Origin of the sequence: Amycolatopsis sp. CA-126428, assembly GCF_002904335.1 — a bacterium.
In the GTDB taxonomy this organism is placed as follows: domain Bacteria; phylum Actinomycetota; class Actinomycetes; order Mycobacteriales; family Pseudonocardiaceae; genus Amycolatopsis.
On the sequence record NZ_PPHF01000098.1, the window covers coordinates 56,951 to 168,344 of the forward strand.

Here is a 111,394-nt window from a genome sequence, read left to right on the forward strand (position 1 = left end):
CGTCGAGCAGGCCGAGGTCGGGCAGCTCGGCGGCCCAGGGCAGGCCGGGCACCCCGACCCGGGCGCCGACCAGCGCGCCCGCGATCGCGCCCGCCACCGGCCCGGACCGCGCGGCGAGCCTGATCGCGGCTTCCGGGTCGTAGCCGCGCTTGGCCGCGGCGAACAGCGCGCGGCCGAGCACCGACCGGACGCTGCGGCCGTCGCCGATGGACTCCAGCTGCGTGACGTCGTCGGCGTCGCGGTCCGCGCGCAGCGCCAGCGTCGAAGCCGCCAGGTCACCACCGATCTCGTGCAGGCGGACGTGCACCGGCAACGCGAACGTCTCCCGCGTCAGCAGCGCCTGGAACAGGGAAATCAGCAGTTCGACGCCCTCGGTGACCTCGGCACCGGCCGCGCTGCCGGTCAGCTCGCGGGCGACGTCCTTCGCGTACCGCTCGCCGTCGACGTCCGCGACGGCCACCGCGCCGGCCGGGGTCGCGGCCAACGCCGTGGCCAGGAGCGCGGAGAACTCGGCGGGCGCCGGGCCGGCGTGCCGGGTGGCGACGGCGAGCCAGCCGACCGGGTCCGGTTCGGGCAGGGTCGCCGGGACTTCGCCGGTCGGCACCGGCGGCAGGCCCCGCAGCACGATGTCGGTGTGGAACAGCAGGTGCCGCGTCAGGCCGCCCAGCGGCAGGGGGCTCGTCGGGTCCGCACCGCCGCCCAGGGCGTCACCGATCGCGAAGCCGACGTACGCACCGACGATCCGGTGCCACGCGAAGCGGTCGGCCGGCGTCCCGAAGGCGGAGAACTTCCCGAACGTCCACGGCACCGGCCGCGGGCGCGCGTCTTCGTCCACGTGCGCGATCAGGCCGTTCTCGCCCAGGTCGGCGGGCCATTCCGGCTCCTGGCCGGCCCGGCGGCGGACGCCGTTGCGGTACTGCCAGGCGAACCCGCGCAGGTACCGGACACACTCGGCGGAGGTCAGCTCGAAGTGCTGGTCGCGGGCGTGGTCCAGGGCGTACCGCAGGTGGCGTTCCAGCAGGTCGGGCGGTTCGACGCCGAACTCCGCGACCAGCGCGGGCAGTGCCGCGGCGACCTCCGGCCCGGCTTCCGGAGCGGGCTCCTCGACCGGGGGCCGGGGTGCGGTCGCGGCGCCGCGGGCCGCCGCCAGCTCGGCGGCGGTCAGGCTGCGGACCAGGTCGGTGCCGGGGTCGAGCGTCAGCCCCGACGACGGCGGCAGCTCCCGGACCGAGACCCGCCACCGGTGCGGGTACCGGCCGGGCACCTTCGCCGACGAGCTGTAGGCGATGACTTCGCGCCCGCCTGTGCCGGGGACCGGCCGCAGCAGCGGCTCACCGGTGTCGAGCAGGGGCACCAGCACTTCGCAGTCCAGCAGGGCGAGGACGAACTCGGCGCGGCTGATCCAGTTCGCGGCGAGGTAGTTCAGCAGCTTCTCAGGGTCGGTCGCGGGCGCCGGGAACCCGCGCCAGACCGGGCCGGGGGTGTACTGCTCGTTGACCCGGTGCTCGCCGTCCGCCCGGGTCCAGCCGCGGACGGCCCGCACCGGGACGTCCAGCTCGGGGAACGCCTTCTCGTCGAACTCGGGGTCGACGTCCGGCCGCCACCCGGCCTCGGCGGGCGTGCTCGCCATCGCCGGCTGGTCGAACCCGATCTCGCCGCCGTCGACCGGCACGCGCACCACCGGGCCGGGGAACAGGCCCGCGCCGACGTCGGTGCCGTCCAGGTAGGCGGCCGCGTTGACCGTGAAGCTCCAGCCGTCCGGACGGCGCACGGTGAGCTCCGGCCGGATCCGCAGCCGGTCGCCGCCGGGCCGCGTGCGCAGCCATTCCCGCGCGCGAGCGGCGGCTTCCTCTTCGTCCATTCTCCCCATCCTCGCGCTAATGCCGCGGGTACCGCTCGATCCAGGCGTCGCCGAGCGCGCTCAGCGCCGAGTGCCGGTCGAAGTGCCAGTAGGCGTCCGAAGCGGTGTTCTCGACCAGGTACCGCAGTTCCAGCTGGTCGACCCACTTCTGCGGCAGCCCGGGGATGCCGGTGCGCGCCCCGAGCAGGGCACCGGCGATCGCCCCGGTGAGCGCGCTGCGGCCGGAGTGGTTGATGGCGCGAAGCAGCGCCTGCTCCGGGTAGTTCTCGAAGCCCGACAACGCGGCGAAGGCGCGTCCGAGCACCGACAGCGTCGTCTTCCCGTCGCCGATCAGCTCCGGTATCCGCAGGTCGGGCAGCCCGTGCTCGCCGAAGAACGGCACCGACTCGGCGACCATGTCCTTGATCGCCGTCCACTCCGGGCCCTGCTGGAACTGGTTGTCCGGGTTGAGCACCTCACGGCTGGTGTTCCAGATCGGGAAGCTGAACGCGTCCTTGGTCAGCGCGTGCTCGAACAGCCAGGTCAGGTAGGTCGCGGCGGCCAGGTCGGGCTCGTCGGGGTGGGTGACGCCGGCCAGTTCGCGCACCGCTTGCCGCGCCCCACCGCTGAACCCGCTGCCGGGCCCGGCCATGGTCAGCGCGGCAGGCAAGGCGGAGATCAGCGCGGCCGGGCCGGTCATCGGCACCGCGCCGGCGGCCCCGGTCGCGAGCTGGTGGTAGGCGTTGAGCTCGGCGTCGTCGATGTCCCGCCGGGCGTGCAGGTCCGGGACCTGCACGAGCCAGCCGTCCAGGGCGTCCATCGGCGCGCCCTGGGTCCGCAGCCAGCGCTGCAGCGCCCCGCGGACGACGTCGGGGAACAGCGCCTCGGCCTCGCGGGATTCGGGCTGCTCGCGGTGCGGGCTGCGGATGACGGCCTCGGTGTAGAAGAGCAGCCGCTGGGTCAGCGAGCCGATCCGGCCGGGCTGGTCGAACGCCGGGATCAGGTCGGTGACGCCTTCGATGCCGAACTTCGCGTGGATGTCGTGCAGCATCATCCGGTCGACGGCCGCGCCGAGGGCCTCGCCGAGCGCGAAGCCGACATACGCGCCCGTGACGCGCTGCCAGCCGTAGCGGAAGCCGTCGAGGTCCCGCTCGAAGTACTTGCCGAACGTGTCGAGGCGCGGCACCGTGCGGCCGGCGTTGTCGTACGCCGGGGCCAGGCCGTTCGCGCGCAGGTCGTTGGGCTTGCTGCGCGGCGGCTCCGGCATGTTCAGCCGCTTCAGCCAGGACTCGCCGAGCACGGTCTTCGCGCACTCCTCGGCCGTCAGCTCGAAGCCGCGCCGCCGGGCCTTCTCGGCCGCCAGGAGCGGCGGCTTCACCGGATCCGGCAGGCCCATCCGGGCCGCGGTCTCGGTGGCGACCCGGATCAGGTCCTCCTCCGCCTCCGGGCAACGGCCGTGCACGTCGATGCGGGGTTCGTGGCGCGGGAACCGCTTGACGATCTCCGCGAGCTCGCCGCTGGAGACGTCCTCGATGGTCGTCGGGCCGCCGTTGATCACCAGGTTCGGCGGGTGCTCGAACTCGGCCAGCGTCGCGACGTCGACCTTCCACCAGCCGTGCTCGCGCGAGGGCAGGTGCCGGGTCGAGCTGAACACCTTGAGCTCGTTGCGCTCCTCGGCGAAGTAGAACCGGTCGGTCTTGCCGGTCTCCAGGTCGAGCGGGACGAACACCTCGCACCGGATCAGCCCGATGAGCAGCAGCTCCCGGGTCAGCCAGCCGACGCTGCCGAACGACAGCAGCGTCTCCAGGGTGTTGTCCGGTTTCGGGTAGCCGCGGCGGATCGGCCCGGCCTTGTACTCGGGGTTTTCGCGCTCTTCGCCGGTCTGGTTGCCCTCGGCGTCGACCTTCACCCAGCCCGCGACGGCCTGCAGCGGCACGCCCAGCTCGCCGAGCCCGGCCTTGACGTACTCGGGGTCGACGACCTCGCGCCAGTTCTCCTGGCCGGGGAAGGCCACCGGCACCGACAGCCCGCCCGGGTGCGGGTGCGCCTGGCGCAGTTCGCCGTCCGGCTCGCGGACGACGACCGACGGCGGCGGGAAGATCTCCTTCTCCGGCCGGCCCTCGTCGAGGACCGCGATGGTGTTGTAGGGCACCGACCAGCCCTCGGGGATGCGCAGCACCTTCTCGGTGTCCACCCGCAAGCCCGCGGGGCCGGAAACGTCCGGGCCGTGCACCGCGCGCAGCCACTGGCCGACCTTGGCAATCGCTTCCGCCGCTTCCACCTACTCGATCCTCTCCAGGCTTCCGTCGGACTCGTGCTCGGCGATCGTCTTCGGCAGCACGAAGGCCACCGCGCCACCCGGCAGGTTCGCCCACGGAACCGTGATGCCGGTGATCACGTGCAGAGGGCGTCTCAGCCGGTAGCTCCGCCGCAGCCGCTCCCGTTCGAGCGGCAGCGACGTCGTGGCGAACCGTACCTCGCCGTGGTGAACGAGATTGCCGGGTTCCTCGCCGAAGCGCAGGACGACCGTACCCGCCACCAGCCTGGTGATGCGCTTGTTGCGGAGCAGGGTGAGGGGAGGCTCACCCGGCGCCGGGTGCACCGGCCAGTCGTCGAGCTCTTTCGCGGTCTCCAGCGGGGTTTCGTGCCCGGCGGTCATCCGCGCGGGGTGCAGCAGCAACGCGCCCAGCAGCTGCTGCGCGGCGTCCTCGAGCCGGGCGAAGTACTTCGGCGCGCGCGGTTTCCCACCGGCGTGAGCTGCGACTTCCCAGCCGTCGGCGGTGTAGTTGAGGCACCAGGCGCCGTCCGCGCGCTCGCCGACCCGGTACGCCTCGGGCCACACCCCGTGCTCGCCGAGCCGCTGCACCAGCACGGTCAGCAGCTCCTCGTCACCGAGCTGCGGGTCCGGCGTGGTCTCCAGCTCGGCGAGGACGTCCCCGGCGGTCTTCTTCACGTCGGCGCGGCCGGGCTTCGGCCGCGGCTTGCCCAGCAGGTCCGCCTCGGCGGTCCGCCGGACCAGCGGCTCGACGTACGGCGGCTGGAAGTGGTGCCGGCGGATGTGCGCGACCAGGTCCGGCTCCGGCGGCACGCCGTGCTTCTCGAGCAGGAGCGGGACCGCTTCGGACCAGATCCACGTGCCGTCGGTGTGGAAGCGCTCGTCGCCGTCTTCGTGCACGACGGCTTCCCGCTCGAGGTACTGCAGCACGAGCGGCACCTCGGTGTCGGTCAGCGGTGGCCGCTCGACGTCCGGGCCGCCGACGTCGGCGTGCCGGAACACCACGCCCAGCGGCAGCTGTGCGCGCAGCCGCCACCAGTCCGGGATGTGCTCGTCGGCCCGCGGGAACGCGGCGAGCTCCTCCGGCCAGGCGGCCGGCTCGGGCGGGTCGGTCCACACCGGATCGTCGTCGAGCGCGAAGTCGAAGTCGAAGCTGCCGTCCGCGTTCAGGGCGAACCGCGCTTGCAGCCAGGTGCCGCGGCCCTCGGTGTACATGCCGGCCCGCAGCTCGGTGAAGAGGTCGGCCAGCTCGTCCGGTATCGCCGTGTTGTGCCCCGCGGTCTCGGTGTGCTTCCCGACCTGCCGGAAGTCGGCGACGGCGGGCACGCCGGCGTTGACGCGGTGCTCGCGCACGAGCTTTCCCAGGCGCACCAGGAGGGTGCGCTGTTCGTCGGGCGAAAGTCGATGTTCCACGTGAATCATCGCCCCGCGTTGAACCGGCTGGTCACCGTGAACGACGGCGGCTCCCCGGCGGCTCGGCGGGCGGCTTCGTCTTCCCACATCTTGAAGGTGCGCGTCTGGAGCGCGCGGACCAGCGCGGTCTCCTGAGGAGTCCGGCGGCGGCCCTCCCGGAACGCTGTGCCGTTGATCCCGTTGATCGTCTCGTAGAGCGCGAAGATCGGGCCGTCGCCGGACAGGTAGTGGTTCCGCTCGATTTCGGTCTCCTGGACGAACTTCTCTTCGTCGAACGGACCTCCGATGTTCGACTCCGTGGTCGACCAGATGAGCTCGCGGATGTGGCTGCTGTCCTGGTCTTGCTCGAAGAACCCCGTGCGGAGATTGAGGATGGTGCCTTTCAATCCGCCATCGGGTGTCGAGTCGATCCGGTAGGTCTGGGCGTAGTACTTGTAGAACATGGGCGTTCGGAAGGCCATCAGCCGCTCTCCTCGGATGTCAGTCCCCGCCGGAACGCTTCCTCGAACCGACCTCGGACCTGTTCGGTCAGCGCTGCGGTGAGGGCTGCCTCCTCCGGCGAAAGGAGGCCTTCACGCCCGTCTTTCCTGCTGAGCGTCTCGAAGTCGCGGCGCACCTCGTAGAGGGCGTGCTCGTACGACGCCACCTCGTCGATGTGCGTCAGGTGGAGCCGCAGTTCGGCCACATGTTCGTTCGGTAGCCGCACGTTGAGCTGAAGATCCCGGTAACCGCTGCCCTTCGGTTGGGCCAGACGGTCGGTGAAGTCGACGATCGTGAGCTCGGGATCGTTGCGCACCGCGTCCAGCGCGCGGTACATGTCCGCCACCCGCTCGAATTGGATCTTGGTGCCGACGAGGTCGTGCAGCAGGGAACCATCCCAGCCGTACTTCGCGATCTTCGCCAGTGCCCGGACGTCGTCCTTCGGCTCCGGCCGGAATCCCGCATGGCCATCGGTCTCTCCGGCGATCCGCTCGGTGATGCGGTTCAGCGTGCCCTGCGTCTCGGGCCAGCGCTCGCGTTCCTCGGCAACCCATTGCCTGCAGTAATCCGGATCACCGGCTCGTGCTGGGTCGAAGCTGCCGTGCCGCAGCGCTTCAGGCGCGGCTTCGCCGGCGATCAGCGCCACGTCCGCGGAAATCTCCGCCTGCTCCGGAGTCGGGTCGAACGGCTCGACGCCCTGATGCTCGACGTCGTCGACGACGCTGTACCCGCGCTCGTTCACCTCGTGGACGGCGTCCTCGAGGATCGGGATCGCCTCGGGGTGCTTGAGCAGGCTGGCCAGTGTCTTCGGGTTGTCCAGCAGCGAGCGCGTCAGGTCGTCGTTGGCCGGGTCGGACAGCACCCGCACCAGGCCGGGGTGCTCGGCCAGGTGGGCGCGGATGTAGTCGGCGTCCGCGTGCCCGTCGAGCGCCGCGGCGACGTCGTCGCGGGCCAGGAAGGCGTCGTGCGGTGCCGCTGTTCCGTACCCGCCGTGCTCCCCGGTGCCGTGCTCGGTGCCGACGTGCACCTCGTCGGGCGTGCCGACGTGCATCAGCTTGATGCTCTTCGGCGGCTGCGGCAGGTGCATCAGGTCGCCGGACTGCGGGTCGATGAACGCGACGCCCTCGCGGGTGTGGACGACCATCGCCACGTGCCCGTATTCGACCCCGTTCGGGCCTTCGTACTTCACCGCGACCACGGCGTGGTGGTCGACCGGCATGCCACGCATCTCGCGGATGACGTCGTCGTAGCTGTCGCGCGCGGAGAACGTCTCCCCGAAGCGGCCCTCGAGGTGTTCGAGCGTGCCGCGGCTGCCCATCTCGTGCGGCAGGACCGGCTCGGCCGTCATGTCGCCGCCGCGCTGCCGGTCCATATAGGCCTCGGGACCGCGCGTGCAGTTCGTCACGTACCCGTTTTCGAAGGCGCCCGGCTGGTGGAAGCCCGGGTTGACCTCGCGCAGGTGGGGGTGCCGGTCCTGGACGTAGGCCGCGCGCTCGGACGGCGTCGTCCCGCCGGCGTGGATGGCGGGTTCGGCGGGCGGGTTCGTCGCCCGGGCCAGCCGCGAGTAGTCGTGCACCGAAACCGGGGCCGGCGGTGCTTCCGCCGGAGCCTCGGGCAGGTCGTGGACCGACGGCTGGTGGGGGGTGACGTGCTCCGGCTCGCCGAGGCCACCGAGGCGTTCCATGATCGCGGCCTGCTTGCGCCGTTCGAACTCGGCCGCGTTGTGCTCGTTCTCGGCCCGGCGCTCGGCCATCTTCCGCTGCGCGGCCTCGGGCTCGAGATATCGCGGGTGGCCGGGCCCGATCTCCTCGGCCACGACGACCCACTTGCGGCGGCCCTCGGGCGAGATCTCCAGCCGCTTTTCGTGCACCAGGAGCTGGGTGCCGGGCGGCGAAAGCGATTCGCGCTCACCCGGGTTCTCGGCGAGCTTCGAGATGTCGCGCAGGTTGTCCGAGCGCACGTGCAGCTCGACGTCGTCGCCGAACTTCGACGTCGAGAACTCGCCGGTCTTGATCGACGCGCTCGAGAACGCGGGCTCGACGACCACCGAGCCCGGCTCGTACGGCCCGGCGACCAGCTCGGCCAGCCGCGGGTCGCCGCCGACGTCGTAGGCGCGGATGGTCTCGCCGGACTCGCGCGCGACCTGGTTGAGGCCGTCCACGATCGCGCGGGTGTTCTGCTGCGCGAGGTCGAACCCGGGGTGACCGGGGCCGCGACGCAGGGCCTCGTTGACGTCGTAGGCGTACTCGCCCCGGGTGTAGCCGTGCAACGCGACGGCGCCCTCGTCGGTGACCGGCAGCCCGGCGGCGTCCCGGCGGGCGAGCGCGCGGTCGTGGATCTGCTGGTAGATGTCCTCGTCGCCGACCGCGCGGCGGATGCTCTCGTGGTCGGCCGGGGTGCCGCGGTGCTCGCCGTCGAAGAGGTAGCCCTCGTCGTGCGGGAGGCGTCCGGGGGCCGGGTTGAGCCGGTCGTTGATCGTTTCGGTCTCGGCGACGTGGGGCGGCGGCGCGTCCCCGCCGCCGAGCGGCATCGAGTGGATCCCGGTGGCGTCGGGCGGCAGTTCGGCGAGCCGCCCGCTGACGGGATCGGCGAACAGGACCCCGTGCTCGGTGTGCACGGCGGCCACCAGCCGCGACTCCCCGCCGGGCGTCTCGAAGGCGACGGCGCTCCGCGCACCGACCGGACGTTCGCCGAGCTCACGGGCGACGCCGTCGAAGCTGTCCCGGCTGCTCCACGACCCGTCCAGCTGTTCGCTGACGCTCTGCTGCCGCGCCGGCCCGGCGACGACGTCCTCGCCGTTCATCCGCCGCTCGAAGGCGACCATCGACTCGGCGGCGTTGGTCCGGTACCCGGTTTCGAGGCCGTCCGGGCGGTAGTGGTTGCGGGTGTTGACCCCGCCGAGCTCGGGAACGGCGTCGCGCACGAGCCGCGCGTGCTGCTGCGGCGTCTCGACGGACCCCGCGTGCAGCACGGGCGGCCCACCGGGAGCGAGCGGCGCGGCGAGCCGCGACCAGCCCCCGTCCGGCTCCCCGGTGGCCGGCGGCCGCCGTTCGGGCAGCGGCTCGGCACCCGGCGGGTCGAAGGCGTTCAGCTTGCCGGCCAGGTCACCGCTCGGCTTGTACTCGGGGTGCTCGGCGTAGAACTGCTCGAGCTCTTCGTCGGCTTCACGCTGGCGGCGAGCTTCGTCGGCGCGTTCTTCGGCCCGGCGTTGCTCGATGGCGTCGCGGGCATCGGCCTCACCGAGGTGCCCCGGCTCCCCGGGAGCGATTTCTTCGGCGTGCACGACGTAGTGCGGCTCGCCGGGCCGGCGCGGGTCGGCGTTGGGGTGCCCGGGGCCTTCTTCGATGCCGGTGATCTTGAACTGCGTCCCGGCCTTGAAGAGGACTTCGCGCTCGTCCGGGATGCTGGCCAGCCCCTCGACGTCCCGCCCGGTCTTGGACTGGATCCGCATCTCGACTTCCCCGGGGAACTTGCTCCGCGGGTGCTGGGCGTCGACCTTCGACGAGCTCAGGAACGACGGTTCGGTGATGTGCGCACCATCGTGGAACCGCGCGAGGAAGGCTTGCAGCCGCGAGAGATCACCCTTGAAGTCGACCCGTCGCGAGACAACGCCCTCGTGGGGCGGCAGTTCGTTCAGCCCGGAGACGAGCGCCGCGGCCTGCGGAGCGAGATGGGGCAGCTCGGGGCCACCCATCCGAAGGGCGTGGTTGAGCGGCCCGACCATCTCGTAACGGGTGTACGCGTGTACGGCGACCGCGCCGCCGTCGGACATGCCGGGGTGCCACTGGTCGCGCTTGGCGAGTGCCTCGCGCCGGACCTGTTCGTGCCGCCATTCGCCGTCGACCGGGCTGTGGTGCCCGGAGTCCATGAAGGTGTCCTCGATCCGCCTGATCCCGGCGGGGTCATCGGTGTGGAAGCGAGGATCGGTGAGGTAGGGCTCGTTGGGGCCGGGCTGCCCGTAGTCGTGCTCGCGCGGCGAACCGGCGGGTTCGTGCCCGGCCGGGTGTGGGTCGGCCGAGGGGTGTTGGTCCGTCGGGTGTTCGGCCCCCGGCTGCTCGACCGGCTTTTCGCGCACTGGCGACTGCTCGGCCACCGGCTGCTGCATGGGCTCGGCCGCCGGGATCGGGCGGTCCTGCGCTGGCTGCTCGAACGGTCGTTGCGTCCGCGGCTGTTCCAGCGCACGGTCCACCGGCCGCGGCGGCAACTGCTCCTGCGGCGGCCCGAACCGCGGAGGCGGAACCTGCGGCGGCCCGGCCGGCCGCGGCGCCCCCAGCCGAGGATCGTGCGGCGGCCCGGGCGGCCGTCCACCTGGCGGAGGCGGCATCGGCGGCCGTCCACCGGGATGCGGCCCGGGACCCTGCGGACCCCGAGGCTGGTTCGGATACCCGGCGGGACGCTGCCCCCCACCCACCGGCGGCCGCTGCCCACCCTGCGGCGGCATCCGCCGCGGATCCTGCGGAGCAACCCCACCATGAGGCGGCTGCCCATGCGCCCCAACCGGCGAAACCCCACCCTGAGGCGGCCGCACCCCCGGCTGCAAACCGTGCGGCGGCATCGCCCCGGGCGGAACCCCCGGCCCCCCAACCGGCGCCTGCCCACCACCCTGAAGCGGTTGCCCCCGGTACGGCGGTTGGCCGCCGGGTTGGGCTGGCTGTCCGTTTTGCGGTGGTTGGCTGCCCAACTGCGCTGGCTGCGTTCCGTGTGGTGGCTGGCTACCGGGTTGGATGGGCTGTCCGTTGTGCGGCGCTTGGCCGCCCGGCTGAGCGCCGTGTGGGTGAGCGGCCTGCCCGCTGTGCGTCGGCTGGCCGCCCGATTGCGCGCCGTGAAACGGCTGCGGACTGAAGGCAGCCGGCGGGGACTGGCCGCCCGGCTGCACTCCGTGCGGCGGCCGGCCACCCGGCTGTCCCCCATGGAGCGCCTGCCCACCAGGCTGCGCACCGTGCGGACGCTGGCCTCCCGGCCGATACCCGCCTTGCGGCATCGGCGGCTGACCGCCCTGCAGCATCCGGCGAGGGTCCTGCGGCGGCACCCGTCGCGGCTGGTCGCCTCCGCCCTGCGGCGTCGGCTGGCCGCCGGGGCGGGGACCCGGGCCACCCGCGTGTCCCGGACCGCCGGCGTTCGGCAGGCCGCCCGGTGGCGGCGGCGTAAATCCACCCGGCGGTGGCGCCTGCTGCGGCGATGGCCCGTTCTGGAACGGTGCCGTCCCGCCCTCCGCCGCGAACGGCTGGCTCGGCCCGCCCGCGAATCCGGCCGCGCCGACGTTGTCCTGGGGCCGGCCGCCGCCACTCTGGCGTCCCGGTTCCGGGGCGAAGCCCTGCGGTGGCGGGGCCATGCCGTAGCCACCCTGCGATGAGGCGCCGCCCGTCGGCTGCTGGACGTGGTCGGCGCTGGGTCGCGGCACCTCGGGTGCACGGTGCTCGGAAACCGGCTGCGGCCCGCTGTCCGCACGCTGCTGCGGTTCGGTCTCTCGCCGGACGTCCGGCTCGGATGCCGTCCGCGCTTCCGACGCGGGTGACGCCTCGCGGCGAGGCTCCTCCCCTCGCGATTCCGGCTCGGAGGAGGCCTCACGGCGCGACTCCGGCTCCGAAGCAGCCTCACGGCGGGACTCCGGTTCCGAAGAGGACTCCCCGCGCGACTCCGGCTCGGAAGACGACTCACCCCGGGATTCCGGTTCGGAAGCCGAACTCGACTCCTCCGTCTCCCGCCGCGACTCCCCACCGGAGTCACCCGAGGCACCAGAGTCGGCGTCGGTCCGCGGAATGTTCGCCTCGTGGACCGAGTGCAGCTGCTCCTTCGCGCCCCCGACCGCGCCCCCCACGGCCCCACTCGAAGCCCCCATCAGCAGCTGCTCCGGCGTCAACGACCCCAGATCCCCGGTCACCGCCGCCTGGCCGACCGTCTGGGCCACTCCCTCGACCGCGCCCCGCGCCCCCGCCCGCATGGCCGCGTCCGCGATCTGCCCACCCGCGCTGTGCGAAAGCCCCTCGGTCGCGCCACGCCCGATAGACCCCGAAGCCGCCCCCACGACTCCACCGACCGCGCCCGAGATCGCCGCGTCCGAGGTCTTCGACCAGTCCCAGTCCTTGCGGTCGCCCTTCGCCATCTGCAGGCCCTGGATGCCCGCGTCCATGCCGAGGTTGATCGCCTCGTTCTTGAGGACCTCCATGCCGATCTTCTTGAGGCCCTGCTTGAGCAGCTTCTCCAGCAGCTCCTTCGCGACCTGCTTGAACCCCTGCTGCGCCAGCTTCTCGAGCAGCTGCCGGAACAGCATCTGCACGGTCATCCGGGTGGCGATCTGGGCCGGCGCGATGCCCGCCGTCGAGCCGCCGAACGTCACCGCCGCCGCCGCGATCATCGCCGCGATCTGGGCCGCCAGGACGATCAGCGAGATGATGATCATGTACTTCGTGTACTCGACGTCCAGTGCCGTCTGGTCGCACGAATCCCCGAGGGCCTTCGCCGCGTCGGCCAGCTGCTTGAAGTACGCCTCGTCGCCCTCGACGAACTTCGTCCACTGCTCCGCGAACGCGTCGGCGCCGTCACCCGTCCAGTTGTCGCGGATGCCGGACGCCGCTTGGCCGCCCGTCTCCGCCACCGGGCCGACCGCCGACGACGCCGTGTGCCACGCGTCGCGCAGGGCGCGCAGCTTGGTCTCGTCGCCCTCGGGCCAGCTCTCCCCGACGACGATCGGCAGCAGCCACTTGACCGCGTCGGGCATTTCCATCCCCACGCGTCATTGCCCCTTGCCGAGCTGGGACGTCACGTCTTGGTCGGCGCCCGAAAGGGCCTTCATCGACTTGGCGACGTTCTGCTGCATGCCCCGCAACCCCTGCACGAGGTTGGTGAAGCCGTCGACGGCGCCCTGCGCGCCCGGCACGTAGTCCTTGGCGAACTCCTTGCCGGAGTCGTCGCCGCCCCAGCACTCACCCTGCGCCGCGAGCGCGGATTGCAGTGCCTTCGCCGCGTTGTCGAGCGCGTCGGCTGCCGTCACCAGGCCGTTCGACGCGCGCAGGACGGCGTCCGGCTCCGCGGTGAACCCGGAACCCCCATCCGGCATCAGTCGCCCCTCGTCATCCAGGACGACGGTGGCTCTTCGTCCTCGTCACGCGGCGGGCGGACGCGATTCGGGGCCGGCTTGGGCGCGGGGACCGGCGGCTGCTCGTTGCGCAGGATCGACCCGCCGTCCTCGAACGACTCCGGTCGCGGTGCCGGCGCTTCTTCCGCGACGAACTCCGGGATCGGCGGCACCAGGCCGGCCAGCGACGGCGCGCCCTCGACCAGGTCGGCGAGGTCGGGCAGGCCCTCGGTGATCGGCGTCATCAGGTCCGCGATCTTCTGCTTGACCTGCATCGATCCCTGGCGCACCAGCGACTGGACGGTGTTCGCGAGCTGGGCGGGGGTCGTGCGCTCGAAGGTGTTCGGGGCGAATTCGAGCTTCGCGAGGCTGCCGCCGGCGTCGATGGTGGCGCGGACCAGCCCGTCGGGGGAACTGACCTGGGCGGTGGTTTCGGCGGCCGCGGCCTGGGCGTCGCGCAGCTGCGCGGTCTGCCGCTCGAAGTTCTCCAGGAGGGTGTCCATCTGGTCCTTCATCGCGGCATTCCGTGCTTCGAGCCGTGCACGGTCGTCGCCCGCGGTGGTCACAGGTGCCCCCGGTGTCCCTCGAACCTACTAATGACTGCCCGTCACCCTAATGCCAATGGAGCAGTCATCGTGACCGGTTCGGGTGTTTGCGTCAGCGAATCGCACGCCGCCGGGCGAGCACGTACCCGGCTCCGCCGACGAGGTAGCAGACCGTCGCGGCGATGAGCAGGCCCGGCGAACGGCCGTCGTCCGGCACCACCAGCGCGGCCAGCGAAACCGCCGCCACCTGGGTGATGTTGAACAGCGTGTCGTACAGCGCGAACACCCGGCCGCGGGCTTCGTCGGCGACGTCGAGCTGGATGGACGAATCGACGCAGAGCTTGAGCACCTGCCCGGCCCCGCTGATGACGAACGACGCGAGCAGCGCCAGCGGCAGCAGCATCGGCAGCCCCAGCGCGGACTGCGCGATCGCGGCGAACAACAGCGATCCGAGCACCGCACGCAGCCGGCCGAACCGGCGGATCAGCCGCGCGGTCAGCAGGCCGGCGACCAGCAGGCCGGCCCCGGCGAGCGCGGCGATCTGGCCCAGCCCGGGCAGGCCGGCGCGGAAGACGCCGTGGTCGGTGAAGTAGTTGCGCATCAGCAGCACGGTGACCAGCAGCGACACCCCGAACGACGCCCGGTGCGCGAACAGCGCGATGAACCCGGCGGTGACACTGGGCGCCCGCCACGCGTGCCGGGCACCGTCGGCCAGCCCCCGCGCGACGGCGAGCACCGGGTTCGGCGGCTCGTCGACCACCGTCGGCCCGAGCACGCCCCTGGCGAAGCCGCGCGCGATGAACGCCGAGACCAAGGTGCCGAGGACGGCGAAGACGGTCGTCTCGGCCGATCCGATGTCGTTGCTGCCGAACAGCGCCCGCAAGCCGATCGCGCAGCCGCCACCGATCACGGCGACCACCGAGCCGAGCGTCGTGGCGAAGGCGTTCGCCGTCACGACGCTCTCTTCCTCCACGACGTGTGGCAGCGACGCCGAGAGGCCGGAGCCGATGAAGCGGGAGATGCCTTCCGCGGCCAGGGCCAGCGAAAACAGCCCGACTCCGCCGAATCCGAATCCGACTGCGGCCGACGCGCAGACGATCGCCAGCCCCCGCAGGAGGTTCGCGAAGACAAGGACGCGACGGCGGTCCCAGCGGTCCAGCAGCGCGCCCGCGAACGGCCCGACGACTGAATACGGCAGCAGCAGCGCGGCGAATCCGCCCGCGATGGCCAGCGGATCGGCGGCCCGCTCGGGGTTGAACAAGACTGCGCCAGCGAGCCCGGCGCGGAAGACGCCGTCGCCCCAGCTGGCGGCGAAGCGCGTGAAGAGCAGACGTCGGAAGTCGGGGTCCTTGAGAAGCTCTCGCGGCCCTCTTCGCACTGTTGCCGTCCGGGCGCTGATCGTCACGAGGCCAGAGTAGAGGGTGGCCGACGCACTGAGGTCGCCTCTCGGCGGCTATGCGCAGTGTGGCTCCAGCCGGACGGTATTCCACAAAGGCGGTTCTTCAGTGAGCCCGGGGGACACGGAGTGCGCCGGCCACATGTTTCAAACGAGGCTGTTGGGGCGATTGTTCCCGAGCCGAAGTCATTCGCCCGGCCAAGGGTGGGATCATGGGTCTGTGCCAGCGGACGCCGAGGTTGAACCGGGAACGCTCCTGGTCGCCGCCCCCACGATGGTCGACCCCAACTTCCGCCGGACCGTGGTGTTCGTCATCGATCATCGCGAAGAGGGCACGCTCGGCGTGGTCCTGAACCGGCCGAGTGACGTCGCGGTGCACGACGTGCTGCCCAACTGGGGTGGGCACGTCGCCGAGCCGCAGGCGGTGTTCGTCGGCGGGCCGGTCGAGAAGAAGACCGCGTTGTGCCTGGCCGCGCTGCGCACCGGCGAGACGGCGGCGAGCGTGCCGGGCGTGATCGCGGTCCGCGGCCCGGTCGCGCTGGTCGACCTGGACACCGATCCCGAGGCGCTGGTGCCGAAGGTCCGCGGTGTGCGCGTCTTCGCCGGGTACGCGGGCTGGGACTCCGGGCAGCTGGCCGGCGAGATCGAGCGCGAAGACTGGGTCATCGTGCCCGCGCTGCCGAGCGACATCCTGGCCTCGCCGGACGGCGACCTGTGGAGCCAGGTCCTGCGCCGCCAGGGCATCCCGCTGGCGCTACTGGCCACCCACCCGGGTGACCTCCAGCGAAATTAGGCCTCTTCCTTCTTGAAGACGCCGCAGCCGCCGGCGCCGCACGCGCAGCCGCTGCAGCCGGCGGGCACCGCCGGAGCCGGGGCGGGCACGGTCAGCGCGGCCCGGTTGCCGAGCACGCCACCGCCCATGACCAGCACCAGCATCGCGAGCACGCCCGCGAGCGCGGCGGAGACGAGACCACCGGTCGTCGGCATGGCCAGGCCGGCCAGCCCGGTGAGCACGGCGATCGCGCCCCCGGCCATGGTCGGCAGGCCCGCGACGCGGTTGGCCAGCTTGAAAGCTTCTTCGCTGCGCAACGCCGCTTCCGTGCGCACCCCGGTGCCGCCCTCGCGCGTCAAGCGCTCACGGAACCCGAGGAACCCACCAAAACCGACGAGCAGACCCAGCACGACCGGAACCAGCGCGATAGCGAACACGAGGTCAAGGATAAGCGTGACGTCCCGGCAACCTGCCGGATACCCTGATCGACTGTGCTACAGGCCATGTCACCGCGCGTACTGCCCACCGTCCTGACCGCTGCCCTGATCGGGGGAATCCTCGCCGCTGCGCCGGCTGAGGCGACCGAGAGTCACCAGCGGCCGATCCGGCTGCTCGGCGAGAAGATCGTCCCGAACGCCCTGCCGTTCCAGGGCACGACGGTCGGCGGCCTGTCCAGCATCGACTACGACCCCCGGACCGGCGGCTACGCGCTGATCTGCGACGACCGGTCGGCGATCAACCCGGCCCGGTTCTACACGGCGACGTTCCCGGTCACCGCCCACGGAGTCGGCGACGTCACCTTCACCGGCACCCACCCGCTGCTGCGCCCGGACGGCACGCCGTACCCGCCGCTCACGCAGAACGACGCCTCGAAGCCGCAGAACGAGCAGACGATCGACCCCGAGGAACTGCGCGTCGACCCGTGGACCGGCGGCTACTACTGGGCGCAGGAGGGCGAGCGGACGGCGACGACGCTGATCGACCCGTCGGTCCGCGAGGCGCGCCGCGACGGGACCTACGTCCGTGACCTGCCGATCCCGGCGAACGAGAAGATGACGCCGACGGCGGGCCCGCGGCAGAACCTGGTGCTCGAGGGCATCACGTTCACCGGGTTCGGCTCGCTGCTGGCCAGCGAGGTCGAAGGTCCGCTGCTCCAGGACGGCCCGATGCCGACGACGACCGCCGGCGCGCTGTCGCGGATCACCCTGCAGTCCCGGTTCGGTCCGGTCTTCGCGCAGTACGCCTACCCGCAGGAGCCGATTTTCGCGTCACCGGTGCCCGATGGCGCGTTCGCCACCACGGGCGTGTCCTCCATGCTGGCCGTCGACCAGGCCGACCCGACGAAGTTCCTGATGATGGAACGCTCGTTCGTCACCGGCGTCGGCAACAAGGTCCGCGTCTACGAGATCGACACCAAGGGCGCGACGAACGTCCTGAATGTCCAGTCCCTGAGCGACGCGAAGCACGTCAAGCCGGTGAAGAAGCGGTTCCTCTTCGACGCGGCCGACCTCGGCTTGTCCACAGTAGACAACCTGGAGGGCATGACCTGGGGCCCGAAGCTGCCGAACGGCGAGCGGAGCTTGATCATCGTCAGCGACAACAACTTCTCCGCGACCCAGGTCACCCAGTTCGCCGCACTGGCGGTCCCCGCGGAACGGCTTTGACCAGCAAGTTACGATGTGCACATGAACACGGCTCGGCGGCTCCTTAGCCTGCCGCGCTGACCAGGCCCGGCCTGGCCGGCGCGGCGACCCCTCATGCCCTGGTGGCTGAGGGGTCGAGTTGTTTCTGGAGCGGCTCGAAACCAAAGGATGACGGCGATGACTGAGGCGACAGGGACCGACGTCCCCGCGCACCGCTACACGGCCGCGCTGGCCGGGCAGATCGAGCAGCGGTGGCAGGACCACTGGGCCGACCAGGGCACCTTCCACGCGCCCAACCCCGTCGGGCCGCTCGCCGTCGAGGGGCAGCCGGTGCCCAGCGACAAGCTGTTCGTCCAGGACATGTTCCCGTACCCGTCGGGCTCCGGTCTGCACGTCGGGCACCCGCTGGGCTTCATCAGCACCGACGTCTTCGCCCGGTACCACCGGATGATCGGGCGCAACGTGCTGCACACGATGGGCTTCGACGCGTTCGGCCTGCCGGCCGAGCAGTACGCGGTCCAGACCGGGCAGCACCCGCGCAAGACGACCGAGGAGAACATCCGGACCTACCTGCGCCAGATCCGGCGCCTGGGCCTGGGCCACGACGAACGCCGGCGCATCTCCACGATCGACCCCGAGTACTACCGCTGGACGCAGTGGATCTTCCTGCAGATCTTCAACTCCTGGTACGACACCGAGGCGGGCAAGGCGCGCCCGATCGCCGAGCTGGAGGCCGCGTTCGCGGACGGCTCGCGTCCGACGCCGGACGGCCGTGACTGGGCGGCGCTGAGCGCGTCCGAGCGGAAGAAGGTGATCGACGACCACCGGCTGGTGTACATCTCCGAAGCGCCGGTCAACTGGTGCCCGGGCCTGGGCACGGTGCTGTCGAACGAAGAGGTCACCGCCGACGGCCGCAGCGAGCGCGGCAACTTCCCCGTCTTCCGCCGCAACCTGCGGCAGTGGATGATGCGGATCACCGCGTACGCCGATCGCCTGGTCGACGACCTGGACCTGCTGGACTGGCCGGAGAAGGTCAAGTCCATGCAGCGGAACTGGATCGGCCGCTCGCACGGCGCCCGCGTCACGTTCTCCTCCGGTGACGACGGCATCGAGGTCTTCACGACCCGGCCGGACACCCTGTTCGGCGCGACCTACATGGTGCTGGCGCCGGAGCACCCGCTGGTCGACAAGCTGACGACGGCCGCTTGGCCCGAGGGCGTCGACGAACGCTGGACCGGTGGCGCCGCGACGCCCGCCGAGGCGATCAAGGAGTACCGCGTCGCCGCGTCGCGGAAGTCCGAGCTGGACCGCCAGGAGAACAAGGAGAAGACCGGCGTCTTCACCGGCGCGTACGCGACGAACCCGGTCAACGACAAGCAGATCCCGATCTTCGTCGCCGACTACGTGCTGATGGGCTACGGCACCGGCGCGATCATGGCCGTCCCCGGCCAGGACGTCCGCGACTGGGAGTTCGCCGAGAAGTTCGGGCTGGAGATCATCCGGACCGTGCAGCCGTCCGAAGGGTTCGACGGCAAGGCGTACACGGGTGACGGCCCGGCGATCAACTCGAGCTTCCTGGACGGCATGGACGTCGCCGAGGCCAAGAAGACGATCATCGACTGGCTGGCCGAAAAGGGCGCCGGCATCGGGACCGTCCAGTACAAGCTGCGCGACTGGCTGTTCTCGCGCCAGCGCTACTGGGGCGAGCCGTTCCCGGTGGTCTACGACGAGGACGGCGAAGTCCACGCCGTTCCGGAGTCGATGCTGCCGATCGAACTGCCCGAGGTCGCCGACTACTCGCCGGTGACGTTCGACCCCGAGGACCGCGACTCGATGCCGTCTTCGCCGCTGGCCCGCGCGACCGACTGGGTCGAGGTCGAGCTGGACCTGGGCGACGGCCCGAAGACCTACCGCCGCGACATCAACACGATGCCGAACTGGGCGGGTTCGTGCTGGTACCAGCTGCGCTACGTCGACCCGACGAACTCGGAGACGTTCTGCGCGCCGGAAAACGAGCAGTACTGGATGGGCCCGCGGCCCGGCGAGTACGGCGCGGACGACACCGGCGGCGTCGACCTGTACGTCGGCGGCGTCGAGCACGCGGTGCTGCACCTGCTGTACTCGCGGTTCTGGCACAAGGTGCTGTTCGACCTGGGCCACGTGACGTCCAAGGAGCCGTACCGGAAGCTGTTCAACCAGGGCTACATCGAGGCGTACGCGTACACGGACGCGCGCGGCGTCTACGTCCCGGCCGAGCAGGTCGAGGAACGCGACGGGAAGTACTTCTTCGACGACGAAGAGGTCACCCAGGAGTACGGAAAGATGGGCAAGAGCCTGAAGAACGTCGTCACGCCGGACGAGATGGCCGAGAACTACGGCGCCGACACGTTCCGCTTCTACGAGATGGCGATGGGCCCGCTGGCCATGTCGCGCCCCTGGGCGACGAAGGACGTCGTCGGTGCGCACCGGTTCCTGCAGCGGCTGTGGCGCCTGGTCGTCGACGAGACGACCAGCGAGCTGCGAGTGTCCACTGAGGACGCTTCGGAGGCGGACCGCAAGGTGCTGCACAAGACCATCGCGGGCGTCCGCGAGGACTACGCGGAGATGCGGTTCAACACGGCCGGCGCGAAGCTGATCGAGCTGAACAACCACGTCACCAAGGTGTACGGCGGGGCCGCGTCGACGCCGCGTGAGCTGGCCGAGCCGCTGGTGCTGATGCTGGCGCCGCTGGCCCCGCACCTGGCCGAGGAGCTGTGGCGCCGGCTGGGGCACGTGGACTCGCTGGTGCAGGGCCCGTTCCCGGTGGTGGACGAGAAGTACCTGGTCGAGGACTCGGTCGAATACCCGATCCAGGTCAACGGCAAGGTCCGCTCCCGGGTCACGGTCCCGGCTTCCGCGTCGTCGGACGAGGTCCAGGCCGCGGCGCTGGCGGACGAGAAGGTCGCGGCGATGGTCGGCGACGGCTCGCCGCGCAAGGTGATCGTGGTGCCCGGCCGGCTGGTCAACATCGTCCTCTAACGCGAGGGCGGAAAGACGCCGGTGGTCGGCGGTCATCCCCGATTTGATTGAGCTGTCAACGAAAACGGCTCGATCGAAGGAGAACCGGGGATGACCCTCGACGGCAAGGTGGCACTGGTGACGGGCGGCAGCCGAGGCATCGGCGCGGCCACCGCACTGCGGCTCGCCGAGGACGGCGCGGACGTCGCGCTGACGTATGTGAACAACGCCGCGCGGGCGGCCGAGGTGGTCGAGCAGATCAAGGGGCTCGGCCGTCGCGCCCTGGCGATCCAGGCGGATTCGGCCGACGCGGCCGCGGTGTCGGCGGCGGTTTCGGCGACCGTCGCGGAGTTCGGCCGGCTGGACGTGCTGGTGAACAACGCGGGCGTCGGATTCGTGGGCGCCTTCACCGAGACCGCGCTCGAGGACGTCGACCGCGTCCTGGCAGTGAACGTCCGCGGCGTGTTCGCGGCGACCCAGGCCGCGGCCGGTGTCCTGGCCGACGGCGGCCGCGTGATCACGATCGGCAGCTGCGTCACCGATCGCGTGCCCGGCCCGGGCATGGCGCTCTACGCGACCAGCAAGGCGGCGATGGTCGGCCTGACCAAGGCTTTGGCGCGCGAGCTGGGCCCGCGCGGCATCACGGTGAACCTGGTCCACCCGGGCCCGACGGACACGGACATGAACCCGGCCGACGGTCCCTACGCGGCGGACCAGCGCGCGTTGACGACGTTCGATCGCTACGGGTCGCCGTCGGAGGTGGCCGCGGCGGTGTCCTACCTGGCGGCCCCGGCCAGCGCATACGTGACGGCGGCGGTGTTGTCCGTGGACGGCGGCCACGCGGCCTAACCGGAATAGAGCCCGATCTCCCGGGCAAGATCGGCGAGCATCGCTTCGAACAGGACGTCCGGTTTGGACATCGGGATCGGGTAGTTGCCGAAGACCTCGAGCGTGACGTGCCCGTAGAGCCGGGCCCAGAACTGGATCATCAGGTACGTCACGCCGAGGTCGATCTTCTCCACCGGCACGCCCTGCTCGGACTCGACGAGCACGGTGACCAGCGACTCCTGGAAGGTTTTCAGGTCGTCCCGCAGCTCGTCGGGCACACCGCTCGCCGACGGCAAGACGATGTCGTGCCGCGCGAGCACCCGCCCGGCGGCGGCGAGGAAGATCCGCCCGAACGGCTCGTCGACCCGGCTCAGCGCACTTCCCGACGTCGACCCGACACCGCCGGTCGGCGACGCGAAGACCAGCGTGAATTCCTTCGTGTGGGTGAGCGCCCACCGCCGGAAGCCCTTGCAGATGGCGAACAGCTGCAGCATCCCGTCGTCCGGCAGCTCGGCGATCTCCTCGGCGAGGTCGTCGGCCAGGTCGGCGCAGACGTCCAGCCGCAGGTTCTCGACGAGGTCGTCCCGGGACTCGTAGTACCGGTAGAGCGCGGGCGCGGTGATCCCCAGCTCCCGCGCGATGGCACGCAGGGTGACCGCCTCCGGCCCCTGCTCGACGAGCAGTTTCCGGGCGGTCCGCCGGATGTCCTGTTCGGTAGCCGCACGCGCGCGACCCCTCCGGGTGGGGTGGCTCATCCGAACAGTCTAGGTGGTTGGTACGACAGATTTTGCATTAACGCGAGGTCTGCCGTAACGAAAAGGTGCAGCTCAGGCCCGCGCCTTGAGGTTGGTCAGCACCGTGTCGGCGACCCCGCGCCCGAGCTGGCAGGCGTCCTTGCCCGAGTCGCTGCCCAGGACCAAAGAGACCGAATAGGCCAAGTCGTCCGCGACACCCACGACGATCACACAGCTGCGTTGACCGCTGGCGCCCACGTCGACGTAACCGACGGCCGGATAGCCCTGGACCGGCGCCAGGTCGTCGACCCAGCGGCTGGCCTTCGGCTTTTCGACCTTGTAAGTGAGGCTGAGTCCTTGGCCGGTTTTCGTCTCGAAGGCGATCAGGATCCCGGCGCCGCTTCCCGAGGTGCTGGCCCAGTCGCACATCGGCCCCAGCTCCGAGTCCTTGGGTTTCGCGGCGCCGGGTTGTCCGAGGTAGTCCGTCAACTGCTGCTCGGTGAGGGCCGAATCGCACGGGCTGCCCTCCAGAACCTTCGCCGGCAACGGGTTGTCCACCTTCGGTGCTCCGCTGTTCGGCAGTTCCGCACTGCTCGACGGAGCTGGGGTGGCCGTGCCGGGTGTCTGGCGGTCGCCTGTGCAGGAGGCCAGCACTGCCACTCCGGTGATCGCGGCGGCCGTAGTGGCGAGAATCCGTCGGATCATTCGAGCGACCCCTTGATCTTCTTCGTCGAATCCGCGGCCTGCTGGTCTGCCGCTTCCGTGATGCCGAGTGCTTGCCTCATCCGGAGAGTCAGCTCCGTGTAGTAGTCGAGTTGGTACTGCAGATGGCCTTGGTAGTAGCGGCCGGCCTCGTTGATGCCGTTCCGGCCGTTCACCGCCGCTTGGCTGACCGGCTCTTCCGCCGGTGGCTTCGCCCGGCTCAGGATGTCGGCCTGACGGATCTGCTCGCTGACGGTATTGAGCTGGTCTTCGGCTTTCTTGAGCATCGCGCGCATCTCGTCGGAGCTCATCGCGAAGCCCTGCCCGCCGGCGGGCTGCGATCCACCGCCCGGCATGTCCGTCGCCCAGAAGCCGATCCCGCTGAACATCGAACCCGTCATCGTCCTCCCCCTAACCCGTTCAGGGTCGCGTACAGGACATCGGTCAGCGCACCCCGGGTCCCCGGCTGGAAGCTGACCATCCGCTCCCGCGCCGGGTACACGTACGTCAGCACCCGCCCGGTCCCGGCGACATCCACCGCCGTGATCGGCGCGCTGCGCATCCCCCGATTCACGGCGTAGCACTGGTGCAGCCCCGTCCGCCGCGCCGCCATCAGCCGCCGCGCCCAGGGCAACGGGTCCTGCCCCCGGTCGACAGTCGGGTCGTCGAGGTCGTACGAGTCCTCGACCGCCCGGCCCGAGAACCGCGCCTCGGGAATCGACACGGCCGAAATCCGTGCGGGCGGCACCGGCGGCAGCACGTCCATCAGCGACTCCGCGAGCCGCGACGGTTCCACGGCGTCGATCCGGACCGTGTCGTCCTTCCGGATGAGCCGGAGCGCGTCGGGGCCGGCCGCGGAGACGAGCGCCGCGCCCGATTCGTCCGCTTCGATGTCCCCTAGCCACGCCGTGAACTGGCGGGCGCCCTTCGCCAGGACGCGCAGGACGTCGCGGAATTCGCGCGTCAACGTGCCGCCCGCGGCGAGCCGGAGTGACGCCAGGACGTCGAGGACCTGCTCGTCGAGCCGCTTGCGGGTCTCGTCGCCGAGCCAGAGGTTGTCGGCGCCCAGGACCGCGGGCGGTGTGCCGTGCCGCTCCCACTCCCACGCGGTCAGCAGGGCGGCCTTGGGCAGGAAGATCACAGCCCGATCACCGGGGGCACCGTCCGCTCATCGGAGCCGCCGAAGACGCTCTCCGGATCCGCCTCTACCAGGTACGACGCGCGCTGGTGTTCGGTGTCCTCCTCGCCCTTGCCGCCCTTCGCGCCCTGGCCCATGCCGCCCATCCCGGGGGAGCCCGGCTTGCCCGCCGCGCCGCCGCGGATCCCGCCTGCCGCACCCGGACGTCCTTCGCCGGGGACGCCGGCTCCGGTCGCCGAGCCCGGGCCGCGGGCACCCGATCCGGGACCGCTGCCCGCGCCGGTGCCGGACGACGAGCCCGGTCCGAATCCGCCGCCACCAGGGCCGAAGCCCGGCCCGAAACCGGGACCGAAGCCGCCGCCGGGACCCGATCCGGGGCCGAATCCGGTTCCTGGCGGCTGGTAGCCCGGCGGGTACTGCGTCGACGGCGGCACGTAACTCTGCGCGCGAACGCTGTCGTCGACGCCGGTCGTGTGGGAGCCCGGTGGCGGCGTGACGTGCCCGGGCGGCAAGACCTGCCCTGGCGGCGTGACGTGCCCCGGCGGCGGCGGTGGCTGGACGACCGGCGGGTGAACGGCCGGCGGCGGCTGCACCTGGGTGCCGATCGACCGGTCGTCGTCGCCACCGGTCCGGGTGGGCTTGCGCGGTGGCGGCTCGATCGGCTTCTTCGGGTCCTGCACCTTGAAGTCGCCGCCGTTGTACGCGCCGAGCTGGCCGTAGTCGATCGTGCGGGCCGCGGTGTTCGAGCTGGACTGCTGCGAATACGCGTTGTACCGCTCGACGTTCTCCTGGGCCTTCTGGTTGTACCGGTTGATCTTGTCTTCGGTGTCGGTGTCCCACGGCGTCGCGACGTCCCAGGCGCTGCGCGTCGGCGGCTGGTCGGTGACGTCCGGGTGCAGCGTGTTCTTCAGCTGGTGGAACTGCTCGATCTGCGCCTGGGCCAGCGTCGAGTTGCGATCCAGGGTGGTGGACGCCGAGGCGGCCGACGCCGTCAACGGCTGGAGCCGCTCGCGGGCCGCGTCCGACGCGCCGCCGGTCCACGCGGATTCGAGACCGGCGGTCAGTTCTCGCGTGTCCTGCTCGAGCCGGCGCTGGTAGGCCGACTGGTCGACGCCGGCCTGGTGCACGTCCTGCAGCGACTGGGTGCCGGGACCGTTCTGCACGGCCTGGACCAGCTGACCGGGTGACAGCCCGGAAGCCTGCGGGTTCGCCGCCCCGGTGCCGGTCTGCGAGCCGACGTAGGCCCCCGCGACCGCGCCGGGCAGCCCGCCCGCGAGCAGGCCGACGCCCGCGCCGGTCAGGACGTTGCCGAGCCGCTCACCGCCCGACTCGACGGCGTGCGCGATCTCGGACCCGACGTGCTGGGCAGCGTCGAGCATGTCGCCGAACAACCCCACCGAACAGCGCTCCCCTCGCGTTCGATCTCCCCTCTTGCGTCACGGACAATACCTCACCGGTTACCGGCTGTGCGGCGAATCGGCCAGGTCAGGCGTTTGCACCTGCCACCGCGTCAGCGGGCGCAGCAGCCACATGCAGATGACGACCATGCCGAGCGCGCCGAAGAAGTGCACGGCCCACGCCCCGATCAGCGACGGGCCGCCCCACGACCCGGCCGCGCCTTCTTCGGTCCAGAAGAACCCGAAGGTGGTGATCCGGCCGACGAGGTACCAGACCAGCAAGGCGACCGGGAAAGCCGCGACGGCGGCGAGGAAGCCGCCCTTCTTCGGTTCGGCGTCCAGCCACCGCCGCGCCAGGTGCTTCCGGGCCTTCGGACCGGCCAGGTAGGCGGGCAGCGCGAGGGCGGCATAGATCGTCCGTTTCCAGTCGGAGATGCTCATAGCGGTCCACGCTACGAGCCGTTGACCAGCACGAACACCGGGATTGCCACCCGGTCGAGGTGGGGAAAACCGGAACTCCCCCGAAACTGTCGGGGCGGTGTGCCACACTCGGTCGCCGTACGGTTACTGACGTGAACAGGGGAGGTTCGCGTGTCGAATCCTGAGCAGCTGATCGCGGGCTTCGAAGCCCGGATGGCGGAGTCGCAGCGGAAAGCCGATCGGATGGTCGGCGAGATCGAAGCGGTCTCGGTTTCCGAGCGCAGCAAAGACGGCCAGATCGGGGTGAAGGTCGACCACGCCGGCAACCTCGTCGGCCTGGAGATCGGCCTGAGCGTGCGGGACAGACCGGACCTCGCCGAGGAGATCCTCCGCACCGTCAAGTCCGCCCAGAGCAAGCTCGCCGGGGCGATGCGGGCCGGGGTCACCGATCCGGTCGGGCCCGAAGTGATGCACCAGCTGGTCAGCCGGCTCGAGCGGGCGTTCCCGGCGCCCGAACCGGAGGGGTTTGCGCCGCCGCCGGCTGCGCCCCGCAGCGAGGGTGACCGGTTCGTGCCGGAAGAGGAGCGGCAGCCGCCCGCGGCGCCGAAACCGCCGGAACCGCCGCGCGCGCCGCGCCCGCCGTCCGAAGACGGCCGCGACGACGACTACTTCAGCGACGGCGACTACCTGCGCTGAAGCGCGGGCGAGGGAGGGGAACCATGGCCGGACCAGGCGGCCCGGGCTTCGCGGTCGACCCGCAGGAGCTGCGGGAACACCGCGACCACATCGAGGCGATCACCGACCGGATCGACAAGTGCAAGGAAGCCGCCCGCGCGACCGAGCACCCCGAAGCGTTCGGTCTGCTCGGCATCCCGCTCGCGGCGATCTGCGCCCTCGCCCAGCAGGCGGCGGAGATCGCGATCGAATCGGCATCGACGTCGTCCTACGACCATTCGACCCGCATCCAGCTGTGGCAGCAGCTGAAGGAAGCCGACGAGACGGAGTTCAAGGACCTCTTCAAGGTGGAGGACTGAGCGGTGGCCGAAAACCCGTTGATCAAGACGGACGCGGCGGACGACCGCAGCGCATTCGAAGGCGCCGGCCTCTTCCAGGACTTCTGGGACGCGGGCACCGCCGTCGCCGACGGCAATTGGACCGAAGGCCTGGTGAACGCCGCGTTCGGTGCCGGCGATCTCGCGGAACTCGTCGCGGACCCGTTCGGCACAGTCGCCGCTGCCGGGGTCGGGTGGGCGATGGAGTTCTTCCCTTGGCTGCGAGAACCTCTCGACTGGCTCACCGGCGACCAGACGGCCCTCGAAAACATGGTCGGGACCTGGGAGAACGTCGGCAAGGAACTGGAGAAGATCAGCACCGGCCTCCAAGACACGGTCAAGAAGGACAGCGCTGCCTGGGAAGGCGCCTCGGCCGACGCCTACCGCGCCTTCGCCGAAGATCGCGCAGCGACGTATGCGGGTGTCGCGACCGGGGCCAACGCGATCGCGAAGCTGGTCGACATCTGCAAAACGATCTTGAGCGTGGTGCGCTCGATCGTGCGCGACCTGATTTCCGAATGCGTCGGCAAGCTCATCAGCATCGCCTGCCGGTACGTCGGCCCGGCCCTGCCGGTGGGCATGGCCACCGAGGGCACCGCGGAAGCGGTCAAGACCGGCAGCAAGTGCATGGAGTGGATCAAGAAGCTGCTGAAGGCCTTCAAGAAGGCGCAGGAGCTGTTCCACCGCATCGGTGACATCTTCCGGCGGGTCAAGGGCGCCCTGAAACGCGGCGCGGAAAGCCTGCCCGGCCCGCTCAAGAAGGTCGGCAAGCTGATCAAGGACGAACCGCGTGACACAAGGACGTTCCTCGAAGAGGTCAAGGACGAACGGCCTGATCGGAAGCGGTGGAAGGAGGTCGTCTCGGCGGACAAGCCACTCGGGGAGAACCTCGAGAACGTCGGCAAGGAGTTCCGCGGCGACGTCCGGAAGGAGTTCGGCGAGAAGTTCGGGGAGAACTTCGGCAAGGAGATCTGGGACGACGCCAAGAAGGAATGGCGCAAGGAGTCCCGGAAGAAGAAGGCCGAGGGGCTCGACGACTGGACGGGCGGGGACGACGACGATGCCCCGGACAAGGAAACCACCGTTCAGCCGCCGGTCTTCGAACAGCCGGGCACGCAGCGGATTTCGGGGTCGATCGAGTGACCGGGCCGCAGGGTGATCGACTCGTCGTTTCGCAGACGGATGGGCCGCATTGGATCCAGGCCGGCGTGCTCCTGTGCGTGGCCGGTGGATTCTTCTGGATGGCGTTGGCGGCCACACAGCAGAGCCCTCGCCTGGCTGGGTGGGTGTTTGGCGGAAGCTTCGGATTGCTGGGGCTGAACCTGGTCTGGCGATCGCTGAAGAAGCCGGTCCGGAACGAGCTCGTCATCGAGCCCGCCGGGATCTCCCGGGTGATCGGCGGCCTCGCGTGGGCGCTGCGGTGGGACGAACTCCGGGCGGCTTCGGTCGTCGACAGCACCCGGAAAGACACCGGTCACCAGGTCGTGCTCACCCCGGCGGACGACCGGTTCGAAAGCCGTAGCCGGAGCCTCGTCCGCATCGGCGGCGGTGATTTCCTGGTGGCCGGGCTCGGGCTGGGCGAGACCGAGGTCCCGCGCGTGCGAGAGCTGCTGGCGAAGTACGTCGGCGTCACGCCCGAACGGGTCCCCGACACCCCGGTTCCCGCGCCACCGCCGCCGGTGCGGACGGCGGTGCCGGAGTGGGTGCCGCCGCCGGTCGAGCCGTCCGGTTCCGTCACGATCCACGTCAACGGCTGGAACCGGGTGCTGCTCCGCTGGGTGCGGTTCTTCGCCCTCATGATCGAGGTGGGGCTCGGCGCGGTGATCGAGTTCGGCCCGCGGCACGGGATCCGCACCGCGTGCCTCGTCGTGTTCATCGCCGTCTTCGCAGGCGTGTCCTGGTGGACGGTCCTCGAACAACAGAGCCGTTCCCGGAAGTCGCGGGTCCTCCTGGAGCTTTCGGCCGCCGGCCTCCGGTGGACGACGTACTACCGGAAGTTCACGGTGTCCTGGCCGGAGATCGCGGAGCTGAGGCTGCCGTCCGGGCTTCTCGAATTCCGGCCCGCCGCCGTCGACTTCCCGCTCGACCGCCCGGACCTCGACCACCTGCGGCTGGGCGACGGCTGGTACCGGCTGCCACGCACCTTGAGCGCGACGGCGGTGAAGCAATTCGAAACGCACATCCGCAGCGTCTTGCCGGCGGGCGTGCCCTTGGCGCTCGGCCAGGGGTGACGGGGGCGCCGCCGACGCCGATCACTCGGGGGGCTACGTGATCGGCGCCGGCGACCCGATGCCCTGCCCGGCTCGCGCCGGTTGGGGCAACGTCATCACGTCTCCGCGATGACGCACCAGGAGAGCGGGACCGGAGCCACCAAGTGACGGCCGGGGGACGGACATCCCCCGATCGAGTGACGGCCTTCCGCTGCTCGCATGATTGTCGCACTCAGCCCCGGATAAGTTACAAAAACCTTCACTTTCTCCTTGCTTGCCGGTGCTGACCTGGTCCGGGCCGGTTTCTGGCACAGTGCGGGTATGAACTCCGACGTCCTCGTTGTGGGATCCGCCAATGCCGACCTCGTCGTCGCGGTGGATCGGCGGCCGGGCGGTGGGGAGACGGTGCTGGGCGGCGACACCGTGCTCTCGCCGGGCGGGAAGGGCGCCAACACGGCGGTCGCGGCGGGCCGGCTCGGAGCGGACGTCGCGCTGCTCGGCGCCGTCGGCGACGATCCCTACGGCAGGCTGCTGCTCGATTCGCTCCGCGCCGCCGGCGTCGACACCGGGCTCGTGCGCACCAGCGACCGGCCGACCGGCATCGCCTACATCACCGTCACCCCGGATGGCGAGAACTCGATCCTCGTCTCCCCCGGCGCCAACTCCAGCCTGGAGCCCGCCGACGTCGACGCCGTCTTCGACGGGGTGGAGGTCGTGGTCCTCTCGCTGGAGGTGCCGCTGCCGGCCGTCGAGCACGCCGTCGCGCGGGCCGCCGAAAGGGGTGTGCGGGTGCTGCTGAACCTGTCACCGGCGGCGAAGCTCTCCCCGGAGACCCTGGCCAGGCTCGACGTCCTGCTGGTCAACGAGCACGAGGCCGCTTGGCTCACCGGACCCGGCGCGGACCTCCGGAAGCTGCTCGACCTCGGGCCGCGGGCGGCCGTCGTCACGCTCGGCGCGGCCGGCGCGGTCGTCGTCGAAGCCGGGTCGGTGAGCCGGGTGGAGTCGCCGAAGGTCGAGGCCGTGGACACCACGGGAGCCGGGGACGCGTTCGCCGGCGCGCTCGCCGCGTCGCTCGCCGACGGAGCCGACCTGGTCTCCGCGGCGAAGCGAGCCGTGCGTGTCGCGGCGTTCAGCGTGACGCGGCACGGCGCGCAGCCGTCCTACCCCACCGCCGCCGACCTGGGGGAATGATCACCCGCGTTGCGGTGTTGCAGGTCACATGGGCGACTCGTTCGACTCGGCCTGGTGGCGCGGCTACGCGGCTCAGCTGCGGGCGATCGCGGACGCACGCCGTCCCGACCGGCTCGCGATCATGCCGCTCGACGAAACCCTCAAGGCGCTCGGCAAGCAGACCGAGCTCGACGAAGGCGTCTACGACGTGCCACTGGAGGGGGTCGTCGGCACGGTCGCCCGCGCCGGCGACTTCGACCGCGAGTTCCGCCCCCGCAACCGCGCGCTGCGCGACCGCTGGGAGCAGTTGACGCGGACGTCGGCGGACCTGCCGCCGGTGCGGCTCGTGCGGCTTTCCGACATGTTCTTCGTCGAGGACGGCCACCACCGCGTCGGCATCGCCCGGGCGCGCGGCGTCCGGACCATCCGCGCGCGGGTCCGCTGGATCAGCACGGTCGCGTGCGCGCTGCGCTGCCTGACGCTCGCCGACCTGCCGTCGAAGACCGCCGAGCGCATGTTCCTCGAGCGCGTGCCGCTGCCGGACGACGTCCGCCTTGGGCTGTGGCTCGACGACCCGGCCGACTGGTTCCGGCTCGCCGACTCGGCCGAGGCCTGGGGTTTCCGCCGTATGCTGGCCGGACGGCCCGTCCACAGCCGCGACGAATTGGCCGACTCCTGGTGGCGCGAAGAGGTCCGGCCGGTGCTCGACCAGGTACGGCACCGCGGTTTGTGCCCGCCACCACGAGATATCCAGGCGTACCTGAGTTATGGTCTAGACCATGCCTGAGTTTGATGCCGCCTCCGCTGAGTCCGATGCCGCCTCCGCGGGGAGGAGTGCGTCGGCCGAGCCCGATGCCGCCTCCGCGGGGAGGAGTGCGTCGGCCGAGCCCGATGCCGCCTCCGCGGGAAAGCGTGCGTCGGAGGGGTCCCTGAGCGGGGTCGCCGTCAGCCCCGGCCGCGCGAGTGGTCCCGTCGTCCGCGTTGCGGAGCCGCTCGGTGAGCCCGCCGCAACCCCCGCCCCGGCCGACCCGGCCGCCGAGGCCGCCCGGATCGCGCCCGCGGCCGCGACCGTCGCCGGCCGGCTTGAGAAGCAGGCCGAGACCGCCACCGGCGAGGCCGCGACGATCCTCATCACCACCGCGGCCATGGCGGCCGACCCGGCGCTCACGGCCCAGGCCGAAACGCTGGTCAAGACGCAGGGCCTGCCCGCCGCGCGCGCCGTCCACCAGGCCGCCGAAGGCTTCGCCGAAGCGCTGGCCGCGGCCGGCGGGTACATGGCGGAGCGCGTCCGGGACGTGCGCGACGTGCGCGACCGGCTGATCGCCGAACTGCTCGGCATCGCGCCGCCGGGGGTGCCCGAGCTGGCGTCGCCGAGCGTCCTGGTCGCCCGCGACCTCGCGCCGGCCGACACCGCCGGCCTCGACCCGGCGAAGGTGCTCGCCCTGGTCACCGAAGAGGGCGGCCCCACCAGCCACACCGCGATCCTCGCGCGGGCGCTGGGCATCCCGGCCGTCGTCGCGGTGCGCGGGCTGCTCGCACTGGACGCGCAAGCGCTTGCGGTCGACGGCGACACGGGCACCGTCGAGGTCGCCGACCCGTCGGCCCCGGTCGTCGCGGCGACGGTGGCCCAGCTCGCCGAGTGGAACGGCACGGGCGCGACGGCCGACGGTCACCGCGTGAAGGTCTACGGCAACGTCGGCTCCCCGGCCGACGCCCAGGCCGCGGCCGACGCGGGCGCCGAAGGGGTCGGCCTGTTCCGCACGGAATTCTGCTACCTGGACGCCTCGGACGAGCCCTCGGTCGCCGACCAGCGCGCGGCGTACACGGCGGTGCTCTCGCCGTTCCGCGGCAAGCCGGTGATCGTCCGGACGCTCGACGCGGGCGCCGACAAGCCTCTGGCGTTCCTGTCCCCGGAAGCCGAGCCGAACCCGGCGCTCGGCGTCCGCGGCCTGCGCGTGGCGTTCGACCGCCCCGAGGTGCTGGACCGCCAGCTCGAGGCCATCGCGGGCGCGGCCGGGGATTCCGGTGCCGAGGTCTCGGTGATGGCCCCGATGGTGGCCACGGTCGAGGAAGCGGCCTGGTTCGCGTCGCGGGTGAGGGCCGCGGGCATCGCCCGGGCGGGCGTGATGATCGAGATCCCGGCGGCGGCACTGAGCGCCCGCGAGATCCTGGAGGCGGTGGACTTCGTCTCGGTGGGCACGAACGACCTGGCCCAGTACACGTTCGCGGCGGACCGCCAGCTGGGCGCGGTGGCCAAGCTCAACGACCCGTGGCAGCCGGCCCTCTTGCGCCTGCTGAAGCTGATCGGCGACGCGGCCAAGGCCACGGGCAAGCCGGCCGGCGTCTGCGGCGAAGCGGCGGCCGACCCGCGCCTGGCCCTGGTCTTGGCGGGCTTGGGCCTGACGAGCCTGTCGATGAACGCCCCGGCCGTCCGCGCGGTGGGAGCCAGCCTGGCGGCGACGACCCTCGCGGAGTGCGAAGCCTTGGCGGAAGCAACCCTGGCCACATCGGACCCGACATCGGCCCGAGCGGCGGCGCGCCCCTGAGGAACGACGACTGAAGGCCCGGGTCGAGCCTCGGCCGGCGCCGATTGGTTCGGCAGGACTGGCTGGCCCGCGCTCGGGTCGCTGTGGCTTGCTCGGCGCTAGTCCCTTTGCCTGATCGCCCGGGCTTGTCATCTCACCCGGCTCGGTCGTTTCGCTCCAGCGCGAATCATGCCTCCGCCGCGGGGGGCGCCCCCCACTTTCAGTCTATCGGTCATCACCGACAGTGCTGATCTGTGCGAACCTGGAACAGCGTGGTTGTCCACAATGATCGAGGGGTGTGGACAACCCGCCTCGACTTTCACGAAGGCCGTCCCGCGATCTCCGGGACGGCCTTCGGTGCGTTCGATTCGAAAAGATTCCGGGCCGTTGTCGATCCCGCCCGTGGCCGCTCGACGCAGGGGTGAGAAGCGAAGCACCCGAGTCGAGAGGACCTCACCATGACCGCCACCATCTCCGGCCCGGCCGGAGCCCCCCCGGCCGAAGCCGCCGCGGCCGAAACCGGGCCGGTGCGAGCCGTCCGGGCTGGGCGTCGGGAGTGGGTTGGGCTGGCCGTGCTGGCGCTGCCCACCCTGCTCGTCTCGCTCGATGTCTTCGTCCTCGTGCTCGCCCTGCCGAAACTCGCCGTCAGCCTGCACGCCGACGGCACCGAACAGCTCTGGATCATGGACACGTACGGCTTCATGGTCGCCGGGTTCATGGTCACCATGGGGACCCTCGGCGACCGCATCGGCCGCCGGAAGCTGCTGCTCATCGGGGCCGCCGCCTTCGGGGGTGCCTCCGTTCTCGCCGCCTTCTCCACCAGTGCCGGGATGCTCATCGCCGCTCGGGCGGCGCTCGGGATCGCCGGGGCCACGCTCGGTCCCTCGACCCTCTCGCTCATCGGCACCCTGTTCGAAAACCCGCGGCAGCGGGCCGAAGCCATCGGGATCTGGGCCGGCTGCTTCACCGTCGGCGCGATCGTCGGGCCGATGGTCGGCGGCTTCATGCTCGAACACTTCTGGTGGGGCTCGGTGTTCCTGCTCGGTGTCCCCGCCATGGTCCTCCTGCTCGTCATCGGCCCGAAGCTGCTGCCGGAGTACCGGGACGAGACCGCCGGCCGCCTCGACCTGGCGAGCGTCGCCCTCTCCCTCGCCGCGATCCTGCCCGTCGTCTACGGCGTCAAGGAACTCGCGCGGGATGGTGTCCACCTCGCCGCCGTGCTCGCGCTCGGGGCCGGCCTGGTCATCGGGTACGTCTTCGTGAAGCGGCAGCGCGGTCTCGCCGACCCGCTCATCGACTTCAGCCTGTTCGCCGCGAAGGCGTTCCGCACCACCCTCGGCGGGATGCTGCTGTTCAGCATGCTCGGCGGCACCACCATGCTGTTCGTCGCGCAGTTCTTCCAGCTCGCGCAGCACCTGTCGCCGGTCGGGGCCGCGCTGGGGCTGCTGCCCGGGATGGCCGGCTCGACCGTCAGCTTCCTCGCCGCTCCGGTCCTCGCCCGCCGGGTGCGGCCCGGTGCGCTGATCGCCGGCGGCGTGGCGCTCGCCGCGGCCGGCATGGCGATCCTCGCCCTCGTCGAGCCCGCGGCCGGGCCGGTGTGGCCGGCCCTCGGGTTCGCCGTGACGTCGCTGGGTGTCGGGCCGATGGTCGCGCTGGGCACCGACCTCGTCGTCGGCTCGGTTCCGGTGCGGAAGGCGGGCGCCGCCGCTTCGCTGGCCCAGACCGTCAACGAGTTCGGCTACTCCTTCGGCCTCGCCACCGTCGGCACGCTCGGCAACGCCGTCGCCCGCTCCTACGGCCTCCCCGCCGGGCTGCACGTCGCCGCCGGGCTGGCCACCGTCGCCTTCGCCGTCCTCGTCTGGTTCGTCGCCCGGCACCTGCGGTCGATCCGGCCGCTGGGCGCCTGACGAGCGAAGGCCTCCCCACCCGATGCCTGGGTGGGGAGGCCTTCTTGACGCCGGGGGCAGAGGGGCCCCGGCTAGCCGAAGAGGCCGCGCCGCGGGTGCCGGATGACCAGCGATCCGCCGTGCACGCGGCCGCTCAGCACGTACCGGGGGTTGCCCATCCGGCCGTTGCTGCGCGTCTTGTCCTCCATCGCGCCGAACTTGACGTCGCTGATCGAGTTCAGGTCCACCGCCGCGTGCTCCGGGATGATGATCTCGACCGAGCCCCACTTGGCGTCCAGCTCGATGTGCACCACCGGCGACTGCACCTGGGCCTCGGTGAAGTCGAGCTTCGTCGAGCCGTACTTGTTGCGCACGACCAGCTCGGACGGCACCACCCACGGCCCGCCGCGGTGCAGCGACGAATACTTCGCGTTCAGCTCGAAGCGCTGTCCGGTCGAGTAGCCGCCGTAGCCCACCGGAGGCGCGTACGACGGCGCGGCGGTGAGGGCCGCGGCCGGGTGGTAGAGGCCCGCCAGGTCGGCCAGCACGGCGTTCAGCTCGCCGCGCGTCCTCGACGCCAGCGCGCGGTCGGTGCGCTCGGTGAACTCGTCGAGGTCGAGCATGCCGCGGCCGATCGCCTTCTGCAGCACGCCGACGACGTGCTCACGCTCGTCGTCGGACACCCGGAGATCGCGCTCGCTCAACGGCTTGGTCTCGGTCACCGGTTCCGTCGCCGTGGTCTCTTCCTCACCCATGTCCACGATGGTAGAACCGGATTTCTCCAGGGAGATCGGGGGAAAACCCTGAACGGACCCGTAGTCCGCGCAGCCGCCGCGCTCGGCGTGGCGCTGATCCTGCTGTCCGGGTGCACCGCCGATGGGCCGGCACCGCCACCCCCGCCGGCCCCGAGCACGACGCCGACCGCCCCGCCGACCCTGCCCGAGGGGCTCGCCGGCGGGCCGGCGACCGGCGGCATCGGCGTCACCGCTCTGCTCCCCACCACCGGCCCGACCCTGTTCGACGCCGACCGCGGATCCGTCGCCACCCCGCCGGGTTATCCCGGCGGCGACGTCGGGATGAGCGTCCTGCGGGTCGGGAAGTCCGCTGTCCTGATCGCTTACCCGACCGGCACGACCGACCCGCTCGAGGCCTTCGTCTACACCGGCCCCGCGAGTCCGCCGCGCTCGCTCGGCCACGCCTGGTCGGTGGCGCCCGCCGTCGACGGCGAGAGCGTGTGGGTCATCCGGCCGGACGCGCCCGACGCGTGCCGGCTGCAGCGCGTCTCGCTCTCCGGCGGCGAGCTCGGCCCAGGCCAGCCCGCCAGCTGCCACACCGAGGTCCGCGCCGGGACGCCGCACGGCCTGCTGATCACCATCGACTCCGGCAACACCTCGTCGACGGACGCCCTGATCGACCCCGACACCGGCCGCACGATCCAGCAGGCGCCGCGCATCCTCGGCGTCGCGGGCGATTGGATGCTCCTCGACGGCCTGACCGAGCTCACCCTCGTCGACCTGCGGAACAACCGCCACCAGCAGCTCAGCCGGCCGGTGATCGCGCGGACGCCCACCGTCGTCCCGTCCCGGGACGGGGGCGTCTGGGCCGTCGACTTCGCCGACCCCGCCTACCGCAGCACCAGCACGCAGACCCGCGACCTCTGGCTGCTGCACCCGGACACGCCGAACTGGGAGCACGTCGCGGCCATGCCGTTCATCACCGAGCACCTCAAGCGCGGCGGCGGGTTCGGCTGGTCCGACGCCGGCGACCTCGTGCTGGCCGACGGCGTCCTCGCCGCCTGGCACCCGGGCGAGCCCCAGTGGCGCCTCGGCAAGGCCGCGCTGCCGACGAGCACCTGGTCCGGCTTCGCCGTCTTGCCGTAGCTACTCCTCGTCGAGGCCGTGCTCGATCGCGTACCGGGCCAGCTCGACGCGGTTGTGCAGCTGGAGCTTCCGCAGCGTCGACTGCACGTGGTTCTCCACCGTGCGGTGCGACAGCACGAGCCGTTCGGCGATCTGCCGCGCGGTCAGCCCCTTCGCGACCAGGCGCAGGACGTCGGTTTCGCGCTCGGTCAGCCGGGGCGGCTCGGCACTCGCGGCGTCCGCGATCGACGCGTCGGCCATCCGCCGGTACTCGCCGAGCACCAGGCCGGCCAGGCCCGCGGTGAACACCGGGTCGCCGGCGGCGGTGCGGTGGACGGCGTCGACCAGCTCCACCGCGGACGCCGACTTGACCAGGTAGCCGGACGCGCCGGCCTTCACCGCCTCCAGGACGTCCTTGTGCTCGCCGCTCGCCGAGAGCACCAGCACCTTCGTCGACGGCAGCGCCGACGTGATCTCGCGTGTCGCGTCCACCCCCGAAGTGCTGCCCAAGTTCAGGTCCATGAGGACGACGTCCGGCAGCACGGTCCGGGCGATCCGCAGCGCCGCCTCGGCGTCCGGCGCGGTCGCCCGCACGTCGAAGCCGTGTTCGGTCAGGTCGCGGGCCACCCCGTCCCGCCAGATCGGGTGGTCGTCGACCACCATCACGGAAATCCGCGGTTCGTCGCTCATCTCGCACCCCTCGTGCTCGGCACCCTGACCTCCCACTCCGTGCCCCGGCCGGGGCCGGTGTCGAGGGTCGCGCTCCCGCCGAGGTCGCGGACCCGCCCCCGGATGGATTCCACCACGCCGAGGTGCCCGGCCGCGGCGGCTTGCTCGAGAACGCCGTCCGGTATGCCCGGTCCGTCGTCGCGGATGCTCACCACGACCTCGTCGCCGAGGTCCTCCAGCAGCACCCACGCGTGCGCGTCCGGGCCCGCGTGCTTCTCGACGTTCGCCAGCGCTTCCCGGGTCACGGCGAGCAGTTCGCCGGTGACGTGCGCCGGCAGCTCGACGTCGTCCGCCGGGGCCGAGACCTGCACCGACGGTGTCGCGAGCACCTGCAACGCGGCGCGCAGGCTCATCTGGCCGCTGTCGTTCGGCGCCGCCGGCTCGGTGGTCACCAGCGACCGCAGGGCGATCTCCTGCTCGCCGGCCAGCCGGGCCAGCTCCGCCGCCTCACCGCCGACCTCGTTGCCGCGCTTGCGGACCCGCGCGAGCACCTGCAGCACGCTGTCGTGGATCGACCGCGCCAGCCGCTCCCGCTCGGCCGTCGCCGCTTCCTTCCGCAGCGCCTGCTCCAGCCTCGCCGCCGACCGGCGGGCCATCGTCGAGGCCATGCCGACGAGCAGGCCGGCGGCGGCGAGCAGGACGCCGTCGCGGGCGACGTCGAGGTCGAACTTCTCCCGCGCCAGCCCGGTCGCCACGCCGACGACCAGCCCGGCGAGCACCCCGCCGGCCGCGCCGAACCGCGCGCCCGCGGCGACCGGCGGCACGGCCGCCCAGACCGTGGTGATGAGCGGGACGTCGAGCGCGAACTGCGCGTCGCTGAGCACCCACGGCGAGGTCAGCAGCAACCCGGTGGACAGCACGAGGTCGAAGACGACCAGCGCCGGCGGCCGCGTTCGCTCGCGCAGGTAGAAGAAGCTGCTGACGACCGACCACACGGCCATCACGCCGAGGATCGTCCACGCCAGCCACTCGCGCTGGTACTGACCACTTTGGACGATCACCGTGCCGCAGGCGAACGCCCAGGTGAGGAAGCGGAAGGCGAGCACGCCCCGCCACATGGGCGTGACCGGGTCGGGCATCCGCCGGACGGTCACGGCTTCTTGCTGCGCGTCGGCGGCTTCGCCGTGGAGGAGTCGGCTTCGGCTTCGCCGACCGTCGCGATTTCGGCCTTCGAAGACCCGGGCTCGGCGTCGTTCGGCTGCGCGGCCTGGTCCTTGAGGACGTTCACCTCGGCCGGGTCCGGGTTGGTCTCGTGCAGCAGCGAGCGCACCCCGGCGTTCAGCACGGCCAGCAGCGGCACGGCCAGCAGCGCGCCGGCGATCCCGCCGGCGACCAGGCCGGCGGTGATGGCCAGGACGACGGCGAGCGGGTGCAGCTTCACCGCCCGCCCGAGCAGCAGCGGCTGCAGGATGTGGCTTTCCAGCTGCATCACGCCGATCACGATGGCCAGCACGATCACCGCGCCGATGAACCCGTTGGTCACCAGCGCGATCAGCACGGCGACGCCACCGGTGATGACCGCGCCGATGATGGGGATGAACGCGCCGATGAACACCAGCGTCGCCAGCGGGATCACCAGCGGGACGCGCATGATCCACAGGCCGACCCCGATGCCGACGGCGTCGACCACGGCGACCGCGGCCGTCGCCCGCACGTAGCTGACCAGCGACGCGAAGCCGCGGCGCCCGGCGACGTCGACCCGGTTGCGGACCCGCTGCGGCACGGCGCGGACCAGGAACGACCAGATGCCGTCCCCGCCGCTGAGGAAGAAGATCGTGATGAACAGCGTCAGCAGGAAGCCGGTGAGGATCTCGCCGACGGTGCTCGCCGTGGTCAGCGCGGTCGTCGTGATCGACGCCTGGTTGTTCTGGATGAACCCGATCGCCTGGTTGATGAAGTCCTGGATCTGCTCCTGGCGCAGGTGCGGCGGCCCGTTGAGCAGCCAGTTCTTGATCTGGTCGAGGCTCGCGTTCACCTGCTGCTGCAGCTGCGGCAGGCCGGAGGAGAACTGTGTGACGACGAACGTCAGCAGCCCGCCCAGCACGGCCAGACCGGCGATCAGCACGATGGCCGTCGCCAGCCCCCGCGGGAACTTCACCGCCACCAGCTTCTGCACCGCCGGCGCGAGCAGCGCGGACACCAGCAGGGCGATGGACAGCGGGATGACGACCACCGAGAGGTAGCCGATCAGCCAGACCACGGCGTACAGGGCCGCGGCCACTACGATCAACCGCCACGCGAGTGCGGCACTTATGCGTAGGCCCCGGGGGACGAGGCCGGTGACGTCCTCGTGCTCCGGCAGGAACGGGTCTTCGCGTCGCGCGTGGGTCACCGGCTCACCGTAGCGGCTGGACCGCCCGATTCGGCCGCTTTCCGACGGCCGCGTCCGACACACCGGGCGGCCAGGCATGATCACCGACCGTCAAACCGGGCTACACCGTGTGTCTTTCACACGATGGGGGCATCAAGTCGCGTCAAGGGTGCGCGGCGCGGTGCCGATTTGATTAGGTCGCTTCCGCAACGACCTGATCACGAACTAGGTACGAGGAGACGACGAGTGGCGAACACCGCGACGAACGAGGGGCAGGGCGCCAAGCGCGCCGGCCGTCTCGTGTCGCGTGCGCTGCTCGTGCTCGGCGGCGCGGTGGCGGGCACCGCCGCCGCGTGGCTCGTCTCCGGCGCCACCGCTTCCGCGGACACCGCGGCCGGCCCCACCGTCGAGGTCGGCACCGCCTCCGTCACGCCGGTCACCGACGCCACGGCGGCCGGGCTCGGCGACGCGAACCGCGGTGCCGGGCACTTCGCGGGTGACGTCGCCGGCGAGGTCGCCGACGCGGTCTGCCACCAGGACGCGACGACGTGGAGCGAGCCGCAGGCCCCGCGCCCGTGCGGCCGCACCGACGCCGCCACCCTGCAGCACGAGGTCTCCGAGCACGTCGGCAACTCCGTCACGGACCTCGCCGACGACGCGGTGCTGAGCCCGGCCCAGCGCACCCTCGGCGCGTTCGAGCACATCGCGCGCAAGCCGGAAGACACCCGCCAGGTCATCGAGCAGACCATCGCCCCCGAGCCGGCCACCGACTTCGGCCGCCACGTGTGGCAGCTGCTCGACCCGGCCCAGCACGGCGGCCTGGTCCCGCTTCCCGTCCTCCCGGGCCTCGCCCCGGTCGAGCAGCAGCCGGTGACCTCCGGCGCCGGCCAGGCGGCGGGCACCCCCGCCGTCTCGACCGTCGAACTTCCCGCCGCGCAGCGAGCCGCGCTCGCGATGCCGGTGGGCTGGCAGTACGACGACAGCACCGATGCCGCGGGCCACGCCCGCAACGGGCACCGTGACCTGCCGTCGCCGCTGACTCCGGCGCAGCTTCCGATCGCGCCGGCCGTCCCCACCGCCCCGGGTGGCACCACGGCCCCCGGTGGACACCTCGACGGCTTCAACTTCGGCGTCCCCTTCTGGACGACCGATGCCGTCGACACCGCCGTCGCGGCGATGAGCCGCGCCGGCCTGCGCCACTCGCTGCGCACCCCGGGCGAACAGCCCGGCGTCACTCCTGACTGAACACCTCCCTTCACGGGCCGCTGACGCGTCCACGTCCGTCCTTCGCTGACGGCTTCGCGTCCGCTCCATCCCCGTGACACGGCGGTGCGCTCTCTCGCGCCCGCACCAAGTGCCATCCCCTCGGTGCGCTCGGACGCCATTCCCCTTTTCGACGAGCGCACACCCATGAACCCGCAAGGGAACCCGAAATAAAGGAGAAAAACCCCATGCAGACGTGGGCAAAGCGCGGACTCCAGACCGCATTTGTCACGGGTGGGTTGCTGATGCTGGGCACCGGCATCGCCTCGGCTGACGAGAACGTCAACCCTGACACCCCTGCCTCCCCGCTCGACCTGAACGTCACGGTTCCGATCCAGGAAGCCAACAACGCGGTCGGCGTCCCGTTCGGCCAGCTGGACCTGCCCGCCGGGCAGACGGAGCTGAGCACCAAGCCGGCCACCAAGGCCGCGAACGAGGCCGCGAAGCAGTTCGACCAGGCCAGCCCGATCAGCGACAGCACGCTGGTCGGCAAGTTCACCCCGAGCCACCGGAACCTCAAGGGCAACAAGGTCACCGGCGACCTCGTCGTCCCGATCCAGATCGTCGACAACGCGATCGGCGTGATCGGCGACGCGAACGTCGCGGGCACCGACCACTCGCAGACCTGGTCGCACGACCAGGACGTCAAGACGACGGGCCGGGACTCCAGCCTCGCGGGCAACGCCGTCGTCCTCGACTGGGCGCTCCCCGTCCAGATCGCCGGGAACGGCGGCGGCGTCGCCGGCGGCACCGGCCGCGTGATCGGCGGGTCGGCCAGCCAGAGCACCGCCGAGACCGGGGACGTCGCCACCAACGGCGACGGCTCCTCGCTCTCCGGCAACGTGGTGGGCGGCCAGTTCGCCACCCCGGTGCAGGTGACCGGCAACGCCGCGTCCTACCTGCTCGGCAACGGGCAGAGCCACGGCTACTCCGCCGACACCGTCGCCGCCTCCGGCGGCTCGCTGCTGAGCTCCGGCGACCGGGCCTCCGGGTCGGGCAACGTGGTCGGTGCGCCGATCGCCCTGCCGGTCAAGTTCAACTGCAACTCCGGCGCGGTGTGGGGCTCGCTGTCGGACTCCGACGGCTGCAACACCTCCGCCGACGCCTTGGCGGGGGCCATCCGCACGGTCCGTGGCGGCTCCCCGACCTACCTGGCGACCAGCGGCAACGACTCGTTCCTCTCCGGCAACGCCGGAGCGGCCGCGCTGTCCCCGATCGCGAACGTCGCGGGTGTCGCGGGCTCGTGGATCGGCAACGCCTCGGCGGGCCTCCCCGAAACCGGCAGCTCCTCCAGCACTGTCGACTCGGGTGGCCTGGTCACGACCGCCGGTGACAACTCGAGCGGATCGGGCAACGTCCTGAACCCGGCGCTCGCGCTGCCGGTCGAGGCGTTCGGCATCGGTGGCACCTACATCGGCCAGGCGAACGCCGCGCACGACAACACGACCGACGCCAACGCGGGCGACGGCAGCTACACCCGGGGCAACGGCGCCTTCCTCGGTGGCAACACCGTCAACTCCCACGCCGCGGGCGCGCCCGAGGTCTTCGGCATCGGCGGCAGCCACATCGGCAACGCGACCGGCACGGCGACCGAGGACAAGAAGGTCACCGCCGGCGGGTACGACGGCACGCTCGGCAACGACTCGTCCGGCTCGGGCAACCTCGTCCAGGTGCCGGTCGCCCTGCCCGCCGAGGTCTTCGGCATCGGTGGTTCGTTCATCGGCCAGGGCTCCGGCGCGGCCGACGAGACCAAGGTCCTCCACGGCGGCGGCGGTGGCAACACCCACGACGACAACGGCTTCCTGAGCTCGAACCTGGGCGCGGTCCCGCTGTCGACCCCGGTGCAGGCCGCCAACATCGGTGGCGCCTTGATCGGCCAGGGCCACGGCAAGGGCTCGACCGACACGACGTCCATCGCGGGCGGCGACCTCAAGGCGGCCGGCCCGGTCGGCGCCGCCGCGGGCAACATCATCGAGGCTCCGGTCGCGCTGCCCGTGCAGGCGATGGGCGTCGGTGGCGCGCTCGCCGGCATCGGCACCGGTGAGAACGACAACATCACCGACGCGAAGGCGGGCGGCGACGCCCTGACCAACGGCCGCGACGGTGCACTGACCGGCAACATCGTGAAGGCCCCCATCGCGGGCGCCGGCTCGGTCTTCGGCGACGGGATCGCCGCGGCCGCGCTCGGCACCGGCAAGGGCACCAACGACGTCGCGTCGGAGGCGGGCGGCGACGCCACCACCAGCGGCAACCGCGGTAGCGTGGCCGGCAACATCGTCGGCGTGGACCCGCTGGCGGTGGCGCAGGTCTTCGGTGACGCCGCCAGCGTGGCGGGTGTCGCCAAGGGCGCCGGCATCAACATGACCGAGGTCGAGAACTCGGGCGACGACACCACCTCCGGTGTCGAAGGCGCGATCTCCGGCAACATCCTCGACCTGCCGGTGACCGCGATCGCGCAGCTGTTCGGCGACGCGGTGACCGTGGGCGGCGTGGCGAACGCCCTCGGCGAGAACACGCTGACCACGGAGAACGGCGGTAAGGCGCTCACCGCGGGCGACCAGTCCAGCCTGTCGGGCATCAACGCGTACCACGCGTTCGCGCTCCCGGTGCAGATCTTCGGCGTGCCCCTCGAGCTGCTTGGGGTGGCCACCGCCTACGCGACGGACGCGACGAGCATCGACGACGAGGCCGTGGACCCCATCGCCTTCCCGCACGAGGGCTCGGAGCTGGCGGTGGACGAGCTGCCGTCGCTGGCCGCGCTCCGCAGTGGCCTGCCCACCCGGGGCGGCCTGCCCACCCAGGGCGGCCTGCCGTCGCTGGACGGGCTGTCGGGCAAGCTGCCGGTCGCCGGTCTGGTCGGCGGGCTTCCGTCGCTGAACGGGCTGACCAGCGCGGTGCAGACCAGCAACCTGTCCACCCAGGGCCTGCCCACCCAGGGCCTGCCCATGCGGGCGCTGCCCGCGGTGGCCGGGCTCGTCGGCAACCTGCCGGCCGCCAAGCTGCCTGCTCAGGGTGTGCCCGCGGTGGCTGGGCTCGTCGGCAACCTGCGGAACGCCGAGCTGCCCACCGAGGTGCTGCCGGCGGTGGCCGGGCTCGCGAGCAACCTGCCGGCCGCCAAGCTGCCCACCCAGGGCCTGCCCGCGCTGCCGGTCGCGGCTCCGCTGGCTGTCAAGCGCGCCGACGTGCCGTCGGTGACCAGCCCGCTGTCGGGTGCCTCGGGGCTGGCGCACCTGCCGGCTCCGGCGCTGCCCACCGCGCCGGCGCTGCCGGTGAACGGCCTGTCGTCGCTGGGTTCCCTCGGGGGCCACGGCACCGAGCGTGCGGACGTGCCGGCTGCCGGCCTGCCCGTGGCGCTGCCGGCCCTGGGCGGCGTTCCGGCGCTGCCGAAGCCGGCCCTGCCCTCGGTCCCGGCGCTGCCGGTGAACGGCCTGGCGTCGCTGGGCACCCTCGGGAGCCACGGCACCCAGCGTGCGGACGTGCCGGCCACCGGCCTGCCCGTCGCGGCCCCGGCCCTGCCCGTCGCCCTGCCGACGGCGCTGCCGACCGCGCTGCCGGCCGTCCCGGCCCTGCCGGTGAACGCGAAGCTGCCGGTGCTGGACAGCACCCCGCAGGTTCCGGCGATGTCGGGTCTGGACTCGACCGGCTTCCTCGCGAAGCTGCTGGGTCTGGTGAAGCGCAAGTAGTGCGGTGACGCCGGCGGGTTCTCCGGAACCGGGGAACCCGCCGGCCCACGAACCCCGCTGTCACGGCGGCAGGCGCTCCACCGCGCCGCGAGGGCGACCTCGCACGGAGCGCTCCGGCGACGTGACCGCGGCTGCGGGACCACCCGCGAACACCGAATGGCACTCCTTCCCTGGAGACGACGAGCCCCAGGAGCCGGTCCGGCTCCTGGGGCTCGTTCGCGTCTCGCGGACAGGTCAGGAGAACTGGAGGGAACGCTTCGCCAGGCCGTGCCAGAAGCCGTCGATCACCGTGCGGCCGGAACCCTCGTCCGAGGTGGCGCCGAGGGAGACGAACAGCGGCGCGAAGTGCTCGATCCGCGGGTGCGCGAGCGTCGCCGCCGGCGCCTTGTGGCGGAAGTCCAGCAGGGTGTCGACGTCGCCGCTGCGCAGGACCTCGGCACCCCAGTGGTCGAACTCGGCCGACCACGCCGGCGGCGTCCCATCGGTGGCGCGGGCCATGCCGCTCAGGTTGTGGGTGAAGAAGCCGCTGCCGATGATCAGCACGCCTTCGTCGCGCAACGGCGCGAGCTTGCGGCCGACGTCGAACAGCTCCCGCGGGTCGAGCGAAGGCATCGAGACCTGCAGCACCGGGATGTCGGCGTCCTGGTACATCTCCACCAGCGGCACGTAGGCGCCGTGGTCGAGGCCGCGCTCCGGGGCGTCGTGCACCGGCGTCTCAGTCGAGCGAAGCAGCTTCCGGACCTTCGCCGCCAGCTCCGGCGCGCCGGGAGCCGCGTACTTCACCTGGTAGTAGCGCTCGGGGAAGCCCCAGAAGTCGTACACGAGCGGCACGGTCGTCGTCGCCCCGATGGTCAGCGGTGCTTCCTCCCAGTGCGCCGACACGACCAGGATCGCGCGGGGCTTCGGGAGGTCGGCGGACCAGCCGGCGAGCTGGCGGGTCCACGTCGTGTCGTCGGCGAGCGGCGGGGCGCCGTGGCTGAGGTAGAGAACCGGGGTGCGGGTCATCGAGCGCTCCAGTGCTTGAAAGTTCAACTACTAGAGTATCCGACGCTGCCGCGGCCCGGGATATTCCTCAGGCGGCGCCGAGGTTCGCGGCGCACCGCTCCAGTGTGCGCAGCGTGGTGCGGTAGTCGTCGTCGCTGATGCCCTCGACGGCTTTCGCGCGGAACTCCTTGATGCGCTCTTCGACGCGGGTGTGGGCTTCGCGGCCGTCGGCGGTCAAGGTGTCGTCCTGGCCGACCCAGCCGCGGGCCCGCAGGTCGGCCACCTTCGGGGCCATCGAGCCCTCGCCGGTGACGAACGGCGCCATCGCCGTGTCGACCTGCTCCGGCGTGCGGGCGCCGAGGGCGATCGTGTTGAGTACCTGCCAGTGCCGGCGAGTCAGTGACTCCGCGTCGAGGGTCCGGGCCATGGAGGATTCGAGAAGCTCGTGGAGGTGGCGAAGCCACCAGCCGAGGGGTTTCATGAGGACTCCGATATGTCGGTGAACAACTGCATGTAAAAGTACATGTAGTTCGGAGAGGGGGCAACCATGCCGGACGGCGTGGCCGACGTCGAGCGCGCCATGATCGCGATCCGCCGCAGCCAGCAGCGGCGAGCCCTCAGCCGGATCGGCAAGGCGAGGGGCCGCGGCGCGCACGACCCGGTGTTCGAGCTGCTCGACGTCGTCGAAGAGCTCGCCGAACGCGGCGAGCCCAGTACGGTGACGGCCTTGAGCGCGGCGATGGGCGTCGACCAGCCGCGCGCCAGCAGGCTCGTGGCGCGCGCTGTCGAGCAAGGGCTGCTTCGCCGCGAAGCCGATCAGCGCGACGGACGACGTGCGGTGCTCGTGCCGACCGAAGCCGGCCAGGCGCACCTCGACGAGCTGCACGCCTTCCGCCGCGGGGTGTTCGCGGAGGTCATGGCGGACTGGCCGGACGAAGACCGCGAGACGTTCGGCCGGCTCCTCACGGCGTTCGTCCGCGGGTACGGCGCCCTCGGCTAGTCGTGCGAGAGGTCGACGAAGCGGCTGTAGTGCAGCTGGTGCGCGACGGTGATCGTCGCCGTCGGGCCGGCGCGGTGCTTCGCGATGATCAGGTCCGCCTCGCCCGCGCGCGGGTCGTCCCGCTCCCAGGCGTCCGGGCGGTTGACCAGGATGACGAGGTCGGCGTCCTGCTCCAGTGAGCCGGACTCACGCAGGTCGGACAGCATCGGGCGCTTGTCCGTGCGCTGCTCCGGACCACGGTTCAGCTGGCTGATCGCGATCACCGGGACCTCGATCTCCTTGGCCAGCAGCTTCATCTGCCGGGAGAACTCCGAGACTTCCTGCTGCCGCGACTCGACGCGCTTGCCGGACGTCATCAGCTGGAGGTAGTCGAGGACGACGAGCTTCAGGTCGTTGCGCTGCTTCAACCGGCGCGCCTTCGCGCGGATCTCCATCATCGTCATGTTCGGCGAGTCGTCGACGAACAGCGGCGCCTCGGACACCTCGCTCATCCGGCGGGCCAGCCGCGTCCAGTCGTCGTCGGACATCTTGCCGCCGCGCATGTCGGCGAGGCGGATCTTGGCCTCGGCCGAAAGCATGCGCATGACGATCTCGGTCCGGCTCATTTCCAGCGAGAAGATGACGCTGGTCAGGCCGTGGCGGATCGACGCCGAGCGCGCGAAGTCCAGGCCCAGTGTCGACTTGCCGACACCGGGCCGGGCGGCCACGATGATCATCTGGCCCGGGTGCAGCCCGTTGGTCAGCTCGTCGAAGTCGGTGAAGCCGGTCGGGATGCCCTGCGACTGGCCACCGCGCGAGGCGATCGCGTCGATCTCGTCCATCGTCGGCTGCAGCAGCTCTTCCAGCGCGACGTAGTCCTCGCTGGTCCGCCGCTCGGTGACGTCGTAGATCGCGGCCTGCGCGCGGTCGACCACCTCGTCGATGTTCGCGCCGTCGGCCGCGGCCGCGCCGTAGCCGTACTGCACGATCCGGGTGCCCGCCTCGACCAGGCGGCGCAGCACCGCCTTCTCCGAGACGATCTCCGCGTAGTAGCCGGCGTTCGCCGCCGTCGGCACCGTCGCGATCAGCGTGTGCAGGTAGGGCGCGCCGCCGACGCGGCCCAGCTCCCCGCGCCGCTCCAGCTCCGCCGAGATGGTGATCGGGTCGGCGGGCTCACCACGGCCGTAGAGGTCGAGGATGCAGTCGTAGATCGCCTGGTGCGCGGGCTTGTAGAAGTCGTCGGGGCCGAGCGCCTCGATGACGTCGGCGACCGCGTCCTTGGACAGCAGCATGCCGCCGAGCACGGACTGCTCGGCCGCGATGTCCTGCGGCGGCTGGCGGTCGAACGCGCCACCGCCGGGGCCGGGATCGCTCGGGCCCGGGTCGGACTCCGCGTACATCGGACTGCGGTCGTCGGTCAGCGCCACCGCCCCGGACACCTCCTCATCGTGTCGAACACTCGTTCGAGTATGCCGGATCTTTGCTCTCGAAGCACGTGGCCGGCGCTCGTGCGTCCGGCCACCCCGGACCTCGCCCCCCGATGATCGGCGACAACGCCGGCCGGCTGCCGCAGACACGCGGAGCGCCACCGTGAGTACAGGCCCGAGCGGGCACGCTAGATCCCCCGGACGGCCGATGGCAATTCAGGGTGGGGACCCTTCTGTGGACAACCTGGGGATGAATGGGGGTAACCAATCACAGGTGCCGCCAGAGCTGTGGACAAGTTGGGGACAAGCGTGATCGGCTTTGCGGAATCCGCAGGTCAGAGGCTGTGAACAAGGTGTGGAGAACTTGCGAAAAACTCGTCCGGCGTGTCGCGCGAAGTCCGTCCTTCGGCGTGTCGTGGACCAGTTCGAGCCCATTGACCCACACGGCCTGTGGATGAATATCACGGAGGGTAGACGCGTCACCCGGTGGCCTGAACGCACGTTCGGTCAGGCCGCGGTGAGCCGGCCCTGTGCGCTGCGTAACCGGTCAGCGAGAACGCGCTGGTCGGCCGGGGTGAAGGCGATCCGGTTCTCGCCGCGTCCCGGAATCTCCTCGGTCAACCATCGGCCTTCCGACGTATCGATGTAGTTCACCGGGCGTTCGATCCGGTGCCGCGCGCCGGTGCGGCTGCGGGCCGCGACGTAGAGGCTGCCACTCCCCATCCGGCGCAATGCGAGGATCCGGCGGAGCTCCTCGACCTCCTGCGAACCTTCGGCCGGGCGGTCGCTGCGGAGCACCGCGAACCCGCCGCCGTCGTCCCTGCGGGCGGTCCCCTCGAGCTGGCTCTTCGGCACGGCGATCGGTGTGCCGCGGCCCGGGGCCAGCTTCGGGATCTGGCCGAGGAAGTCGTCGAGCAGCTCGCCCGGCCGCGAGGACGCCAGCACGACGACGTCCAGCTCCTCGTGCTTGGCCAGCACGAACGCCTCGCCCCCGGCGCTGCCGGCCAGCAGCCGGTAGCTCACCGGCTTGCCCTGGAACCCGCCGTCGACCCAGCCGTAGTACTCCAGCTGCGGCCGGGCGATCGCCTCGATCGTCGCGACGAACCCCGGGTGCATGCCGCGCGGGCCGAACAGCCCGGCCTTGGCGAGCTCGGCGTTGGCCCGCTCGTCCTCGGCGCGCTGGGCTTCGTCGCTGTACCAGGTCGGCGTCTCGGACAGCACCGTGTGCGGCTCGCCGCCCCGGCGCCGGATCAAGGTGATCAGGGTGCCGGTCGTGATGGTGACCTGCCTGTCCAGCACGCTTTCCCCCAGTAGGAATTCGAACCCGGTGCAGCGAAAGACGCCGGGCGCGCCCATCTTGGCACGCGCCCGGTGGTCCCGCGTGCGCTACTCGCCGATGACCGGCGGCGCCGTCAGCTCGTCGCTCCCGAAGATGTCGTTCGGGTCGTCGCCGAGCAGGTACTTCGACGTGCGTTCCTCGTCGCCGCCGCCCTGGCCCTTGGCGCCGCCGGGGTGCATGCCGCCCATGCCACCCATCCCGGAGGCGCCGCCGCGTCCCGCCGCCGCGCCGCCCATCGCCCCGCCGGCACCCGTGCCGCCCCGGCCGGTGCCGGCCGCGTCCGCGCCACCGGGCATGGCACCGGTCGCGCCGCCGGGGCCGAAGCCACCGCCGCCCGGCCCGAAGCCCGCCGCCGCCGGGTCGCCGATGCCGCCCGAGCCGCCGGGCCCGAAGCCACCGCCGGGGATGGAGAAGTCACCCGCGCCGCCCCCGCCGCCCGAGCCGCCGGGGCCGAAGCCGCCGGCCCCGGGGATCTTCGGCGGCGTGAACCCCGACGAGTGGGTGCCGTCGCTGAAGTTCGGCGGCGTGTAGGTGCCGACGCCGGGGATCTTCGACGGGTCGTAGTTCCCGCCCGGGATCTGCGACGGGTCGAAGTTCGGCGGCTTCGCGGGGTCGAAGCCCGGCACCTTGCCCGGGTCGAAGCTGCCACCCGGGGTGTTCGGCCGGCCGGGGAAGGAGGGGACACCTCCCGGCCCGGGCATGTTCACGCCGGGCACCGAGCCGGTTCCGGTGCCGGTCCCATCGCCGGTCCCGTTGCCGTTGCCGTCCCCCGAGCCGTTGCCGTCCTGGCCGCCCGGCTTCTTCTTGCCGTCCTTGCCGCCGTCGACGTTGACGTTCTCCTGCTGGCCCTGGAGCGCCGAGTACGTGGGCATCTTCTGGCCGTTGTCGTTGCTCGCCTTGTAGTAGGTGTTGAAGGCGTCGACGTTGGCCTGGCCCTTGGCGTTGTAGTCGCGGATCGCCCGGTCGGTGTCGGTCGTCCACGGCGTCACCGCGTTGAGCAGGTTGTTCTTCGGCGGGTCCTTCGGCACCTGCTGCACCTGCGCGTGCACCGTGGTGAAGGCGTTGTGCTGTTCCCCGAGGTACTTGTCGGAGTCGGTGAGCTTGGTGCCGGAGTCCTGCATCCACACCCGCAGCGGGTGCGCGCCGGCGTTCTGCGCCGCTTCGGCGCCGCCGCCGGTCCAGGCCGCGTCCATCTCCTTGGCCAGCGCGTCGATCGTGCCGAGGCGTTCGGAGTAGGCGCCCTTCAGCCGGCTCGCCGCCGACTGCCCGTTCTCGATCGAACCGGCGCCCGGACCGGTGGTGATCTTCTCCCAGATGTCGTAGCAGTCGATCTTGCGGTCGCCCTGCACCGACGTGTGGTCGTCCGAATGCGTGGTGGCCATGTTGTACGCGGCGAAGCCGCCGAGGAGCACCAGTTCCAGCATCTCAGCCTCCCAAGGCGTGGATCATCGCTTCGCCGAACTTCTGCGCCACCGTGCACGGGTCCGACGCCCCGGCGCCGTGGTCGTACTGCACCAGGATGTTGACCGCCAGCTGGTCGGTCACCCCGACGAACAGGCCGCACTTGCCGCTCTTGCGCCCGTCCACCGCCGCGGCGTAGACCGACGGGTACCCGTAAGCCTGGGACTCGCCGAAGTAGGCGTCGTTGGCCTTGGTGTCGTAGACGTCCTGCAGGCCGTTCTTGTTCGCCGTCACCGTCGTGACGTCGATCTGGTTGCCCGGGTCGGCGGCTTCCTGGAACGTGCAGCTCGGGCCGTTGCCCGTGGTGCGCGGAGCGCCCTCGCCGAGGGCCAGCGTGGAGCGTCCGGAGGCGTCGATCGTGGCGCAGGCGTCCGAGGTGATCGACGCGGTGTCCAGCGGCCTCGGCACCCTCGGCGCGGTGTCGGCGGTGGACCGGGTGGTCTCGCTGCTCGACTCGGCGGTGGACGGCGCCGGGTTGGCGGTGCCCCGGGTCTTGCCGGCGCAGCCGGCCAGCGCGAGCACGGCGAAGGCCAGCGCCGGGACGGCGATGAGTCGGCGGTTCACGTGGGCTGGTTCCCCGTCTTCGAAAGGTCGGCGGATGCGTCCGACTCCTTGGTGGTGATCTTCTGCTTCGCGGCGGTGAGCGCTTCGATGTAGTTCTTGACGTAGTCCTGCATCTTCTGGTTCTGCTCGAGGAACGCCTTGCCGGACGGGTTCGCGAGCTTCTCCCAGTCGCCGCTCGCGAACTCCTTGCCGGGCGCCTTCACGTTCGCCATCAGGTTGGCGTCGTCGTAGTCGCGCTTCAAGTCGGCCTGCAGGTCCTGCCACTTCTTGATGACGCCGTCGATCTTGTCGGCGTCGAACGTGAAGCCGCCGCCACCGGCCGGCGCGGACATGTTGACCTCGTTACCCATCCCGATCCACCCCTTCGCATCCGGCGCCCATTCTCCTCCGACGCCGCCGAGGTGTCCGAGGTTCCCCGAAAAGAGTGAAGGCGGGCCGCCCACCAGGGGCGACCCGCCTTTTCACGACGTAACTGCCTTACTACTGCGCGACGGCCTTGACCTCGAGCCGCACCTCGACCTTGACGTCCGGGTGCAGCCGGGCGCCGACCGAGTGCTTGCCCACGGTCTTGATGTGGTCGCGCAGCTCGATGACGCGCTTGTCGAGCAGCGGGCCACCGGCCGCCTTGATCGCGTCGACGATCTCGGCCGAGGTGATCGAGCCGAAGAGCTTCTTCGAGCCCTCGGCCGCCTTGCCGGTGAGCTGGATGGCGCCGAGGCCCTCCAGCGTCGCCTTGATCTCCTTGGCGTGGTCGAGGTCGCGGATGCGACGGCTCTCCTGCGCGCGCTGGATGGTGCGCACGTTCTTCTCCGCGCCCTTGGAGGCCGGGATCGCGTAGCCCCGCGGGAGCAGGTAGTTGCGCGCGTAACCGTCCTTGACCTCGACGATGTCGCCGGGGCCGCCCAGGTTGGCCACGTCCGTGGTGAGGATGATCTTCGCCATGTCTGTGCCCTCCCTTAGCGCGCGGTCGAGGTGTAGGGCAGCAGCGCCATCTCGCGGGAGTTCTTGACCGCGATGGCGATGTCACGCTGGTGCTGGCTGCAGTTGCCGGTGACGCGACGGGCACGGATCTTGCCGCGGTCGGAGATGTACTTCCGCAGCAGGTTGGTGTCCTTGTAGTCGATCAGTTCCGGGCGGCCCTTCTTCTCGGCCTTGCAGAACACGCAGACCTTCTTCTTGGGCTTGCGGATGGGTGGCTTGGCCACTGTCTACTCCTGGTAATTCAAATCTTTGTGGATGTGTACGAGATCAGAACGGAGGCTCGTCGGAGAAGCCGCCGCCACCGCCGCTGCTGCTCGCGGCCGGCGCGGAACCCCACGGGTCGTCGGCCGGCATTCCGCCGCCACCGCCGCCGCCGCGGTTCCCACCGCCGCCACCGCCGCCGAAGTCACCGCCGCCACCGCGGCTGACCTTGTTGACCTTGGCCGTGGCGTAGCGCAGCGAGGGGCCGATCTCGTCGACCTCGAGCTCGACGACGGTCCGCTTCTCGCCTTCCTTCGTCTCGAAGGACCGCTGCTTCAGGCGGCCCTGCACGACGACGCGGGCGCCGCGGGTCAGGGACTCGGCGACGTTCTCCGCCGCCTGGCGCCAGATGTTGCAGCGCAGGAACAGCGCCTCGCCGTCCTTCCACTCGCCCGACTGCTTGTCGAGCGTGCGCGGGGTGGACGCGACGGTGAAGTTCGCGACCGCCGCACCGGAGGGGGTGAAGCGCAGTTCCGGGTCGGACGTCAGGTTGCCGATCACCGTGATGACGGTGTCTCCAGCCATCGGGATTCCCCTTCGGCTCAGGCCTTGGCGGCGGCGGGCTTGGCCGCGGCGCGCTTGACCTCGCGACGCATGACCTTGGTGCGGAGCACGGTCTCCTGCAGCGACAGCTGGCGGTCCAGCTCCTTCACCGCGTCCGAGGACGAGTTCAGGTCGAGCAGGGCGTAGATGCCCTCGGCGTGCTTCTTGATCTCGTACGAGAGGCGACGACGGCCCCAGACGTCGACCTTCTCGACGCTTCCACCCGAAGTGCGGATCACGTTGAGGAAGGTGTCCAGCGTCGGAGCGACAGTGCGCTCGTCGAGCGTGGGGTCCAGGATGACCATTACCTCGTAATGGCGTGACACAACCACTCACCTCCTATGGGCTCGCGGTCACGGACTGTCCGTGACAGGAGGGTTTGTCCAGGTAAGGCTACCTGGGGGCCTCGGGGAGACCGGACAGCGGGGTCTTCTCCGGGGAGTCAGGCGGCCCGGCGGAGCACCCAGGTGCGGACGAGCCCGGCGGTCACCCCGGCGAGCACGATCACCGCGATCAGCATGGGGAGCTGCACGTCGTTCGGCGCGCTGCTCGAGGCCACCGACTGCGCGTTGCCGGCGTCGCGGATGTCCACGCCCTGGCCGCTCTGGTCGCCCGCGCCCGCCTGCGGGGCGGCCGCGTCGCCGGGGAGGGTGCCGTTCGCCGGGTAGCGCACGCCCGGGGCGACGGCCGTGCCGGCGGTCGCCGTCGGGATGCCGCCGTAGTCGCGCATCGGGGCGCTGCCGCCGGTGCCGCCGGCGGTGCCCGGGTTGAGGTTCGAGAGGTTGCCCGACGCGCCACCGGGGGTGGTGCCGGTACCGCTGCCCTGCTGGGTGCCGGTGCCGCCGCCCTGCTGGGCCGGGGTGCTGGGGGCCACGTAGTTGCTCGCGAGCACCGTGAGGCCGCAGCCCGCGGCGACCGTGCTCTCCACGCTGTTCAGCGTCTTGTTCCAGTCGAGCCCGAGGCCCCACGTGCCGGACGCGGCCAGCGCGGTGCGCACCGCCTTGCCGATCGCGGCACCGTTCGCCTCCCCGCCCGCGGCGTTCGGCACCTGGCCGACCGGGATCGAGTGGTTCTTGGCGATCGAATCGCCCGCCCAGCTGCCGACGGCGAGGGTCCCGGCGTTGTTCGCGCCGTTGGTGACCAGGGTCTTGACCGAAGCCCCGTCGATCGCCACCTGGTCGCCCATCTGCCCGCTGACCGAGCCCGTGCAGCTGTTGCTGACGAGGGTCGTGGCGGCGGAGGCCGTGCCCGTGGAGAGGAATGCGCCGCCGGCCAAGAAAGCGACCATGGCGGTGACGGTCAGGGTCTTCCGCACGAGCACTGTCCTCCAGGGAATTACGGGGGCGTCGTTCCGGGCAACACCAGAATGAACGACCGAGATACGTGAAAGATACTCGGCAGTCGGATCAATTCGCAGCGGCCATCCGGCGGAGCACCCAGGTGCGGACGAGGCCCGCACTGGCTCCGGAAAGCGCCAGGACCGCGATCAGCAGCGGCAGGTTCGACCCGTTGGTGAAGCCGTCCGACGCCGAGGGTAGCGCTTCCGCCTGGCCCGCGGTCTGGACGCCGGAGGCGGCGTCCGGCGTGCCGGCCGGACCGGTGAGGCCGTACTGCGGCGCGTAACCGGGGATCTGGCTGCCGTACCGGATCGCCGGGGACGGGGTGAACAACCCGGCCGTCGCGAACGGGATGCCGCTGTAGTCGCGCATCGGGGCGTAGCCGGTGCCGAAGGTGAAGGGGAAGCCGCCGAACAGCGGGGTGCTCGCGAAGCCGGGCAGGAGCGGGCTGTTCGCGTCCGGGATCGGCGTGGTGCCCGCCGGGGTCCCGCCCTGCTGCGGCGCGCCGCCGGACCCGTCCTGGGCCGGTGGCTGCTGCTGGGGGTTCCCGCCCGTGCCGCCGGGTTGCTGCGGCGCGGGCTGGCCGCCGCCGGTGAGCGAGCGGAGGCCCTGCTGGGTGCCGCCGGTCACGCCCTGGACGCCCTGGTTGATGGCGCTCGCCGCGGGCGCGCCGACCACCGGCACCGGCGAGACGACGGTGTTCACGACGTTCACGGTGACCTGGCAGAGCGTGCCGAGGATGGCGTTGATCGTCCCGGTCAGCACCTTCGTGCCCTCGGTGACGACGCCCAGGTTGAGCGGGAGGCCGAGCAGCGGTGTCGTGGCCTTGACGGTGTCCCCGGGCTTGGCGCTGATCGTGTCACCGCACTTGGCCGTGAGCGTGTCCGCCGAGGCGGTGCCGGGCATCCCGAGCACGGCCGAACCCGCGAGGGCGACCGCCGCCGCACCGACCGCCGTTGCCCTCCGTGTCCGATCCCGCATGCTCGCCGCCCCTGGTCGTCGCCTACTTACCAGTACAACGACGTTAAGGCAGCCGGGTGACGCCCGCTCGTTCAGAAATGTCCGGCATTCGGGTGGAAGCCGAGGTCACCGTGCGTCAGGCGGGGCTGCGGCGAATCCAGGCCCGGACGAGCGCGGCCGCGACGGCCGCCAGCGCGAGCACCGCGAGCAGCATCGGCAGCTTCGCCGGCGGGGTGACCGCCGGGAGGGCCTCCGCCGTGCCGGGCCGCTCGGCGTCGACGGTCGGCGGCGGGACCTGCTGACCGGGGATGATCTGCGCGATCACCGGCGCCTGCACCAGGGTGCCCGGCAGCAGTGCGGCGTTGGTGAAGATGCCCGAGATCGTGTCGCCGGGCAGGCCCGCGTTGCCCGGCCCGGTGACCACCGGTCCGGTGCTCGAGCCGGGCAGGTCCGGCCCCGGGGCCGGCGGGTTCGGGTTCGGGCCCGGGCTGGGCGGGTTCGGCCCCGGCGGAGCGGGCGGAGCGGGATCGGAAGGGCCCGGCGGCAGTTCGGCGGCGACGCCCTGCGTCAGGTTGCCGACCGCGTTGACCGTGCCCTGCGCGACCGGGCAGACGCCCTTCGCGGCGGCGTCGCCGACCAGCGGCACCCGGCCGATGCCGAGCGCCTTCACCGTGTCGCCGAGCGGCAGCGTGAGCAGGGGGGCCGAGCCGTTCGTGTTCCGCGAACTGGAGTCGAGGCCGATGGTGAGCTGGTTCGGGGCGTTCAGCGGGGCACCGGCGTCGAGCACCAGGCCGTTCGCACTCCCCTGCTGCAGCGTGGCCTGGCAGTCGCCGCCCAAGGTGGGGCTGGGATCGGCGCTCGCCACGCCCGGCGCGGCCAGCGCGGCCGAGGCGGCGATCGTGAAACCCAGTGCGGTGATCCGGGTGACGCGCTTCCCCATCATGCCCTCCGGCAGTCGGACCAATCTGGATCACGGAACGCGCTCACGGTACTCCACGAGCGTCACCAACCGGGCCCACCGGCCGGAAACGGGCCCGGGAGTAGCGTGCAACGCATGCTGATTGGCGCCCATGTCCGTGACGACGACCCGTTGCCCGCGGTCGTCGAGCGCAAAGCCGAAGTCGTCCAGTTCTTCCTCTCGGACCCGCAGGGCTGGAAGGCCCCGAAGCCGCACCCGCACGGCGAGGCCATCGCGGCCGACCCGGTCGAGGTGTTCATCCACGCGCCGTACCTGATCAACGTGGCTTCGCTGAACAACCGGATCCGGATCCCGTCGCGGAAGAACGTCACGCAGCACGCGGACGGTGCGGCCGCGATCGGCGCGAAGGGCCTGATCGTGCACGGCGGGCACGTCGGCGCGAACGACGACGCCGAGGCCGGCCTGGACAACTGGCGCAAGCTGTTCGAGCGCGAGCAGGAGAAGGGCGGCTTCAAGGTCCCGATCCTGATCGAGAACACCGCCGGCGGCGAGAACGCGATGACCCGCGACCTCGACGTCATCGCCCGGCTGTGGGACAAGGTCGGCGAGTTCGGCGCCGGGTTCTGCCTGGACACCTGCCACGCGTACGCCGCGGGCTGGGACCTCGCCACCGCCGTCGACAAGGTCAGGGCCATCACCGGCCGGATCGACCTGGTGCACCTCAACAACTCCCGCGACGAGTTCGGCTCGACGCGCGACCGGCACGCCAGCATCGTGCAGGGCGACGGGACGATCGACCCCGAGGCGCTGGTCGCCGTCGCCCGCGAGGCGGGCGCCCCGGTCGTCGTCGAGACGCCGGCCGACGGGCAGGCCGCCGACATCGCCTACCTGCGGGAACAGCTCGGTTAGACGGTGACGGCCTTCCGGCGGCGCCGGGTGGCGTTCGGGATGATCACGTCACGGGCGCCGTCGAGGAAGCCGCCGGCCGGGTCGTCGTCGCCGTCCATCCGCACCAGGTCGGTGGCCGGGCGGTAGATCTCCCGGACGACCAGCACGCAGAGCCCGATGACGGCGAGGTCGCGGACCACGACCGTGCCGAGGAACCACCCCTCGGGCAGGCCCTTGTGGTCGACGCCGAGGTAGTAGAACATCCGCGGCACCCAGACGACGGCGTCGATCAGCATCCAGCCGAGCAGCAGCCGCCAGCGCGGGATCGCGAGCACCGCCAGCGGCACCAGCCACAGGGAGTACTGCGGGCTCCACACCTTGTTCGTCAGCAGGAACGCGGCCACGACGAGGAACGCCAACTGGCCGACGCGCGGCCGGCGGGGCGCGGCCAGCGCGAGGTAGGCGATCCCGGCGCAGCAGGTCAGGAACAGCACGGCCACCGTGACGTTCAGGTACGTCGGCGTCTGGTTCTTCTGCAGCACGCCGTCGAACCCGGCCCAGCCGCTGGTGTACGAGAAGACGTTGTACAGCGAGTCCGGGTCCATCGGCCGCAGGGCGCTCATCCGGAAGAACTCCCACCAGCCGCGGGTCGCGGTGAGGATGAACGGCGCGTTCACCGCCAGCCACGTCACCACGGCGGCGCCCGCGGTCTTCCAGAACGGTGTCAGCTTGCCCGCGCGCTGGCACAGCGCGAACAGCACGCCGAGCAGGAAGAGCGGGTAGAGCTTCGCCGTCGCGCCCAGCCCGAGCAGGACACCGGCGAGCAGCGGGCGTTTCCGCGCCCAGGCGAGCAGGCCGGTCGCGGTGAACGCGGTCGCGAGCGCGTCGAAGTTCGTGAACGCGTGCACCAGCACCAGCGGCGAGATCGCCACCAGGACCATGTCCCACGGGCGGCGTCTCACCGTCCGGCCGGTCGCCCACACGGTGACCAGCCACGCGAGCGCCAGGAAGAACGCCGTGATGTCGAAGTAGACCGCCACCGGCAGCGCGCCGGGCAGCCAGCCGGACTCGGCGACGTTCAGCCAGCCCGCCGCGAGCTTCGCGTTCGCCCACTGGAAGAGGCCGGTGAGCACCGGGTACTCCATGTACCGGGTGTTGTTCTCGGCGGTTTGCGAGCTTTCCTGCCACGACGTGTAGTACGGGAAGGTGCCCGGCCGGTCGAGCCGCTCGGAGCCGTAGAGCGGCACGATGTCGGAGTAGCACATGGCCACGAACGGACGGCCCGCGCGCCAGTCGAGCTGGGTGGCGCCGCTCGAGTCCTGGTACTGCTGGATGCAGGAGCCCTTGCCGAACCAGCACAGCATCAGCGCCAGGGTGGCCAGCAGCAGCCCGACGCGCTGGGGCGACCAGAACCAGTGCCTGCCGACCGCCGCGTGCTCACCGAGCGGGCCGCCGAGGGGTCTGGTGACCGCCGCCGCGAGCGGCTCGTTCCAGCTCGGGACGATCCGTTCCGCCCGGGTCAGCGTCACGGGGCCGGGTTCCGGCTCCCGCGTGGTCTCCTCTGGCACGAGGCGGATCGTATCGGTGATCGGCGTGCGCGGTGGTGAAGCCGGTGATCATGCCGGATTCGCGTAGAACGAGGCCAGCACCTCCGCGGCCGCGCCGCGGGTGACGATCTCCTCGCCGGAAGCGTCTTCGACGACCTCGATCCGCTGCCAGTGCGGCAGCGGCAGCAGTTCCTCGAGCCGGGCCGAGACGGCTTCCCGGTGGACGTCCGGCTCGTCCCGGACCGCCCGCCCGGCCAGCACGATCCGCTCGAGGTCGAGCACCTGCACCAGGTCGGCCAGCCCGATGCCGAGGAAGCCGGCGGCGGCCCGGGTGTCCGGCGCCCGCTTGGCCATGATCTCGACGCAGCCGCGCCGCCCGCACGCGCAGCGCGGCCCGTCGTAGGCGATCGTGGTGTGCCCGAACTCACCCGCGTTGGTCCGCGGGCCGCGGTAGAGCCGCCCGTCGATCAGCAGGCCGACGCCGATGCCGGTGCCGACGAGCACCACCGCGGTCGCCGTCGGCTCGCCGTGCGGCCAGAGCCGGGCGAACGCGGCGGCGTTGGTGTTCTTGTCGAGCGTCACCGGCAGCCCGGTGCGCTGCTCCAGCAGCTCGCGCAGGGGCACGTCGTGCCAGCCGGGCATGTTCGTCGCGTCGCGGACCAGGCCGGCGCGGTGGTCCAGCGGGCCGACCGCGCCGAGGCCGAGGCCGAGCACGTCGAAGCCGTCGGCGAGTTCGAGGGCCGTGGTGCCGATGGCGTCGACGGCCTGCGCGGGCGTGAAGCCGCGTGGCAGCGGGCCACCCGCCGTCTCCTCCACCTCGCCGACGAGGTTGGCGCGCAGCACGCGGTACTCGTCGCGGTCGAGGCGCGCGCCGAGTGCGTGCCTGGCGCCCGCCCGGATGCGCAGCGCCGTGCGGGGCTTGCCCACGCCGGCGGACGGCAGCCGCTCCTCGTCCAGCAGGCCGGTGTCGAGCAGTTCGGGGACGATCTTGGAGACGGCCTGCTGGGTGAGCCCGGTGCGTTCGGCGAGTTCGACCCGGCTGAGACCACCGGCGCGGAGGATGTGCGTGAGCAGCAGCACACGGTTGTGCTCGCGCACGTCGCGCAGGTTCACCCCGGTGTCCGCCATGGACAGGATCTTCGCACGTCCGGCCAGTTAGGCAACGCTGTTGTTTTATCAAGGGGCGGCGGGGTTTAATGACGGCATGGCGGACGACTTGCGCGTGGGCATCCTCGGGTACGGCATCGGGGGCCGCGTTTTCCACGCGCCCCTGGTGGCGGCGACGCCCGGGCTCACGCCGGCGGTGATCACGACGTCAAGCAACGCCGCGCAAGCCCGCATCGACCACCCTGGCGCGGAGATCGTGCCGGACGCCGACGCGTTGTTCGAGCGGGCGGGCGACCTCGACCTCGTCGTGGTCAGCACGCCGAACCGCACGCACGTGCCGCTCGCCCTGCGCGCGATCGAAGCCGGCCTGCCGGTGGTCGTCGACAAGCCGTTCGCGCCGACCGCGGCCGAAGCCCAGCGGGTCGTCGATGCGGCGAAGGCGGCGGGCGTCGGCCTCACGGTCTTCCAGAACCGGCGGCTGGACTCCGACTTCCTCACCGTGCGGAAGGTCCTCGATTCGGGACGGCTCGGCGAGGTGTTCCGCTTCGAATCCCGCTACGACCGCTGGGTGCCGAAGCCCAAGGACAACTGGCGCGAATTCGGCGACCCGGCCGAGGCCGGCGGCCTGCTCTACGACCTCGGCGCGCACATCGTCGACCAGGCGCTGCAGCTGTTCGGCCCGGTCACCCGCGTCTACGCGGAGGTCGACCGCCGCCGGGCCGGCGTCCAGGTCGACGACGACGTCTTCGTCGCGCTGCACCACGCGAACGGCGTCCGCTCGCACCTGTGGGCGACCGCGCTGGCGGGCACGCAGAACCCGCGGTTCCGGCTGCTCGGTGACCGGGCGACCTTCACCAAGTACGGCCTCGACGTGCAGGAACCGCAGATCAAGGCGGGCCTGCGCCCCGGCGACGCCGGCTGGGGCACCGAGCCCGCGGCGGACGCCGGGAAGCTCGGCGTCGGCCCGGAGATCGAGACCGTGCCGACCGAGACCGGCCGCTACGAGCAGTTCTACGCCCAGGTGCGCGACGCCCTGCGCGGCGAAGGCGAGTTCCCGGTCGACCCGGCGTCGTCGGTCGAGACCCTGCGCGTGATCGAGGCGGCCCACCGCGCCGGCGTCGAAGGCACCGTGGTCGAGCTCTGACCCCCTGACCGGCCGTGACCTCGGTGACCCCCAGCATCCGAGGTCACGGCCACCTTCCCCGCCCGGCCGGGGTGCTCACGGGCCGACGTCGGCCTGGCCGGTGTCGTTCCCGTTCCCGGCTCTGGGAGGCCGGCCGTCGCGCCGGCCCCCACGGTTCTGTTGCTGCTGTTGGAACTGCTGAAGCTGTTGCTGGAACTGTTGTTGCTGCTGCTGGACCTGGTTGTCGCCCCGGCCGATGGTGAAGCGCTGGTCCGGCTGCTGCTGGGGCAACTGCTGCTGTTGTTGCTGCTGCTGGAACTGAAGCTGGAGCTGGTCGTCCTGCGGCGCGGTGATCGCCTGGACGCGGTCGAAGCGCTCGGCCGGTTTCCCGGTCAGGTAGAGCTGCATGAACCGCTGCCACACCGGACCGGCCACGACGGACGGGGTCAGCGGCTGGCCGGTCGGCCCGCGCAGCGCCTTGTCGCCGTCGCCGCCCACCCAGACCGCGGCGGAGACCGAGGGCGTGTAACCCACCATCCACGTCTGCGAGTTCGTGTTCGCCGCGGACGCGGGTTCGTTGTCGCCGGGCGTGTGCTGCTGGGTGCCGGTCTTGCCCGCGCACTCGTGGCCGGGCGGGCAGGTCAGCCGCGAGAACGGGATCACCGGCGCCAGCGCGGCGGTCACGTTCCCGGCGATCTGCCGGCTCTTGCCGCGGTCGTTGTCCGCGAACGCGTCCGTCGCGCGCACGTCGGCCTCGTAGGCGGTTTCGCCCTGGGAGTTCGTCACCTTCTGCACGAAGTGGCGGCCGTGCTGGACACCGCCGGCGGCGAAGGTCGCGTACCCCGCGGCCATGTCCGCCGGCGTGACCGCGGTCTGGCCGCCGCCGATGGAGATGTTGTTGTCCCCGGTGAACAGCACGCTGCGGCCGCCGGTGTCCTTCGTGCGGATGCCCGCCTCCTGCGCGGCTTCGGCCACCCCGCCCGGCTTGGTCACGTTGAGCACCATGTCGTAGAAGACGGTGTTGGTGGACCGCTGCATCGCCTCGGCCACCGTGCACTGCTCGGAGCAGCTGCTGCTGGTGCCGGCGTTGCGCACCGGCAGCGGCACGTCGGGGAACGTCCGCGGCGAGCGGCCGTCGAACACCGCGTTCAGCCCGCGGCCGCCCTTGAGGAACGCCGTGAGGTCGAACGGCTTCATCGACGACCCGGGGTTGTGCGCTTCGTCCGCCCAGTCGCGGCCGGCCTGGTCCTCGCCGTTCGGGCCCTTCACGATCGGCGCCCCGCCGTAGTAGGCGAGCACGCCGCCGGACTTCGGGTCGACGGCGACCAGCGCGTCGAGGATGCGGTCGTCGGTCTGCCCGGCCATCCCCTCGGCCACCGCCTTTTCGGCGGCTTCCTGCGCCTTGGAGTCGATCGTCGTGAACACCTGGAACCCGCCCGCGTAGTACTTCTCCTCCGGGATCCCCGCCGCGGCCAGCTCGGCCTTGACCTGCTTCTTGACGAACGGGTTGAGCTTGGTCCCCGGCCGCGATTCGACGAGCGGCACCGGTGCCGGGAACTTCGCGGCCTTCCGGTCGGCGGCGGTGAGGTACCCGTTGCGCTGCATGCGGTCCAGGGCCGTGCCCCACCGGTCACGGGCGACCGTCGCGTTCTCCGAACGGCCCGGCTGCTGGATCAGCCCGGCGAGCAACGCGGCCTCGGAGTAGTTCAGCTGGGCCGCGTCCTTGCCGAAGTACGCCTGCGCCGCCGCCTGGATGCCGTACGCGCCGCGGCCGAAGTAGATGGTGTTGAGGTAGGCGGTGATGATGTCCGCCTTCTGGTAGGTCTGGTTCATCTTGAACGACTTCGCGAGCTCGACCCATTTGCGGGTCAACGTCGGCGAGTCGTCGCCGGTGGCCTTCTTGATGTACTGCTGCGAAATCGTCGAGCCGCCCCCGGACCCGCCGGTGGCTTGGTTGAAGGCGGCCCGCGCGATACCGGAGAGGTCGAAGCCGGAGTTGGTCTCGAAGGACGCGTCCTCGGTCGCGATCACGGCCTTCTTGACGACGTCCGGGATCTGGGCCGGGTCGAGGATCTGCCGGTTCCCGCCGGCGGGCACGTCCTTGCCCATCTCGGTGCCGTCGGCGTAGAGGTAGGTGACCGCCTGGCCCTGCGACTGCGCGACCTTGTCCGGTGAAGGCACGTCGACGGCGAAGTACGTGATCACGAAGGCGACCGCGGGCACGAGGAAGAACAGCCCGGACAAGACGTACAGCACCCGGCGCACCGTCTTCCAGCGGCGGTGGCGCCGGTCCGGTAGGGGGTTCGGGGTGACGTCGGCGGCGAGCTCGTCCGGTGCGTCCGGTGCGTCCGGCCGCGGGAGCGGCCGGCGTGGCTGGTAGCGACCACGCGGAACCGGCCTCCGGCCGGACCTCGAGCGATTTCGGTCGGTGTACACGGGCTGTCCTCCGGTACGCCGGTGGGCTGCGGGCGCAGGCCCCTCGACACTCCACACGGACCACGGACGGCGGTGGTTCACCAAAACGAAGGCCCCGCACCGAAACAGTGCGAGGCCTTCGAGGTCATCCTTCCGAACCCGGTGGTCTGCCGAGCCCGTCACCGCCGCCGGGCAGCGACGGGGTGGTCGGGCCCGGCCGACCCCGAGTCCTGGACGTCGAGGTCTCGGTTTCGGTGGGGGTCTCGGTCGGCGTCGGGCTCGGCGTCGAGGTCGGCGTCTCCGTCGGCGTCGCCGTCTCCGAAGGCTTCGGCGGCGTCGTGGTCACCTCGTTGACGTCCTTGCCGAGCGGCTCGACCTTGTCGAACTTCTCCGCCGGCTTGCCCTTGAGGTAGAGGTTCAGGAAGTTCGCCCAGGTCGGGCCGGCGATCGTCGAACCGAAGATCGGCTTGCCCTTCGCGTCGTGCAGCGGCTGGTTGCCGTCGCCGCCGACCCACACCGCCGCGGACACCGACGGGGTGTAGCCCACCATCCAGGTCTGGGCGTTGAGGTTGTTGTACGAGGCGGGGTCGCCCTCCTTGGGCGAGTACTGCTGCGTACCGGTCTTGCCGGCGCACTCGTGGCCGGTCGGGCACTTCAGGCTCGAATGCCCGATGACCGGCTTCAGCGCTTCGGTGACGTTGCCGGCGATCTGCTGGCTCTTCGCCGCGTCGTTGTCGAACGCCGGGTTGGACTTGATGTTGTTCTCGTCGAACTCCACCTCGTCCTGTCCGTTCGTCAGCTTCGAGACGAAGTGCTGCTCGTGGTAAACGCCGCCGCTGGCGAACGACGCGTACGCCGAAGCCATGTCCCTGGGGGCCACCTGGGTCTTACCACCGCCGAGCGAGATGTTGTTGTCTCCGTCGAACAGCGTGGCGGTGCCACCTTCGTCGGTCGTCCGGACACCGGCCTGCTTCGCCGCCGTCACGACCCCCTTCGGTTTCACCTTGTTGAACACCATGTCGTAGAACACGGTGTTCGCCGAAATCTCCATCGCCCGCGCGACCGTGCACTGCGGACCGCAGCTTTCGTTATCGCCCGCGTTGCGGACCGGCTTGGCGACCCCGGGGAACTTGCGGTTGTCCGAGCCGTCGAAGATGTCGCCGAGGCCGCCGCCCATCTTGAGGAACCCGGTCAGGTCGAACGGCTTCATCGACGAGCCCGGGTTGCGGGCCTGGTTCGCCCGGTCCTGGCCGATCGCGTCCTGCCCGTCCTTGTCCTTGACGGTTTCCGGGCCGTAGTTGTAGGCGAGGATCCCGCCGGTCTTCGGGTCCACGGCCACGAGCGCGGCGAGCAGCTTCTCGTCCGTCTGGCCCTTCATGCCCTGCTGGACGGCCTGGTCCGCCGCGTCCTGCGCCGCCGGGTCGATCGTGGTGTAGATCTTGGCGCCGGTGGCGAACAGCTTGGTCTCGTCGTAGCCCTTCGCTCCCAGCTCTTCCTTGATCCGCTGCTGGAGCTGGTAGGTCATCTTCCCCGAGTCCTGCTCCTTGTTGGCGTTCTTCGGGATCGGCGTGGGGAACTGCGCCGCCGTGCGCTCATCCGCGCGCAGCCACTTGTTGGCCACCATCTGGTCCATCACGTACGTCCACCGGCGCTGGGCGTAGTCCTGGTTCTCCGATTTGCTCGGTCCCTGGATCAGGCCGGCCAGCAGCGCGGCTTCCGACGCGCTGAGGTCCTTGGCGTCCTTGTTGAAGTAGGACTTCGCGGCGGCCTGGATGCCGTTCGCCCCGCGGCCGAAGTACACGATGTTCAGGTACCCCGTGATGATCTCTTCTTTGGACTGCTGGTTGTTCATCTTGAACGACTTGGCCAGCTCGGTCCACTTGCGGGTCAGCGTCGGGGCGTCGTTCTCCGTGGCCTTCTTGATGTACTGCTGGGAGATGGTCGACCCACCGCCCTGGCCGCCGGTGGCCTGGTTGAACACCGCGCGGAGGATGCCGGTGACGTCGAAGCCGGAGTTGGTCTCGAACGTCGCGTCCTCGGCCGAGTACACGGCGTGCTTGACGACGTCGGGGATCTCGCCCGGCTTGAGCAGCTGGCGGTTGCCGCTCTTGGGTACTTCCTTGCCCATCACCGTCTTGCCGTCGGCGTAGTAGTAGGTGATCGGCTGGCTCTGCAGGGCCGCGACGCTCTCCGCCGTGGGCACGTCGACCATGAAGTAGGTGATCACGAACGCGATCGCGGGAACGACGAAGAAGACGCCGACACAGGCGTAGGCGACCCGGCGGATGATCTTCCAGCGGCGCTTCTTCCGCTGCGCCGGCGTGAGGACCTTGCGGCCCTTCTCGTCGAGCTCCTGCTGGGGCTCGACGTCGTCGGCGAACTCGTCGAACCGGTCGTCGTCGTACGGCTCGTAGCCGTCTTCGGTCCCGTTGTGCGCGTGGTGGGTGATGAGATCCGGCTCACGCTCGGGTTCCGGCTCCGGACGACGGCCGCCGGGCGGGGGCTGCCGGAAGCCCTGCGGCGGCGAGCCGGGGGGCTGACCGGGACGGCGACCGCCGGACGGGGGCGGCTGGCGCCGGCCGCCGGCCGCACCGCTCTGGCCGCCGGGCGCCTGCGGGCGTCGTGGCTGCTCACCGGGCCACTGCCGGCCACCTTCGTCGCCGGCGGGCCAGGACGGCCCGGCGTTGCCTCGAGGCGGGGTGGCGCGCCGGGGCGACTCACCGGGCCACGCGGGGCCCGCGTCTTCACCCGGCCACTGGCCGCGGCGGGGTGCGTCTGGCTCCTGGTTCGGCCAGGAGCGGTTGTCGTCGGTCACGGATGGGCCTCCCGGATCAGTACCCGCAGGGGCACTGACCTGCGTGTTGCGATGGTCGTACGGTGGCTCACCGGCGTGCGGTCCTTCGTGGATCCGCCGGTTCCCCTGTGCCCAGGACGTATGACCGGACCAAGTGGTTCCAGTGGCACGCCCGGCACACTTCGACGTCGTACACGGTGAACTCGGCGAACGAGCCCGCCATCCTGGCCAGCTCTTCGGGGTTCCGGGCCGAGCCCGCGACGTGCTTGAGTTCGTCGCCGTAGACCCAGGACACCAGGGTCAGCGGCTCCTGGCGGCAGATCGGGCAGGGGAGATCACCGTCCCGGCCGTGGAACTTCGCCGCCCGCAGCAGGTACGGGCTCGCGTCGCAGGCTTCGTGGCTGCCGACGCGCCCGGAGCGGACTTCGGCCAGCAGCGCACGGCGCTGCAGCGCGTAGTCCACGACCTGCCGCTGGTTAATCACGAGAACAGAGTACGGGCTCTTCCTGTGGCGTCCACGCCCCCTAGCGCCGCCAAGCCCGGGACCGGCCCGGACACGCCGGACGTTCGATAACTCTCCGGTGAATTTCGTCCCCGATGGGTGGTGGGGGAGGTTAGCTTCGCCACTTCGATGTATCGGCGCGATATAGTGGCTGAGTAGGTTGGATCGAGGCGCTCGTTCGGAGCAACGCGGGTGGTCTCGGTTTGTTCCCGGAAGGGGGTGCGGTGTGCTGGAGTTCGCGATCCTCGGTCTTCTGCATGAAGCGCCCATGCACGGGTACGTGCTGCGCAAGCGGCTGAACGAGACGCTCGGCACGTTCCGGACGTTCTCCTACGGCTCGCTGTACCCGACCCTGCGGAAGCTGCTGCGGGCCGGGTACCTGGTCGAAGAGCTGGACGAGGCCGACGACCGGGCGTGGTCCCGGCGCGGACGGCGCGTCTACAAGCTCACCGCGGAGGGCAAGGAGCGCTTCGGTGAGCTGCTCGGCGACGCCGGGCCGCAGACCTGGGACGACGAAGGTTTCGGCGTCCACCTGGCCTTCTTCTCGCGGACCCCGGCCGACGTGCGGATGCGGATCCTCGAGGGCCGCCGCCGCCGCGTCGAAGAACGCCGTGAGGGCATGCGGGCGGCGCTGGCCAGGGCCGAGGAGAAGATCGATCGCTATACCCGCGAGCTGCACCGGCTGGGGCTGGAGACCAGCGAGCGGGAGGTGCGCTGGCTCAACGAGCTGATCGCGCACGAACAAGCCGAACGGCAGGGTCCGGATACCTGAGCCGCCCGGCCCGGGCCGCAGCGTAGCGGCACCAGACCTACTGAAACGATTACGGATTGAAGGAGAAACCCCCATGGGCGAGAACCGCCGCGTACGGGTAACCATCGTGGGCGTCGGCAACTGCGCGGCGTCGCTGGTCCAGGGTGTCCAGTACTACCGCGACGCGGACCCGGCCACCCGCGTCCCCGGTCTGATGCACGTCGACTTCGGCGGCTACCACGTCCGCGACATCGAGTTCGTCGCCGCGTTCGACGTGGACGCCAAGAAGGTCAGCCGCGACCTGTCCGAGGCGATCTTCGCCTCCGAGAACAACACCATCAAGATCGCCGACGTGCCGCCGCTCGGCGTCACCGTGCAGCGCGGCCACACCCACGACGGCCTCGGCCGCTTCTACCGCGAGACGATCGAGGAGTCCGACGAGACCCCGGTCGACATCGTCGCCGCGCTGCGCGAGGCGCAGGCCGACGTGCTCGTGTCGTATCTGCCGGTGGGCTCCGAGGTGGCGGACAAGTTCTACGCCCAGGCCGCGATCGACGCCGGGGTGGCGTTCGTCAACGCGCTGCCGGTGTTCATCGCCTCCGACCCGGAGTGGGCCAAAAAGTTCGAAGACGCCGGTGTCCCGATCGTCGGTGACGACATCAAGTCCCAGGTCGGCGCCACCATCACGCACCGCGTGCTGGCGAAGCTGTTCGAGGACCGCGGCGTCCAGCTCGACCGGACGATGCAGCTCAACGTGGGCGGGAACATGGACTTCCTGAACATGAAGGAGCTCGAGCGGCTCGAGTCGAAGAAGATCTCGAAGACCCAGTCCGTCACGTCGCAGGTCGACCGCGACCTCGGCAAGGGCAACGTCCACATCGGGCCGTCGGACTACGTGCAGTGGCTCGACGACCGCAAGTGGGCCTACGTCCGGCTCGAGGGCCGCGCGTTCGGCGACGTGCCGCTGAACCTGGAGTACAAGCTCGAGGTGTGGGACTCGCCGAACTCGGCGGGCATCATCATCGACGCCGTCCGCGCCGCGAAGATCGCGCTCGACCGCGGCATCGGCGGCCCGATCCTGTCGGCCTCCTCCTACTTCATGAAGTCGCCGCCGGAGCAGTACGACGACGCGACCGCCCGTGACGCCGTGGAGAAGTTCATCCGCGGCGAGGTGGAGCGGTAGAGCTGATCTTCGGAGGAGGCCGTCACCGCTGGTGGCGGCCTTCTTCGCGTGGTGCACTAAACCGGTGGGGCGGGGTGGGCGTTGGCGTGGTGTGAGTGCGAGTGTGGGCGAAAGCGCGCCGGGGGACCTGGGCGCGCCGACCTTCCACGACCTCTTCCGCGAGCACTTCGGCCAGATGACCCGGCTGGCCCACCTGCTCGGCGCGGACGACGCGGAGAACGTGGCGCAGGAGGCTTTCGTCAAGCTCCACCAGCGCTGGGACTCCCTGACCGACCACTCCCGGGTGGCCGGCTACCTCCGCACGATCGTGGTGAACATGTCGCGCTCGCGGACCCGGCACCTGCGCGTCGTCCGGCGGACCCCGCAGGAACGGCCGCCGGACGAGCTGTCGGCCGAGGTCAGGGCGGTGGCGAACTGGGAGCACCAGCGGCTGCGCGCGGTGCTGGTGCGGCTGTCCCGGCGACAGCGCGAGGTGCTGGTGCTCCGCTATTGGCTGGACCTCAGCACGGCGGCCATCGCGGAGACCCTGGGCATCTCCCCGGGCACGGTCAAGGCGACGACGCACCACGCGATGGAGAATCTGCGCAAGCACCTGGGGGACGACCTGGGAGGTGAGCGATGACCGACCTCGAACGCAAGCTGGCCGAAGCACTGCGCGGACAGGCCGGGGAGGTCGCGCCCAACCTCGACGCGGCCTGGGCCGAGCAGCAGCGCCGGCAGCGGCGGCCGTCGCGCCGCCGCCGGGCGGCGGTGTGGGGTGCGCCGCTGGCCGCGGTGCTGGCGGTGCTGACGAGCGTGTTGCTGGCCACGAACCTGAACACCGCGCAGAGCCCGGGCCCGGAGCCGGCAGCCCGCCAGGGGCAGGAGCTGGTGCTCGCGCGGCCCCTGCTCTCGCTGCGCCTGAATTCCGCGGGTGAGCTGAAGGCGCTCACCGACTTCGTGGGGCAGACGAACACCTGGACCTCGTACGCCTCCCAGGCCCTCGACGACACGGGACGGCCCGTGTTCTGCATCGAGGCGCTGCCCAAGGGCGCGACGCACGGCGGGCCGGAATCGTACTTCGGCGTCGAGTCGCCGTCGTGCGTTCCCGTGTCGGGATCTCCCGTGAACGCCGGGTACATCGGCAAGAACGGCGGGCCGCTGCCCGCGGGCAAGGCGGTCTTCCTCGTCGACCGGGCGGTGCACGTGCTGCGCCTCTACGACGCCGCGGGTGACCTGAGCCAAGGCAAGCTGATCACCTCGATGAACTCGGGCCAGGTGTTCCTCGCCGACGTGAACCCGGACTCGCCGCCGGTGCGCTTCGAGGTCAGCTGAGCCCGAGTGCGCCCGGCAGGTCGGTGATCTTCTCCACCACCGCCGTGGCCCGCTTCAGCACCTCCGGGTCCGGCGCGAAGTGCGGATTGGGCACCGCATACACCGCCATCTTCGCCGCCAGCGCGGACCGCAGCCCGTTCGTCGTGTCCTCCACGGCCGCGCAGTCCGCCGGCGCCACGCCCAGCAGCTCGGCCGCCCGCAGGTAGACGTCGGGCGCCGGTTTTCCGGCCCCGACCTGCTCGGACGACACCGCCGCCCCCACCGGCAGGCCCGTGACGTCGAGGAACCCCTTGATCAGGAGCACCGGCGACGAGCTCGCGATCGCCACCGGCCACCGCGCCGACACCTGCCGCACGACGTCCACCGCGCCCGGGATCAACGGTGGCTCCGCCGCGTACCGGGCGGCCATCCGCTTGACCACGACCGTCGCGATCTCCGGCGGCGTGAGCTGCGCGCCCAGCTCCTCCACCAGGTAGCGGGCCCACTCCGGGGTGCTCATCCCCTGCTGCGCGCGGGTCGCCTCCTCGCGCCAGGTGCCGCCGTGCTCGGCGACGACCGCGCGCCGCACTTCGTCCCAGATCCGCTCGGAGTCCACCAGTACGCCGTCGAGGTCGAAGATCACCGCGTCCATGGCCCGAGCCTAGCCTGTGAGCCGACTTACTTAGCTACCCTTACTAAATTTTGTTAGCCTGGCTAAGTGACTTCCGCGATCACCGATCTCGCCCACCGGCTGCGGCCGCTGGTCTTCCGGCTCTACCACCAGGTGCGCCGCCAGACCCCGCAGCTGACGCTGACCCTCACCCAGGGTTCGGTGCTGAGTGAGCTGGTCAACGGCGGTCCGCGCCGGATGAGCGCGCTGGCCGAGCACGAACGGGTCAAGCTGCCGTCGATGACCGACGTCGTCGGCCGGCTCGAACGGCTCGGGCTCGCCACCCGCCGCCCGGACCCGGCCGACGGCCGCGCGGTGCTGGTCGAAGTCACCGACGAGGGCCTGCGTTTTTACGCCGAACTGGTGACGGCTCGCGAGGAGTTCCTCCGCGAGCGGCTGATCGCCATGGACGAGTCCGACCGCGCCGCGATCGAGGCCGCCCTGCCTGCTCTCGCCAAGCTGCTTGTCGACACGAAGAAGGAGGAACTGATCAGCGATGAGCGCTGAACACCACTCGAGCCTGCTGGACGCCGTCAAGGACCAGCCCAAGCAGGTGTGGATCACCGCGTTCGCCGCGGTCATCGCCTTCATGGGGATCGGCCTGGTCGACCCGATCCTGCTCTCGATCGCCAAGGGCCTGGACGCGACGCCGTCGCAGGTGACCCTGCTCTTCTCGTCCTACCTCGGCGTCCAGGTCGTCGCGATGCTGGTCACCGGGGCGGCGAGCGCCCGCTTCGGCGCGAAGCGCACGGTGCTCGCCGGGCTGACGCTGATCGTCGCCGCCACCGCCCTCTGCGCGGCCGCCGGGTCGATCGAGCAGCTCGTCGGGCTGCGCGCGGTCTGGGGGCTCGGCAACGCGTTCTTCATCGCGACCGCGCTTTCGGTGATCGTCGGCGCCGCGACCGGCGGCCAGTCCGGCGCGATCCTGCTCTACGAGGCCGCTCTGGGCGTCGGCCTGTCGGTCGGCCCGCTGCTGGGCGCGCTGCTGGGCTCGATTTCCTGGCGCGGCCCGTTCCTCGGCACCGCGATCCTGATGGCCGGCGCGCTCGTGCTGTGCGCGGTGTTCCTCAACAGCGACAAGCACGAAAAGCGCGCGCCGATCAAGCTGCTCGACCCCCTGCGCGCGCTGAAGCACACCGGCCTGCTGCGCACCTCCGTCGCCTCGGCGCTGTACACCGCCGCGTTCTTCGCGGTGCTCGCCTGGTCGCCGTTCGTCCTCGGCTGGAGCGCGATCGCCGTCGGCCTGGTGTTCTGCGGCTGGGGCCTGTGCGTGGCCGTCGCCGGGTTCGCCCTCGCGCCGCGGCTGGCCGCCCGGCTCGGCGAGCGGCACGCCGCCGCGGCCGCTGTCTTCGGGTACGCCGTGCTGATGCTGGTCCTCGCCGTGCCGAGCAAGCCGGTGCTGGTCGCCGGGATCATCGTCTCCGGGTTGGTGTCCGGCCTGCTGAACACGCTGTTCACCGGCACCGCGATGGCGATCAGCGACGCGCCGCGCCCGGTCGCCAGCGCGGGCTACAACTTCTGCCGCTGGCTGGGTGGCGCGGTCGCCGCGACGCTCGTCGGGCACGTCGCCGAGTGGTTCGGCTCGCCGCAGGCGCCGTTCGTCGCCTCGGCCGTGCTGTGCGTCGTCGCGGGCGCGCTGCTCTCGCTGCGGGAGAAGAAGGCGGACCCGCACACCGTGCCGGAGGAAGCCGTGCTCGTCGGGGAAGAGTTCTGACACGTCCATTCGGGGCAGCAGTACACCCGCCGTTCACCTGAATGTCTGGAATGGCTGGTTTTGGGAGCTTAGGTTCAGTGCGTTCCCGAACTCCCACCATGGAGGCGAAGTGCTCGACCGCCTGCTCCCGCTGTTCCCCGCCCACCCGGGTGGCCGCTCCCCGGTCACCTGCGAATACCGCTGCGGCAACGCGTGCGCCCGCCCCGAGGCGAACGAGTCCGCGAACGAGTACTTCGGCGACGTCGTCAAGGACATCTCGCGCCGCCGGGTCTTCAAGGCCGGTGCCGTGCTGGCCGCCGCGGCCGGTGGGTTCGCCGCCCTGTCCGGCACGGCGGCGGCCGCGCCCGCCGGACACGCCCCGAGGCCACCGCGGCCGGTGCCCGGCACCGACTTCACGCCGGTCCCGCCGAACAAGCTCGACGCGGTCAGCGTCCCCGACGGCTACGCCCAGCGCGTCGTCGTCCGCTGGGGCGACCCGGTGGTCGCGGGCGCGCCGAAGTTCGACTTCGCCAAGCAGACCGCGGCCGCGCAGGCCAAGCAGTTCGGCTACAACAACGACTTCGTCGGCCTGATCCCGCAGGACCCGCTGGGCCTGTCGAACCTGCTCGTGGTCAACCACGAGTACACGACCGAGGTCCACATGTTCCCGGCCGACCAGTACGACCCGGCCAACCCGACCGAGGAGCAGGCGAAGATTGCCTGGGCCGCGCACGGCCTCTCGGTGCTGCAGGCCCGCCGCGACCCGATCCACGGCGGGCTCGAGGTCGTCCCGAGCCGGTACGGCCGCCGGATCACCCTCGACACGATCTTCGAGGTCCGCGGCCCGGCCGCCGGCTCGAAGTTCCTCAAGACCTCGGCCGACCCGAGCGGGCGCCGGGTCCGCGGCACGCAGAACAACTGCTCCGGCGGCGTGACGCCGTGGGGCACGGTGCTCTCCGGCGAGGAGAACTTCGACCAGTACTTCGCCAACTCCGACAAGGTCACCGACCCGGTCGCGGCGGCGCGGCTCAAGCGCTACTCCGTCGGCGCCGGCACGAGCACCCGCAAGTGGGAGCGGTTCGACAAGCGCTGGGACGTCGCGCAGGAGCCGAACGAGCCGAACCGCTTCGGCTGGGTCGTCGAGATCGACCCCAACGACCCGAACTCGACGCCGGTCAAGCACACCGCGCTCGGCCGGTTCAAGCACGAAGCCGCGAACATCAAGATCACCGCCGATGGCCGGGTCGCCGTCTACTCCGGGGACGACAGCCGGTTCGAGTACATCTACAAGTTCGTCTCGAAGGGCAAGTACAAGCCGGGCAACAGCGCGCACGCGCGGCGGCACAACTCGGCGTTGCTCGACGAGGGCACGCTCTACGTCGGCCGCTTCACCGGCGACAGCCCGGCCGCGGAGATCGACGGCAAGGGCACCCTGCCCGCCGACGGCGAGTTCGACGGCACCGGCGAGTGGCTCCCCCTGGTCAGCGGCGACAAGTCCTTTGTGGACGGCTTCACCGCCGAGGAGGTCTACGTCTTCACGCGCCAGGCCGCGGACAAGGTCGCCGCCACGAAGATGGACCGGCCGGAGGACATCGAGCCGAACCCGGTCAACGGCCGGATCTACGCGGCGCTGACCAACAACAGCGACCGCGGCGCGACGGGCAAGGCCGGCGTCGACGAGCCGAACCCGCGGGTGGGCAACAAGAACGGCCACATCCTGGAGTGGGAGGAGGACTGCGGCGACGCGGCCTCGACCCGGTTCTCCTGGCGGCTGCTGCTGGTCTGCGGCGACCCCAAGGCGGCGGACACCTACTTCGGTGGCTTCCCGAAGGACCAGGTCAGCCCGATCTCGTGCCCGGACAACGTGGCCTTCGACCGGCACGGAAACCTGTGGATCGCCACCGACGGCAACGCCCTCGGCGCGAACGACGGCCTGTTCTCGGTGCCGGTCACCGGTCCGGAGCGCGGGCACGTCAAGCAGTTCCTCTCGGTGCCGGTCGGCGCCGAGACGTGCGGCCCGGTCGTCACCGACAACCTGGTGCTCGTCGCGGTCCAGCACCCGGGTGAGAACGCGGCGAGCTCGGCGAACCCGACGTCGCACTGGCCGGACGGCGGCACCGCGCAGCCGCGGCCGGCCATCGTCTCGGTGTGGAAGAAGGGCCGCTTCGGGCTGCCCGGCCGCATCGGCGAGCGCTGACGCACCCGGGCCCGCACCGGAACGAGGTTCACTCTTAAGTGGACGGTTCTCGGCCGGTGCGGGCCCGGCCCGCGCGCCATAGTCGAGAGGTGATCTTCTCGGGGCGCACGGTGGCGGTGGCGGTGGTGGCGATCGCGGCGGCGGCGGTCGTGCCCGCATCCACGTCCACCGCCGCGGACGCGCCGCCGGTCTGCGGCGGGCTCGCGGCGAACCCGAGCGTCGAGCTCGCGGCCCGCAACGGCGCCCCGGACGGGTACGTGTTCGCCCCGGCCGCCCCCGTCCCGCCCGGAACACCGGCCGCGAAGGTGCCGAAGCTGCTGACCGAGCGGGAGTACGCCGTCGACGGGCAGCGCGCGGCGGTCGTCCAGACGCCGGACGGCAAGACCAGCACCGCCTACCAGACCGAGCGGTTCGTCCCCGGCGGCGTCTACACCCTCAGCGTCTGGACCGCTTCGCGCGCGCCGAGGTACGAACCGGCCACCGGCCTGCGGTTCTACGACGCCACCGGCACGCAGATCCAGGAGACCAAGCTCGTCGCCGACCACTTCGCCGGCGACGGCGCCCTCGACCGGCAGGACTTCCCGGCGGCGCCGGCGCCGGCGAAAGCGGCTGCGGTGAAGTTCTTCGCCACGACCACCCTCGACCGGCTGCACTGGGACTGCGTCGACCTCCGGCTCGCGGCGTACTCGGTGAAGAAGGAAGTGCGGAACCCGGCGACCGGCGCGTGGGCCTCCTTCGCGACGGTCACCGCGGGCGAAACCGCGCACTACCGCATCACCGTGACCAACGACGGCACCGAGGACCTCACCGGGATCACGGTGCAGGACCCGTGGTGCCCCGGGACGTTCGAGCCGTTCGCGCTGGCCGCGGGCGCGAACCGGCAGCTGACCTGCGACCACCCGGACCTCACGGTGGCCGACAGCGGGCACGTGAACACGGCGAAGGTGACCGGCGTGCACCACCCGGGCGGCACGCTGGGCGACAAGACGGCGTCGGCGACGATCACGGTGCTGCCGCCGCCGGCCATCGCGAAGATCGGCGACTTCGTCTGGGCGGACCGCAACCGCGACGGCCTGCAGGACCCGGCCGAGCCCGGCGTCGCGGGCGTCAAGGTGACGCTGAAGGACGGCGCGGGGGGCACGGTCAGCACCGCGACGACCGACGACAAGGGCAAGTACGGCTTCGAGAAGCTGAAGGACGGCACGTACCAGGTCTGCTTCGCCGTCCCCGCGGACTTCACCGTGACCCGCCGCGACGCCGGCAGCGACGATCGCGATTCGGACGCCGGCCCGGACGGCTGCACCGCGCCGCGCACCGTGGGCGGGCCGTCCCACGAAGACTTCGCGGCCGACCTCGGGCTGCTCTCCCCGGTGAACCGGATCGGCGACTTCACCTGGGCCGACTCGGACGGCAACGGCCTGCAGGACGCCGGCGAACCGGGCCTCGCCGGGGTCAAGGTGGTGCTGAAGGACGCGAGCGGCAAGGAAGTGGCGAGCGTGGTCACCGGCGCTGACGGGGCGTACGGCTTCGACGGCCTGGAGGACGGCACGTACCAGCTGTGCTTCACCGCCGACGGCCACCACCCGACGGCCAAGGACACCGGCGACGACGCCCGTGACTCCGACGCCGACCCGGCGTCCGGCTGTGCGGACCCGCACCCCCTCGGCCCCGGCAAGCGCGAAGACCGCACGGTGGACGTGGGCTTCGCGTAGCTACGGTGGAGGCATGACGGATCTTCCCCTCGCCCTGGTGACCGGCGCTTCCCGCGGAATCGGCGCGGCGGTCGCCCACCAGCTGGCCCCGACGCACCGCCTGCTCCTCGGCGGCCGCGACGCCGACGCGCTGGCCGCCCTGGCGGAGGAGCTCCCGGGCGCGACGCCGTGGCCGGTGGAGCTGTCGGACCCCGCTTCGCTCGCTTCGGCGGTCGCGGACATCTCGTCCCTCGACGTCCTGGTCCACTCGGCGGGGGTCGCCCGGCTCGGCCGCATCGAGGAGGTCTCGGCCGAGGCGTGGCGCGACAACTTCGAGATCAACACCTTGGCGGTGGTCGAGCTGACCCGCCTGCTGCTCCCCGCCCTGCGCGCGGCCCGCGGCCACGTGGTGGTGATCAACTCGGGCGCGGGCCTGAACGCCCGCCCGGGCTGGTCCCCGTACGCGGCGAGCAAGTTCGCGGTCCGCGCCTTCGCCGACGCCCTCCGCGAGGAGGAGCGCGAAATCCGCGTGACGTCGGTCTACCCGGGCCGCACGGACACGGAGATGCAGCAGGCGATCTTCGCGGGTGAAGGCCGCGAGTACGACACCTCGCACCTGCTGAAGGCGGACTCGGTGGCCACCGCGGTGGTGACCGCGGTGTCGGCCACCCCGGACGCCCACCCGACGGAAGTGATCCTCCGCCCGCGTTAAGCCCGCAGCCGCGCCGCCGTTTCGGCTACGCCGGCCTGCACCTTCGCCCGGTCCACCTTCACCGGCTCGCCCTCGGCCACGACCTGCTCACCCGCGACCCAGACGTCCCGGACCCGCCGCGAACCGGCCGCCCAGACGAGGTTCGACAGCAGCTGCGCGTCCGGGACCTCCAGGCCGCACGCGAACGCCGGGTCGTCCAGGTCGATGTGCACCAGGTCGGCCCACCGGCCCTCCTCCAGCGCCCCGATGTCGGGCCGGCCCAGCGCCGCCGCCCCGCCGCGGGTGGCCAGCAGGAAGACGTCCGCCGCCGTCAGCACCGTCGAGTCGCCCGTGGCCAGCCGGGCGAACATGGCCGCGAGCTGCAGTTCTTCCCACAGGTCGAGGTCGTCGTTGGAAGCCGGGCCGTCGGTGCCCAGGCCGACCGCGACCCCCGCCGCGCGCAGGTCGGCGACCCGCGCGATGCCCGAAGCCAGCTTCGCGTTCGAGCCCGGGCAGTGCGCCATGCCGACCCCGTGCGCGGCGAACAACGCGATGTCCTCGTCCGAGAGGTGGATCGAGTGCGCCGCCAGCACCCGGCCGTCCAGCATGCCCAGCTCACGCAGCAGCGCCGGCACCGAACCGTGCGAAGCACGCACCGCGGTGTCCTCCGCCGCCGCTTCGGCGACGTGGATCTGCACCAGCGCACCGCGCGAAGCAGCGGACTCCGCCGTCGCCCGGAGACCTTCCGCGGACAGCATGTACGCCGAGTGCGGGCCGTAGCCCAGCTCGATGCGGTCGCCGTGGCCGAAGCGGAGGCCGTCCGTGTCGATCCAGCGCTCGATGCCGGCCAGCTGGGCGCGCCAGTCGAGGCCGGGCAGCTCCATCACCGGCGGCGCGACCAGCACGCGGCCGCCCGTCGTGAGGACCGCGTCGACCAGCTGCTCGCCTTCGAAGTACATCTCGGCACTGGTCGTGACGCCGTGGCGGAGCATCTCGACCGAGCCGAGCAGCATGCCGGTGCGGACGTCCTCGGGGCGCAGCTTCGCCTCGGCCGGCCAGATGATCTCGTTCAGCCAGGGCAGCAGCGGTAGGTCGCCGCCCATGCCGCGCAGCAGCGTCATCGGGCTGTGTGCGTGCGTGTTGACCAAGCCGGGCAGCAGGATGCCGGTCAGGGTGGTGACCGGTGCGGCGGATTCGGGGGCGGTGGCCGCCGGTCCGCAGTAGGAAATGCGCCCATCGGCGTCGACATCGACGACCGCGTCACGGAGAAGCGAACAGGACGGATCGGCCGGGAGAACGACAGGGGCGTGGAAACGGCGTGGCATCTCTGGATACTACGCACCCGGAATTACGAGACGACTCCGCTCCGCCACGCCCAGGCCGCGGTCTCCACCCGGTTCCGCGCGCCGATCTTGCTCTGCACCGACGCCAGGTGCGTCTTCACCGTCGACAGCGACATGAACAGCTCCGCGCCGATTTCGGTGTTCGTCAACCCGCGCGCGGCCGCCTTGACGACGTCCAGCTCCCGGGCGGTCAGCGGCTCGGACGGAGGCGCGACCTGCCGCTTCGCCGAGCCGGACGCGTTGAAGTGCTTCAGCAGCCGCACGGTGATCTGCGGCGAGACCAGCGCGTCGCCGCGGTCGGCCGCCCGGACCGCTTCGATCAGCAGCGCCGGGCCCGCGTCCTTCAGGAGGAAGCCGTGCGCGCCGTTGCGCAGCGCCGTGTGCACGTACTCGTCGAGGTCGAAGGTCGTGACGACGACCACCTTCAGCGGGTCGGCCACGTCCGGGCCGGCCAGCTGCCGGGCCACCTCCAGGCCGTCGAGGCCCGGCATGCGGATGTCGAGCAGGCAGACGTCGGGGCGCAGTTCGCGGGCCTTCGAGACCGCCGAGACGCCGTCCGCGACGTCGGCGACGACCTCGATGTCGTCCTGCGCGTCCAGGATCATGCGGAAGCCCATCCGCACCATCTCCTGGTCGTCGGCGATCAGTACCCGGATCACTCGTCCCCTTCCGTGTCTTCTCCGGCCGCCAGCGGCAGCCACGCTTCGACGCGCCAGCCGCCGTCCGGGCCCCGCCCGGCCGACAACCGGCCCTTGAGCAGCGCGACGCGTTCGCGCATGCCGACCAGACCGTAGCCGCCCGACCCGCCGGCCGGCCGGTGTGCCGTCGCGCGCCCGTCGTCGGTCACCCGGAGGTGCAGCTGGGCGCCCACCACCTCGGCGACGACGAGCGCCTCGGTCGCGCCCGAGGCGTGCTTGCCGACGTTCGTCAGCGACTCCTGCACCAGCCGCAGCGCCGAGCGGCCGACCTCGTGCGGCAGGTCCGGCGGCAGGTCCAGGTGCATCGACGTCGGCACGCCGTGGTTGGCGGTTTCGACCAGTTTCCGCAGGTCGGCGCCGAGGTCGGTGGTGGCCTGCTCGCTGAACTCGCTCGACCCGGCCGGCGCGTCGCCCCGCATCGAGCGGACCAGCCGCCGCATCGCCGCGAGCGCTTCGACGCCGGCGTTCTCGATCCGGCCCATCGCGTCCACCGCGATCTGCGGGTTCTTCTCGGCCATCATCCGCGCGGCCTGCGCCTGGACGACGATCCCGGTCACGTGGTGGGCGACGATGTCGTGGAGCTCGCGGGCCAGCGCCATCCGCTCGGCGGTCTGCGCGTCGCTCACCGCGGACTGCACGGCCTGGGTGCGTTCGGAGTCCCGCGACCGCAGCATCAAGCCGACGGCGATGGAAATGCCCAGCATCAGCGTCGCGGCGAAGGCGAGGACCGACAGGGTCTGGGGATCGGTCTGCAGGCCCCGGCGGGCGTCCGAGTTGAGGATCGCGCCGAGCGCGACGACGCTCGACAGCACGGCGACCCGCGCCCAGGACTGGCTCAGCCCGCGGGCCCGGGTCAGGTTCACCACCACGCCCATGCCGGCGACGATCTGCGTGGCCGGGATGCCGCCCGGCACCGGGTAGTCGTAGGACCGCAGCTGCAGGAACGGCGTGATGACCGCCGACAGCAGCATGATCCCGGCGAGGCCGAGCAGGGCGTCCGCGGGCCGTCGCGGGGACAACACGGCGATGACGGCCGCGACGATCGAGCAGAACAGGATCGGGAACCCGCGGGCGGTGTTGGAGTAGGTGTAGCCGAACTCGAACAGCAGCGCGAAGGCGAGCAGCCCCATCAGCGGCCACTGTCCCATCGCCAGCTCGTTCACCCGGCGCAGCAGGCGGCTCCGCGGCTCCCCGCGCGGGCTGCGGTCGCGGGCCGCGATGGCGGGTACCAGGGGGGCGACGAGCAGGAGCAGGCCGAACAGCAGTGCCTGGGTGCCCGTGCCGCCGTCGATGTCGGCGACACTCCCGTACCGGCCGAAGACCGCGACGAGGCCCGCGACGACCAGGAAGCCGACCATGCAGAACGCCACGCCCGCCCGCGCCCGGCGGGCCACGAAGTAGACCATCAGCACCCCGGCCACGACCTCGGTGATGGTCACCTTCGGCAGCACGCTGGAGTACGGCGGGATGCGGCCCGCGTGGATGAAGAGGGTCGAGATGATCAGCACCCCGCCGCCGGCCACCCCGGCGACCGCCGCCCGCTTCTGGGCCCAGAGCCCACACGCCGCCATCGCGAAAATGCCGGGGAAGAGCCCGAAGTCGACGAAGCGCGGGCCGGCGTCGTCGAGCGCCGCCTGCGTGGTGTAGACGACATCGAACAGCAGTGCGGCGACCAGCACGGCCGAGGGCACGCCGATGCGCCGCACCAGGGCGGTGGCTCGGGTGTAGAGGGTTTTCGGCAGGGGCGCGGCGGGCACGATGTGACGTTACGTGATCCCCCGGCGCCCGCACCTTGGCCGAGTGGCCCGCCCTCCCTCGGCCGATCGGCCGAGGCGGGCCGGGGCGTGACTGGCCGTCTGCCCGAAGTGGGCGCCCCCCGATCTCGGCGAAGCTCATCGGCGTCAAGATCCGAAACGGCAGGGAGAACCTCGTGGACCCGAACACTCCACACGCGACGAGCGGCCCGGTGCTGTCCGGCCGCGGGCTGGTGAAGCGCTACGGCACTCAGCACGCCCTGGCCGGCATCGACATCGACATCCAGCCGCGGGACGCCGTCGCCATCGTCGGGCCGTCCGGCTCGGGCAAGACGTCGCTGCTGCACGTCCTGGCCGGCATCCTCCGGGCCGACGACGGGCAGATCTTCCTGGGCGGGCAGCGGGTCGACCACCTCGGCGAGAAGAAGCGCAGCGAGCTGCGCCGCACCGAGTTCGGGTTCGTCTTCCAGTCGGGGATGCTGGTCGCCGAGCTGTCGGCCGAAGAGAACGTCGCCCTGCCGTCGCTGCTGGCGGGGCTCGGGCGCAAGGAGGCCATCGACGCCGGCCGCCTCTGGCTTTCGCGCCTCGGCCTGGCCGGCAAGGAACGCCGCCGTCCCGGCGAGCTCTCCGGCGGCGAGGCCCAGCGCGTCGCGATCGCGCGGGCGCTGACCCACCGGCCGAAGGTGATCTTCGCCGACGAGCCGACCGGCGCGCTCGACACGCGCACCGGCCGCGAAACGATGGACGCCCTCCTCGGCGCCGCCCACGAGACCGGCGCCGCGGTGCTCGTGGTGACGCACGACCGCGAGCTGGCCGAGTCGATGCCGAAGACCGTCGCCATCCGCGACGGCCTGATCGCGACGAGGCTGGCGGCGTGAACTCCCTCCAGATCGCCCTGCGGGTGCTGAAGGTGGACCGGCGGACCCGGACGTCGGCGATCCTCACCGCGATCGGGGTGGCCGTCGCGACCGGGCTGGTGCTGCTGCTGGCGACGCTGCCGTTCGCCACCCAGAACCGGGAGCAGCGCGCCCTCTGGCAGGGCGAACACCACGTCGGCTACCAGCTCGACGGCCCGCAGAAGGTGCTGTTCAACTCCGCCACGGACTATTTCGACGGGCAGCAGATCGTCCGCGTCGACATCGCGCCGGTCGCCGGTGCGGGGTCGCTCGCCCTGCCGCCGGGCGTGCCGCAACTGCCGGGGCCGGGCGAGACCGTCGTGTCCCCCGCGCTCGGCCGGCTCCTGCAGGCCCACCCGGCCGCGCAGCTCGGGGACCGGTTCGGCAAGCCCGTCGGTGCCCTCGGCGAGGGCGCCCTCCGGTTCCCGGAACAGCTCGTCGCGCTCGTCGGGCACACGCCGGACGCGATGCCGGAGAACGCCTACCCGCTGGCGGATTTCCCCAGCGGCAAGGCGAGTCCGGACCCGCTGCTCATGCTGCTGTCCTGGGTCGGGATCATCGTGCTGCTGGTGCCGAGCCTGGTGCTGGTCGCGTCGTCGGCGCGGCTGACCGCCGCCCGCCGCGAACGGCGGCTCGCCGCGATCCGGCTGGCCGGGGCGACCCCGGGGCAGGTCACCAACATGGTGGCGGCCGAGACGACGTTGTCGGCGGGCATCGGCGCGCTGCTGGGGCTGCTGATCAGCCCGGCGCTGCACGGCCTCGCGTCGTTCGTGCCGTGGGCCGGCGGCACCTGGCTGGCCTCCGACTTCGCGCTGCCGGTCGGCCTGACGGTGTTCATCGTCGTGGCCATCCCGGTGCTCGTGGTGCTGGCCGGTGTCCTCGGCCTGCGCCGGGTCCTCAAGAACCCGCTGTTCGCGACCGGCGGCCACACGAAGAAGCCGCTGCACTGGTGGCGGCTGCTGGCCCTGCCCGCGGCCGGGGCGTTCTTCCTCGTCGCGGTGACGACGGCGAAGGAATACGGCGGGATCGGGTTCGTCATGGCCGGGCTGTTCTTCCTGGTCGGCTCGGCCGCGATCGTCGGGCCGTGGGTGACGTCGGCGGTCGGCGGCACGTTCGTCCGGATCTGGCGGCGCCCGTCCGCGCTGCTCGCCGGCCGCCGCCTGCGTGACGACCCGAAGGGCGCCTACCGGGCCTCCGCCGGGATCGTGCTGGCGGTGTTCGCCGGGTCGATGGCGCTGACGCTGCTGCCGACGTTCGAATCGATGGCCGGCGGCGGGCGGTCGTTCGCCGACTCCGTGCTCTACGTCGACACCGATGGCCGGCACGCGCGCACCATCGTCGACCAGGCCAACGCGTCCCTGCAGAAGTACGGCCAGCCGGAGAAGGCGGTCGCGGTCGGCGAGGTCTACCTGGTGAAGGGGCAGGCACCCAACCGGTACGGCCACCGCGCCCTGGTGATGACCTGCGCCGACGCCGTCAAGCTGACCCGCTTCGGGCTCAAGCCGGAGAACTGCACGGGCGGCCCGGCCGTCTTCGGCGACTCGGCGCTCGACCTGGCCCAGTACAAGGTCGCCGACGACTGGGAAGGGCCGGCCTCGGCCGTGAAATCGGGGACCCGGGCGGAAGCCGTCCACGTTCCCGACCCGGACCTGTCGAGCACGTCGATCATCGACCCGGCCGCCCTGCCGGACGGCTTCACGCCGAAGTACGTCACCGTGGTCGCGCCGACCACCGACGCGAACCGCGAGATCGTGCGGACGGCACTGGCCGCACCGGCCGCGGGCGAAGAGATCGGCAGCCGCGACCAGTACCTGTTCAACCAGCAGACCGAGCTCGGCGACCTGCGCCGGGTCACCGTGATCGGGTTGATCGCGGCGGGGATCCTGGCCGGCTGCAGTGCCGCGGTCGCGACCGCGGGCTCGGTGATGGACCGCCGCCGCACGTTCGGTGCGCTGATGGCCGCGGGCACGCCGGTGCGGGTGCTGGCGAGGGCGTTGCGGATGGAAGCCGCGCTGCCGGCGCTGGTCGCCACCATCGGCGCGGGAATCGTCGGGGTACTGGTCGGTGTTGGGCTTTACAGCATGGTCGACGAGCGCGGCATCGTGCTCAGCCCGTGGCTGCTCGCGCCGGTCGTGCTCGGGGTCGGGGTGGCCCTGCTCGGCGCTTCGGTCTGCACGCCCGCGCTCAAGCGGGTCCAGGCCGAGCCGCTGGCCGAGGAATAGGCGTCCGCTCCTGGCGTCGGGGCAGGAGCGGATACCGGGGGTAGTGAGCTGAAGGGGACTTTCTCCGCAGGGGATCCGGGGAGAGTCCCCTTCAGCCTTTCTCGAATCAGCGCCGTTCGAAGATCAGGTCGTGCGAGACGCGGCCTTCGACGTCCGCGCGCTGCTCGAACTTCGTCACCGGCCGCCACTCCGGCCGCGGCGCCCAGCCGTCGTACCGATTCTTCAACGCCGGCTCCGCGGAGCAGACCTCGAGCATCTGCTCGGCGTAGTTCTCCCAGTCGGTCGCCAGGTGGAAGGTGCCGCCGGGCGCGAGCCGCGACGCGACGAGCGCGGCGAACGACGGCGACACGATCCGCCGCTTGTGGTGCTTCTTCTTCGGCCACGGGTCGGGGAAGAAGAGCCGCACACCGTGCAGCGTCTCCGGCTCGACGTGCTCGGTCAGCAGCACGACGGCGTCGCCGTGCAGCAGCCGCAGGTTTTCGACGCCGAGCTTTTCGGCGCGCAGCATCAGCTGCCCGAGACCGGGGTCGTAGACCTCGGCCGCGACGTAGTTGAGCTGCGGCGCCGCGGCGGCCAGCTGCGACGTCGTCTCGCCCATGCCGGAGCCGATCTCCAGCATCACCGGCGCCTCGCGGCCGAACCACGCGGTGAAGTCCAGCGGCCCGGCGGGCAGCTCGCTCACGGTGCGACCCAGCTCAGGCCACAGTTCGTCCCAAGCGCGCTGCTGCCCGACGGTCATCCGGCCGCCGCGCTTGACGTAGCTGACCACGCTGCGCAGCCGGGGCTGGTCTTCGTTCTCCACCCACCGAGGTTAACGAACGGCTTCGAACACCCCGAGTCGAGATCGCAGCCCGGCCAGTCCGGCCACCGGGATCGGGTCCGGGGTGCGCCCGGTGTGCGCGGGCAGGACGTCGATCCAGCCCGGGTGCCGGTCGGTGTTCATCACCGTGGTGGGAATCGCGTGCCCCGATTTCCCGCGTTCGGACGGCATGAACTCCCAGTAGCCGGATTCACCGTCCGCGGCCCACGGGACGAATTCCCACCCCGGGCGCGGCCCGAGCAGTTGCGCGATCCGGTCTTCGACGCGGAAACCCTGTTCCCGGGAATCGAGCTTGCCGTCCGCCATCGCGCGCAGCCACCACGGCGCGGGGATCTGGCCCGCCATCCCGGCCGAAGCGCGGAACAGGGCCAGGACACTGTCTTGAGGTGCGCGGTGCACCCACGCGCGGCGGAGTTCGGACGGCGTCGCCGCCGTCATCGCGGCCTGCGGGAGTTCGATCGCCCGCGACCATTCGAGGTCGAGCATGGGTTCGAGCCGGGGAGCGTCGTCTTCGACGCGGGCTCGGGGAATCGTGCCGCCCAATTCTTGCCCGGTGTCCACCGTCAAGATTCACCTCCAGGGGGAGCTCAGACGGGTCCGGTGCGTTCACTTATGAATCTTGCCTGGTCATAGCAGTATGTCCGGCGGCTGTGAGAGAAGCCACAGTTGTTTCACCTTTTGTTAACAAGGTTTCGTGCGCTATTGAGACCGCGGTCACGCTCAGGCGTCACGCCGTGCCGTCACGAGTACGCCGGCCACGTACAGGGCAACGGTGATCGCCGCGAAGTAACCGAGGTGGCCCCACGGGCCGAGCGGCGCGGACGGCAACCCCAGCGGCCCCGTGGTGAGCCCGCTCGCGCCGACGAACTCGTCGGCGGCGTGGAACGGCATCCACTGGTAGACGTACTTGCCGAAGCCCGGGATGAAGACGAACAGGCCTTCGAGCACCTGGGTCCACACGATGACCACCGTCAGCGCGAAAGCCACGCTGCGCAGCAGGAGCGCCACGCCGACCCCGGCCACCGCGGTGAACAGGAAGACCAGGCTCTGGCCGAGCACCGAGCGCCAGTCGGCGCCCGTGTGCAGCGCGAGGTCCGCGTCCGGCCGCACCAGCGACGCCAGCCCCCACGAACCGAAGCTGATGACCAGCCCGAGCACCGTGCCCAGTGCGCCGACGACCAGGACCTTGGCCAGCAGCGCGGGCACCCGGCTCGGCACCGCCTGGAACGTCAGCCGCATGGTGCCCCAGTTGAACTCCGACGCGGTCGCGAACACCGCGAGGACGAGCAGCACGGTCCGGCCGTTGCCGCTCACCAGCTGGGTGTTGCCGACGGTCGCCGGGATCTCCGGGCCGGCCAGCGCGAAGATCAGCATGGTGAGGGCGAGCGGCGCGATGATCGCGATGGCCAGGCACCACCACGGCGCGCGGGTGCTGAAGAGCTTGATGCGCTCGGCGCGGAGCAGGTTGGCGATCATCGGGAGGCCTCCGGGGACGGCACCGCGAATTCGACGGCGTCGCGGGTGAGGTCGAGATAGGCCTGCTCGAGCGAGCCGGTGATCGGACTCAGCTCGTGCAGCGTCGCGCCGGCGTCGAAGGCGAGCTGCCCGATCCGGTCACTGTCCACCCCGGACACCACGAAGGCGCCGTTGGCTTCGGTGAACTCGGCCTGCCCGGTCAGCGCCGTCCGCAGCCGGTCGGCGTGCGGGGTGCGCACGCGCACGCCGTGTTCACTCGTCTGTGCGATGAACTCGTCCATGGTGCCCTGGTAGATCAGCCGGCCGCGGCCGATCACCACCAGGTCCTGCGCGGTCTGCGCCATCTCGGGCAGCAGGTGGCTGGACACGAACACGGTCCGGCCGTCGGCGGCCAGCGAGTGCAGCAGCTGCCGGATCCACGCCATGCCCTCGGGGTCGAGGCCGTTCACCGGCTCGTCGAACAGCAGCACGCGCGGATCGCCGAGCAGGGCGGCGGCGATCCCGAGCCGCTGCTGCATGCCGAGGGAGTACTGCAGGACGCGCATCGAGCCGACGCTCGTCAGCCCGACCAGCGCCAGCACCTCTTCGACGCGCTTGTCCGGGATGCCGTTGGTCGCGGCCAGCCAGCGCAGGTGGTCGCGCCCGCTGCGGCCGGGGTGGCGCCAGGTGGCGTCCAGCATCGCGCCGACCGTCCTCAGTGGATCTTTCAGCTGCTGGTACGGGACACCGTCGACGAGCACCCGGCCCGCGTCGGGCCGGTCGAGGCCGAGGACCAGCCGCATCGTCGTGGACTTGCCGGCGCCGTTCGGGCCGAGGAAGCCGGTGACGCGCCCGGAGCGCGCGGTGAACGTCAGTTCGTTGACCGCGGTCGTGGCGCCGTACCGCTTGGTCAGTGCTGTCGCCTCGATCATGGGCTCCCCCGTCCGTCCAGGCGAGCCTACTGCGAAACACCGGATCCGGGTCGCCCCCCGACAGCGCGACCCGGATCCGGTGTTTTCCCCTGTTCCCCCTTTTTCTCCCCTATGCGTCCCGCTTCTTCGCGACCCCGAGGGCGACGAGCAGGAACACGAGCGCGATGCCGGCGAAGTACGCCAGCGCCCAGCCGGGGCTCAGCGGCGAATCCGACGGCGCCGGGCCGTCGCCCGCGACGGCCGAGCCGCGCAGGAACTTGTTCGCCACGTTGAACGGCAGCCACTCGTGGATGTGGTGCCCGACCTTCGGGATCAGCTGCACCAGCTCCTCGACGGCCAAGTAGTAGATGAGCAGCAGGGCGATGGCCCCGGCGCTGTGCCGGATGAGGATGCCGAGCGCGACGGCGAGCACGGCGGCGACCGCGAACACCGGCCCGAGCCCGGCGACGTTCAGCCAGTCCTGCGTGGTGTGCAGGCCGAGGCCGTCGTTCGGCCGCATCAGCAGGCTGAGGCCGAGGGCGCCGAACGCGGCGATCTCGCCGATCACCAGGGCGACGAGCGCGACGACGATCGCCTTGGCGACCAGCGCCGGCGAGCGGTGCGGTACGGCCTGGAAGGTCGTCCGGATGGTGTTGAAGCGGTATTCGGTGGTCACCGCGAGAGCGGCGAGCACCATGACGACGGCGATGCCGAACTGGGAGCCGCCGAACTGGGTGGCGGCCACGGTGACCCGTTCGTCGGCGGGCGACGCGCCGGAGAAGATGGCCGCGAAGCCGATGGCCAGGGCCAGGGTGATGAGCGCGCACCACCACGGCGAGCGGGTCGAGAACAGCTTGATGCGTTCTACGGCGAGCAGATTCATGGTCTTGGTTTCCCCGGTTACTTGGCGGACTCGAGCACGTGCTGCGCCTCGGCGTCGAGGCCGGTGTGGTACTCGACGGAGTCGCCGGTGATCTGCATGAAGGCCTGCTCGAGCGAGCCGGTCTGCGGGCTCAGCTCGTGCAGCACGATCCGGTTGGCGGCGGCGATCTCGCCGATCTTGTCGCTGTCCATCCCGGACACCACGAGCGCGTTCGCCTCGTCGGCGACCCCGGCGCTCGCCCGCTGCAGGACCTCGCGCAGCTCGGCCAGCTGCGGCGAGCGCACCTTGACGGTGTTTTCCGCGGCGCGGGAGACGAATTCCTCGGTGGTCGACTGCGAAATCAGCTGCCCGCGGCCGATCACCACGAGGTTGCTCGCGGTCAGCGCCATCTCCGAAAGCAGGTGGCTCGACACGAACACCGTGCGGCCTTCCTCGGCCAGCCGGTGCATGAACTTCCGGATCCAGAGGATGCCCTCGGGGTCGAGGCCGTTCACCGGCTCGTCGAAGAGCAGCACCTCGGGGTCGCCGAGCAGGGCGGCCGCGATGCCGAGCCGCTGGGACATGCCGAGCGAGAACCCGCCCGCGCGCTTGTTCGCGACGCTGGTCAGCCCGACCGTGTCGAGCACCTCGTCGACGCGGGCGGCCGGGATGCGGTTGGACTTCGCCATCCACAGCAGGTGGGCGCGCGCCGAACGGTTCGGGTGCACCCACTTCGCGTCGAGCAGCGCGCCGACGGTGCGCAGCGGCTCCTTGAGGTCGTGGTACTTCTTGCCCCCGATGGTGACCTGGCCGCCCGTCGGGTTGTCCAGGCCCAGGATCATCCGCATGGTGGTGGACTTGCCCGCCCCGTTCGGACCGAGGAAGCCGGTGACCTGTCCCGCGGCCACGGAGAACGACAGGTTGTTCACCGCCAGTGTCTTTCCGTACCGCTTGGTGAGGCCGGTTGCCTCGATCATGACTGCTCCTCTTCGCCCCTCGCTTACGACGCGTTCATCGTCGCGGGTCGGGGATGGTTCGCGCGTCACCCTGTAGGCCGAACCGGTCCCCCTACCTGAGTAGTACCTTGCTGGCTCTTCGGCCGATGCGCGATCCGTGATGACCCTGAGTCGACCCTGATTCGACGGCATTAATGAACTGTGGTTCAATAATGCCGTGGCCCGGCCGAGGAGCATCACCGACGAGCGGCTGCTGGGTGCGGCGGAGACCGTGATCGGCCGCTGTGGCCCCGGTTTCACGCTCGCGCAGGTCGCCGCGGAAGCGGGGGTCTCGGTCGGCACGGTCGCGCAGCGGTTCGGTTCCAAGAGCGGCTTGCTGCAGGCGATGAGCCGGCGGGCCACCCGGCGGGCGGTCGAGCACATGCGGGCGTGCGCCGAGCGGGCGGACGACCCGGTCGACGGCCTGCGCGCCGCGGCGGTGTCGGTCTACGCGGTGCTCGGTGACGCCGAAGAGGCGGCGAACCACCTGGGCCAGCTCGGCGTGGACATCGGTGACCCGGTGCTGCGGTCGCTGCTGGGCGAGCACTTCACGGCGGTCGAGGACGAACTGCGGCGGCTGGTGCGGGCGGCGGCTCCGGCGCTGCCGCACGCGCCGAGCGTGCCGCGGGCGGCGCGGGCGGTGCTCGGCGTGCTCAACGGGGTGTCGATCGACTGGTCGATCCGGCCGCACGGGCGGCTGGCCGACCGGCTGGCGGAGGACGTCGACGCGGTGCTGTCCGCGTGGCGGGGACGGGAGGATTCATGAGCTTGGCAGGCAAGGTCGCGGTGGTCACCGGGGCGACCCGGGGCTGCGGGCGGGCGATCGCGGTGGAGCTGGGCCGCGCGGGCGCGACGGTGTACGTCACCGGGCGTACGACGCGCGAAACGGTGTCGCCGATGAAGCGCCCGGAGACGATCGAAGAGACGGGCGAACTGGTCGAGGCGGCCGGCGGAAAGGCCGTCGTGGTCCGCTGCGACTTCACCTCCGTGTCCGATGTGGACGCCCTGCGGGCCCGTATCGAGTCCGAAGTGGACGGAATCGACATCCTGGTCGACGACGTCTGGGGCGGCGACATGTACTTCCACTTCGACGCGCCGTTCTGGGAGACGCCGCTGGAGGACGCGCTCACCCTCACGCACAACGCACTCGACACGCACCTCATCGCGCTGCACAAGCTGCTGCCGCTGGTGGTCGCCCGCCGCGGGCTCGTGCTGGAGGTGACCGACGGCGACAACGACGACTACGTCGGCGCGGGCCTCCCCTACTACCTGGCCAAGTGCGGCATCCGCGCGCTCGGCCGGGCGCTGGGCGTCGAGCTGAAGAAGAACGACTGCGTCGGTCTCGCCGTCACCCCGGGGTTCCTGCGCTCGGAGTCGATGCTCGACCACTTCGGGGTCACCGAAGAAAACTGGCGCGACGCGGTGGGCAAGCTCGCCCCGGTCGACTTCAAGATCTCCGAGACGCCGTACCTGCTGGCCCGCGGCGTCGCGGCCTTGGCGCAGGACCCGGAGGTCGCCCGGTTCGCCGGGCGGACGCTGGCGTCCTGGACGCTGATGAAGGAGTACGGCTACACCGACGTCGACGGCGACCGCCCGGACTTCGGCCGCTGGCTCACCGAGGTCCGCGACGCGGGCAAGGACCCGGCGGCCACGCCGCCGGACGACTTCCGCTGATTTCAGGCGATGCCGGGGCGGGCGAGACCGGTTTCGTAGGCCAGCACCACGGCCTGCACCCGATCTCGCAGCTCCAGCTTCGCCAGGATCCGCCCGACGTGCGTCTTCACCGTGGCCTCGGACAGGAACAGCGCGTCGGCGATCTCCAGGTTCGACATGCCCTTGGCGATCAGCACGAGCACCTCGCGTTCGCGGTCGGTGAGCACGTCCAGCTCGGCGGTGTCCCGCATCGGGGAGCCGCCGGTGCCGACGAAGCGGTCCAGGAGGCGGCGGGTGACCGACGGCGACACCACGGCGTCACCCGATGCGACCGCGCGCAGCGCCGACACCAGGTGGTCGGGCTGGGTGTCCTTGAGCAGGAACCCGCTCGCCCCGCCCTGCAGCGCCGCGTAGACGTACTCGTCGAGGTCGAACGTCGTCATCACCAGCACGCGCGCGGTGCCGTCGGCGACGATGCGCTTGGTGGCTTCGACGCCGTCGAGCACCGGCATCCGGACGTCCATCAGGACGACGTCGGGACGCAGTTCTTCGGCCATCTTGATGGCCTGCGCGCCGTCGCCGGCCTCGCCGACGACGTCGATGTCGGCCTGCGCTCCCAGCACCATGCGGAACCCGACGCGCATCAGTTCCTGGTCGTCGACGACCACCACCCGGATCACTTGTCCAACCTAACCGGCAAGGCCGCGCGGACCTGCCACCCTCCGCCCGGAGCCGGGCCCACGTCCAATGTCCCGCCGTACACGTGCGCGCGTTCGCGCATGCCGATCAAGCCGTTCCCGCCCGGCAGCCGGGGGTCGCGCCGTCCGGCGGGGACCAGTTGCGGGACGCGGCCAGCGCCGTCGTCGGACACCAGCACCTCCACCAGGTCGCCGGTCCGCTGGACGCGCACCGCGGCGGTCGCGCCGCGCCCCGCGTGCTTGAGCGTGTTGGTCAGCGATTCCTGCACGATCCGGTAGACGCCCAGCGAGACGCCGGCCGGCAGGTCGCCGAGCTCGCCGAGCTCCAGGTCCACCGGCACCCCGGCGGCGCGCATCCGATCGGCCAGCTCGGCGAGGGCGTGCGCGTCCGGCTGCGGGACCCGGGGCTCGCCGTCCGCGTCGTCGCTGCGGAGCACGTCCAGCAGGCGCCGCAGTTCGCCGAGCGCTCCTCGGCCGGTCTCGGAAATCGTTTGCAGGGCCCGTTGCGCGAGCTCGGGGTTGCTCTGGATCGCGTACGAAGCGCCGTCGGCCTGCACGACCATGACGCTGACCGCGTGCGCGACGACATCGTGCAGCTCGCGCGCGATCCGCCCGCGCTCTTCGGCCACCGCGATCCGGGCGGCCTGGTCCCGTTCGGTCTCGAGCAGGTGCAACCGGGCCTCCACTTCCACGTCGTAGGCGCGCCGGGCCCCGACGAACTCGCCGAGGGTCCAGCACAGGGCGATCCCGAACGCGAGGAGCAGCACGGAGATGCCGAGCTCGTCCGTCTGCTCCAGCGCCAGCTGCAGCGCCGACGCGGCCACGACCGCGCCGACGAAGATCAGCCCCTGCCGCCGCCCCGCGTAGACGACGACCGAGTAGATGCTCAACGCCAGCCCGGCGACGCTGGCGATGCCCAGCGCCAGCGTCGCGTGCACGACGCTGAGCACCAGCACGACGTAGGCCGACCACAGCGGCGACTTCCGCCGGAACACCAGCGGAAGCACCATCGCGATGTCGACCGGCACGGCGACGTACCAGGGCGGCAGCCCGCCGAGCTCGTCCAGGCCGTCCGCGGTGAACAGCAGCAGGTCGAAGAGGCCGAGCAGGACGGCGAACACGGTGTCACCCGCCATGGGGTGGGCACGCATCCAGAGGCTCAGCCGTCGCACCACACAACACTAGGTCGCCCGGCGGAGTTCGCGCGTCGGTCGCCGGTAGCACCTTCGGTGCGACCTGGGGATGAGGCACATGGCACGATTCACGGGGGGTGGTCGCCTACGACGGGGAGGGCTGGGGGCCGTGACGTCACCGGAGCAGGGCCGGCTCGCGGGCCCGCTGTCGATGTCGGTGGCCAACCTGTGCCACCGCCTGCAGCCGCAGGTCTCCGCGCGCACCGCCGCCGGGTTCGCCGAGGTGCTGCGCCGGCTCGGGGCGCCCCTGCAGGTGGCCGTGGCCGGCCGGATCAAGTCGGGCAAGTCGACGCTGGTCAACGCCCTGATCGGGCGCCGGGTCGCGCCGACCGACATCGGCGAGTGCACGCGGCTGGTCACCCGGTTCCAGTACGGCACGGTCGACCGCGTCGAGATCGTCTTCACCGACGGCCGCAAGCAGGTGCTCCCGTTCGCGTCCGACGGCATGATCCCCGCCGAGCTGGGCGTCGACATCGAGCGGGTGTCGCACATCGAGGCGTACCTGACCAACGCCGTCCTCCAGGGCATGACGGTGATCGACACCCCGGGCCTCGGCTCGCTCGACGCCGCTTCGGTGTCCCGCACCGAGCAGCTGCTGGGCGCGGCGAAGCACCGCAAAGAAGAGGACGACGAGGGCTCGGACGAGCTCGACGACACCTCGCGCAACGCCGTCGCGGGCGCCGAAGCCGTCCTGTACGTCGTCACCCAGGGCGTTCGCGCGGACGACCAGCAGGCCCTCGCCGCCTTCACCGCGGCCACGGCAAGCCGCGAGGCGGGCCCGGTCAACGCGATCGCCGTCCTCAACAAGGCGGACACCATCGCGCCCGAGTCCGTCGAGGGGTCCGGCGGCGACGTCTGGAAGGCCGCGACGCTGCTCGCCGAGAAGCAGGCGTCGACGTTGAAGCCGCGGGTCGCCGACGTGCTGCCGGTGATCGGGCTGATCGCCGAGTCCGCCGAGTCCGGCGGCTTCACCTCCGCCGACGCCGATGCGCTGCGCCAGCTCGCCGAGCTCGACGACGACGTCCTGCAGACCATGCTGATCTCGGCCGACATCTTCACGAGCTGGGAGTGCGACGTCCCGGCGGGCACCCGGCTGCGGCTGCTCGAGAAGCTCGATCTGTTCGGCGTCTCGCACGGCGTCGAGGCCGTCCGCAAGGAGCCGGAGATCACGGCGGGCGCGTTGCGGCGGGCGCTGCTCGACGCGTCCGGCCTGGAGGCGGTCCGGCAGCGGCTGGCGGTGGTGTTCGCCGCCCGCGCCGACGGCATCAAGGCGGCCGCGGCGCTGGCCTCGGTGACCGCGCTCGCGCACGCCTCGGCCGATCCGGCCGAGCGCCAGCGCGTCCACGACGCCATCGAGGTGCTGCTCGCCAAGCCCGAGGCCCACCAGCTGCGGCTGCTCGAAGCGCTGACGCTGGTCGCCTCCGGCGCGGTCGACATGCCGGAGGACCTGTCCGAAGAGGTGCTGCGGGTCGGCAGCAACGCCGACATCGGCGCCCAGCTCGGCAAGCCCGGCGCCCCGCGGCCGGAGCTGGCCGCGCACGCGCTCGAGCGCGCCGGCTGGTGGCGGTCCTTCGCGTCCTTCGGTGCGACGCCGGCGCAGAGCCGCGTCGCCCACGTCGTCCACCGGGCGTACTTCTTGATCTGGCAACAGGTCCGCGACGCCTGAGCTTGTTTCCGCCTTGCCGAATTCCGCTGGTGGGCCCGCCTTTCCGCGTACTGTTGAGGCGTGCGCCTAGAAAACACGACATCCTGGCGGGCCGGCTGGAGCAGCGAGACCGAGGTCGACGCCGCTCTGTACATTCGTGACGCCCTGGCGCTGTCCGTTTCCGAAGGACAGGTGCTGCCGCCGGTGGAGCCCCAGGTCCCGGTGCACATCCCGGCCGGGCTCGACCGCGCGGCCGTCCAGGCGCAGTGGGCCGACTGGTGGGTCGACCTGCTGGCCTTCCTGCGCCACCGCGAAGACCCGGATCCGCGCAGCCCGCGCTCCCGCTACGGCCGGCCCGCGCTCGCGCAGGGGTCGGCGATGCGGCAGGCGCTCGAGTTCTTCGGCCCGGCCGCGGCCCGCCACTTCGCCAACGCCCGCGGCCCCGCCCTGCGCGGGACGAACGAGCCGTCGGGCACCACCCCGTGGGCACCCGGCTTCTACCGCCGCCAGATCGTGGCCGGCGAGCGGCTCGGCCAGCTGGTGCGCGAGGCCGAGGTGAAGCAGGGCCGCCGCGCCTACCCGTTCCGCCTGAACGTCATCGAGATCTCGGTCGCCGGTTCGATCTGGCTGCGCACGGCCGAAGACCAGCTGCTGGTCTCCTCCCGCCTCGCCGAAAACGGCCCGGGCTTGGAAGCAGTCCTCCGCCAGGTCATCGACGACCTCGTCTGACATCGCGCTGCCCTACCCCGCGCGCCATAAACCGAGCGCGCGGTCTAATAATGATGGGCATGGAGACGACCGTCGACGAGCCGCCCTGGCTGCGCACCGGGTCCTGGGTCGGCTGCCCGCTCGTCGGGGGCGCGCTCGGCGTGGGCGTCTGGGCCATCGCCGCCTGGGTGAGCGACCTGCCCGCCTTCCCGTTCCAGGGCGTGTTCAAGGTGCTCACGAAGCTGCCGCAGCCGTGGGCGACGCTGGCCGCGGTCGCCGGCGGGCTCGTGCTCGGCCTGGTGTTCGCCGCGATCTGGGCGCACGAGCGGCTCGTCGTCACGGTGTCGCCGACCCGGGTCACGCTGGTCCGCGGCGACAAGACCCGGCGGATCGAAGCCGACCTCGAAGCCGTCTACCTCGACGGCAAGGAGCTCGTCCTGCGCACCACCGACGGCCGGGAGATCGCCCGCGAGAAGACCGACCTCCCGGGCCGCGAGCTGGCGCCGGCCTTCGCCGAGCACGGTTACCCCTGGCAGGACGAGCCGCCGGTCGAGCGATGAGGACGGTCGACCCCGCCAAGCACGCGGCCAAGCGCCGCGCGATCGTCGACGCCGCCGCCGGCTGCTTCGCCGAGAAGGGCTTCGAGCGGACGACGACAGCGGACCTCTGCCGGGCCGCGGGCATCAGCTCCGGCAGCCTCTTCCACTACTTCCCCAGCAAGCGCGCGGTGTTCACGGCGATCTTCACCGACGACGCCGCCGAGACGGCCGGCCGCCTCGAAGCCGCGGCGAAGACGGCCGATCCGCTGGCGGCGCTGCTCGACGTCGTCACCGAGCTGGCCGGCCAGCTCGCGCACCCTGCGGTCGCGCGGCTCGTGCTGGAAGCCGCCGCCCAGGCCGCCCGCGACAACGACTTCGCCGAGCTGATCCGCCGCAACGACCGCGCGCTGCGGGACGGCTTGGCCGTGCTGGTCACCCGCGCCGCCGAAGCCGGGCTGATCGACCCCGGCGTCCCCCCGGGCGCGGCCGCCGGCTGGGTCGCCGGCCTGATCGACGCGATGATTTCGCGGGCCGGTCTCGAGCACGACCTCGATCTGCCCGCCGAGCAGGCGATCCTCCGGACGATCCTGATCCGGTTCCTTCGCCCGGTTCCGCACCCGCAGGGCGGCTGAGTCCGCCAGACTGTGGTCATGGCGTGGTTTCGCAAGGACGGAACCGACCGCGGTGCCGCCGCGTCGGACACCGATGTGCACCCCTTGCAGCAGCAGGTCACCGATCTCGAGCGCGCCCTCGCTGATCGCCAGGCACTGATCCAGATGTGCCTGTACGCCCTGGACCGCGCCCGCAGCGGCGGCGTCGTCGAACGGCTGGAAGAGGGGCTCGCCGCGATCGGCGTCCAAGCCCTGCGGCCCGACGGTGAGCGGTTCGACCCGGCGCACCACGAAGCGGGCGGCGCGGTCCCGACCGAAGACCCCGCGCTCGACGGCATCGTCGCGGAAACCGAGGTCGCCGGCTTCGCCGACCACGACCGCCTGCTGCGCGCCCCGATCGTCACCGTCTACGCGAAGAAGAACCCGTGAGCGCCCCGACCGCGCCGAGCCTGCCCACGCAGGTCGCCGCGACCCGAGACCAGCTGCTGACCGTCGTCCGCGAGGCCGATCCGGACGCCGCCAAGTGGGTCGACGGCATCCGGCGGGCCCGGCCGAAGAAGCCGGCCGTCGTGGTCGTCGGCGAGACGAACCGCGGGAAGAGCTCGCTGGTCAACGCGCTGCTCGCGATGCCGGGACTGTCCCCGGTGGACGCCGACGTCGCCACCGCGACGTACCTGGTGTTCGACCACGCGGACGCCTGGGCCGCGCACGCCTGCTACCCCGGCCAGCTCGCCCCGGTGCCGATCGGCCTCGGCCAGCTGATCAACTGGGTCTCCGCCGCGCACGAGCTGCCGCCGGGCCAGATCCCGCCGCGGTACGTCGAGGTCACCGGGCCGGTGCCGCTGCTGGAACGGCTTTCGCTGGTCGACACGCCGGGCGTCGGCGGGCTCGACTCGATGCACGGCGAGCTCGCCAAGGAAGCCGCCGCGGGCGCCACCGCGCTGCTCTTCGTCGTCGACGCGTCGGCGCCGTTCACCTCGACCGAGCTGCAGTTCCTGCGTGACGTCGGCGAGCGCGTGGAGACCGTCGTGTTCGCGCTGACCAAGGTGGACATGTTCCGCGGCTGGCGCGAGGTGATGGAGGCCGACCGGCAGCTGCTGCGCGAACACGCGCCCCGCTTCGCCGACGCGGTGTTCCACCCGGTGTCGGCGCGGATGTTCGAGACCGCGGCGAAGGCGCCCAACGAGCAGATGGCCGCGATGCTGCGCGAGAAGTCCGGGGTCGCCGCCATCCAGACGGCGTTGCAGGAGCTGCTCGTCGGCCGCTCGGCGATGCTCGGCGAGGCGAACACGCTGCGTGCGCTGTCCAGTGCGCTCGGCGAGCTCAAGGCGAAGCTGCGGGCCGAGAGCCGGGCGTTGTCCGCGGGTGAGGCCGAGGCCGAGCAGCTGCGCGAACGCCGTGACCGGCTGCAGGCCGAGCGGCGGACGTCGACCCGCGGCTGGCAGCTGAAGCTGCGCGGCGAGGTGCAGCGCACCCGTGTCGAGATCGGGCACGAGAGCGCCCGGCAGATGCGGGACGCGCAGACCCACTTCCGCCAGCTGATCGACGCGGCCAAGCGCGACGAGCTGGCCGCGCTGCCCCAGCAGGTCGACCTCGCGCTGCAGACGACGTCGCAGCGGATTTCGATGCTGCTCTCGCAGCGCCTGAACCAGGTCACCAACGTCTCGCTGTCGGAGCTGTTCTCGCCCGAAGAGCTCGACGTCATCCGCGCGCAGTTCGCCCGGGCGGGCGGCCCGCCGGTGGTCCTGCGCCCGCCGGACAAGAAGCCGCCGACGGCCGAGGACAAGCTGCTCGTCTTCATGGGCATCTCCGGCGGCGTCGGGGCCGGCAAGGTGGCCGCGCTCCCGCTGGCCGGCGTCGCGATCCTCAACCCGGTGGTGCTGCCCGCGACGATCATCATCGGCCTCGGGGCCGGCTGGTGGATGGCCCGCACGCGCAAGCACGCGGCCGACAAGCAGCACATGAAGCAGTGGCTGGTCGAGGCCATCGCGGACGCCCGCTCGACGCTCGACCAGCTCGTCGCCGAGCAGCTCATCGAGGCCGAGCAGCAGCTGTCGATGGCGCTCGACGAGGCGCTGGGCCGGCGCATCGACGCGATCGAGGCCGAGCTGAAGGAAGTCGACAAGACGATCAAGATGGGTGCGCAGGAGCGGGCCAAGAAGATCGCCGTCGTGTCGAAGCGGCTCAAAGAGGTCAGCGACGGCCGTGACCGCGCCGAAGCCTTCCTGACGCGGATCCGGGCCCTCCGGGACAAAACGGCCTGACCGGCGGTCCGGTTGTGGAGCGGAACCGAACGGGCCTACGGTGAGTCATACCCTCAGACAGCAGGTCGGAGCGTGTTACCCGGTTCGAAGGGGGAAGTCCCATGTGGGTCGACGAGAGCGGCGGCAGCGACACCGACGCGAGCAGCCCGGACGCGATGCACGTCCACGTCGACGGCCAGGAGTACCAGGCCGAGGTCAACTACGACGTGAACGAAGACGGGGTGAACGACACCGCGATCATCGAGCACGGAGACGGCTCGGCGCAGGCCTTCATCGACACGAACCACGACGGCGAGGCCGACCACTACGCCGTGCTGGACGAGAACGGGAAGGTCGTCGAGCAGGCGGTCTACGACGAGGCCAGCGGCCAGTGGGTGCACGACGGCTCCGGCAGTGGCCACGACGACTCCGGCACCGGCCGCGACGACAGCTCCGGCGGCCACATCCACGCCGACCTGCCGGATGGTGAGGTGGACGCCGGGGTCGCGACCATCGACACCGACCACGACGGGCACAACGACACCGCCATCGTCGAGACGAAGAGCGGCGGCACCATCGCCTTCACCGACAAGGACGGCGACGGCGAAGCGGACATCGCGGTGCAGACCGAGTCCGACGGCACCACCACGACGTTCGAGCACGCCGGCCCCGGCCAGTGGACCGAAGTCTCCAGTGGACTGATGAACGCCGAAAGCGACCCGGCCGCCGACGCCGCCTGGGGCGAGGCCGGCACGCAGACGCTGGAAGGCGTCGCGCGCATCGACTCCGGCACGGGGCAGTGGATTTCGCCGAACTGAGTGATCCAGGTCATAGTTTGAAAGCCCGGGGCTGCGGCCCCGGGCTTTCTTCATGTCGTCAATGAAAACGACCAGGTCACAGCTGTGTCCCGGGCCACCGGAAGATTTTCAGCGAATCCACCGATCAAGTGACATCTGAATCGATTCCCTTATCGTTCTTGTGAGAGAACCTACACGTCAGCTCTCGGTTACTCGCCGGTCATGCGGCTACTCTCGGGGAATCCCAAATCGCTGACACCGGTTCGCCAGCCGGTGTGCGAAGCCATTCGGTCGCCGGCAATGACGCCCGCACCGGGACAACGTCGTTCCGGTGCGGGCGCATTTGTCGTCGGAAGTCAGGAGTAGAGATGACCGCAGTCGCCATCCCCGGACTGGACACCGCGCCGACGACGCACACCGGCGTGCTGTCCTTCGTCCGGGAGGTCGCCGAACTGACCACCCCGGACCGCGTGGTGTGGGTCGACGGGTCTGACGAAGAAGCCGCCCGGATCAACCAGGAGCTGGTCGAGGCCGGCACGTTCGTGCAGCTCAAGTCCAAGCCGAACTCCTTCTGGGCCACTTCCGACCCGGACGACGTCGCCCGCGTCGAAGACCGGACCTTCATCTGCTCGGAGCGTCCCGAGGACGCCGGTCCGACCAACAACTGGATGGACCCGGCCGAGATGAAGGCCACCATGACCGAGCTGTTCCGCGGTTCGATGCGCGGCCGCACGATGTACGTCATCCCGTTCTGCATGGGTCCGCTCGGCGACGACAATCCCAAGCTGGGTATCGAAATCACGGATTTCGCCTACGTCGTCGCTTCGATGCGCGTGATGACCCGCGCCGGCAAGGCGGCGCTCGAGAAGTTCGTCGCGCCGGACGGCAGCGAGCGCGAATTCGTGCCCGCGCTGCACTCCGTCGGCCACCCGCTCGAACCGGGCGAGCAGGACGTTTCCTGGCCCTGCAACGAAACGAAGTACATTTCGCACTTCCCCGAGGAGCGCGCGATCTGGAGCTACGGCTCGGGTTACGGCGGCAACTCCCTGCTGGGCAAGAAGTGCTACTCGCTGCGCATCGCGTCGGTGATGGCCCGTGACGAGGGCTGGCTCGCCGAGCACATGCTGATCCTCAAGCTGATCTCCCCCGAGGACAAGGTCCACTACGTCGCGGCCGCGTTCCCGAGCGCCTGCGGCAAGACCAACCTCGCCATGCTGCAGCCGACCATCCCGGGCTGGCGCGCCGAGACCCTGGGCGACGACATCGCCTGGATGCGCTTCGGCGAGGACGGCCGCCTGTACGCGGTCAACCCGGAGTTCGGCTTCTTCGGCGTCGCGCCGGGCACCGACTGGCACACCAACCCGAACGCCATGCGCACGATCGAGAAGGGCAACACGGTCTTCACGAATGTCGCCCTGACCGACGACGGCGACATCTGGTGGGAGGGCATGGAGAACCAGCCCGAGCACGCGACGTCGTGGAAGGGGCAGGACTGGACGCCGGACTCGGACGAGAAGGCCGCGCACCCGAACTCGCGCTACTGCACGCCGATGTCGCAGTGCCCGATCCTCGCGCCGGAGTGGGACGACCCGAAGGGCGTGCCGATCTCGGCGATCCTGTTCGGCGGCCGCCGCAAGACGACGGTGCCGCTGGTGAACGAAGCCCGCGACTGGCAGCACGGCGTGTTCATGGGCGCCACCATGTCGTCGGAAACCACCGCCGCGGCGGCCGGCGCGGTCGGCAACGTCCGCCGCGACCCGATGGCGATGCTGCCGTTCCTCGGCTACCACGCCGGTGACTACTTCAAGCACTGGCTGACGCTGGGCAAGAACGCCGACGCGAACAAGCTGCCGAAGATCTTCTACGTCAACTGGTTCCGCCGCGGCGACGACGGCCGTTTCCTGTGGCCGGGCTTCGGCGAGAACTCGCGGATCCTCAAGTGGGTCGTCGAGCGCGTCGAGGGCAAGGGCAACGCCGTCGAGACGCCGGTCGGTTTCGTGCCGCGCGCCGAGGACCTCGACACCGAGGGCCTGACCGAGCCGCTCGAGGACATCCAGGCCGCCCTGGACGTCAAGCCCGAGGAGTGGCGCGAGGAGCTGCCGCTGATCGAGGAGTGGTTCGACAAGATCGGCGACCGGGTGCCGACGTCGCTGCGTGACGAGCTCGACGCGCTGGCCCAGCGCCTCGCCTGAGCAGTCTGCCGCACCTGGTCGTGAGTGGTAAGGCGGGTTCTAACCCGCCTTACCACTCACGACCTTTTGGCCGGGTAGCTTCGCGGGCATGAGACCCTTCCGCTTCGGCGTGGCGTTGTACGTGCCCGGCTCCCGGAAAGAGTGGGTGGCGAAGTGCCGCCAAGCCGAGGACCTCGGCTACGACGTCGTCGGCGTGGTCGACCACCTCGGCCGGGTCGCGCCGGTGCCCGCGCTGCTGCTCGCCGCCGAGGCGACCGAGCGGATCCGGCTGAACACCTACGTCCTCAACGCGAGCTTCCACAACCCGGTGCTCCTGAGCCGCGACCTCGCCGCGCTCGACGAGTTCACCGGCGGCCGGGTGGAGATCGGGGTCGGCGCCGGGTACGTCCGCGCGGAGTTCGAAGCCGCCGGGATCGACTGGGGCACGCCCGGCCTCCGGTTCCGCCGGCTCGCCGACGTGGTCACCGAGATCGAGCGCGCGTTCACCGGCCGCCCGCGGCCGCCGCTGCTGCTCGGCGGCCGCGGCGACCGGATGCTGACCTTCGCCGCCGAGCACGCCGACACGATCGCCCTCACCGGCACCGCGCCCGGCGCGGCCGAGGGGCGGCTGGCCCTGGCCGATGCCACCGCGCTGGCCGAGCGCGCCGGCTTCGTGAAGCGGGTGCTCGACGGCCGGGACGTCGAGCTGAACCTGATGGTCCACTTCGTCCGGATCACCGATGACCGGCGGACCGCCCTGGAGACGGCCCACCGGCTCGTGCCGCACCTCGACGTCGAGGAGCTCGGCGAGCTGGCCACGGTCCTCGTCGGTTCGGCGGACGCGGTGGCCGAGCAGCTGCTGCGCACCCGCGAGAACCTCGGCGCCAGCTACTTCACGGTGCTCGAAGACGACCTGACCAGGCTCGCCCCGGTGCTCGAAAAACTCCACTGAGTACCTTGGGCAGCATGACTGGGGATTTCCGCTTCGGCGTCAACATGGTCGTGCCGGACACCCGCGCCGCCTGGGTCGAGAAGTGCCGCAGGGTCGAGGATCTCGGCTACGACGTCCTGTCCGCGGCCGACCACCTGGGCATGGCGCCGCCGTTCCCGGCGCTGGTGCTCGCCGGCGAGGTCACTTCGCGCGTCAAGCTGAACACCTTCGTGCTCAACACGCCGTTCTACAACCCGGTGCTGCTGGCCCGGGACGTCACCGGCACCGACCAGTTCACCGGCGGACGGCTGGAGCTGGGGCTCGGCGCCGGGTACGTCAAGGAGGAGTTCGAGGCCGCCGGGATGCCGTTCCCGTCCGCCCGCGAGCGCGTCGACCACCTCGAGCGGACAATCGCCGAGCTCAAGCGGCTCTACGCGGACCCGGAGCACAAGCCCGCGCTCGTGCGTCCCGGCGGACCGCCGCTGCTGCTCGGCGGCCGCGGCGATCGGATCCTGACGCTCGCCGCCGAGCACGCCGACATCATCGGCTTCACCGGTACGGCGAAGACACCGGACGGCGCCGCGCTGGTCCCGGCGACGGCCGGGGACATCGAGGAGCGCGTCCGGTTCGTCCGGTCGAAGCTCGGTGACCGCGAGGCCGAGTTCAACCTGCTCGTCCACTTCGTGCACATCACCGATGACCGCAAGGCCGCGCTCAGCCAGTTCGAAGACACCTTCCAGGGTCTGCTGACGGCCGCCCAGCTCGCCGAGCTGCCGACCGTGCTGGCCGGCACCCCCGCCGAAGTGGCCGAGCAGCTCCACGCGCACCGCGAACGGTTCGGCCTGACCTACTACACCGTCCTGGAGCACAACATGGACCAGTTCGCCCCGGTCCTCGAAGCCCTCCGATGATCGACGCGAAGGCGCTCGGCGTCCGGGCCGGCGAGCTGTGGCTGTTCGACGACCTCGACTTCTCCGTCGACCCCGGGGAGTGCGCCGCGATCGTCGGGCCCAACGGCGTCGGCAAGTCGACCTTGATGCGCTGCTTCTACGGCATGCAGAAGCCGCAGCGGGGCCGCGTGCTGGTCGACGGCAAGCTGCCGGACGAGCGGGACGTCGAGTTCCGGCGCAAGGTGTCGGTGCTGTTCGACGACTCCGACTTCTTCGCCGAGCTGACGCCGTTGCAGCACCTCGAGCTGCTGTCCGGCTCGTTCGGCGCCGACCTCGGCGACCACGAGGAACTCCTGCGCGACGCGGGCCTCGGCGAACGCATGCGCGTGACGTCCGGGCACTTCTCCGCGGGCCAGCGCCGCCGCCTGCTGCTGCTCGGCGTCACCGCCCGGCCGCACCGGGTGCTGCTGCTGGACGAGCCGGAACGCGCGCTGGACACGGCGGGCAAGGAGTGGCTGGTCGAGGTGATCGCCCGGTCGACGGCGGCCGGCGCGGCGGTCGTGGTGGCCACCCACCACCCGCCGCTGCTGGAAGCCGCGGACAGCGTGCTCGAACTGTGGTGACGACGGCCCCGCGCCGGATGCGGGTCCCGGGGCGCAAGCGGTTCGGCGGGATCTTCAGCGGCGACACCGCGACCTTCGTCCTCCTGTTCGGCTTCGGGTTCCTGTTCACCGCGTTCTTCCACGTCGACGGCTGGCGCCCCGCGCTCTACGGATCGTCCACTGTGGACTTCCCGGCCGTGCTCGGCCTGCTGACGCTCTGCTGCGCGGTGGGCTGGCGCGGCCTGCTGCGGCGCGGCTTTGCGTGGGTCGAGCCGGCCGAGCTGACCTGGCTCGACTTCGCCCCGGTGGATCGCGCCCGCGTCGTCACGCTGCGGCTGCTCGGCGCGTGGACCGGGGTGGTCGTGGTGACCGGCTACCTGGCCGCGCTGCTGCTCGCCGTCGGCGGCGCCGGGCTGGAGCAGTGGCGGGCGGCGGTCGCGATCGTCGTCGCGACCGGGGTGGCGGCCTTCGCTTCGGCTCGGCGGACGTCGCTGCGTTTCGACGCGCTGGGTCCGCTGGCGCTCGCGGTTCTCGGCCTGGTGATCGCCGCGCTGGGCCTCGGCCCGGCCACCGTCCAGTTCGTCGCGGCCGGGGTGCTCGCCGCCGCGCTGCCGCTGGCCTTCGGCGGCGAACCGGTGTCGCGCGCGGGCCGGGCGGCGCTGCTTGCCGGGTGGGACGGCCGGGTGCTGCGCTCGGTCGCCGTCACCTTCCTCGACCCGATGATGCTGCTCCCGCCGTCCGCGCCGACCGGCGGGCTTTCGCTGCGCCGCCCGACGCCGCTGCGGCTGGCCTGGGCGGGCACCCTCGGCCGGGCGCGGTACGCGGGCGCGGCGCTGCTGGTCGGCCTGGCGGTCGTCGTCGCGCACATCGCGGTGCCGACGGCCCCGGGCGCGGTCCTGATCGGCATCGGCGGGTACGTCGCGCTGATGCCGTTCGGCGGCGGGCTCGGGGAGCTCTGGCGCAATCCGGGCCGGCGGCGGTGGGTGGGCTCGGCGGACCGCGCCCTCGTGCTGGCCCACGGCCTGGTGCTCGCCGGGGTGGGTTTGCTCTGGGGGACGGTGCTCGTCGTGGTCACCCTCGCGGGTGGGACGTCGTTCGCCGCCACGGCGTGGCTCGCCGTGCCGTTGTCGGTGCTTTCGATCCTGCGCACGGTCACCCGCACCGCCGTTGACTACGCGAATCCCGCGTTCGTCGACACCCCGATGGGCCCGATGCCGGCCAACCTCGCCCGCCAGCTCTTCCGCGGTCTCGACCTCCAGGTGGTCGGCATCGTGCTGCTCGCCGCCGCCGTTTGACCTACCCTCGGTGCGACGAAGGGAGCAGCGAGTGGGCGGCGGGCACGCACCGGGCGTCGGGCGCAGGGCGACCAGCGAGTTCCCGGCCGGCTGGACCGACGAGCAGATCATCTCCGTGGTCAAGGACGTCGCGAACGACCCCAGCGAGGCCCGGCGGCAGCAGCGCAACGGCCGCTGGCGCTGTGCCGGCGAGCGGTTCAACGTCCACCTGATCGTGCTGGTCGAGGACAACGGGCACGTGCACACCGCCTACCCGGTGGCCGGGCCCGGCGTGGTCCGCAACCCCGACACCGCGCGCGACCCGGCGAACCCGACGGTCGCCGACCTCAAGGGCAACCGGATCAGCTTCTTCGCCGACAGCGTCCTGACCACGATCGGCAACCGGCTCTCCCCGGAGGACTACACGCACTACCGGACGTTGCTGTGGGCCGGCGAGTGGGAGGAACTGGCCGACGTGCTGGCCGCGCACGCGTACCGGGTCGGCTTCGGCTTCTCCGCCGACGAGTTTTCGGACTTCGAGAAGCTGCTCAACAGCTACGACCTGCCGGTGCCCGGGTGCGTGTTCCTCAACGACCGCGAGCACATCCTCAAGCAGCTGCGGCCGGCCTAGCGGAAGTCGTACCCCTGGAAAGCCGCGATGGGGGCGTAGCCGAGGCGGCGGTACAGGGCGTTGCTGGTGACGTTGGCGGGATCGGTGTAGAGGACGACGTCCGTCGCACCGGCGGCCAGCGCGGCCTGGCTCACGGCGACCGTCACGGCACCGGCGTAACCCCGGCCGCGGAACCGGGCCGGGGTGTAGACGGGGTCGACCCGGACCATGCCCGCCAGCACCGGGGTCGATCCCGCCATGGCGACGGGCGAATCGGTCTCCCAGAACGTGAACTGCTTGCCGGCGAAGTTCGACGCAGCCCAGGACCGCTCGTCGGCGATGGGCGCCTGCCCGACCGCGGTGGCGAACTCGCTGCACCAGCGGATGACCTCCGCACGGTCCCGCGCGGCCAGCGCGCGGCCTTCGGGCATCGGCTCCGGCGGGGTGAGGGTGCCGAGCCGGTAGAGCCGGACCCGCACCCCGGGCACCGGCACCGCGTCGGTGTGCCGTCGCCACGCCTCGGCGAACGCGCCGGCGGTGTCGTCCTCCCCGGTCACGCCGGACAACGGCCGGCCGACCAGTGCCGCGGCGAGGGCGTCGGCCTCGCCGGGGGCGACCGCGGTGAGGATCAGGCGTTGCGCCGGGCGGCAGTAGCAGATCGCGCGGACCTCGCCGTCCTGCTCCAGCCGGCCGAAGAGCGTGCCCTTTTCCTCCTGCGTCCGCAACTTTTCGAGCCGGGTCAGCTGCGAGGTGTGCAGGGCGGGACGCGAGCGCAGGAAGTCGCCGGTCCGGGCGAGGAAGTCTTCGATGTCCTCGGTGAGGTGCCAGGGCATTTCCGCAGGTCAGCTCGCCTGCGAAAGCGTGGGTGACGCGGCGGGCGTGACGGCCGCGCGCAGCTCCTCCAGCGGCAGGCCGACGGCATCGGCGATCGCGGCGACCGTGAAGAAGGCCGGTGTCGGGATGCGCCCGGTCTCGATCTTCCGGAGCGTTTCGACCGAGATCCCCGCCTCCGCGGCGACTTCGACCATGCTCCGGCCGGCCCGCGCCGCGCGCAGTGCCTGGCCGAGGCGTTCGCCCCGTTCTCGCTCTTCATCCGTAAGCGGTACCCGAACCATGGGTGTGATTCTAATACCACCGGAGTTGTCCACCGCCTGTGGACAACTCTGTGCACAGGTGTGGAAAGGCCCCGCCGAACCTCCGTTCGGCGGGGCCGCCACCAGCCCTTGTGGTGTCAGGCGCCCGCGGGCACCGGAAGTGGCATGCCGGGCAGGCTCTGGTCGTTCGGCACCACGCCGTCGACGAGGTAGGCCTCCACGACCTTGTCCACACCCGCGTTGCCGCCGGCGTAGATGCCGTGGTCACCCTCACCGGTGATCGTCAGCATCCGCGAACCCGCGAACGCCTTGTGCGCGCGCCGCGCGCCCTCGATCGGCGTCGCCGGGTCGTGCTCCGACTCGACGATCAGCACCGGCGGGACACCCTTGCCGTCCAGCACCGGGAGCGGGGACGGCGGCTTCTTCCAGAACAGGCACGGCTGGATGAACCAGCCGGCACCCAGGAGCGGCAGCTGCTGGTCGATCAGCTTCTGCGAGTCCTTGATGGCGCTGTTGGGCGAGCCGGTCCACGGACCCTCGTTGCACGGGATGGTCCAGAAGCTGGCGTCGTAGGAGTCGCCGTCGGCCGGCACCATCAGCGGCTGCGGGCCGTAGGTGACGGTGCTCTTGTCGCCGGCCTTGACCTTCTGCGCGGCCGCGGACTTGGCCTGCGCCGAAGCGGTGCCCTGGGTCAGCGTGCGGACGCTGACCAGGTAGTCGGCCAGGCCGGGGAAGGCGCGCTTGGAGTAGATCTGCGACGCGATGAACGAGTCGAGGCCGTTGGCCGAGACGGTCGAACCGTCGGGCAGGGTGACCGCGCCCTGGGTCAGGGCGTAGCGGACCTGCTCGTAGGTCTGGCGGGCCGCTTCGCCGGTGGTGCCGAAGTGGTAGAGCTTGTCGTACTTCGCCACCCACGGGAGGAAGTCGGCCCGGAAGCGGCGCTCGAAGCCGAGCGGCTGCCAGTCGAACGACTTCTGCCAGGTCGTGGTGAACTCCGTCGAGGAGTCGAGGACGAACCGGCCGGTGCGGGCCGGGTAGGCCTGCGCGTAGTGCGCGCCCATCCAGGTGCCCGCGGAGTAGCCGACCCAGTTGATCTTGTCGCGGCCGAGCAGCACGCGCAGCAGGTCGATGTCCTTGACCGTCTGGTCGGTGTTGATCAGCGGGCCCAGCTCGCCGGACTTCTGCTGGCAGGACAGCGCCGCGTACTTCGTCGCCTGCAGGATCAGGTTCAGGTTGCCGCGGTCGCGGTCACGCGGGTCCAGGTCCGACCCGGTGCCGATGGCGCCGCCGCAGGTGATGTTGGTGCTCTTGCCGGTGCCGCGCGGGTCGAAGCCGACGATTTCCTGGTGCTCGCGCAGCTTCGGCTGGTTGCGCAGGCGGGCCGGGAAGTTGCGGCCGGGCGCACCCGGGCCGCCGGGGTTGGTGACGACGCTGGCGGTCGCGTCCTTGGTCGCCTTCAGCCGGCTGACCGCGATGGTCAGGTCGATCTGGGCGTTGGCCTGGTACCAGTTGCGCGGGGTCTTGTAGGTCGCGCACTCCATGTCCTCGGCACCCGCGGGCGGGGCCGTCGGCAGCTCGGAGGGGACAGCGCACTTGTGCCAGTCCAGCTTCTGGTTCGCGTACTGCGCCGGGATGTTCGTGGAGTTCAGCGGCTGCTTACCGGCCGCGACCTCCTGACCTGCGAACGCAGGCGTGAACCCGGCCAGCAGGGTGCCGGCGATCGCCGGGATCACCACCGCGTAGCGGAGTCGTGTCATACGGTTGCCCCTTTTGGGTTTGCGCGTGCGGAGTCGGGCTATTGATATCGGGCCGGTAGGTGCGGGGCAACCGACGTTGGTCGGCATCGGCGACCGGGGCGATCAAATCGATATCGGACAAGCGTGACTCGCTGTCACTGAGGTCTTAAGGTCAGGCAGTCGGTTACGGGAGTGTTAGGTGAGGTCCGATGTCGACTGTGAAGCACGACGGAAAGGTGCGCGGGTTTCAGTTCAGCCCGTGGAACCTGCTCCTGATCGTCCCGCTGCTGGTCCTGGTCACGCCATTGTTCAACATGGACGGTCCACGGTTGTTCGGCCTGCCGTTCTTCTACTGGTTCCAATTCCTCATGGTCGGCGTCGGGGTGCTGAGCACCTGGATCGTCTACCTGATGACGAGGAAGAGCCCGACCGTTGACGCGCCGGACAAGCTGAGCGTCGAGGACCTGGACGAGGGGGACGCTCGATGAGCAACCTGCAGTGGCCCGAGCTGATCATCTTCACGATCCTGTTCGCGCTGGTCACCGTCCTCGGCTTCATGGCTTCGCGCTGGCAGCGGGGCAGCACGCTGGACCACCTGGACGAATGGGGTCTCGGCGGCCGCAAGTTCGGCTCGTGGATCACCTGGTTCCTGCTCGGCGGTGACCTCTACACGGCGTACACGTTCGTCGCGGTGCCCGCGCTGGTGTTCAGCGCCGGCGCGCTCGGCCTCTACGCGCTGCCGTACACGATCGTCGTCTACCCGATCGTCCTGCTCCCGGCGCTGCGGATGTGGTCGGTCTCGCGGGTGCGCGGCTACGTCACCCCGGCCGACTTCGTGCGCGGCCGCTTCGGCTCGCCGATCCTCGCGCTGCTGGTCGCGATCACCGGCATCGTCGCGACCATGCCGTACATCGCGCTGCAGCTGGTCGGCCTCGAAGCCGTGCTGCGGACGATGGGCATCAACGGCTCCGGCATCGTCGGGCACCTGCCGCTGCTGGTCGCCTTCGTCATCCTGGCCTTCTACACCTACCAGTCCGGCCTGCGGGCGCCCGCGCTGATCGCGTTCGTCAAGGACATCCTGATCTACATCGTGATCCTGGTGGCGATCATCTACCTGCCCTCGAAGCTGGGCGGCTGGTCGCACATCTTCGACACGGCGGTGGCCAAGTTCGACAAGACCCCGTCGAAGGCCGACGGCATCCTGTTGAACGCCAACAACCAGCTGCAGTACGCGACGCTGGCCCTGGGCTCGGCGCTCGCGCTGTTCCTGTACCCGCACTCGCTGACCAGCGTGCTGGCCTCGCGCGGCCGCAACGTCATCAAGCGGAACATGGTCGCGCTCCCGGCGTACTCGCTGGTGCTCGGCCTGCTGGCCCTGCTCGGCTACGTGGCGATCACCGCCGGTGTCAAGCCGCTGACGAACGCGGCCACCGGCAAGGCGGACGGCAACACGATCGTCCCGGTCCTGTTCGACAGCCAGTTCTCGTCCTGGTTCGCCGGCATCGCGTTCGCCGCGATCGGGATCGGCGCCCTGGTGCCGGCGGCGATCATGTCGATCGCCGCGGCCAACCTGTGGACGCGCAACATCTACAAGGAGTACATCCGCAAGAACGCGACACCGCAGGAAGAAGCGAAGCAGGCGAAGCTCGCTTCGCTGGTCGTGAAGCTCGGCGCGGTCGCCGTGATCATCCTGATCGACCCGCAGTTCTCGATCGACCTCCAGCTCATCGGCGGCGTGCTGATCCTGCAGACATTGCCGGCCGTGGCGCTCGCGTTGTACACGCGCTGGTTCCACCGCTGGGGCCTGATCGCGGGCTGGGTCGTCGGCATCGGCTGGGGCCTGATCATGCTGTACGGCATCCCCAACCCGGCCAACGGCAAGCAGCACTTCGGCGGTTCGGCGCTGTCACTGGGCAACCTGTCGCTGTTCGGCTGGCACCCGTTCGCGGGTTCGGCGGTCCAGATCTACGTCGGTTTCGTGGCGTTGATCGGCAACCTGGTGGTCACGGTGATCGTGACGGTGATCGCCCGGCAGCTGAAGGTCTTCAACGGCACCGACGACACCAACGCCGAGGACTACCACGCCGACGAGAACGACAAGGACCTGCGCCCGATCGGTGTCCACTAAGGACTCTCGCGGCGGACGAGCGTCCGTGACACGAGGTAGAGCACCACGCCGGTGAGCAGGTGCCAGAGGAAGTGCGTGCCGGCCGGGACGTAGTCACACACGTCCCGGTCGAGCCCGCGCAAGCTCAATGAGAGCGCGAAGATGGCACCTGCCACGGCGGAGTGCGTCCAGTGGGTGTCGCGCTTGAAGGCGAGTATCGCGGCGAAGACGCCGAGGCCGATGAGAGCGCCCAGGTAGAGCCCGCCACCCAGCAACGCCGAGCCGACGGTCAGCGCGAGGAACACCGGCGCGGCGGCCCACGCCCAGCGCGGGCCCCAGTTTTCGCGGGTGAACAACACGGCATACACGGCCGCGAAGAGAAGGAGAGCGCCCGAGTCCCCGACGGCCGCCCAGCGCGTCGCGAGCAGGTGGAAGGCGGTGCTCGCGACGAAGACGAGCCCGATCAGCACCGCGAGCACCCGCCCGGTCCGATCCCCCTTGGCCAGCCGCCACACGAGCACGGCGGCGACGAGGAACGCGAGGCTGCTGAGACTGTCGAGCGGCTCACCCCAGAGCCCGGGCGCAACGCGTTCGCAGTACCCGTCGACGTAGTCCGTCACGCCGACAGCCAACCACGGCTAGCGTGAAGCCCATGAGCGACGTGAGCCGGTTTCCGGTGGTGGACCTCGAGGACCTGCCCGACGACCTGCGTGAACGAGTCGGTGCGATCGCGGAGAAGTCGGGCTTCGTGCCCAACATCTTCCGCGCCCTCGGCCACCGCCCCGCCGAGCTGCGGGCGTTCCTCGACTACCACGACGCGCTCATGGAACGCACCGACGGACTCACCAAGGCCGAGCGGGAGCTGGTCGTCGTCGCCACCTCGGGCGCCAACCACTGCACCTACTGCGTCGTCGCCCACGGTGCCATCCTGCGCATCCGCGCGAAGGACCCCGAGCTGGCCGACCGCGTGTCGAGCAACCCGTGGCAGGTGGAACTCGACGACCGCGGCCGCGCGATCGTCGATCTGGCACTGGCGCTCGCCCAGGATTCCGCGTTGTTCGGCGAAGGTGACCTCGAAGCCGCGCGCAACGCCGGCCTGACCGACGACGAGATCTGGGACGTCGGCGCGATCACGGCGTTGTTCGCGATGTCGAACCGCCTCGCCCACCTCACTGCGCTCCGCCCGAACCCGGAGTTCTTCCTGCTCGGCCGGGTGCCGCGCTAGCTGTGATGTCCAGGGAGGTTGGTCAGCCGGGTGACCGGCGGCTTGCCGCCGGTTGAGCTGTGGGGTCG

General features: G+C 71.3%; 101 protein-coding genes (1 of these 101 only partly in view). 47 read left to right on the forward strand and 54 right to left on the reverse strand.

What is annotated here, in order from left to right; all coding sequences use genetic code 11:
• The 8 genes from C2L58_RS25925 to C2L58_RS25965 form a co-directional block, all read right to left on the reverse strand.
• On the reverse strand, window positions 1-1,861 hold the 5' portion of the coding sequence (locus C2L58_RS25925) for an ADP-ribosylglycohydrolase family protein (RefSeq protein ID WP_103340242.1). Its footprint begins 1,202 nt before the window's first position; 1,861 of the gene's 3,063 nt are visible here — the first part of the coding sequence; its start codon is at window positions 1,859-1,861; the stop codon falls past the left edge of the window.
• 16 nt (window positions 1,862-1,877) lie between these two features.
• A complete protein-coding gene (locus C2L58_RS25930) occupies window positions 1,878-4,121 on the reverse strand; it encodes an ADP-ribosylglycohydrolase family protein (RefSeq protein ID WP_103340243.1) in 2,244 nt (747 codons plus the stop codon).
• The gene (locus C2L58_RS25935) at window positions 4,122-5,537 is read right to left on the reverse strand and encodes a TNT domain-containing protein (protein ID WP_233225934.1); all 1,416 of its coding nucleotides are present in this window, start codon (window positions 5,535-5,537) and stop codon (window positions 4,122-4,124) included. It abuts the gene before it with no gap.
• Window positions 5,534-5,989, reverse strand: a complete 456-nt coding sequence (locus C2L58_RS25940; RefSeq protein WP_103340245.1) for a hypothetical protein — start codon at window positions 5,987-5,989, stop codon at window positions 5,534-5,536. The genes C2L58_RS25935 and C2L58_RS25940 overlap by 4 nt, the downstream gene beginning before the upstream one ends.
• The gene (locus C2L58_RS51390) at window positions 5,989-12,732 is read right to left on the reverse strand and encodes a WXG100-like domain-containing protein (protein WP_369904243.1); all 6,744 of its coding nucleotides are present in this window, start codon (window positions 12,730-12,732) and stop codon (window positions 5,989-5,991) included. The genes C2L58_RS25940 and C2L58_RS51390 overlap by 1 nt, the downstream gene beginning before the upstream one ends.
• 9 nt (window positions 12,733-12,741) lie before the next feature.
• Window positions 12,742-13,065, reverse strand: a complete 324-nt coding sequence (locus C2L58_RS25955; protein WP_103340247.1) for a WXG100 family type VII secretion target — start codon at window positions 13,063-13,065, stop codon at window positions 12,742-12,744.
• Window positions 13,065-13,598, reverse strand: coding sequence for a YbaB/EbfC family nucleoid-associated protein (locus C2L58_RS25960; protein WP_103340249.1), 534 nt, complete (start codon window positions 13,596-13,598; stop codon window positions 13,065-13,067). Before C2L58_RS25960 ends, C2L58_RS25955 begins: the two co-directional genes overlap by 1 nt.
• 142 nt (window positions 13,599-13,740) lie before the next feature.
• Window positions 13,741-15,006, reverse strand: a complete 1,266-nt coding sequence (locus C2L58_RS25965) for an MFS transporter (protein ID WP_103340251.1) — start codon at window positions 15,004-15,006, stop codon at window positions 13,741-13,743.
• Between the two features lie 160 nt (window positions 15,007-15,166).
• On the opposite strand from C2L58_RS25965, the gene C2L58_RS25970 reads away from it, so the two are divergent.
• A complete protein-coding gene (locus C2L58_RS25970; RefSeq protein ID WP_255410568.1) occupies window positions 15,167-15,817 on the forward strand; it encodes a YqgE/AlgH family protein in 651 nt (216 codons plus the stop codon).
• On the opposite strand, the gene C2L58_RS25975 is transcribed toward C2L58_RS25970, so the two are convergent.
• Window positions 15,814-16,233, reverse strand: a complete 420-nt coding sequence (locus tag C2L58_RS25975; protein ID WP_103340254.1) for an SdpI family protein — start codon at window positions 16,231-16,233, stop codon at window positions 15,814-15,816. The two genes, C2L58_RS25970 and C2L58_RS25975, sit on opposite strands and share 4 nt — an antisense overlap.
• Window positions 16,234-16,299: 66 nt before the next feature.
• Here C2L58_RS25975 and C2L58_RS25980 point away from each other — a divergent pair, with 66 nt between their 5' ends.
• From C2L58_RS25980 to C2L58_RS25990, 3 genes are all read left to right on the forward strand, one after another.
• Window positions 16,300-17,460: an esterase-like activity of phytase family protein gene (locus tag C2L58_RS25980; RefSeq protein ID WP_103340255.1), complete on the forward strand. Its 1,161-nt coding sequence runs from the start codon at window positions 16,300-16,302 to the stop codon at window positions 17,458-17,460.
• A gap of 156 nt (window positions 17,461-17,616) precedes the next feature.
• A complete protein-coding gene (gene leuS / locus C2L58_RS25985; protein ID WP_103340257.1) occupies window positions 17,617-20,457 on the forward strand; it encodes a leucine--tRNA ligase in 2,841 nt (946 codons plus the stop codon).
• A gap of 90 nt (window positions 20,458-20,547) precedes the next feature.
• The gene (locus tag C2L58_RS25990) at window positions 20,548-21,285 is read left to right on the forward strand and encodes an SDR family oxidoreductase (protein WP_103340259.1); all 738 of its coding nucleotides are present in this window, start codon (window positions 20,548-20,550) and stop codon (window positions 21,283-21,285) included.
• Here C2L58_RS25990 and C2L58_RS25995 read toward each other — a convergent pair.
• From C2L58_RS25995 to C2L58_RS26020, 6 genes are all read right to left on the reverse strand, one after another.
• Window positions 21,282-22,019 carry a TetR/AcrR family transcriptional regulator gene (locus tag C2L58_RS25995; protein ID WP_103340261.1) on the reverse strand — a complete coding sequence of 246 codons (738 nt, stop codon included), beginning with the start codon at window positions 22,017-22,019 and terminating at the stop codon, window positions 21,282-21,284. The genes C2L58_RS25990 and C2L58_RS25995 overlap by 4 nt on opposite strands.
• A gap of 72 nt (window positions 22,020-22,091) precedes the next feature.
• Complete coding sequence (locus C2L58_RS26000) at window positions 22,092-22,703, reverse strand: DUF3558 domain-containing protein (RefSeq protein ID WP_233225936.1); 612 nt, start codon at window positions 22,701-22,703, stop codon at window positions 22,092-22,094.
• Window positions 22,700-23,101 (reverse strand): hypothetical protein, encoded by a 402-nt coding sequence (locus C2L58_RS26005; RefSeq protein WP_103340263.1) that lies wholly within the window; start codon window positions 23,099-23,101, stop codon window positions 22,700-22,702. Before C2L58_RS26005 ends, C2L58_RS26000 begins: the two co-directional genes overlap by 4 nt.
• Window positions 23,098-23,841, reverse strand: coding sequence for an ESX secretion-associated protein EspG (locus tag C2L58_RS26010; protein WP_103340265.1), 744 nt, complete (start codon window positions 23,839-23,841; stop codon window positions 23,098-23,100). Before C2L58_RS26010 ends, C2L58_RS26005 begins: the two co-directional genes overlap by 4 nt.
• Entirely contained in the window at window positions 23,838-25,235 is a 1,398-nt protein-coding gene (locus C2L58_RS26015) for a hypothetical protein (RefSeq protein ID WP_103340267.1), read from the reverse strand. Before C2L58_RS26015 ends, C2L58_RS26010 begins: the two co-directional genes overlap by 4 nt.
• A 60-nt stretch (window positions 25,236-25,295) precedes the next feature.
• Entirely contained in the window at window positions 25,296-25,676 is a 381-nt protein-coding gene (locus C2L58_RS26020) for a hypothetical protein (protein WP_103340268.1), read from the reverse strand.
• Between the two features lie 150 nt (window positions 25,677-25,826).
• On the opposite strand from C2L58_RS26020, the gene C2L58_RS26025 reads away from it, so the two are divergent.
• The 8 genes from C2L58_RS26025 to C2L58_RS26060 all read left to right on the forward strand — a co-directional run bounded on the left by C2L58_RS26025 (window position 25,827) and on the right by C2L58_RS26060 (window position 34,519).
• Window positions 25,827-26,351, forward strand: a complete 525-nt coding sequence (locus tag C2L58_RS26025; RefSeq protein WP_103340269.1) for a YbaB/EbfC family nucleoid-associated protein — start codon at window positions 25,827-25,829, stop codon at window positions 26,349-26,351.
• 23 nt (window positions 26,352-26,374) lie between these two features.
• On the forward strand, window positions 26,375-26,689 hold the full coding sequence (locus C2L58_RS26030) for a hypothetical protein (protein WP_103340271.1): 315 nt from the start codon (window positions 26,375-26,377) through the stop codon (window positions 26,687-26,689).
• A 3-nt stretch (window positions 26,690-26,692) separates the two neighbouring features.
• Complete coding sequence (locus C2L58_RS26035) at window positions 26,693-27,850, forward strand: WXG100 family type VII secretion target (protein WP_103340273.1); 1,158 nt, start codon at window positions 26,693-26,695, stop codon at window positions 27,848-27,850.
• A gap of 164 nt (window positions 27,851-28,014) precedes the next feature.
• Complete coding sequence (locus C2L58_RS26040; protein ID WP_233225937.1) at window positions 28,015-28,938, forward strand: hypothetical protein; 924 nt, start codon at window positions 28,015-28,017, stop codon at window positions 28,936-28,938.
• Between the two features lie 300 nt (window positions 28,939-29,238).
• Window positions 29,239-30,108: a ribokinase gene (locus C2L58_RS26045; protein WP_103340277.1), complete on the forward strand. Its 870-nt coding sequence runs from the start codon at window positions 29,239-29,241 to the stop codon at window positions 30,106-30,108.
• Between the two features lie 28 nt (window positions 30,109-30,136).
• Window positions 30,137-30,874 carry a hypothetical protein gene (locus tag C2L58_RS26050; protein WP_103340280.1) on the forward strand — a complete coding sequence of 246 codons (738 nt, stop codon included), beginning with the start codon at window positions 30,137-30,139 and terminating at the stop codon, window positions 30,872-30,874.
• Window positions 30,867-32,633, forward strand: a complete 1,767-nt coding sequence (ptsP, locus tag C2L58_RS26055; RefSeq protein WP_233225938.1) for a phosphoenolpyruvate--protein phosphotransferase — start codon at window positions 30,867-30,869, stop codon at window positions 32,631-32,633. Before C2L58_RS26050 ends, ptsP begins: the two co-directional genes overlap by 8 nt.
• A 437-nt stretch (window positions 32,634-33,070) precedes the next feature.
• On the forward strand, window positions 33,071-34,519 hold the full coding sequence (locus tag C2L58_RS26060; protein WP_103340282.1) for an MFS transporter: 1,449 nt from the start codon (window positions 33,071-33,073) through the stop codon (window positions 34,517-34,519).
• 71 nt (window positions 34,520-34,590) lie between these two features.
• Here the strand turns inward: C2L58_RS26060 and C2L58_RS26065 are convergent, their stop codons facing one another.
• Entirely contained in the window at window positions 34,591-35,253 is a 663-nt protein-coding gene (locus tag C2L58_RS26065) for a DUF1707 SHOCT-like domain-containing protein (RefSeq protein ID WP_199191440.1), read from the reverse strand.
• A gap of 87 nt (window positions 35,254-35,340) precedes the next feature.
• Between C2L58_RS26065 and C2L58_RS26070 the strand changes: the two genes are divergently transcribed.
• Complete coding sequence (locus C2L58_RS26070; RefSeq protein WP_233225939.1) at window positions 35,341-36,378, forward strand: hypothetical protein; 1,038 nt, start codon at window positions 35,341-35,343, stop codon at window positions 36,376-36,378.
• Here the strand turns inward: C2L58_RS26070 and C2L58_RS26075 are convergent, their stop codons facing one another.
• The 3 genes from C2L58_RS26075 to C2L58_RS26085 are packed head-to-tail and all read right to left on the reverse strand — an operon-like array spanning window position 36,379 to window position 39,418.
• Window positions 36,379-37,047: a response regulator transcription factor gene (locus tag C2L58_RS26075; RefSeq protein WP_103340284.1), complete on the reverse strand. Its 669-nt coding sequence runs from the start codon at window positions 37,045-37,047 to the stop codon at window positions 36,379-36,381.
• Entirely contained in the window at window positions 37,044-38,165 is a 1,122-nt protein-coding gene (macS, locus tag C2L58_RS26080; protein WP_199191441.1) for a MacS family sensor histidine kinase, read from the reverse strand. The genes C2L58_RS26075 and macS overlap by 4 nt, the downstream gene beginning before the upstream one ends.
• 11 nt (window positions 38,166-38,176) lie before the next feature.
• Complete coding sequence (locus C2L58_RS26085; protein ID WP_103340287.1) at window positions 38,177-39,418, reverse strand: AI-2E family transporter; 1,242 nt, start codon at window positions 39,416-39,418, stop codon at window positions 38,177-38,179.
• A gap of 225 nt (window positions 39,419-39,643) precedes the next feature.
• Between C2L58_RS26085 and C2L58_RS26090 the strand changes: the two genes are divergently transcribed.
• Window positions 39,644-40,642 carry a hypothetical protein gene (locus C2L58_RS26090; RefSeq protein ID WP_103340288.1) on the forward strand — a complete coding sequence of 333 codons (999 nt, stop codon included), beginning with the start codon at window positions 39,644-39,646 and terminating at the stop codon, window positions 40,640-40,642.
• A gap of 206 nt (window positions 40,643-40,848) precedes the next feature.
• Window positions 40,849-44,343, forward strand: coding sequence for a beta strand repeat-containing protein (locus tag C2L58_RS26095; RefSeq protein WP_233225940.1), 3,495 nt, complete (start codon window positions 40,849-40,851; stop codon window positions 44,341-44,343).
• A gap of 234 nt (window positions 44,344-44,577) precedes the next feature.
• Here C2L58_RS26095 and C2L58_RS26100 read toward each other — a convergent pair whose 3' ends face one another.
• Window positions 44,578-45,348 carry a dioxygenase family protein gene (locus tag C2L58_RS26100; RefSeq protein ID WP_103340290.1) on the reverse strand — a complete coding sequence of 257 codons (771 nt, stop codon included), beginning with the start codon at window positions 45,346-45,348 and terminating at the stop codon, window positions 44,578-44,580.
• Window positions 45,349-45,415: 67 nt separating this feature from the next.
• Complete coding sequence (locus tag C2L58_RS26105; protein WP_103340291.1) at window positions 45,416-45,808, reverse strand: MarR family winged helix-turn-helix transcriptional regulator; 393 nt, start codon at window positions 45,806-45,808, stop codon at window positions 45,416-45,418.
• 66 nt (window positions 45,809-45,874) lie between these two features.
• On the opposite strand from C2L58_RS26105, the gene C2L58_RS26110 reads away from it, so the two are divergent.
• A complete protein-coding gene (locus C2L58_RS26110; RefSeq protein WP_103340293.1) occupies window positions 45,875-46,327 on the forward strand; it encodes a MarR family winged helix-turn-helix transcriptional regulator in 453 nt (150 codons plus the stop codon).
• On the opposite strand, the gene dnaB is transcribed toward C2L58_RS26110, so the two are convergent.
• The 12 genes from dnaB to C2L58_RS26170 all read right to left on the reverse strand — a co-directional run bounded on the left by dnaB (window position 46,324) and on the right by C2L58_RS26170 (window position 56,122).
• Window positions 46,324-47,733 (reverse strand): replicative DNA helicase, encoded by a 1,410-nt coding sequence (gene dnaB / locus C2L58_RS26115; protein WP_103340387.1) that lies wholly within the window; start codon window positions 47,731-47,733, stop codon window positions 46,324-46,326. The two genes, C2L58_RS26110 and dnaB, sit on opposite strands and share 4 nt — an antisense overlap.
• Window positions 47,734-48,240: 507 nt before the next feature.
• Window positions 48,241-49,032 carry an ESX secretion-associated protein EspG gene (locus C2L58_RS26120; RefSeq protein WP_103340388.1) on the reverse strand — a complete coding sequence of 264 codons (792 nt, stop codon included), beginning with the start codon at window positions 49,030-49,032 and terminating at the stop codon, window positions 48,241-48,243.
• Window positions 49,033-49,119: 87 nt separating this feature from the next.
• Entirely contained in the window at window positions 49,120-50,496 is a 1,377-nt protein-coding gene (locus C2L58_RS26125) for a hypothetical protein (protein ID WP_103340295.1), read from the reverse strand.
• Window position 50,497: 1 nt separating this feature from the next.
• Window positions 50,498-51,097: a DUF3558 domain-containing protein gene (locus C2L58_RS26130; protein WP_103340297.1), complete on the reverse strand. Its 600-nt coding sequence runs from the start codon at window positions 51,095-51,097 to the stop codon at window positions 50,498-50,500.
• Window positions 51,094-51,447, reverse strand: a complete 354-nt coding sequence (locus C2L58_RS26135; RefSeq protein ID WP_103340298.1) for a hypothetical protein — start codon at window positions 51,445-51,447, stop codon at window positions 51,094-51,096. The genes C2L58_RS26130 and C2L58_RS26135 overlap by 4 nt, the downstream gene beginning before the upstream one ends.
• A gap of 130 nt (window positions 51,448-51,577) precedes the next feature.
• Window positions 51,578-52,039 (reverse strand): 50S ribosomal protein L9, encoded by a 462-nt coding sequence (gene rplI, locus C2L58_RS26140; RefSeq protein ID WP_103340299.1) that lies wholly within the window; start codon window positions 52,037-52,039, stop codon window positions 51,578-51,580.
• A gap of 14 nt (window positions 52,040-52,053) precedes the next feature.
• Window positions 52,054-52,302, reverse strand: coding sequence for a 30S ribosomal protein S18 (rpsR, locus tag C2L58_RS26145; protein ID WP_003098744.1), 249 nt, complete (start codon window positions 52,300-52,302; stop codon window positions 52,054-52,056).
• Between the two features lie 43 nt (window positions 52,303-52,345).
• Window positions 52,346-52,864, reverse strand: coding sequence for a single-stranded DNA-binding protein (locus C2L58_RS26150; protein ID WP_103340301.1), 519 nt, complete (start codon window positions 52,862-52,864; stop codon window positions 52,346-52,348).
• A 17-nt stretch (window positions 52,865-52,881) separates the two neighbouring features.
• Entirely contained in the window at window positions 52,882-53,208 is a 327-nt protein-coding gene (gene rpsF, locus C2L58_RS26155) for a 30S ribosomal protein S6 (RefSeq protein WP_176742059.1), read from the reverse strand.
• A gap of 116 nt (window positions 53,209-53,324) precedes the next feature.
• Entirely contained in the window at window positions 53,325-54,170 is an 846-nt protein-coding gene (locus C2L58_RS26160) for a hypothetical protein (protein ID WP_233225944.1), read from the reverse strand.
• Window positions 54,171-54,288: 118 nt separating this feature from the next.
• Window positions 54,289-55,200, reverse strand: a complete 912-nt coding sequence (locus tag C2L58_RS26165) for a hypothetical protein (RefSeq protein WP_199191444.1) — start codon at window positions 55,198-55,200, stop codon at window positions 54,289-54,291.
• A 115-nt stretch (window positions 55,201-55,315) separates the two neighbouring features.
• Window positions 55,316-56,122: a hypothetical protein gene (locus C2L58_RS26170; RefSeq protein ID WP_103340302.1), complete on the reverse strand. Its 807-nt coding sequence runs from the start codon at window positions 56,120-56,122 to the stop codon at window positions 55,316-55,318.
• Between the two features lie 111 nt (window positions 56,123-56,233).
• Between C2L58_RS26170 and C2L58_RS26175 the strand changes: the two genes are divergently transcribed.
• Window positions 56,234-57,007: a deoxyribonuclease IV gene (locus tag C2L58_RS26175; protein ID WP_199191445.1), complete on the forward strand. Its 774-nt coding sequence runs from the start codon at window positions 56,234-56,236 to the stop codon at window positions 57,005-57,007.
• On the opposite strand, the gene C2L58_RS26180 is transcribed toward C2L58_RS26175, so the two are convergent.
• The gene (locus C2L58_RS26180) at window positions 57,004-58,554 is read right to left on the reverse strand and encodes a glycosyltransferase family 87 protein (protein ID WP_103340305.1); all 1,551 of its coding nucleotides are present in this window, start codon (window positions 58,552-58,554) and stop codon (window positions 57,004-57,006) included. The two genes, C2L58_RS26175 and C2L58_RS26180, sit on opposite strands and share 4 nt — an antisense overlap.
• A 48-nt stretch (window positions 58,555-58,602) precedes the next feature.
• Window positions 58,603-59,661, reverse strand: coding sequence for an ROK family transcriptional regulator (locus tag C2L58_RS26185; RefSeq protein ID WP_103340307.1), 1,059 nt, complete (start codon window positions 59,659-59,661; stop codon window positions 58,603-58,605).
• Window positions 59,662-59,737: 76 nt separating this feature from the next.
• On the opposite strand from C2L58_RS26185, the gene C2L58_RS26190 reads away from it, so the two are divergent.
• Window positions 59,738-60,784 carry a Gfo/Idh/MocA family oxidoreductase gene (locus tag C2L58_RS26190; protein ID WP_103340309.1) on the forward strand — a complete coding sequence of 349 codons (1,047 nt, stop codon included), beginning with the start codon at window positions 59,738-59,740 and terminating at the stop codon, window positions 60,782-60,784.
• A 75-nt stretch (window positions 60,785-60,859) separates the two neighbouring features.
• On the opposite strand, the gene C2L58_RS26195 is transcribed toward C2L58_RS26190, so the two are convergent.
• The 3 genes from C2L58_RS26195 to C2L58_RS26205 form a co-directional block, all read right to left on the reverse strand.
• Window positions 60,860-63,199, reverse strand: coding sequence for a transglycosylase domain-containing protein (locus C2L58_RS26195; protein WP_103340311.1), 2,340 nt, complete (start codon window positions 63,197-63,199; stop codon window positions 60,860-60,862).
• Window positions 63,200-63,323: 124 nt separating this feature from the next.
• Window positions 63,324-65,993 (reverse strand): transglycosylase domain-containing protein, encoded by a 2,670-nt coding sequence (locus tag C2L58_RS26200; protein WP_103340313.1) that lies wholly within the window; start codon window positions 65,991-65,993, stop codon window positions 63,324-63,326.
• Window positions 65,994-66,060: 67 nt separating this feature from the next.
• Complete coding sequence (locus tag C2L58_RS26205) at window positions 66,061-66,456, reverse strand: DUF5318 domain-containing protein (protein WP_103340315.1); 396 nt, start codon at window positions 66,454-66,456, stop codon at window positions 66,061-66,063.
• A 244-nt stretch (window positions 66,457-66,700) separates the two neighbouring features.
• Here C2L58_RS26205 and C2L58_RS26210 point away from each other — a divergent pair, with 244 nt between their 5' ends.
• From C2L58_RS26210 to C2L58_RS26225, 4 genes are all read left to right on the forward strand, one after another.
• A complete protein-coding gene (locus C2L58_RS26210; protein ID WP_103340316.1) occupies window positions 66,701-67,246 on the forward strand; it encodes a PadR family transcriptional regulator in 546 nt (181 codons plus the stop codon).
• Window positions 67,247-67,319: 73 nt separating this feature from the next.
• A complete protein-coding gene (locus C2L58_RS26215; RefSeq protein ID WP_103340317.1) occupies window positions 67,320-68,408 on the forward strand; it encodes an inositol-3-phosphate synthase in 1,089 nt (362 codons plus the stop codon).
• Window positions 68,409-68,499: 91 nt separating this feature from the next.
• On the forward strand, window positions 68,500-69,030 hold the full coding sequence (locus tag C2L58_RS26220; protein WP_233225942.1) for an RNA polymerase sigma factor: 531 nt from the start codon (window positions 68,500-68,502) through the stop codon (window positions 69,028-69,030).
• Window positions 69,027-69,722, forward strand: a complete 696-nt coding sequence (locus C2L58_RS26225) for a hypothetical protein (protein WP_103340321.1) — start codon at window positions 69,027-69,029, stop codon at window positions 69,720-69,722. The genes C2L58_RS26220 and C2L58_RS26225 overlap by 4 nt, the downstream gene beginning before the upstream one ends.
• Here the strand turns inward: C2L58_RS26225 and C2L58_RS26230 are convergent.
• Window positions 69,715-70,353, reverse strand: a complete 639-nt coding sequence (locus tag C2L58_RS26230; protein ID WP_103340323.1) for an HAD family hydrolase — start codon at window positions 70,351-70,353, stop codon at window positions 69,715-69,717. The genes C2L58_RS26225 and C2L58_RS26230 overlap by 8 nt on opposite strands.
• Before the next feature lie 66 nt (window positions 70,354-70,419).
• On the opposite strand from C2L58_RS26230, the gene C2L58_RS26235 reads away from it, so the two are divergent.
• The 5 genes from C2L58_RS26235 to C2L58_RS26255 all read left to right on the forward strand — a co-directional run bounded on the left by C2L58_RS26235 (window position 70,420) and on the right by C2L58_RS26255 (window position 76,664).
• Complete coding sequence (locus C2L58_RS26235; RefSeq protein WP_103340324.1) at window positions 70,420-70,878, forward strand: MarR family winged helix-turn-helix transcriptional regulator; 459 nt, start codon at window positions 70,420-70,422, stop codon at window positions 70,876-70,878.
• Complete coding sequence (locus C2L58_RS26240) at window positions 70,868-72,085, forward strand: MFS transporter (protein WP_103340326.1); 1,218 nt, start codon at window positions 70,868-70,870, stop codon at window positions 72,083-72,085. Before C2L58_RS26235 ends, C2L58_RS26240 begins: the two co-directional genes overlap by 11 nt.
• Before the next feature lie 109 nt (window positions 72,086-72,194).
• On the forward strand, window positions 72,195-74,261 hold the full coding sequence (locus C2L58_RS26245) for a PhoX family protein (RefSeq protein WP_103340327.1): 2,067 nt from the start codon (window positions 72,195-72,197) through the stop codon (window positions 74,259-74,261).
• An 89-nt stretch (window positions 74,262-74,350) separates the two neighbouring features.
• A complete protein-coding gene (locus C2L58_RS26250) occupies window positions 74,351-75,973 on the forward strand; it encodes a DUF7850 domain-containing protein (protein WP_103340328.1) in 1,623 nt (540 codons plus the stop codon).
• A gap of 13 nt (window positions 75,974-75,986) precedes the next feature.
• Window positions 75,987-76,664, forward strand: coding sequence for an SDR family oxidoreductase (locus C2L58_RS26255; protein WP_103340330.1), 678 nt, complete (start codon window positions 75,987-75,989; stop codon window positions 76,662-76,664).
• Here the strand turns inward: C2L58_RS26255 and C2L58_RS26260 are convergent.
• The 3 genes from C2L58_RS26260 to C2L58_RS26270 are packed head-to-tail and all read right to left on the reverse strand — an operon-like array spanning window position 76,661 to window position 80,441.
• The gene (locus tag C2L58_RS26260) at window positions 76,661-77,968 is read right to left on the reverse strand and encodes an amidohydrolase family protein (RefSeq protein WP_103340332.1); all 1,308 of its coding nucleotides are present in this window, start codon (window positions 77,966-77,968) and stop codon (window positions 76,661-76,663) included. The genes C2L58_RS26255 and C2L58_RS26260 overlap by 4 nt on opposite strands.
• Window positions 77,969-77,991: 23 nt before the next feature.
• The gene (locus tag C2L58_RS26265; protein WP_103340334.1) at window positions 77,992-78,645 is read right to left on the reverse strand and encodes a response regulator; all 654 of its coding nucleotides are present in this window, start codon (window positions 78,643-78,645) and stop codon (window positions 77,992-77,994) included.
• Window positions 78,642-80,441 (reverse strand): sensor histidine kinase, encoded by a 1,800-nt coding sequence (locus C2L58_RS26270; RefSeq protein WP_103340335.1) that lies wholly within the window; start codon window positions 80,439-80,441, stop codon window positions 78,642-78,644. The genes C2L58_RS26265 and C2L58_RS26270 overlap by 4 nt, the downstream gene beginning before the upstream one ends.
• Before the next feature lie 173 nt (window positions 80,442-80,614).
• Between C2L58_RS26270 and C2L58_RS26275 the strand changes: the two genes are divergently transcribed.
• Entirely contained in the window at window positions 80,615-81,316 is a 702-nt protein-coding gene (locus tag C2L58_RS26275; RefSeq protein WP_103340337.1) for an ABC transporter ATP-binding protein, read from the forward strand.
• The gene (locus C2L58_RS26280; RefSeq protein WP_103340339.1) at window positions 81,313-83,556 is read left to right on the forward strand and encodes an ABC transporter permease; all 2,244 of its coding nucleotides are present in this window, start codon (window positions 81,313-81,315) and stop codon (window positions 83,554-83,556) included. Before C2L58_RS26275 ends, C2L58_RS26280 begins: the two co-directional genes overlap by 4 nt.
• Window positions 83,557-83,662: 106 nt before the next feature.
• Here C2L58_RS26280 and trmB read toward each other — a convergent pair whose 3' ends face one another.
• The 6 genes from trmB to C2L58_RS26310 all read right to left on the reverse strand — a co-directional run bounded on the left by trmB (window position 83,663) and on the right by C2L58_RS26310 (window position 88,581).
• Window positions 83,663-84,358 carry a tRNA (guanosine(46)-N7)-methyltransferase TrmB gene (gene trmB, locus C2L58_RS26285; protein ID WP_103340341.1) on the reverse strand — a complete coding sequence of 232 codons (696 nt, stop codon included), beginning with the start codon at window positions 84,356-84,358 and terminating at the stop codon, window positions 83,663-83,665.
• 9 nt (window positions 84,359-84,367) lie between these two features.
• Window positions 84,368-84,937, reverse strand: coding sequence for a hypothetical protein (locus tag C2L58_RS26290; RefSeq protein ID WP_103340343.1), 570 nt, complete (start codon window positions 84,935-84,937; stop codon window positions 84,368-84,370).
• Between the two features lie 159 nt (window positions 84,938-85,096).
• On the reverse strand, window positions 85,097-85,852 hold the full coding sequence (locus C2L58_RS26295; RefSeq protein WP_103340345.1) for a hypothetical protein: 756 nt from the start codon (window positions 85,850-85,852) through the stop codon (window positions 85,097-85,099).
• A complete protein-coding gene (locus C2L58_RS26300; protein WP_103340347.1) occupies window positions 85,849-86,763 on the reverse strand; it encodes an ATP-binding cassette domain-containing protein in 915 nt (304 codons plus the stop codon). Before C2L58_RS26300 ends, C2L58_RS26295 begins: the two co-directional genes overlap by 4 nt.
• 109 nt (window positions 86,764-86,872) lie before the next feature.
• Complete coding sequence (locus C2L58_RS26305; RefSeq protein ID WP_103340349.1) at window positions 86,873-87,625, reverse strand: ABC transporter permease; 753 nt, start codon at window positions 87,623-87,625, stop codon at window positions 86,873-86,875.
• A gap of 17 nt (window positions 87,626-87,642) precedes the next feature.
• The gene (locus C2L58_RS26310) at window positions 87,643-88,581 is read right to left on the reverse strand and encodes an ABC transporter ATP-binding protein (protein ID WP_103340351.1); all 939 of its coding nucleotides are present in this window, start codon (window positions 88,579-88,581) and stop codon (window positions 87,643-87,645) included.
• 196 nt (window positions 88,582-88,777) lie between these two features.
• On the opposite strand from C2L58_RS26310, the gene C2L58_RS26315 reads away from it, so the two are divergent.
• A complete protein-coding gene (locus tag C2L58_RS26315) occupies window positions 88,778-89,365 on the forward strand; it encodes a TetR/AcrR family transcriptional regulator (protein ID WP_103340353.1) in 588 nt (195 codons plus the stop codon).
• Entirely contained in the window at window positions 89,362-90,273 is a 912-nt protein-coding gene (locus C2L58_RS26320) for an SDR family NAD(P)-dependent oxidoreductase (protein ID WP_103340354.1), read from the forward strand. Before C2L58_RS26315 ends, C2L58_RS26320 begins: the two co-directional genes overlap by 4 nt.
• A gap of 2 nt (window positions 90,274-90,275) precedes the next feature.
• On the opposite strand, the gene C2L58_RS26325 is transcribed toward C2L58_RS26320, so the two are convergent.
• Both C2L58_RS26325 and C2L58_RS26330 read right to left on the reverse strand, forming a co-directional pair.
• On the reverse strand, window positions 90,276-90,932 hold the full coding sequence (locus C2L58_RS26325; RefSeq protein WP_103340356.1) for a response regulator: 657 nt from the start codon (window positions 90,930-90,932) through the stop codon (window positions 90,276-90,278).
• Complete coding sequence (locus C2L58_RS26330) at window positions 90,929-92,101, reverse strand: sensor histidine kinase (protein ID WP_441296321.1); 1,173 nt, start codon at window positions 92,099-92,101, stop codon at window positions 90,929-90,931. The genes C2L58_RS26325 and C2L58_RS26330 overlap by 4 nt, the downstream gene beginning before the upstream one ends.
• Window positions 92,102-92,294: 193 nt before the next feature.
• On the opposite strand from C2L58_RS26330, the gene C2L58_RS26335 reads away from it, so the two are divergent.
• From C2L58_RS26335 to C2L58_RS26395, 13 genes are all read left to right on the forward strand, one after another.
• Window positions 92,295-93,809 carry a dynamin family protein gene (locus tag C2L58_RS26335; protein WP_199191450.1) on the forward strand — a complete coding sequence of 505 codons (1,515 nt, stop codon included), beginning with the start codon at window positions 92,295-92,297 and terminating at the stop codon, window positions 93,807-93,809.
• Between the two features lie 60 nt (window positions 93,810-93,869).
• The gene (locus C2L58_RS26340; protein WP_103340359.1) at window positions 93,870-94,517 is read left to right on the forward strand and encodes a hypothetical protein; all 648 of its coding nucleotides are present in this window, start codon (window positions 93,870-93,872) and stop codon (window positions 94,515-94,517) included.
• Between the two features lie 59 nt (window positions 94,518-94,576).
• A complete protein-coding gene (locus tag C2L58_RS26345; RefSeq protein ID WP_103340360.1) occupies window positions 94,577-95,056 on the forward strand; it encodes a YqeB family protein in 480 nt (159 codons plus the stop codon).
• Complete coding sequence (locus tag C2L58_RS26350) at window positions 95,053-95,667, forward strand: TetR/AcrR family transcriptional regulator (protein ID WP_103340361.1); 615 nt, start codon at window positions 95,053-95,055, stop codon at window positions 95,665-95,667. Before C2L58_RS26345 ends, C2L58_RS26350 begins: the two co-directional genes overlap by 4 nt.
• A gap of 18 nt (window positions 95,668-95,685) precedes the next feature.
• Entirely contained in the window at window positions 95,686-96,075 is a 390-nt protein-coding gene (locus tag C2L58_RS26355; protein WP_199191446.1) for a nucleotide exchange factor GrpE, read from the forward strand.
• Window positions 96,072-97,910 (forward strand): dynamin family protein, encoded by a 1,839-nt coding sequence (locus C2L58_RS26360; RefSeq protein ID WP_103340363.1) that lies wholly within the window; start codon window positions 96,072-96,074, stop codon window positions 97,908-97,910. Before C2L58_RS26355 ends, C2L58_RS26360 begins: the two co-directional genes overlap by 4 nt.
• 101 nt (window positions 97,911-98,011) lie before the next feature.
• The gene (locus tag C2L58_RS26365; protein ID WP_103340364.1) at window positions 98,012-98,707 is read left to right on the forward strand and encodes a hypothetical protein; all 696 of its coding nucleotides are present in this window, start codon (window positions 98,012-98,014) and stop codon (window positions 98,705-98,707) included.
• Between the two features lie 347 nt (window positions 98,708-99,054).
• Window positions 99,055-100,878 (forward strand): phosphoenolpyruvate carboxykinase (GTP), encoded by a 1,824-nt coding sequence (locus C2L58_RS26370; RefSeq protein WP_103340365.1) that lies wholly within the window; start codon window positions 99,055-99,057, stop codon window positions 100,876-100,878.
• An 88-nt stretch (window positions 100,879-100,966) separates the two neighbouring features.
• Entirely contained in the window at window positions 100,967-101,809 is an 843-nt protein-coding gene (locus C2L58_RS26375; protein ID WP_103340366.1) for a TIGR03621 family F420-dependent LLM class oxidoreductase, read from the forward strand.
• A 14-nt stretch (window positions 101,810-101,823) separates the two neighbouring features.
• Window positions 101,824-102,699, forward strand: a complete 876-nt coding sequence (locus C2L58_RS26380) for a TIGR03621 family F420-dependent LLM class oxidoreductase (protein ID WP_103340367.1) — start codon at window positions 101,824-101,826, stop codon at window positions 102,697-102,699.
• Window positions 102,696-103,301: an ABC transporter ATP-binding protein gene (locus tag C2L58_RS26385; RefSeq protein ID WP_103340368.1), complete on the forward strand. Its 606-nt coding sequence runs from the start codon at window positions 102,696-102,698 to the stop codon at window positions 103,299-103,301. Before C2L58_RS26380 ends, C2L58_RS26385 begins: the two co-directional genes overlap by 4 nt.
• Window positions 103,295-104,575, forward strand: coding sequence for a hypothetical protein (locus C2L58_RS26390; protein WP_103340369.1), 1,281 nt, complete (start codon window positions 103,295-103,297; stop codon window positions 104,573-104,575). The genes C2L58_RS26385 and C2L58_RS26390 overlap by 7 nt, the downstream gene beginning before the upstream one ends.
• 31 nt (window positions 104,576-104,606) lie before the next feature.
• On the forward strand, window positions 104,607-105,185 hold the full coding sequence (locus C2L58_RS26395) for an EndoU domain-containing protein (protein ID WP_103340370.1): 579 nt from the start codon (window positions 104,607-104,609) through the stop codon (window positions 105,183-105,185).
• On the opposite strand, the gene C2L58_RS26400 is transcribed toward C2L58_RS26395, so the two are convergent.
• The 3 genes from C2L58_RS26400 to C2L58_RS26410 form a co-directional block, all read right to left on the reverse strand.
• Window positions 105,182-105,997 carry a GNAT family N-acetyltransferase gene (locus C2L58_RS26400; RefSeq protein WP_103340371.1) on the reverse strand — a complete coding sequence of 272 codons (816 nt, stop codon included), beginning with the start codon at window positions 105,995-105,997 and terminating at the stop codon, window positions 105,182-105,184. The two genes, C2L58_RS26395 and C2L58_RS26400, sit on opposite strands and share 4 nt — an antisense overlap.
• A 9-nt stretch (window positions 105,998-106,006) precedes the next feature.
• Complete coding sequence (locus C2L58_RS26405; protein ID WP_103340372.1) at window positions 106,007-106,279, reverse strand: helix-turn-helix domain-containing protein; 273 nt, start codon at window positions 106,277-106,279, stop codon at window positions 106,007-106,009.
• A gap of 116 nt (window positions 106,280-106,395) precedes the next feature.
• Window positions 106,396-108,015 carry an alpha/beta hydrolase gene (locus C2L58_RS26410; protein WP_103340373.1) on the reverse strand — a complete coding sequence of 540 codons (1,620 nt, stop codon included), beginning with the start codon at window positions 108,013-108,015 and terminating at the stop codon, window positions 106,396-106,398.
• Window positions 108,016-108,203: 188 nt separating this feature from the next.
• Here C2L58_RS26410 and C2L58_RS26415 point away from each other — a divergent pair, with 188 nt between their 5' ends.
• Window positions 108,204-108,482: a DUF3311 domain-containing protein gene (locus C2L58_RS26415; RefSeq protein WP_103340374.1), complete on the forward strand. Its 279-nt coding sequence runs from the start codon at window positions 108,204-108,206 to the stop codon at window positions 108,480-108,482.
• On the forward strand, window positions 108,479-110,122 hold the full coding sequence (mctP, locus tag C2L58_RS26420) for a monocarboxylate uptake permease MctP (RefSeq protein ID WP_103340375.1): 1,644 nt from the start codon (window positions 108,479-108,481) through the stop codon (window positions 110,120-110,122). Before C2L58_RS26415 ends, mctP begins: the two co-directional genes overlap by 4 nt.
• Here mctP and C2L58_RS26425 read toward each other — a convergent pair.
• Window positions 110,119-110,721 carry a hypothetical protein gene (locus tag C2L58_RS26425; protein ID WP_103340376.1) on the reverse strand — a complete coding sequence of 201 codons (603 nt, stop codon included), beginning with the start codon at window positions 110,719-110,721 and terminating at the stop codon, window positions 110,119-110,121. The genes mctP and C2L58_RS26425 overlap by 4 nt on opposite strands.
• 32 nt (window positions 110,722-110,753) lie before the next feature.
• On the opposite strand from C2L58_RS26425, the gene C2L58_RS26430 reads away from it, so the two are divergent.
• The gene (locus C2L58_RS26430; protein WP_103340377.1) at window positions 110,754-111,326 is read left to right on the forward strand and encodes a peroxidase-related enzyme; all 573 of its coding nucleotides are present in this window, start codon (window positions 110,754-110,756) and stop codon (window positions 111,324-111,326) included.
• Window positions 111,327-111,394 lie beyond the last annotated feature (68 nt).

What these genes read in the sequence shown, in the direction of transcription:
- C2L58_RS26160 (WP_233225944.1), bottom strand. Translation starts at nt 54,170, where the DNA reads ATGGTCGCTTTCTTGGCCGGCGGCGCATTCCTCTCCACGGGCACGGCC.
- C2L58_RS26150 (WP_103340301.1), bottom strand. Translation starts at nt 52,864, where the DNA reads ATGGCTGGAGACACCGTCATCACGGTGATCGGCAACCTGACGTCCGAC.
- C2L58_RS26020 (WP_103340268.1), bottom strand. Translation starts at nt 25,676, where the DNA reads ATGAGCATCTCCGACTGGAAACGGACGATCTATGCCGCCCTCGCGCTG.
- C2L58_RS26375 (WP_103340366.1), top strand. Translation starts at nt 100,967, where the DNA reads ATGAGACCCTTCCGCTTCGGCGTGGCGTTGTACGTGCCCGGCTCCCGG.
- C2L58_RS26060 (WP_103340282.1), top strand. Translation starts at nt 33,071, where the DNA reads ATGACCGCCACCATCTCCGGCCCGGCCGGAGCCCCCCCGGCCGAAGCC.
- C2L58_RS26170 (WP_103340302.1), bottom strand. Translation starts at nt 56,122, where the DNA reads ATGATGGGGAAGCGCGTCACCCGGATCACCGCACTGGGTTTCACGATC.
- rplI (WP_103340299.1), bottom strand. Translation starts at nt 52,039, where the DNA reads ATGGCGAAGATCATCCTCACCACGGACGTGGCCAACCTGGGCGGCCCC.
- C2L58_RS25940 (WP_103340245.1), bottom strand. Translation starts at nt 5,989, where the DNA reads ATGGCCTTCCGAACGCCCATGTTCTACAAGTACTACGCCCAGACCTAC.
- ptsP (WP_233225938.1), top strand. Translation starts at nt 30,867, where the DNA reads ATGCCTGAGTTTGATGCCGCCTCCGCTGAGTCCGATGCCGCCTCCGCG.
- C2L58_RS26100 (WP_103340290.1), bottom strand. Translation starts at nt 45,348, where the DNA reads ATGACCCGCACCCCGGTTCTCTACCTCAGCCACGGCGCCCCGCCGCTC.
- C2L58_RS26355 (WP_199191446.1), top strand. Translation starts at nt 95,686, where the DNA reads ATGGCGTGGTTTCGCAAGGACGGAACCGACCGCGGTGCCGCCGCGTCG.
- C2L58_RS26350 (WP_103340361.1), top strand. Translation starts at nt 95,053, where the DNA reads ATGAGGACGGTCGACCCCGCCAAGCACGCGGCCAAGCGCCGCGCGATC.
- C2L58_RS26300 (WP_103340347.1), bottom strand. Translation starts at nt 86,763, where the DNA reads ATGATCGAGGCGACAGCACTGACCAAGCGGTACGGCGCCACGACCGCG.
- C2L58_RS26365 (WP_103340364.1), top strand. Translation starts at nt 98,012, where the DNA reads ATGTGGGTCGACGAGAGCGGCGGCAGCGACACCGACGCGAGCAGCCCG.
- C2L58_RS26400 (WP_103340371.1), bottom strand. Translation starts at nt 105,997, where the DNA reads ATGCCCTGGCACCTCACCGAGGACATCGAAGACTTCCTCGCCCGGACC.
- C2L58_RS26310 (WP_103340351.1), bottom strand. Translation starts at nt 88,581, where the DNA reads ATGATCGAGGCAACCGGCCTCACCAAGCGGTACGGAAAGACACTGGCG.
- C2L58_RS26430 (WP_103340377.1), top strand. Translation starts at nt 110,754, where the DNA reads ATGAGCGACGTGAGCCGGTTTCCGGTGGTGGACCTCGAGGACCTGCCC.
- C2L58_RS26005 (WP_103340263.1), bottom strand. Translation starts at nt 23,101, where the DNA reads ATGACGGGTTCGATGTTCAGCGGGATCGGCTTCTGGGCGACGGACATG.
- C2L58_RS26215 (WP_103340317.1), top strand. Translation starts at nt 67,320, where the DNA reads ATGGGCGAGAACCGCCGCGTACGGGTAACCATCGTGGGCGTCGGCAAC.
- C2L58_RS25955 (WP_103340247.1), bottom strand. Translation starts at nt 13,065, where the DNA reads ATGCCGGATGGGGGTTCCGGGTTCACCGCGGAGCCGGACGCCGTCCTG.
- C2L58_RS26110 (WP_103340293.1), top strand. Translation starts at nt 45,875, where the DNA reads ATGCCGGACGGCGTGGCCGACGTCGAGCGCGCCATGATCGCGATCCGC.
- C2L58_RS26255 (WP_103340330.1), top strand. Translation starts at nt 75,987, where the DNA reads ATGACGGATCTTCCCCTCGCCCTGGTGACCGGCGCTTCCCGCGGAATC.
- C2L58_RS26065 (WP_199191440.1), bottom strand. Translation starts at nt 35,253, where the DNA reads ATGGGTGAGGAAGAGACCACGGCGACGGAACCGGTGACCGAGACCAAG.
- C2L58_RS26230 (WP_103340323.1), bottom strand. Translation starts at nt 70,353, where the DNA reads ATGGACGCGGTGATCTTCGACCTCGACGGCGTACTGGTGGACTCCGAG.
- C2L58_RS26105 (WP_103340291.1), bottom strand. Translation starts at nt 45,808, where the DNA reads ATGAAACCCCTCGGCTGGTGGCTTCGCCACCTCCACGAGCTTCTCGAA.
- C2L58_RS26000 (WP_233225936.1), bottom strand. Translation starts at nt 22,703, where the DNA reads ATGATCCGACGGATTCTCGCCACTACGGCCGCCGCGATCACCGGAGTG.
- C2L58_RS25960 (WP_103340249.1), bottom strand. Translation starts at nt 13,598, where the DNA reads ATGAAGGACCAGATGGACACCCTCCTGGAGAACTTCGAGCGGCAGACC.
- C2L58_RS26185 (WP_103340307.1), bottom strand. Translation starts at nt 59,661, where the DNA reads ATGGCGGACACCGGGGTGAACCTGCGCGACGTGCGCGAGCACAACCGT.
- C2L58_RS25990 (WP_103340259.1), top strand. Translation starts at nt 20,548, where the DNA reads ATGACCCTCGACGGCAAGGTGGCACTGGTGACGGGCGGCAGCCGAGGC.
- C2L58_RS26050 (WP_103340280.1), top strand. Translation starts at nt 30,137, where the DNA reads ATGGGCGACTCGTTCGACTCGGCCTGGTGGCGCGGCTACGCGGCTCAG.
- C2L58_RS26335 (WP_199191450.1), top strand. Translation starts at nt 92,295, where the DNA reads ATGTCGGTGGCCAACCTGTGCCACCGCCTGCAGCCGCAGGTCTCCGCG.
- C2L58_RS26370 (WP_103340365.1), top strand. Translation starts at nt 99,055, where the DNA reads ATGACCGCAGTCGCCATCCCCGGACTGGACACCGCGCCGACGACGCAC.
- C2L58_RS26095 (WP_233225940.1), top strand. Translation starts at nt 40,849, where the DNA reads ATGCAGACGTGGGCAAAGCGCGGACTCCAGACCGCATTTGTCACGGGT.
- C2L58_RS26305 (WP_103340349.1), bottom strand. Translation starts at nt 87,625, where the DNA reads ATGAATCTGCTCGCCGTAGAACGCATCAAGCTGTTCTCGACCCGCTCG.
- C2L58_RS26240 (WP_103340326.1), top strand. Translation starts at nt 70,868, where the DNA reads ATGAGCGCTGAACACCACTCGAGCCTGCTGGACGCCGTCAAGGACCAG.
- C2L58_RS26165 (WP_199191444.1), bottom strand. Translation starts at nt 55,200, where the DNA reads ATGCGGGATCGGACACGGAGGGCAACGGCGGTCGGTGCGGCGGCGGTC.
- C2L58_RS26135 (WP_103340298.1), bottom strand. Translation starts at nt 51,447, where the DNA reads ATGGGTAACGAGGTCAACATGTCCGCGCCGGCCGGTGGCGGCGGCTTC.
- C2L58_RS26030 (WP_103340271.1), top strand. Translation starts at nt 26,375, where the DNA reads ATGGCCGGACCAGGCGGCCCGGGCTTCGCGGTCGACCCGCAGGAGCTG.
- C2L58_RS26385 (WP_103340368.1), top strand. Translation starts at nt 102,696, where the DNA reads ATGATCGACGCGAAGGCGCTCGGCGTCCGGGCCGGCGAGCTGTGGCTG.
- C2L58_RS26175 (WP_199191445.1), top strand. Translation starts at nt 56,234, where the DNA reads ATGCTGATTGGCGCCCATGTCCGTGACGACGACCCGTTGCCCGCGGTC.
- C2L58_RS26225 (WP_103340321.1), top strand. Translation starts at nt 69,027, where the DNA reads ATGACCGACCTCGAACGCAAGCTGGCCGAAGCACTGCGCGGACAGGCC.
- leuS (WP_103340257.1), top strand. Translation starts at nt 17,617, where the DNA reads ATGACTGAGGCGACAGGGACCGACGTCCCCGCGCACCGCTACACGGCC.
- mctP (WP_103340375.1), top strand. Translation starts at nt 108,479, where the DNA reads ATGAGCAACCTGCAGTGGCCCGAGCTGATCATCTTCACGATCCTGTTC.
- C2L58_RS26345 (WP_103340360.1), top strand. Translation starts at nt 94,577, where the DNA reads ATGGAGACGACCGTCGACGAGCCGCCCTGGCTGCGCACCGGGTCCTGG.
- C2L58_RS26320 (WP_103340354.1), top strand. Translation starts at nt 89,362, where the DNA reads ATGAGCTTGGCAGGCAAGGTCGCGGTGGTCACCGGGGCGACCCGGGGC.
- C2L58_RS26330 (WP_441296321.1), bottom strand. Translation starts at nt 92,101, where the DNA reads ATGCGTGCCCACCCCATGGCGGGTGACACCGTGTTCGCCGTCCTGCTC.
- C2L58_RS26405 (WP_103340372.1), bottom strand. Translation starts at nt 106,279, where the DNA reads ATGGTTCGGGTACCGCTTACGGATGAAGAGCGAGAACGGGGCGAACGC.
- C2L58_RS51390 (WP_369904243.1), bottom strand. Translation starts at nt 12,732, where the DNA reads ATGGAAATGCCCGACGCGGTCAAGTGGCTGCTGCCGATCGTCGTCGGG.
- C2L58_RS26125 (WP_103340295.1), bottom strand. Translation starts at nt 50,496, where the DNA reads ATGCTGGAACTGGTGCTCCTCGGCGGCTTCGCCGCGTACAACATGGCC.
- C2L58_RS26295 (WP_103340345.1), bottom strand. Translation starts at nt 85,852, where the DNA reads ATGATCGCCAACCTGCTCCGCGCCGAGCGCATCAAGCTCTTCAGCACC.
- C2L58_RS25970 (WP_255410568.1), top strand. Translation starts at nt 15,167, where the DNA reads ATGTTTCAAACGAGGCTGTTGGGGCGATTGTTCCCGAGCCGAAGTCAT.
- C2L58_RS26075 (WP_103340284.1), bottom strand. Translation starts at nt 37,047, where the DNA reads ATGAGCGACGAACCGCGGATTTCCGTGATGGTGGTCGACGACCACCCG.
- C2L58_RS26410 (WP_103340373.1), bottom strand. Translation starts at nt 108,015, where the DNA reads ATGACACGACTCCGCTACGCGGTGGTGATCCCGGCGATCGCCGGCACC.
- C2L58_RS26380 (WP_103340367.1), top strand. Translation starts at nt 101,824, where the DNA reads ATGACTGGGGATTTCCGCTTCGGCGTCAACATGGTCGTGCCGGACACC.
- C2L58_RS26260 (WP_103340332.1), bottom strand. Translation starts at nt 77,968, where the DNA reads ATGCCACGCCGTTTCCACGCCCCTGTCGTTCTCCCGGCCGATCCGTCC.
- C2L58_RS26415 (WP_103340374.1), top strand. Translation starts at nt 108,204, where the DNA reads ATGTCGACTGTGAAGCACGACGGAAAGGTGCGCGGGTTTCAGTTCAGC.
- C2L58_RS25980 (WP_103340255.1), top strand. Translation starts at nt 16,300, where the DNA reads ATGTCACCGCGCGTACTGCCCACCGTCCTGACCGCTGCCCTGATCGGG.
- C2L58_RS26190 (WP_103340309.1), top strand. Translation starts at nt 59,738, where the DNA reads ATGGCGGACGACTTGCGCGTGGGCATCCTCGGGTACGGCATCGGGGGC.
- C2L58_RS25935 (WP_233225934.1), bottom strand. Translation starts at nt 5,537, where the DNA reads ATGATTCACGTGGAACATCGACTTTCGCCCGACGAACAGCGCACCCTC.
- C2L58_RS26045 (WP_103340277.1), top strand. Translation starts at nt 29,239, where the DNA reads ATGAACTCCGACGTCCTCGTTGTGGGATCCGCCAATGCCGACCTCGTC.
- C2L58_RS25995 (WP_103340261.1), bottom strand. Translation starts at nt 22,019, where the DNA reads ATGAGCCACCCCACCCGGAGGGGTCGCGCGCGTGCGGCTACCGAACAG.
- macS (WP_199191441.1), bottom strand. Translation starts at nt 38,165, where the DNA reads ATGCCCGACCCGGTCACGCCCATGTGGCGGGGCGTGCTCGCCTTCCGC.